This window comes from Pseudomonas sp. SWRI92, assembly GCF_014268685.1.
In the GTDB taxonomy this organism is placed as follows: Bacteria; Pseudomonadota; Gammaproteobacteria; order Pseudomonadales; family Pseudomonadaceae; genus Aquipseudomonas; species Aquipseudomonas marvdashtae.
This window is the reverse complement of the sequence record NZ_JABWQY010000019.1, coordinates 1-108,720: the sequence shown is the minus strand read 5'-3', so window position 1 is coordinate 108,720 and position 108,720 is coordinate 1. Positions and strand designations below refer to the sequence as shown.

The window sequence follows — 108,720 nt, the reverse complement described above, 5'->3', positions numbered from 1 at the left end:
GACCTGGAAGGCGCCCCGCGCAACCTGGCCTTGGCGATTCACCAGATGGGCGAGATGGGGGTGTTGTTGCTGGAGAAATTGCTCGATAGCGAGGCGAAGGTGCAGCGTTGATGGCTGTATAACAGCAGCTGACGCAACCGTGGCGAGCGAGCAAGCTCGCTCGCCACGGTTTAGCGGACTACCGGCAAGCAGTCGGCGGTTCAAGCCGATGCGGGCATCGGATAAAAACAGAAATACTGCTGTAACGCACTCACCAACTGCCCGTACTCCGGCGGTGCCCATTGCAGGCTGAAACCGGCGTCGAAATGTTGTGGGGTCACGTCTTCCTGGCACCACAGGCAAGTGGCTTTCAACTTGATGTGCTGCTGCGGCCCGTCGTCGGCAGGCATCTTCAGGCGCAGGTCGAAGCGTGCGCCGACCATCAAGGGCAAATGGCTGATCAGCATCAATCCGTTTTCTGAAACATTGCCCAGAAAACCGATGGATTTATTGTTGATACCGTTAAACACCTCAAGAAAATACGACAACTGATGTCGTTCAATGCGACGCTCTTTGTACATGTCTTGTATCGCTTTTTTGAACAGCCGCGTACACGGCCAATCGAGTGCTTCGGAACGAGCCTACACCAGCCCGCTCTCCCCGAGCCCGGTGCCAGACGCTTTGCGAGCATGCTGGCGGACTTCTGCCGGTCACAGGTGACGCTGCGAAATTAGAGCATAGGCTCTAGTCACGACTTGTACAAAAATATAGCTCACGCAGGCACAAGCGTCAGGTCGACACGATGCCAGTCATCGGTCCGACAATCGTCTTGAGCCAATGGTTTCAACGCGACGCGATCAGAACGATGTGGGGCGAACAGCCGTGGCGCTGCGAGTCGGGTAATGGCCGAGGCTCTGCAGGGTTTCGAGCCGTGCGCGGGCGCGGTAGGCGTATTCGCTGTTGGGGTATTGGCTGAGGATGAATTGATAGGTTTGCGCCGCATCGACGAACAGCTTCTGCCGCTCCAGGCACTGGCCGCGCATCATCGAGACTTCCGGCTGCATGTAGCGACGGGCACGGCTGGCGCGGTCGACCTTGGATAACTCGAGCATGACTTGCTCGCAGTTGCCACGCTCGTAGGCCTTGTAGGCGAGGTTCATGTGGTGGTTCATCGACCAACGGGTGCAGCCCGTAACGCTGAGGGCCAGGGCAATAAAAAGCACGAATCGCATGGGTAGGTTCTCCTGTCTTGAGCTCTGTATCGACCTGGGTAGGAAAATCTTCAGCCTGAAAACACAGCTTGGCAGTACTCTTGTGGCGAGGGAGCTTGCTCCCGCTGGGCTGCGCAGCGGCCCAAGATTTTGCGGTCGCTACGCAACCGAGCGGGAGCAAGCTCTCATGGAACAAAGTGCAACCATCTGATTTTTAAGGTTGAAAGACATACTGATCGTTCCCACGCTCTGCGTGGGAATGCCGCCAGGGACGCTCCGCGTTCCGCTTCTGGAAGGTGACGCAGAGCGTCACGGGATGCATCCCCACGCAGAGCGTGGGAACGATCAACCTGACACACCCAGGTGACTGGCTTGGAGGGCCGCTTCGCGCCCCAGCGGGGATAAATCCCCTCGCCACAGATAATCCCCTCGCCACCGAAGAATATGAAAAGCCCTGGAGGCGCAAAAATTTTCACGAATGTTCATTTCGAAAAAGAAACGAATAAGTAGTGCACATGAACAATGACTACACCCAAAGACCATAGTAGCCTTCGCTGGCGCTTGAACTTGAGGAGTCTTGCATGTCCGTCCGTCGCACCAAAATCGTCGCTACCCTTGGCCCGGCCAGTAACTCGCCGGAAGTTCTCGAACAGCTGATTCTGGCTGGCCTGGACGTTGCCCGCCTGAATTTCTCCCACGGCACCCCCGAAGAGCACAAGGCGCGTGCCAAGCTGGTGCGCGAGCTCGCCGCCAAGCACGGCCGCTTCGTCGCCCTGCTGGGTGACCTGCAAGGCCCGAAGATCCGCATCGCCAAATTCGCCAACAAGCGCATCGAGCTGAAAATCGGTGACAAGTTCACCTTCTCCACCAGCCATCCGTTGACCGAAGGCAACCAGCAGGTCGTCGGCATCGACTACCCGGACCTGGTCAAGGATTGCGGCGTGGGCGACGAGCTGCTGCTCGATGACGGTCGCGTGGTGATGCGCGTCGATACCGCCACCGCCACCGAACTGAACTGCACCGTGACCATTGGCGGCCCGCTGTCGGACCACAAAGGCATCAACCGTCGCGGCGGCGGCCTGACCGCTCCAGCCTTGACCGAGAAAGACAAGGCCGATATCAAGCTGGCCGCGGAAATGGAAGTCGACTATCTCGCCGTGTCCTTCCCGCGTGACGCCGCCGACATGGAATACGCCCGTCAGCTGCGCGACGAAGCCGGCGGTACTGCCTGGCTGGTGGCGAAGATCGAACGCGCCGAAGCCGTGGCCGACGATGAAACCCTCGACGGCCTGATCAAGGCGTCCGACGCGGTGATGGTGGCCCGTGGCGACCTCGGCGTGGAAATCGGCGACGCCGAGCTGGTGGGTATCCAGAAGAAGATCATCCTGCACGCACGCCGCCACAACAAGGCTGTGATTGTCGCGACCCAGATGATGGAGTCGATGATCCAGAACCCGATGCCGACCCGCGCCGAAGTGTCCGACGTAGCCAACGCCGTGCTCGACTACACCGACGCCGTGATGCTCTCGGCCGAAAGCGCCGCCGGCCTCTACCCGCTCGAAGCAGTGCAGGCCATGGCGCGTATCTGCATCGGCGCTGAAAAGCACCCGACCAGCAAGACCTCCAGCCACCGCATCGGCAAGACCTTCGAGCGCTGCGACGAGAGCATTGCCCTGGCGACCATGTACACCGCCAACCACTTCCCGGGCGTGAAGGCGATCATCGCCCTGACCGAAAGTGGCTATACGCCGTTGATCATGTCGCGCATCCGTTCCTCGGTGCCGATCTACGCGTTCTCCCCGCACCGCGAAACCCAGGCCCGCGCCGCCATGTTCCGTGGCGTCTACACCGTGCCGTTCGACCCGGCCGCCCTGCAACCGGGCGAAGTCAGCCAGGCGGCGGTGGATGAACTGGTCAAGCGTGGCGTGGTGCAAACCGGCGATTGGGTCATCCTGACCAAGGGCGACAGCTACCACACCATCGGCGGCACCAACGGGATGAAAATCCTGCACGTCGGCGATCCAATGGTCTGAAAGACCGCTCGCTGAACGACAAAAGCCCCGTCATGCGAATGACGGGGCTTTTTATTTATTGCAAGGAATGGGTTGCCGGAGCTCGCGATAGCAGCGGCTCAGGCCGCGCCGTCCTCACGGGTCAGGAAAACATCCGCCAACAATTGATTGCGCGGCAACCCCGCCAGGTACAAGCGTTTGGCAAACGCCTCGACCCGATCCGGATGACCGCAGGCCAGGGCCTGGGTTTGTCGGGAAGACAGACGCAATTGCTCCATTGCCTGCGGCGCCTCGGCCGCTGTCAGCAGTTCCACGGTGAGGTTTTGATACTTGGCCGCCAATGCCGCCAGGGGTTTGGCCAAATAATGCCCGTCGGCATCGTAGGCCAGGTGAATCAGGCGAATCGCGCCCTGATGCTGCTGACGCAGGGCTTCGCGCAAGATGCCAAACAGCGGCGCCAGGCCGGTGCCGGCGGCCAGCAGCCACAGCGGTTTGCCGTGCCAGTCGGGGTCATAATGCAGCGCGCCGCCACGCAGTTCGCCGAGGCGGATCGGGTCGCCGGCCTGTAGCTGTCGCGCCCCATCGATGAACTGGCCCGGTGCGCGGCAATCGAGGTGAAACTCCAGGAAGCGGTCTTCCTCGGGCAGGCTCGCCAGGGAATACGGACGGGCAACGCCACCGACCCACAGCACCAGATGTTGCCCGGCCCGATAACGCAACGGCCGCTGCGAGGTGATGCGCAGACGCAGCACGTCGAGCCCCAGCCAGTCCACCGCCGCCACCTCGGCGGCTTGGCCGTCGCGTTGCGGGTCGAACGTGTGGATCTGCACATCCTCGACGACTTGGCATTGGCACGCGAGTCGCCAGCCTTGGTCACGCTGCGCAGGACTGAGGGCGTCAGGTCGACTGTCACGAACATCGCCGCTTACGCATTGAACCAGGCACGCATGGCAACTGCCGGCACGGCAACTGTAGGGCACCGGCACGCCGGCCTGGTTGAGCGCGTCCAGCAAGTTCGCGCCCACCGCCACCGTCCATTGCCGGTCAGTGACTTTCAGCTCAGGCATCGACGTTCTCCCAGGCGGCGGCGCAACGATTGCGGCCGTCCCGCTTGGCACGGTACAAGGCCTGGTCGGCGCGCTGCAAGGCGCTGTCCAGGTCATCGCCCATTTCCAGCATCGTCATGCCCACCGATAGGCTGAGACTGCCGGCGCGCAACTCGATCACCTGGACTTCGGTAAACGCCAGCCGCAAGCGTTCGCAACAAGCCGTCAGGCGCGCCGGGTCGCACGCTGGCAGCAACATGACGAACTCTTCGCCGCCATAACGGGCCAGCACATCACCTTCACGCAGGCAGGCCGTGGCCACGGCCGCGAATGCCTGGAGCACCTGGTCGCCAGCGGCATGGCCGTGCAGGTCGTTGATGCGTTTGAAATGATCGAGATCGATCAAGGCCAGCCCATGGGCGACGCCGGGGCGCAATGTATTGAGTTCGCGACTTGCCAGGCGCAAGAAATGCCGACGGTTGAACAGCCCGGTCAGCTCATCGGTGGCCACCAGGTCTTCGAGCTGGCGCATCATGCCGCGCAGGGTGTCCTGGTGCGCCTGCAAGGCAAATCGCCGCTGGCGCATGCGTTGACGCGAGGTCTGGACGTAGCGGGCGTACAACACCAGCCAAACCAGCACGATGAACAGCACGCACACCTGCAAGCCGGCCAGCGTCGGGTCGGGCAGTCGGAAGAAGTAACCGTCCCAAAGGGTGATACCGGTGAAGCTGAGGAACACCAGCGTCGCGCAGCGCACGAAGGCGCGGCGAGTCAAGTGAAACAGCCCGAACAGCAGGATCAGCACATAGAACACCAGGAACACACCGCGGGCCTGGTCCAGGTGCGCCATCATCCACGTCTGCCAGCCCAGGCCAATCCAGACCTGTATTTCCGTGAGGCTGGGGTCGGCGAAGCGCAGGTTGCGGTCAGTGATGAACAGCGTGAACAAGCCGACCTGGCACAGCACTACCAACACCGTGCCGATGACGACGCCGCGCAACGAGTCGAGGTAATGGCCACTGAAGAACGCCAGCCACAGCAACACCAGTGCCAGCGCATAAGTCGCGGCTGCCAGGGCGAAGCGTTTCAGCAAAAGGCGTTGGATGGCGTTATGGGTCAATCGGTGACTCACCATGGGAAAGGGGGCTGATAGAGGTGTCCTACGCTACAGGCCAGACGCCACTTTAGTGGCGTGTTCGACAAATGACCATTCAATTCTGGCTCAGAAAAATGGCGTCAAAGCAATGGCCTAGATTGACGCAGCTGTTTGAGACGGCTGGCCCCCATGTGGCGAGGGGATTTAGCGAAAAATCCCCTCGCCACAGATAAATCCCCTTGCCACAAAGGCAGCTCGCTCCCACAGGATGCCGGCCTGCGATATACTGCCGCGCCTTTTTAGCGTCGCGCCAGCATGCCCGGCGTGCCTTGACCTGAGGTCAGCTGCAAGCCGCAAGCTCCGAGCAACAAGCTGAAGCAGTACTCATACTGCTCTGAGCTTGCAGCTTGAAGCTTGCGGCTTGAAGCTGCCTTATAGAATGTTCCCGCCTTAGAGAGGAGCGCGACTCATGACCGTGATCAAGCAAGACGACCTGATTCAGAGCGTTGCCGACGCCCTGCAGTTCATTTCCTACTACCACCCCGTGGATTTCATCCAGGCGATGCACGAGGCCTATCTGCGCGAAGAATCGCCGGCGGCCCGTGATTCCATGGCGCAGATCCTGATCAACTCGCGCATGTGCGCCACCGGCCATCGGCCGATCTGCCAGGACACCGGCATCGTGACCGTGTTCGTGCGCGTGGGCATGGACGTGCGTTGGGATGGCGCGACCATGGGCCTGGACGACATGATCAACGAGGGCGTGCGTCGCGCCTATAACCTGCCGGAAAACGTCCTGCGTGCATCGATCCTCGCCGATCCGGCGGGCGCGCGCAAAAACACCAAGGACAACACCCCGGCGGTCATCCACTACTCCATCGTCCCGGGCAACACCGTGGAAGTGGACGTGGCGGCCAAGGGCGGCGGCTCCGAGAACAAATCGAAGATGGCCATGCTCAACCCGTCCGACTCCATCGTCGACTGGGTGCTGAAAACCGTTCCGACCATGGGCGCCGGCTGGTGCCCACCGGGCATGCTCGGCATCGGCATCGGCGGCACCGCCGAGAAAGCCGCGGTGATGGCCAAGGAAGTCTTGATGGAATCCATCGACATCCATGAGCTCAAGGCCCGCGGCCCGCAGAACCGTATCGAAGAGATGCGCCTGGAGCTGTTCGAGAAGGTCAACCAGTTGGGCATCGGCGCCCAGGGCCTGGGTGGCCTGACCACCGTGCTCGACGTGAAGATCATGGATTACCCGACCCACGCCGCCTCGCTGCCGGTGTGCATGATCCCCAACTGCGCCGCCACCCGTCACGCCCACTTCGTGCTGGACGGCACTGGCCCGGCCTCGCTGGAAGCGCCACCGTTGGACGCCTATCCGGAAATCGTCTGGGAAGCCGGCCCGTCGGCCCGTCGCGTCAACCTCGATACCCTGACCCCGGAAGACGTGCAGAGCTGGAAGCCGGGCGAAACCGTGCTGCTCAACGGCAAGATGCTCACCGGTCGCGACGCGGCGCACAAGCGCATGGTCGAGATGCTGAACAAGGGCGAAACCCTGCCGGTTGACCTCAAGGGCCGCTTCATCTACTACGTCGGCCCGGTCGATCCGGTCGGCGACGAAGTGGTCGGCCCGGCCGGCCCGACCACCGCCACGCGGATGGACAAGTTCACCCGCCAGATCCTCGAGCAGACCGGCCTGTTGGGCATGATCGGCAAATCCGAGCGCGGCCCGACCGCCATCGAAGCGATCAAGGACAACAAAGCCGTCTACCTGATGGCCGTCGGCGGCGCCGCTTACCTGGTGGCCCAGGCGATCAAGAAGTCCAAGGTCCTGGCGTTCGCCGAGCTGGGGATGGAAGCGATCTACGAGTTCGAGGTCAAGGACATGCCGGTGACCGTTGCGGTCGACAGCAAAGGCGAATCGGTACACATCACAGGTCCAGCGATCTGGCAGAAGAAGATCAGCGAAAGCCTGGCGGTGGAAGTGCAATAACAAGCACTCCCAGCTATGAATAAGGCCGGTGAGCGACAAGCCCACCGGCCTTATTTTATATTTTTCAAACAACCTATTTCTCGTGGCGAGGGAGCTTGCTCCCGCTCGGTTGCGTAGCGACCGCAAAATCTTAGGGCCGCTACGCAGCCCAGCGGGAGCAAGCTCCCTCGCCACGGGGGTTTCAAATCTTATTCAGCTTGGACACAGCCATTCATCGACTGCACCGTCTACCTGTAAGATCTGACAGGTTACACCTTCGCCCTCTCTTGGCATCCTCACCCTGGTCGGGAATCAACCCTGGCGCGGCCAAAGGGATGAATGTCAATGGCAGAGCAAGCGCCCCTCCAGATCATCACACCCACCATCGCCGGTAGCGCGTCAATCGCCGCCATTGGCAACGGCCTCGGCCCCGTTGGCACACGAGGGGCCGCCTCCATTGAGTTGCCGCTGCCCGTGTCCAGCGCCCGGCACCTGACGCCCGCCATGGCGCTGCACTACAACAGCCAGAGCGGCAACGGCACGTTCGGCATCGGCATGCAGTTGTCGATCCCCAGCATTACGCGCAAAACCCTCAAGGGCGTACCGCATTACGAGGATGACGATGTCATGGTCGGCCCCGACGGGGTAGATCGTTGGCCTGATCTTGAGGGGCGGACCAGCCGCAAGGTTGGCGACCGTATTTTCGCAGTGGTGCGCTATTTCCCAAGGATCGAGAGCACCTTCGACATTTATGAACTCTGGACCTGCATCGACAGCCTACCGTTCTGGCGCGTACAGGGCAGCAACGGCGAGTTGTATTGCTACGGTAAAAGTCCAGAGTCGCGCATTGCCGACCCGCAAGCCCCGTCGCGCATCGCCGAGTGGCTATTGCTGGAGGAAGTCAGCCCGTTGGGCGAGCACATCTACTATGAATATGCGACCGATCCCGCTGAGTCCGATGACCCGCATAACCCGCATGACTACCGCGCCCAACGCTACCTGGTCCGGGTCTGCTACGGCAATGCCACGGCCAGCGACACCTTCTACTGCTTCGAAGAAACAGACCCGGCAAAGCTGGACTGGCACTTTCATTTGGTACTGGACTACGGACAACGCTCCCTCGATCTTGAGGAAAAACCTGCCTGGGCGCCTCCTCCCGAGAATGACTGGCTACTGCGCAGCGATCCGGTCCACGCTTACCGGTACGGTTTCGAAGTCGGCACGCGGCGCCTGTGTCACCAAGCGTTGATGTTCCACCGTTTCCCCGCCGGCGCCGAACCCGCACTGGTGCGGCGACTGTTGCTGGAATATACCTCCACCGACCTGGACTATAGCCTGCTGACCGCCGCCCATTATCAAGCATGGGACGCAGAAAGTCGGATCGAGAACGCTCCGCCCGTTGAATTGGACTACAGCGTTTTCGACCTGAACCACGAGCCCAAACCGTTCTTCGCTCTCCAGACCATGCCCGCCCTGGAAGACGGCTTGCACTACCAGTGTGTCGACCTGTACGGCGAAGGCATTCCTGGCTTCTTGTGCCGCTACAGCAACGGCTGGTATTACCGCGAGCCTGAACGCGCCACGACCGATGAAAGCGATGAGATCGGCTACGGCCCGTGGTCACTCTTGCCCAGCATCCCGGTCGCCGCCGACAACTCGGCGGTGATGCAAGTGCTCACCGACCTGACCGGTAGCGGTCGCCTCAATTGGGTCATCGCCCAACCGGGCATGAGCGGCTTCTATACCCTCAACCCGGACCGCAGCTGGTCAGCCTTCACGAACTTCAAGCGCTTCCCCACTGAGTTCTTGCACCCCGCCGCGCAGTTGGGCGACCTGGTCGGCGACGGACTGCGTTCGCTGGCCATGATCGGCCCCAAAAGCGTGCGGTTGTACGCCAATCTTCGTGAAAAGGGCTTTGCCTCGGGTGTGGACGTTCCCCATGAGCCGGACAGCGACCTGCCCTTGTTCAGCAATGTGCGCAGCGAGCTGGTGCTGTTCGGCAATATGCTGGGCAGCGACAGCTCCGACCTGTGCCGTATTCGCTACGATGAAATCAAGTGTTGGCCGAACCTGGGCCATGGGCGTTTCGGCAAGGGCTTTGTGATGAGTGCCCTGCCATTTACCTACCTCGAGTTCGATGCCGAGCGGGTGCGGATCGCCGATCTGGATGGCTCCGGGGCGCCGGCATTGATCTACCTGCGCAGCGATTGTTTCGAGATCTACTTCAACCACGGCGGCAATGGCCTGGCGCAAATACCGACGCAGGTCGCTTGGCCCGCCGGTGTGCGCTATGACAACCTCTGCCAGGTCACCTTGGCCGATCTGCAAGGCTTGGGCTGCGCCAGCCTGGTCCTGAGCGTGCCCCATCACACCCCGGGCTTGAAACCCCGGCATTGGCGCTATGACTTTGTCGCGACGCGGCCCTATCTGCTCAGCCTCACGGATAACAACATGGGCTGCAAAAGCACGCTGACCTATCGCAGCAGCGCGCAGTTCTGGCTGGACGAGAAAGCCCAACGTGTTGCCGACGGCGAACCACTGGATTGCTACTTGCCCATGGCCCTGCCGTTGGTGGCACGCCAACAACAGCTGGACGAAATCACCGGAAATCGCCTGACTCAGCACTTCACCTATCTCGAGGGCGATTACGACAGCTATCACCGTGAGTTCCGAGGCTTCGCTCGGTTGTATCAGTTCGACAGCGAGCAACCCGAGGGCCCCGCGACGGCCGACTTCACCGCGCCGGTGCTGGTCAAGACGTGGTTCCACACCGGTCGCACCGTCGACCAGCCCCTTAAGGATTGTTTCAAAGCTGACCCCGACGCACCGCCCCTTGGCCCCACGTTGCTGACTCGGCTTCATGAGTCGGGCGGAGCCGACGAGACCATCGTCCCCGACCCGGACACCGCAAGGGAAATGGCCTATGCCCTGGGCGGCCATGTACTGCGCAGCGAGACCCACCCTGCCGAAGCAACCAGCCTTCTCGCCCCTTACACCGTAACGCAACAACGGTACCTGTTGCGCCAACCCCACAGCGGACACAAGAGTCTGCTGGTACTGGCGGTGGAATCAGTCAGCCATCAATACGACGGTTTTATCAAGGACCCGCAAGCCCAGCACAGCATCAGTCTGGCCTGGGACATCTACGGTCAGACGACCCATGGTTTCACCGTTCATTACGCCCGTCGCCTGATCCCGGCCGACGACCCGCCCTTCGAAGATGAAGATGAAGATGAACGCACTTGGTGGCGCGATGCCCATGATGAGCAACAGCAGGTATTCCACATCGTCGAGAGTCGGGCCGAATATCATAACCTCACCGCTGACCAGGCTCGCCAGCGTCTAGGCCTGCCGTGGCGCGCCCGAACCAACGGGCTGCAACTTCCTAAAGGTGCGCTGCCCACAGGGTTGGCCCCGCATCAGGTCAGCTACGAAGAGTTCCTGGCCTACTGGGATTCAGAGCAATGGAACGCTGCCAGAGTGCTGACGGCCCTTGAGGAACAAACCTACGAGCAGGATGAAGCGGGCGCTCCCCTGTTCCAGGCCTTGCGCGGCCCGCTGGAAGTCGCCGAGTTCGACGAGCAGGCGCTGGAAGCCTACGTTGGCGCGCCCTCACCCTTTGACATTCGCACAGAGCTGCGCACGATTGGTTTCGAGCTCATGGCGCTGTTCATGCCGGAAGATCCCGACGAAGACGCGAACGAGAACCTCTGGTCGAAGAAGGTCGGCTTCGCCACCTACAGTGACCTCGCCGGTTTTTTCCAGGTCACCGCCCTGCAAGAGACGCAGAACCATGGCCTCACGACCGTCACCTACGATGCCTATCATTTGCTGACAACGAGCGTCACCCTGCCGGACGGCTGCACGACCCTCGTCAACTACGACTACCACTCGCTGTTGCCGCGAAAAATCACCGATGCCAACGACAACATTCAGGAAGCGCTCTACGGCCCGGACGGGGTTCCTTTGGGCGTCACCTTCCATGGCACCGAAGGTGGTGTTGCAGCGGGCTTCGACGCCATTGAAAGTTATGAGCTGCCCGAAGACCTCACACCGGGCCACGCCATAGAAGACCCGGCGGGCACCTTGGGAAGAATCGCCAGCGCCGTGCGTATCGAGGATAGGAGCTGGATGGGTGCGCTGGAGCTGTCGCAGATACGCGACGAGTGGATCAGCGCCCGCTACCTGCTGCCCAGTGGTCACATCCGCGCCTCGGCACGCGCTCGCCTGGCCCAACTCGAAACGCGCACCGTTAGCGAGGATTCGCTCTGGGCACTGATCCAGGCAGCGGCCCGAGAACCAGCCCACAGCGTCGTGCTGAGCGCCGACCGCTATCCAGATGATCCATTGCGACAGATCCGCATCGCCCTCAGCACGGTCGACGGTTTTGGCCGCCCCTTGCAAAGCAAGCAATTGGTCGAGCCTGGGCAAGCCTATGCCGTGGCCAAGGACGGTTCGCTGGAATTGGACTCCGAAGGGCAACCGATTCAGCGGGATGCCGACCTGCGCTGGCGCGTCAGCGAACGGGTCGAGTACAACAATAAAGGCTTGGTGACGCGGGTCTACCGCCCTTATTTCGCCGATGCCTGGCGCTACATCAATGACGCCTCTTTGCGCGAACACGGCTATCACGACCAGCAGTTCTATGACCCGCCGGGGCGGTTGGTCAAGGTCATCAATGCCAAGGGGCATGAAGCCTGGCATGTCTACCATCCGTGGTACCAGTGCGATCACGATTACAACGATACGGATCCGGGGGCTGCCCAGTGAACACGCAGCGCCTGGAAGAGAGCGTAACGGAACACGTGCGCAAGTCACTGCGTGACCAGGTCTCGGAAGTCGAAGAGCTGATTGGGAAGCGGAGCCAGAGAATGATGCCCATCGGTTGATTGGCATCGTCCTGGCTTGCTCTTTTTGGTTGGCCATTGGCAACATGCTATGGTTCGCCCCCCGACTTCTACCGGTTTGCGTCTGCATGCTGCCGACTCCCCGCACCTTGCGCCTGCTTCTGGCCATCGCCCTGATCCTCGCCGGCGCCGCCCTCGCCGCTACCCTGGCCGTGCGCCACGCTGAACGCGTCGCCCTGGAGGAAGACGCCAGCCGCGCGAGCCAGCAACTGGCGTTGTACGCCAATTCCCTGCACACCCTGATCGAACGCTACCGCGCCCTGCCCGTCGTGCTCGCACTGGACCCGCAGTTGCGTGATGCCCTCAAAGGCCCGGTCAGCGCGGCGCAGCAGGATGCATTGAACCGCAAGCTGGAAAAAATCAATGGTGCCGCGCAGTCGTCCACCCTGGAACTACTCGACCACACCGGCCTCGCCGTTGCCGCCAGCAACTGGAAATTGCCCAGCAGCTATGTCGGGCACAACTATGGTTTTCGTCCCTACTTCCTCCAGACCCGCACCCAGGGCACCGGGCGGTTTTATGCGGTGGGCGTGACCAGCGGCATACCAGGCTATTTTTTGTCCAGTGCGGTGACTGGCGACAGCGGCGAGTTCCTCGGCGCGATGGTGGTGAAGCTGGAGTTTCCGGAGCTCGAACGCGAGTGGCGCCAGGGCAGCGACACGCTGTTGGTCAGCGATTCGCGGGGGATTATCTTCATCGCCAATCGTCCAGGCTGGCGCTATCGCCACCTGCAACCATTGACCGACAGCGACCGCGCCGAACTCAAGGCCACCCGCCAATACGACAAGCAGCCACTGCAGCCCCTGGCCTTCGATCCGTTGCGGCGCTTTGACGACAACAGTCACTTGGCGCGGGTCGAGGCGCCCGAAGGCATGGCGGACTATTTATGGGAGTCGCTGCCGTTAGCCGGCGAAGGCTGGACGCTGCACTTGCTGCGCCGCCCGCAGGTCGCCTTTGAAGACCTGCGCAACGCCGGGCTCGCCGCCGCCGGCTTGTGGCTGGCGCTTGTGTTTTTGCTGCTGTTCCTCAACCAGCGCTGGCGCCTGGCGAAACTGCGCCAACGCAGCCGCCAGGAACTCGAACGGCTGGTGGATGAACGCACCCGAGAGTTGCGCACCGCCCAGGACGGCCTGGTGCAATCGGCCAAACTCGCGGCGTTGGGGCAGATGTCGGCGGCGCTCGCCCACGAGATCAACCAGCCGCTGACCGCCCAACGCATGCAGCTGGCGACCCTGCGCCTGCTGCTGGATCACGGCCGCGTCGACGATGCCTACAAGGCCCTCAAGCCGGTGGACGACATGCTGACCCGCATGGCCGCCCTCACCGGCCATTTGAAAACCTTCGCCCGCAAAAGTCCCAGCGGCCTGCGCGAACGCCTGGACCTGGCGGCGGTGGTGGACCAGGCCCTGCAGCTGCTGGAGACACGCTTGCGCGACGAGCAAGTCAGCACCGTGTTGCACCTGACTCGCCCGGCGTGGGTGCGCGGCGATGCGATCCGCCTCGAACAGGTGCTGATCAACCTGCTGCGCAACGCCCTCGATGCGATGGCGGACCAACCGCTCAAGCGCCTGGAAGTACGCCTGCAAGCCGATGACCAATTGTGGAGCCTGACCGTGAAAGACAGCGGCAGCGGGATCGCCGAGGAACACTTGGCCCAGGTATTCGACCCGTTCTTCACCACCAAGGCCGTGGGCGATGGCCTTGGCCTGGGGCTGGCGGTTTCGTTTGCAATCATTCACGAATCCGGCGGGCGGCTGACGGCGGACAACCATGAAAACGGCGCGGTATTCTGCGTGTCCTTGCCCATCGATCAGGAGGCGCAGTTGCATGCTTGATTCGGTCATCGTCGTCGACGACGAAAGCAGCATCCGCACGGCCGTCGAACAGTGGCTGAGCCTGTCGGGGTTCCAGGTGCAATTGTTCAGTCGCGCCGAGGATTGCCTGGCGCAGTTGCCGGACAATTTCCCGGGGGTGATCCTCAGCGACGTGCGCATGCCCGGACTTGGCGGCCTGGAGCTGTTGGCCGAAGTACGCCGGCGCGACCCGGACCTGCCGGTCATCCTGTTGACCGGCCATGGCGACGTGCCGATGGCGGTGGAAGCCATGCGCGACGGCGCCTATGACTTCCTCGAAAAACCTTTCAGCCCGGAAGCCCTGCTTGGCAGTTTGCGCCGGGCCCTGGACAAGCGTTTCCTGGTGCTGGAGAACCGTCGACTGCACGAGCAGGCCGATGCCAGGGTCAAGCTGGACACCACGCTGCTTGGCGTCTCCCGGGCGCTGCAAAACCTGCGGCGCCAAGTGCTGGACCTGGCGAGCCTTCCGGTCAATGTGTTGATCCGCGGTGAAACCGGCAGCGGCAAGGAACTGGTCGCCCGTTGCCTGCACGACTTCGGCCCGAGGGCGAGCAAGCCCTTCGTCGCGCTGAACTGCGCGGCCATTCCCGAACAGTTGTTCGAGGCCGAACTGTTCGGCCATGAAAGCGGCGCCTTTACCGGTGCCCAGGGCAAGCGCATCGGCAAGCTTGAATACGCCGACGGCGGCACGCTGTTTCTCGATGAGATCGAAAGCATGCCGTTGGCCCAGCAGGCCAAACTGCTGCGCGTGCTTCAGGAGAAAAAACTCGAGCGACTGGGCTCCAACCAGAGCATCCACGTGGACCTGCGCATCATCGCCGCCACCAAGCCAGACTTGCTGGACGAAGCCCGGGCCGGGCGCTTTCGCGAAGACCTGGCCTATCGCCTGAACATCGCCGAACTGCGCCTGCCGCCCCTGCGTGAGCGGCGCGAGGACATTCCGCTGCTGTTCGAACATTTCGCCCACAGCGCTGCCGAACGCCTGGGCCGCCCTGCCCTGCCGTTGAGCGGTCCGCAGTTGAGCCATTTGTTCAGCCACGATTGGCCGGGCAACGTGCGCGAACTGGCCAACGTCGCCGAACGCCAGGTGCTGGGGCTGGATCAACTGCCCGTCCTGGACACGGAACCGGGCCAGTCCCTCGCCGCCCAGCAGGAAGCCTTCGAAGCTCAGTGCCTGCGCGCTGCCCTGACACGGCACAAAGGCGACGTGAAAGCGGTGCTCGAAGAGCTGCAACTGCCGCGCCGCACCTTCAATGAAAAGATGCAGCGGCATGGTTTGAGTCGAGAAACGTTTTTGTAAGGCCGCCGGTTTGATCGCGTGATTGATCGTTCCCACGCTCCGCGTGGGAATGCAGCCCGGGACGCTCCGCGTCCCAAAAGCCGAACGCGGAGCGTCCGTAGAGGCATTCCCACGCAGAGCGTGGGAACGATCGTTAAGCGGATTCCCGCCCACGCCTCCATCCGCAATGAGCGGATTTCCGCTCATCAAACATTACAAACCTCTCTAGACCGGCCTTCTCCCACCTGGCACAGCTCCTGCTATAGCCCTGGCAGGCTGCGTTCCAACGCGCTCCACAAAAACAATTAAACGAAGGATCCTTCAATGGATAACTCCAACGCCCTGCCCATCGGGTCGGCTGCCGCGCCCGCCCGTGCAAGAACCACCACCAGCCGGATCAAATCGATCTTCAGCGGCTCGGTCGGCAACATGGTCGAGTGGTACGACTGGTACGTCTACGCCGCTTTCTCGTTGTACTTCGCCAAAGCCTTCTTCCCCAAGGGCGACACCACCGCCCAATTGCTCAACACCGCCGCAATCTTCGCCGTGGGCTTCTTGATGCGCCCGATCGGCGGCTGGCTGATGGGCCTGTACGCTGACCGCGCCGGTCGCAAACGCGCATTGATGGCCTCGGTCTACCTGATGTGCTTCGGCTCGCTGATCATCGCCTTGAGCCCCGGCTACGAAACCATCGGCGTCGGCGCGCCGATCCTGCTGGTGTTCGCCCGCTTGCTCCAAGGCCTGTCGGTCGGTGGCGAATACGGCACCTCGGCGACCTACCTGAGCGAGATGGCGACCAAGGAACGTCGCGGATTTTTCTCCAGCTTCCAGTACGTGACCCTGATCTCCGGCCAGCTCATCGCCCTGGGCGTATTGATCGTGCTGCAACAGACCCTCACCACCGAAGAACTATATGCCTGGGGCTGGCGCATCCCGTTCGCCATCGGCGCGCTGTGCGCGGTCGTTGCGCTGTACCTGCGTCGCGGCATGGAAGAAACCGAGTCATTCACCAAGAAAGAAAAAGCCAAGGAAAGCGCCATGCGCACCTTGATGCGCCATCCCAAGGAATTGATGACCGTGGTCGGCCTGACCATGGGCGGCACGCTGGCGTTCTACACCTACACCACCTACATGCAGAAATACCTGGTGAACACGGTCGGCATGAGCATTTCCGACTCCACCACCATTTCCGCCGCCACGCTGTTCCTGTTCATGTGCCTGCAACCTTTGATCGGCGGGCTGTCGGACAAGGTCGGGCGCCGGCCGATCCTGATCGCCTTCGGCGTCCTGGGCACCTTGTTCACTGTGCCGATCCTCACCACTCTGCACACCATTCAGACCTGGTGGGGCGCGTTCTTCCTGATCATGGCCGCGCTGATCATCGTCAGCGGCTACACCTCGATCAACGCCGTGGTGAAAGCCGAGTTGTTCCCCACCGAAATCCGCGCGCTGGGTGTCGGCCTGCCCTACGCATTGACCGTGTCGATCTTCGGCGGCACCGCTGAATACATCGCCCTGTGGTTCAAGAGCATCGGCATGGAAACCGGTTACTACTGGTATGTGACGGCGTGCATCGCGGTATCGCTGTTGGTCTACATCACCATGAAAGACACCCGCAAGCACTCGCGGATCGTGACTGACTGACCTTTCACTCGCACAAACAAAAGGGGCGAACCTGAACGGGTTCACCCCTTTTGTCGTTTCATGACGAGAGATTTATCTGACATTAATCCCTTGTTAATGCCTTCCCCCCATCCTCACCCTCCACAGAACGCCGCTCGATACGCCGGTAATGGGCCTCATTGACCGTTCTGCGACAATCTCATTTAGATCGATTTAATCGATTGTTTTAAGCGTTTTTTTGCGCTTTTTAATCGATTTAACGAGCGTAATATGAACTCCACACCCAAGGCGCCTAACGCCAAACATTCTGGAGCACGACCATGAAAACCAAACTGATCATCGCCCTGACCCTGTCCGTACTGGCCGCCAACACGTTTGCCGCCGACGGTTTCGACCGCACCAGCTCGGCCATCGCCGCTGATGGTTATGACCGCACCGGCGCAGCCACCGTTGCTGCCGATGGATTCGACCGCACCAATGGCGCCACCGTCGCTGAAGATGGGTTTGATCGCACCAACGGCGCCACCGTCGCTGAAGATGGGTTCGATCGCACCAACGGCGCCACCGTCGCTGAAGATGGCTTTGACCGCACCAACACTGCCGCCATCAGCTAATCCAATATCCAAACCCTCACAGCCCGGCTTCGGCCGGGCTTAGTTCTTTATGGGGTATAGGAAACAGGCAATCTCTCACGACTTTTTGGGGTGCTGACAAAAACAGCGGGGCCCTGCACTATCTTCAATCCCTTGAAACTCCACCGCAGGACCTCCCTCTGCCATGCCCGATGACATCCACTTCTACGAGCCCGCCAACGGCCACGGCCTTCCCCACGATCCGTTCAACGCCATCGTCGGCCCGCGGCCGATTGGCTGGATTTCTTCACAGGACGGCGAGGGCCGCCTGAATCTCGCACCCTACAGTTTCTTCAACGCGTTCAACTACGTTCCGCCGATCATTGGTTTCTCCAGTGTCGGGCGCAAGGACAGCCTGAACAACATCGAGCAGACCGGCGAGTTCGCTTGGAACCTGGCCACGCGCCCGCTGGCCGAGCAGATGAACCAGAGCTGCGCGATGGTCGCGCCAGAGGTCAATGAATTTGAGCTGGCGGGCCTGACGCCGGCGGCGTCGCGGGTGATCCGGGTGCCACGCGTGGCCGAGAGCCCGGTGTCTTTTGAATGCAAGGTCACCCAGATCATTCAACTGCGGCGCGCTGACCAGGCACTGGTGCCGAGCTGGCTGATCCTAGGCGAAGTGGTCGCCGTGCATATCGCCAAATGGCTGTTGAAGGATGGGGTCTATGACACCGCCGCCGCCGAGCCGATCTTGCGCGGCGGCGGACCGGCGGATTATTTCCAGTTGGGGCCGGAAGCGTTGTTCAAGATGCATCGCCCGAAGTAAGACCAGCGCGGTCCCTATGGCGAGGATCGTTCCCACGCTCCGCGTGGGAATGCATCCCGTGACGCTCTGCGTCACCTTCCAGAAGCGGAACGCGGAGCGTCCCTGGCGGCATCCCCACGCAGAGCGTGGGAACGATCAAAAGCCGACTTACCAGACCAACCCGCCCTCGCCGTCGACGCCCTTCAGGTGAGTCAGCTGCACCGCGGCCGCATCGTCGGCCTCGCTGGCTCTCTGGAAGGACTGTTCTTCGAGCACTTTGTTGAAACGCGGTTTGTCAGGGCTGCCAATGACATTGGTAGCGATGGCCGCGTAGTAACCGCCGCCCTCCTTGGGTACAACGGCGGAGATAGCTTCTAAGGTTCCAAAGGTTTTACGTGCCATAACGCGCATCCTGGCGGTTGAAAATGTCCGTCATTAAACCTTCAACCGGCCAGTTTGTGTACCTTCGCCATGCACCGTTCGGTCGCCTGGGCGGCGGAGACTTCGCGGAAAGTATGAAAATCCAGGCTGCTCACCACCAGGTCCTGCACCAGCTCGGCGAAGATCGCCATCGCCGGGGAATTGAAATAGGCGTCCATCGCCTGCTGGTTGACCCACAGCCCGGACACCAGCCACAAATCGGCGTCGCACTGCGATTGCTGCAAGGCAAAGTGCAGGCAACCGGGCGCCTGGCGCGATGGCGTGATCAACGTGCTCAGGCGCGCGCCAAGCGGCTGGCTGCAACCGGCGCATGCCCGGACAAAAGCCATGTGGCTGACGGAGTTCTGTGTAGTCATGTTCAACCCTCCCAGGTAATCCGTTGTGCAGCCGGTGACAGGCCGCGACAGGATCAAAGGTTAAGCGCCCATGCACTAGCTTCGTTAGTCGATTCCTGCCGAGCTATTGCACGATCCTGCCCACCGAGCACATCGCATCCAGCCCGGATGCTCTGAAAAACACGACAGATGAAACAAAAGGTTTCAAGCAAGTTTCCACCGGGTTGCCCGGTCCGGTTTCGACCCGTCGTGCAGGATCAGGCAAGCTTTCAACAGGATGTGACTACCGCTGCGCCTTGCACAAACATAAGCTTTGTTCATCGCTCTCTATCGCCTGAGGATCCCGGTATGTCGCCACTCGATCACGCCCACGTCCCGCTGGACTCGTACCTGGAGCACCAGCGCGCCGAACTGGCCTCGATCATCGAGCGCAACACCAGCGAGGACGGCAGCTACGCCACGGCCATCGGTTCGCTGCATCTGTCGCGACACAGCCAACCGCACAGGTTCGCCCCGGTGCTGGCGCAACCGGCGCTGTGCATCATGGCCCAGGGCAGCAAACAGGTGTGCCTGGCGGATGAATCGTTCAAGTACGACCCGCTCCATTACCTGGTGGTCTCGGTCTCGATGCCACTCAGTGGCTGCATCACCGACGTTTCCGCCGGACAGCCGGTCCTGGCCCTGCGCCTGGACATCGACCCGGCGGAAATCACTGCGCTGATCGCCGACGCGGGGCCCTTGGGTGTACCGACCCGCCCCGCCGGGCGCGGCCTGTATATCGAACGCCTGGATACGCCGATGCTCGACGCCGTGCTGCGCCTGACGCGCCTGCTCGATGCACCGAAGGACATCGCCATGCTCGCGCCCTTGGTCCGCCGGGAGATCCTCTATCGTCTGTTGCGCAGTCCACAGGGCTATCGGCTCTACGAAATCGCTATCGCCAACAGTCAAAGCCATCGCATCAGCCAAGCGATCAAATGGCTCAACGGCCACTTCGAACAGCCGTTGCGCATCGATGACCTGGCCCGGGAAGTGAACCTCAGCGTCTCGACCTTGCATCATCGATTCAAGGCCATGACGGCCATGAGCCCGCTGCAATACCAGAAGCAATTGCGCCTGCAAGAAGCCCGGCGTTTGATGTTGGCCGAAGGGCTGGAAGCCTCGGCGGCGGGGTATCGGGTCGGTTATGAAAGCCCGTCGCAGTTCAGCCGCGAGTACAGCCGCCTGTTCGGCGCGCCGCCGCTGCGGGATCTGGCGCGGTTGCGAATGACTGTTTGATCCCCCAAAGGCCTCAGCCTGTCGGTTGCCAGCGCGCCTGATCGACCTCGATCAATGTCGGGCCTGGCCGGGCGCGGGCGGCGAGCAGTGCGGATCGCAATGACGGCACGTCGTCGATGGCTTCGGCGGCGCAGCCCAACGCCGTGGCGACGCCGATGAAGTCTGGCGTGTAGATGTCCACGCCCACCGGTTCGATGGCGCGGTTGACCATGTATTTCTTGATCTCTTGGTAGCCTTGGTTATTCCACAGCAGCACGATTATCGGTGTGCACGCTTCCACGGCGCTGGCCAGTTCCGGCAGGGTGAACTGCAACCCGCCGTCGCCGATCAGGCACACCACCGGCGGGCGGCCATGGCCTTGGTCGACACCACCGAGCCAGGCGCCGATAGCCGCTGGCAAGGCGTAGCCGAGGGTGCCGTAGCCGGTGGAGGAATTGAACCAGCGGCGCGGCTGTTCCGGGTTGAAGGTCAGGTTGCCGGTGTACACCGGTTGCGTGGAATCGCCGACGAAGACCGCGTCGGGCAATGTTTGCATAACGGTGTCGAGGAACACCGTCTGGGCACAGGTCGGGCCGTCCCACTGGCGGTCGAGTTCGGCCCGCAGCCGTGCAACCCGAACCGCTCCCCAATCGTCGTGGCGCTGGCCAAGCGCAGACTGAGCCAACGCATCGAGTAAAGCCCGGGCAGCCTCACGGGCGTCGGCCACCAGCGCCAACTTCGGCGGGTAGTTGCGCACGGTCTGGTCGGGGTCGATATCGATGCGCAGCAGCGCGCCGGGGATCTCGAAGCCGCCGGCAAAGGTGACGTCGTAGTCGGTCTCGGCCAGTTCGGTGCCGACCGCCAGCACTACGTCGGCCTCGGCCACCAAGGCACGGGTCGCAACCAGGCTCTGGGTGGAGCCGATCAACAGCGGATGACGGGACGCCAGCAAGCCCTTGGCATTGATGGTCAATGCCACCGGGGCCCCGAGGCGTTCGGCCAGTTCGGTCAATTCGGCTGCCGCGTCGATGGCACCACCGCCGGCCAGGATCAAGGGGCGTCCAGCCGATGCCAGCAGCCTGGCCATTTGCGCCACGGCGTCGGGCGCCGCGCCGGCACGAGTGATCTTTACCGGCGTGCTGGCAAGCAAATCATCGGCCTCTTCGATGAGCACATCCAACGGAATTTCGATGTGCACCGGGCGCGGCCGCCCGGCCTGGAACAATGCAAACGCCCTGGCCAGTACGCCCGGCAATTCGGCGGCTGACATCAACGTGTGGGAAAACGCCGCCACGCCGCCCACCAGCGCGCTCTGATTCGGCAGTTCATGCAACTTGCCGCGCCCACCGCCCAACTGGCTGCGCGACTGCACGCTGGAGATCACCAGCATCGGGATCGAATCGGCGTAGGCCTGGCCCATGGCGGTGGTGATGTTGGTCATGCCGGGGCCAGTGATGATGAAACACACGCCGGGCTTGCCGCTGACCCGGGCGTAACCGTCGGCCATGAAACCAGCGCCTTGCTCGTGACGTGGCGTCACGTGGCGGATGCTGGAACGGGCCAGCCCGCGGTACAACTCGACGGTGTGCACACCGGGAATGCCGAACACCTGCTCCACGCCATAGCCTTCGAGTAACTTGACCAACACTTCGCCGCACGTCGCCATCGTCAATGCCTTTTTCTCCAGGGGTGGCGCTATTGGAGCGGTCGGGCCATGGCGGCAACAATCGATAAAAAGTCATACTAGCCATGTCCACACCTCATGGCTCAAATCCAATGAAACGGCTTCCTCCGCTGCCGACGCTGCACACCTTCTTGATCACGGCCCAATGCTGCAACTTCACCCGCGCGGCTGAACAGTTGCACATCACCCAAGGCGCGGTGAGCCGACAGATTGCCGCGCTGGAAGCCCATCTGGGTTATCCGCTGTTCCTGCGCCAGGCGCGCGGCTTGAGCCTGACCGCCGAGGGCCAGGCGTGGCTGCCCCGGATCCAGCAGGTGTTCAGCCTGATCGGCGAGGCGGTGGCGCAGATCGGTGAAAAACGCCAGGCCCTGCGACTCAAGGCACCCACTTGTGTGATGCGTTGGTTACTGCCGCGCCTGCAGCAATGGCAAAAGGAACGCCCGGACGTGCCGGTGGCGCTGACCACCACGGTCAGGCATGGGGTGGATTTTCAGCGCGAAACGTTCGACGCGGCGGTGGTCTACGGCCCTCCGCCAGACGCCACGTTGGTGTGCCTGCACCTGTTCGACGAACAACTGACGCCCGTCTGCTCCCGCCCCTTGCTGGAAGGCCCGGTGCCGCTGCGCACGCCTGACGACCTGCAACAGCATTTGCTCCTGCACCCCACCACCGATGAGCGCGACTGGAACGCTTGGTTGGCGGAGGCCAACGTGCACCTGAACAACGTCAGCAAAGGCCAGCATTTCGAAACACTGGACTTGGCGATGTCCATGGCGTCCCAGGGCACGGGCGTGGCGATTGGCGATTGGTCGCTGATCGGCGATGACCTGAGCGCCGGACGGCTGGTGATGCCGTTCGACCTGAAGGTCAGGACCGGCCTGGGATATCACCTGGTTTTCCCACGCAAACCTCAACCGCCGGGCCCGTTGCGGGAGTTGATGGAATGGCTGGTGGAGCAGGCTCACGCCCAGTAGCCGCTACCCTCGCAACAAAAGCCTTCAGAGCACGTTCGGCACCTGCGCCGATTCAACCTGCGCCCAGTGCGACGTGTCTTCACGGTGCTGTTGCAGATAAGGCAACACCGCGCCCAGCAACGGTTCCTTGAACGCCTCTTGAAAGCGGTGAGCCAGGCCTGGAATCAGCTTCAACTGACTGCCGCGGATGTGCGCCGCCAAATGCACGCCATGCATCACCGGCAGCAACGGATCGGCGGTGCCGTGGACCACCAGCGTTGGCACTTGCAGTTGATTGAGCAGTGCTACCCGACTTGGCTCGGCCATGATCGCCATGATCTGGCGTTTTACCCCTTCGGGGTTGAAGGCCCGGTCGTAGGCGACGGCGGCCTGATGCAGCAGCGCTTGTCGATCATCCACCACCATCGGGCTGCCCAGCGCAGCCAGCAGGTCGGCCTGTTGCTCAAGCGCCGCTTCACGATTCGCAGCGCCGCGCCGCGACAGCAACTGCACCAGTGTCTCGCTGGGCGCCGGCAAGCCCGCAGCGCCGGAAGTGCTCATGATCAGGGTCAGGCTCTCGACGCGCCGCGGCGCCATGGCGGCCATGTGCTGGGCGATCATCCCGCCCATGCTGACGCCTAGCACATGGAAGTTCTGCACCTGCAGGGCGTCCATCAAGCCCAGGCCATCGGCGGCCATGTCTGTCAATGAATACGGCGCGGCCACCGGCAAGCCGAGCTTGTAGCGCAGGGCTTCGAACGTCAGGTTGGCGCTACCGGGCGCCTGGCGCCAGGCGGACAAGCCCACGTCCCGATTGTCGTAGCGAATCACCCGAAAACCCTGTTCGCACAGGGCAACCACGACTTCGTCCGGCCAATGAATCAACTGCCCACCCAACCCCATCACCAGCAACAGCGCAGGATCGGAAGCACGCCCGATGCTCTGGTAAGCCAGGCTTACCTGGTCCAGGTCGACCCGTTGGGTCGCGACATTGACATCACAACGAGAAGCCGCCAACGACGGCAGGCCGCACAGCAAGGCGGCCAGGAAAATGAATACACGCATGAACAAACACCAAAACGCAGAACCCCAGTAGAGCGCGAGTCTGATGAAGTTTGTTCAAGCGCGCTGCCACAGTTGCGTGACAGTTTGATGAAGATTGCCGAGTGGTTATTTAAAGCCAGGTGCGCACCCTGTGGCGAGGGAGCTTGCTCCCGCTGGACCGCGAAGCGGTCCCAAAAAGGTTTCAACCTCAAAATAGGCTCAAGGCATGAAATGTTGGGGCTGCTGCGCAGCCCAGCGGGAGCAAGCTCCCTCGCCACAAAAGCCTGCCTCACCACAAGGTAGGAAGCTTGTCCAAACAACAAGATTCAAGCCAACTGGCTACGCAACTGCCGCGCCGCCGCCACCATGTTCACCAATGCCGCTTCCGTCTCCGGCCACGCCCGGGTCTTCAGGCCGCAATCTGGGTTGACCCACAGCCGCTCGGCGGCGATCCGTTTTACCGCTTTGCTCATCAACGAAACCATCTCGGCCGTATCCGGCACCCGTGGCGAGTGGATGTCATAAACACCCGGGCCGATATCGTTCGGGTAGTCGAACGCCTCGAATGCTTCCAACAACTCCATGTCCGAACGCGAGGTTTCGATCGTGATGACATCGGCGTCCATGGCGGCGATGGCCTGGATCACGTCGTTGAATTCGCTGTAGCACATGTGGGTATGAATCTGGGTTGCGTCGTCCACGCCCGAGGCGCACAGGCGGAACGCTTCCACCGCCCAGTCGAGGTAGTCCTGCCATTGTCCGCGTCGCAGCGGCAGGCCTTCGCGAAAGGCCGCTTCGTCGATCTGGATAATGCCGATCCCGGCTTTTTCCAGGTCGACCACTTCGTCGCGCAGGGCCAGGGCCAATTGCTGCGCCTGGACCTGGCGTGACACGTCTTCGCGGGGGAACGACCACATCAGCATGGTCACGGGACCGGTGAGCATGCCTTTCATGGGCTTGTCCGTCAGGCTTTGCGCATAACGGATCCAGTCGACCGTCATTGCCTTGGGCCGGCTGATATCGCCATAAACAATCGCCGGTTTCACGCATCGCGAACCATAGCTCTGCACCCAGCCGAAACGGGTAAAGGCGTAGCCGTCCAGTTGTTCGGCGAAGTACTCCACCATGTCGTTGCGCTCGGCTTCGCCGTGCACCAGCACATCCAGGCCCAGGCGTTCCTGGATTTGCACGGCATGGCGGATCTCGGTGTGCATGGCGTCTTGATAGTCGCTGGCCGAGAGCTTGCCCTGCTTGTAAGCCTGGCGCGCCAGGCGAATCGCCGGGGTCTGCGGGAAGGAGCCGATGGAGGTAGTCGGAAACGTCGGCAGCTTGAGTCGCGCGCGCTGCTGTTCGATGCGCTTGGCAAACACCGAACGCCGCTGGCTGTCCCGTGGGCCGATCGCCGCGAGACGTGCCTGGACCTCGGCATTGTGAATGCGCGCCGAGCCCGCGCGACTGGCCTGTATTTCACGGTTATGGATCAACGCCTGCTGTACGCCGGGTGCCTGCGGATCGTTAAGCGCATCACGTAACACGGCGACTTCACCGCACTTCTGCACAGCGAACGCCAACCAGCTCTTGAGCTCGGGGTCGAGTTTGTCTTCGCGCTCCAGGTCCACCGGGCTGTGCAGCAATGAACAAGACGTGCTGACCCAAAGGTTATCGCCAAACCGTTCCTGCGCCGGTCGCAACTGCGCCAGTGCCTGCTCCAGTTCGCAACGCCAGACGTTGCGGCCATTGACCAGGCCCACCGAGAGGATCTTGTAGGTCGGCAGCCGATCGAGCACCTGTCCCAGTTGCTCCGGGGCGCGCACCGCGTCGATGTGCAAACCGTCCACCGGCAGGCTCACCGCCAGGCCGAGGTTGTCTTGCAGGCCACTGAAATAAGTGGCCACGAGTTTTTTCAGCGGCGAATATTGAAGGATGTGGTAGGCCCGCTCGAAGGCGGTTCTCCAGGCCAGGGGCAGGTCGAGGGTGAGGATCGGTTCATCGATCTGCACCCACTCCACGCCTTGGGTCTTGAGGCGATTGAGGATTTCGCCGTACACCGGCAGCAGGCGCTCCAACAGGTCGAGCTTGTCGAAGTCGCAGCCCTTGGCCTTGCCCAGCCAGAGGTAGGTCAGCGGGCCGATGATCACCGGTTTGACCCGAAGTCCCAGCGCGTGGGCTTCGTCGACCTCATCGAACAACTGTTCCCAGCTCAGTGCGAAGGTTTGCCCGGCGGTGAATTCGGGGACCAGATAGTGGTAGTTGGTGTCGAACCACTTGGTCAATTCCTGGGCGTGTTGCGCGGGACCGTGATCGGTGCCACAGCATGTCGTCGTGGCGCCTCGGGCCATGGCGAACAAGGTTTCGAGCGTCGGCAAACCTTCGGTGGTCAACGTGCCCTGAAAGCGCTGCGGGACGGCGCCCAGCATCAAGGTGTGGCTGAGCACCTGGTCGTACCAGGCGAAATCGCCCACGGGCAGCAGGTCGATGCCGGCATCTTTTTGCAACTGCCAGTGACGCGCCCGCAATTCACGGCCCACGGCCTGCAACGCGACCGGGGCCAGATCGCCCTTCCAATAGGCTTCGAGGGCTTTTTTCAGTTCGCGGTCGGCGCCGATGCGGGGAAAACCGAGGGTATGGGCCAGGGCCATGGTGTGTGTCCTTCTGTAAAAGATGGCGCCATTGTCGACAGCCAGCACCACATGAGACAAACTCAACCTTTTCGTGTTGATCACAAGTTTTACTCATGGAGCAATCTCGGTGCTTGAACTCCGTCACCTGAAGACCCTGCACGCCCTGCGCGAAGCCGACAGCCTGGTGGAGGCCGCCGAACGCCTGCACCTGACCCAGTCCGCGCTGTCCCACCAGTTCAAGGAACTGGAGGAGCGCCTGGGCATGCAGCTGTTCGTGCGCAAGACCAAGCCGGTTCGGTTCACCAGCGCCGGTCTGCGCCTGTTGCAACTGGCCGACGCCACCCTGCCCTTGTTGCGCGGCGCCGAACGGGATATCGCCCGCTTGGCCGGCGGCACCGCAGGGCGCCTGCACATGGCCATCGAATGCCACAGCTGCTTCCAGTGGCTGATGCCGACCATCGACCAGTTCCGCGATGCCTGGCCGGAAGTCGAGCTGGACCTGGCTTCGGGCTTCGCCTTCGCCCCGCTGCCGGCCCTGGCCCGGGGCGACCTCGACCTGGTGGTGACTTCCGACCCGCTGGAACTGGCCGGCATCACCTACGTGCCGCTGTTCACCTACGAAGCGATGCTCGCCGTCGCCAACCAGCATCGGCTGGCGGGCAAGCCCTACATCGTGCCTGAAGACCTCGTCAGCGAAACCCTGATCACCTACCCGGTGGAGCGAGATCGGTTGGATATCTTCACCCGTTTCCTCGAGCCGGCCGACATCGAACCGGCCCAGGTCCGCACTTCAGAGCTGACGGTGATGATGATGCAACTGGTCGCCAGCGGCCGAGGTGTCTGCGGCATGCCGCACTGGGCGCTGCATGAATACAGCTCGCGGAGCTATGTGAAGGCCAAGCGGCTGGGGGAGAAAGGCTTGTTCGCCACGCTCTACGCGGCGGTGCGCACCGACATGCTCGACGCGCCGTACATGCGCGACTTTTTGCTGACGGCCAAGGACACGTCGTTTTCTACCCTCGACGGTGTCAGTGCCGTGCGCTGACTGCTTTTTGTGGCGAGGGAGCTTGCTCCCGCTCGATTGCGTAGCGATCGCAAAAGAATGGGGCCGCTACGCAGCCCAGCGGGAGCAAGCTCCCTCGCCACAAAAGCTCGACAATTCCAGGCTCTCAAAGCTCGGCAACCCATATCTGGGGCAAGTTACAGCTCCAGCCACATGTGGATCTTGTCGAAGTACTCGTCGTCCACCCGGATCGCCATCGGTTCGAGCCCGTACAGCACGAAACCGCAGCGCTGGTAGAGTTTGATCGCTGGGGCGTTGCCGGCGGTGACGGTCAGTTGCACCAACCTTAGAAAAGCATGGCGACGGGCTTCGTCGAGGGCTGACTGCACCAGTTGTTCGCCAAGCCCTGCGTGGCGATGGCCCTCGGCAACGTACATGCCGAACAGCGTTGCCTTGTGCCGCGCCTTCAACCGAGGCTCCAGGGACAAGCCGACGATACCGACCAGCGCGTTCGCCACGTACGCGCCGAGAATCACGTCGAGCCGGCTGGTCAGGCGCGATTCCCACCAGTTGATGGGCAGCGCAGCACGCTCACTGGTGCTGGAGGTGAAGGCCTGCGGATGCAACTCGTACGCCTCGAGCATCAGCTCGCGATACGCCTGGGCATCCCCCGCCTTCAACCGCCGGATATTCACGCCGAACGCCGTTGCTCAAGCATCAGCCGCAACGCCAGCGCGCCGAGCACGAACCCCATGAAATAGCGCTGCGCCGCCAGCCACGTCGGGTTGTGGACGAACCATGAGGCAATGCCGGCGGCGAACAGGGCGATCAGCAGGTTGACGCTGAAACTGACGCTGATCTGGGTCAGCCCGAGGATGATGCTCTGGGTGAACAGCGAGCCGTGTTCCGGGCTGATGAACTGCGGGAACACCGAGAGATAGAACACCGCGATCTTCGGATTCAGGGCGCTGGTCAGAAAGCCCATGGTGATCAGCTTGCGGGTTGAATCCGCTGGCAACTGCTGGGCCTGGAACGGCGAACGCGCGCCCGGCTTCACGGCTTGCCAAGCCAGCCACAACAAGTAAAGCGCACCTGCCCATTTCAGCACCTCATAAGCCATCGGCACCGCCAGGAACACCGCCGTCAGCCCCGCCGCCGCCGCGAACATGTGCACGAAGAAGCCCGCTACCACGCCCAACAACGACGTGACACCAGCCTTGCGTCCCTGGCAGATCGAACGGGAAATCAGGTAGATCATGTTCGGGCCGGGCGTGAGCACCATCAGCAACGCAGCAGCGGCGAAAATCAGCAGGTCCGGAAAAGGAATCATGGGCGTCAGTCCTTGAATCAGCAGGTTGCGAGGCAGTGCCTTCGATAAAACGGCAGGATCATCTCGCCTGTCAATGGCGCCAGCAACAGATCACTGGCGCCAAGCGGATCGATCCAGCGGACTTCTTCAATCTCGGCGGCGGGGACAACCGGGGCGTCGATGCTCAGCAAAAACACCTCGGCCAGCACGGTAAATCCCGGCTCGTTGGCGGCCGGGGCGCTGAACTGCCCCAAGTGACGGGCCTGTACCGGGTCGATCGCGAGCCCAAGCTCTTCTTCCAGTTCGCGAGCCAGCGCCTGCAGCGGTTGTTCATGCGGCTCGATCTTGCCGCCGGGCTGCATGAAAGCCAGGGTGCCGCGCTTACGCACCAATAGGGTCCGACCGTCCGGGCCGATGAGCAGGGCGGCGGCGATGCGGATGAGGGAAGTGGTCATGTTTCAATAATCTCGGGCAGGAAATGCCGGGGCAGATTACAGATCGCGGCGGCAGGCGCAAAGCCTGTCGTCGCATCTGCAGCCAACGCCTTCCACTAGAGGCGTCTCAACCCAGGATCGGCTTCGGCGCCGTAGGGTCCGCCTCCTCTTCCGGTATCTTGACGAACACGCTGTAGCGCGCCCCTTCCATCGCTTCGAAGGCGATGAGTTTCTCGATCAGCGGCCCGCTCAAGACTTTGCCGGCGTTGAGCAACAGCATGCCGTTGTCGGCATTGAGGTTGCGCGCCAGGATCATGCCGGCCGCCAGCTCGCGGGTGGTCGCGACCTTCACCGTCGGGTCGGACAAGGTCACGTCTTCCAGGTACTCGGCACAGGCCTTGATGAAGTCCTCGACCATGTCCGGGTCGTACAGCTTGCCGGCGTACTTGCGGATGTAGACCAGCGCTTCGTCGCTGTTCATCTGCCGCTCCAGGATCAACCCGCGCTGCAGCTCGATGAAATCCACCGCCAATTTCAGCAGCCGCGAGCCGAACGGAATGGCCTCGCCCTTGAGGTGATCGGGGAAACCGCTGCCGTCCCAGCGCTCCTGGTGATGAAGGATGATGCGCGCCGCGTCCTTCATCGGGTCCAGGGTCATCAGCAGCGATTCGCTCTGCTTCGGATAGGCGCGGTAAAGATCGAGTTCAGTGTGGTGCAACATGTCGGCCGGTGTGACCATCATGTTGTCGGTCCAGCTCAGCTTGCCGATGTTGTAGAGCGCGGCGGCCATGGTCAGGTCGCGGTCGGTGGACTCGTCGAGAAAGTTGAGCCGGCTGTAGACCCGGATCAGCTCGATGATCTGCCGGTTGGTCTGCTTGGCTTTAGGCAGGCGCAGGTTGGCGATCAACGAAAACACTTCGGTGCTGGTCACATAGCTGCGCTTGAGCTCGTCGTAGGCCAGGTCAAGCATGTCGGCGGTCTGTTGCAATTCGGAGGTGCGCGACACCACGCGTTTTTCCAGGGTGGCGTTGAGGGTCTTGAGTTGCTGGTTCTGCTCGCGGTTCAGCGCTTCGAGGCGCTGGCGCTCGCTTTCCGAATGTTGGTGAGCGAGGGCCTGACGCAGGGCCTGCACCAGTTCTTCATCATTCCAGGGCTTGCTGAGGTAGCGATAAAGCTGCCCCTCGTTGATCGCCTTGGTCATCATGTCGACGTCGGCGTAGCCGGTCAGCAGGATGCGCAAGGTCGACGGATACAGCCTGCGGATTTCAGCCAGCAGCGTGGCGCCGTCCATGTTGGGCATGCGCGCGTCGGTCATGACCAGGTCGACCGGCCGCTCCTTGAGGATTTCCAGCGCCTTGGCACCGCTGTCGGCCAGCAGGATTTCATACGGCTGGCTGCGCAACAGCCGGCGCAGGCTGTTGAGAATCGACTCTTCATCATCGACCAGCAACACCGTCGGCTTCGTGACCGGAACGTTTGACGCTTGATCTTCCATTGGCACCCCCTCCTATTGACGACCACCGTTCTACCTTACCCCTGAGAGACAGGCTAGTAGATCACCGACATTTAGACATATTTTGCCACCACCCCACCGCACGCTTCCGATGAGCCGACTATGCTGTACCCCATGAAGGGCCAAGTACAGGCCGAATCCTCATGCCAGCGAAAGGGATATCAGATGTTCCCACGGTTCTACAGTCAGCATCATGACGGTGCACGGCCATGAGCCTGCCGATGGACAGATCCAATCGGCGGATCCTGATCGTCGATGACACGCCGACGATCCATGAAGATTTTCGCAAGATCCTCAGCCCTCAAGCGGCCCCGGAAGACAGCCTGAGCAGCGCCGAAGAAGCGCTGTTCGGCGCCCCCGTGGCCGTTTCCGTTCAGAATTTCGAGCTCGATTCGGCCTTCCAGGGCATGGAAGCCTTGAATAAAGTGGAAACGGCCTTGGCCCAGGGCCAGCCCTTCGCCATGGCCTTCATCGACATGCGCATGCCGCCGGGTTGGGACGGCCTTGAAACCATCGAGCGGCTGTGGCGCGTCGACCCCAAGCTGCAAGTGGCCCTATGCACCGCTTACTCGGATTATTCCTGGGAGGACATCGCCGATCGCCTGGAACTGGGCGACCGCCTGCTGATCCTGAAAAAACCCTTTGATGCGATCGAGATCCGCCAGATGGCCAGTACGTTGACCGTCAAATGGCAGATGACCGAAGACGCCGCGTTGAAAATGGACATGCTCGAACGGGCCGTGGAGGAGCGTACCCGGGAGCTGGCCGACGCCAATATCATCGTGCAGAACAGCCCGACCATTCTCTATCGCCTGCGCGGCGAACCACCGTTCCCGTTGATGTACATCTCTCACAACATCACCAAGTTCGGCCATGTCGCGGCGCAGCTGATCAGCTCACCCGATTGGGCGCAGACCTTGATCCATACTGACGACCAGAGCAAGGTCCAGGAAGCCATGGTCCGCGTCCTGGACCGTGACACGGCGGGGGCGTCCATCGAGTTTCGCATGCGCACCGGCGACGGCGCGTTCCGCTGGGTGGAGAACCGCTACATTCCGGTGCGCAACGAGCAAGGCCTGCTGCTGGAAGTCGAAGGCATCATCCTCGACATCACCGAACGCCGGCTGGCCGAGGAAAAAATCGCCTTGCTGGCGCGCACCGACGGCCTGACCGGGCTCGCCAACCGCGCCACCATGATCGAGCGCCTACACCAGGCCTTCGCCGGTGCGCGCCGGGGGGCGGCGCCGTTCGCGATGTTCTACCTGGACCTGGATCACTTCAAGCGCATCAACGACACGCTGGGGCACCCCATCGGCGACTTGCTGTTGCAGGAAGTCGCCGCACGGATCAAGGCGTGTACCCGGGAAAACGACGTGGTGGCACGCCTGGGCGGCGACGAATTCGCCATCCTGCAACTGGACGTCCACGAAGCGACCCACTGCGCCGCGCTGGCGGCCAAGATCCGCGACGCGCTGGTGGCGCCCTATTCGCTGGACGGCAATGACGTGCGCATTTCCGTGAGCATCGGCATCAGCTTGTATACCCCGCAAAGCCAAAGCGCCGACAGCTTGATGGCCCAATCCGACATGGCCCTTTACCGCTCCAAGGAAAAGGGGCGCAACCAGTACCATTTCCATAACGAGGAAATTAATCAGGAAGTGACCGACCGGGTCGCCCTGGCCAACGACCTGCGCCACGCCATCGAGCACAACGAACTGAAACTGCATTACCTGCCGGAAGTCGACCTCGGCACTGGAAAAATCCTCGGCATGGGCGTGCAGGTGCGCTGGAACCACCCCCGACAGGGCTGGCTGGAACCGGCGGCGTTCATGCCGGCGGCGGAAAAGACCGGGATCATCATCGGCCTCGGCCATTGGGTGCTGGAACAGGCCTGCCAGCAAATGCGCCAGTGGCGCGACCAGGGCGTGGCGCCACCGGTGATTGCCATTGACCTGTCGCTGACCCAGCTCAAGACCGGCCCGGAACTGATCTATGACGTGCTGCGCACCACCGCCCGCTGGGAGCTGGCGCCGTGGGACCTGCGCTTCGACGTCACCGAAGCGACCCTGGCCCAGACCAAATGGACCCACAATGACGTGCTGCCACGCCTGTGCGAACTGGGCGTGCAGGTCGCCATCGATGATTTCGGCACCGAGTATTCGTCCTTCGATTACCTCAAGACCTACCGGGTCAACCACCTCAAGCTCGCTCAGCGGTTTCTCGACAGCGCCAATGACGACCCGGAGAACGCCACGACCCTGCGGGCCATCATCAACTTCGCCCGGGACGTGGGCATCGGCATCATTGCCGAAGGCGTCGAGACCCAGGAACAACGCACCACCCTGATGTCCAGCGGCGGCTCGATGCAGGCCCAGGGGCATTACTTCAGCACCGTGGTCGACAGCGACCAGGCCGCCGCCTTGCTCAAGGCCGGCACCATCGTCCCGGTGACGGATCATTGGACCCGGCCGGCAAGCGAGCTATCGGAGAGCAATCCATGAACCCCATGTCGGTACCTGCCAACCGGCGAATCCTGGTGGTGGACGACACGCCCGCCATTCACCAGGACTTTCGCAAGATCCTCAGCCCCAGCGCCGGCAATGACGACTCGCTGGACGACACCGAAAGCCTGCTGTTCGGCACGCCCCAGGTCAATCGGCTGCAATTTCAGATCGACTCGGCCTATCAGGGTGAAGAAGCCCTGGAATTGGTCAAGCGCGCCCAGGCCGAGGGCCAGCCTTACGCGCTGGTGTTCGCCGACATGCGCATGCCGCCGGGCTGGGACGGCCTGCAAACCATCGAACAATTGTGGAAAGCCGACCCGCGCCTGCAGATCGCCCTGTGCACTGCGTACTCGGATTACTCCTGGGAAACCATGTCCGAACGCATCGAGTTCGACGACCAGCTGCTGATCCTCAAGAAACCGTTCGACACCCTGGAAATTCGCCAGATGGCCAGTGCCATGACCTGGAAATGGCAACTGGCGCAGGACGCGGCACGGAAGATGCGCAGCCTGGAGCGCACCATTGAAGAGCGCGTCCAGGAACTGCTGAAAGTCTCGCACCTGCTGCAATACGACGTGCTCACCGAGCTGCCCAACAGCATGTTGCTCGGTGATCGCCTGACCCAGGCCCTGGCCCAATGTCGCCGGCACGATCGGCAGCTGGCGGTGATGTTCATCGGCCTGGACCGCTTCAAGCGCATCAACAATGCCCTGGGCCATCCGGTCGGCGATGAAATGCTCAAGCGCGTGGCGCGGACGCTGGCGATGGTGGTGCGCGAATCCGACTCGGTGTTTCGCTACGGCTCTGACGAATTCGTAGTGATCCTCGGGGACATCGCCGACCCGCAACTGATCAAGGGCGTGGCGGAAAAACTGCTGGCGGCGATCAACGCCCCGCACCCGATCGACGGCCACGACCTGACGGTGACGGCGAGCCTGGGCATCAGCGTGTACCCGGCCGATGGTTTCGATGCCGTGGCGCTGATCAAGAAAGCCGAGACGGCCATGCGCAACGTCAAGGAAAACGGCCCCAACGATTACCGCTTTTTTACTGAAGACATGAACCGCCGGGCCCGCCAGCAACAGACCATCGAATCCGGCCTGCGCCTGGCCCTGCAACGCAAGGAATTCGTGCTGCACTACCAACCCAAGCTCGACCTGACGAACGGCAGGGTGGTCGGTGCCGAGGCCCTGGTGCGCTGGAACCGTCCCGACCAGGGCCTCGTCTTCCCGTCGGATTTCATCCCGGTGGCCGAGGACAGCGGGCTGATCGTGCCGCTCAGCCAGTGGGTGCTCCAGGAAGCCTGCCAGCAGGCTTGTCGCTGGCAAGCCGAGGGCATGCGGCCGCTGTATTTGTCGGTCAACGTCTCGGCGATTGACTTTCGCCAGCGCGGTTTTGTCGATGGCATCGCACGCACCCTCAAGGAAACCAGCCTGGACCCGACACAGTTAGAACTGGAGATCACCGAAAGCGTGCTCATGCAGAACATCGATACGACCGTCGCCACGCTCAAGGCCATCAAACAGCTGGGAATACGACTGGCCATCGATGATTTCGGCACCGGCTATTCGAGCCTGAGCTACCTGCAGAAATTTCCGGTGGATGTGTTGAAGATCGATCAGTCATTCGTCGGCGACCTGAGTATCGACAGCAACGACGCCAAGCTGGTGAGCACCATCATCAACCTGGGCCGGAGCTTGAACTTGCACATCATTGCCGAGGGCGTGGAAACCCGCGAGCAATTGGAATTCCTCAAGCGCCACCAGTGCGAGGAAGCCCAAGGTTATTACTTCAGCAAGGCCGTGGAGCCGCAAGCCTTCAGCCAATGGATGGCTGAATGGGAACAACGCCCGAACCCGCTTTCATGAGCATCCGGGTTCATCAACCAGAGTTTCAAAGGAAAGCACTCCATGGCGTCACACGGATTGATTCTGGCTTTCGGCCTGCTGGTGGGATGGATGCCGGTGGGATGGAGTGTGACTGCTCACGCCGAGCCATTGGACGAACCGCTCAAACCGCTGCCTCCCGTACCAGCACTGGACCCCAAACGGGTCCAACTGGGCCAACGCCTGTTCAACGACCCGCGGCTTTCCGCCAACAACACGCTGTCCTGCGCCAGCTGCCATCGCCTGGACAAGGGCGGCGCCGACGACAAGCCGTTGTCCCTGGGCTTGGATGGCAAACCGGTCGAGGTCAATACGCCCACCGTGTTCAACGCCAGCCTGAACTTCCACCAATTCTGGGACGGCCGCGCCGATACGCTGGAAGAACAGGTCCATCTGGTCGTGACCAGCCCGGTGGAAATGGGCAGCACCTGGGAGTCGGTGGTCAAGCGCATCGCCGATGACCCCGGCTATGCCAAGGATTTCAAGGCCGCCTATCCCGATGGCGTGACCAAACCCAATGTCCAGGGCGCACTGGCGGCCTACGAGCGCACCTTGCAGACGCCCAACTCGCGTTTCGATCAATACCTGCTGGGCGACACCGACATCCTCACGCCCCGGGAAAAATTCGGCTACCAGCGCTTCAAGGAGTACGGCTGCATCACCTGCCATCAAGGCGTGAACATTGGCGGCAACATGTTCCAGAAACTCGGGATCATGGGCGACTACATCAATGACCGGGGCAACCCCACCCGAGCCGACGAAGGACGCTTCAACGTCACCGGCGATGAAGCGGACCGGCAGGTTTTCAAAGTGCCCAGCCTGCGCAACGTGGCCGTCACCGCCCCGTATTTCCATGATGGGTCGGCGCCGACCCTGGAGCGCGCGGTAGAGGTCATGTTCAAGTATCAACTGGGTCGTGAGCCCCTCAAGAACGATACGACCCTGATCGTCGAATTCCTCAAGACACTGACCGGCGAATCGGAGGGCAAACCCCTATGACCATTCTCCGTCGTATCGGTCTTGCGTTCATCGGCCTGTTGCTGGCTTCGGTCCTGCTGTTCATGTACATCAATTCAGGGGCCCAGCAGGCCGCCTCGTACATCGAGTCCCGGGATCTGATCCGCCTGCTCAAGCAGCAGGACGCCATCTGGGACAACGAGGTGCTCAAGGCGCGGATTGCCCTGAGCCACAATTACGATCCGCTGGTCTCGCCGCTGCAGGAGATGGCCCGCCTGTGGCAGCGCCTGGATGCCATCGAGTCGGAGCCGGGCCGCCACGGGCCGTCACTCTGGGAGGCCCAGCGCAACGAATACCTCAAGGCGATCAAGGAAAAAACCCGCCTGGTGGAACAGTTCAAATCCCATAACGCAGTGCTGCGCAATTCCCTGGCCTTCCTGCCCACTGGCGAGGACGACATCCAGGGCCAATTCGCTCGGCTGCCCGACACCTACAGGCTGGAGTTGCAGAACGTTGCCATCGACACCTACGACCTGTTGCTCAGCAGCATGGAGTTCGCCCAGCTCAGTTCCCCCGAGATAGCCGCCGAGGTATTGCTGGGCTTGAATCAGCTGGACGTCAACAAAGAGCGCCTGCCCGAGGGGCTGCTCAACTCCATCGAAGTGCTGCGCAGACACATTGGGGTGATCCTGCGCGAACAGCCAAAGGTCAACGAACTCCTGCTCGGAATCGGTGCCATCCCCGTGGCCGATCAGTTGGATACCATCACCCACCTGCTGGAGAAAGACCAGGAAAAAGCCGCCGCCAGATACGAGCGCAACCACGTTTACCTGCTGGTGTTCGCCACGCTTTTGGTGCTGATCCTGATCTGGCTGGCGATCCGGTTGATTCGCAGCTTCGCCGAGATCAAGCGGGTCAACAACGCCCTGCAAACCGCCAACGACGAACTTGAACAACGCGTCGAAGAACGCACCCGCCAACTCAAGGATACCCAGAGCGAACTGATGGACACGGCCCGCCAGGCCGGCATGGCGGAGATCGCCACCAACGTGTTGCACAACGTCGGCAACGTGCTCAACAGCGTCAACATATCCGCCGACCTCGTCAGCCGCAAACTGCGCAGCAGCAAGGCCCTGGGCCTGGGCAAGGCGATGAACCTGATCAACGAACACCACCACGACCTGGGGCATTTCCTCACCGAAGATGAAAAAGGCAAGCTGCTGCCCGGCTACCTCAATCAATTGGTGGAGGCCATCGCGGTGGAACAGCAAGGCATGACCGATGAACTGGCCCAACTGAGCAAGAGCGTGGACCACATCAAGGACATCGTTTCCACCCAGCAATCCTACGCCGGCGCCAACAGCCTGATGGAACCGCTGGTGGTCAGCGAGTTGCTCGAGGACGCGCTACGCATGAACTCCGGCGCCCTGACCCGCCACCATGTGACGGTGCTCAAGGAATACGGCGAGGTGCCGCGGATCATGGGCGACAAGCACCGCTTGCTGCTGATCCTGATCAACCTGATCAGCAACGCCAAATACGCCATGGCCGGCGTTTCCAACCATGCGCGAAACATGACGCTCAAGGCCGCCGTCGTGGACGGCGATATGTTGCAGATCAGCGTCAAGGACGAAGGCGAAGGGATCCCGGCGGACAACATGACGCGCATCTTCGCCCACGGCTTTACCACCCGTAAGGAGGGCCACGGGTTCGGCCTGCACAGTTGCGCACTGGCAGCGATAGAAATGAACGGCCACCTCACCGCACACAGTGAGGGGCCAGGAACCGGGGCAACGTTCGTCCTGCAATTGCCCTTGAAACTCGCGGAAGGTGAGCCATGAACAGCATCAGCAACCGGCGCATCCTCCTGATCGACGATACGCCCGCCATCCATGACGATTTTCGCAAGATCCTGACTCCAGAGAACGAGAACGACAGCGACCTGCAGGACATGGAAAGCGCGCTCTTCGGCGAAGCCCCGAAACCCACCGCCACGGTATTCGAGCTCGACTCGGCCTACGGCGGCCAGGAGGGCTTGGCCAAATTGCAGCAAGCGTTGGCCAAGGAGCTTCCTTATGCCCTGGCGTTTGTCGACATGCGCATGCCCGAAGGTTGGGACGGCGCCAAGACCATCGAAGAACTCTGGAAAGTCGACCCACAGTTGCAAGTGGTGGTCTGCACCGCGTATTCGGATTATTCCTGGGATGAACTGCTCGATCGCCTGAATGGCCACGACCGCCTGCTGATCTTGAAAAAGCCCTTCGACAATATCGAAGTCCAGCAGATGGCGAACACCCTGACCACCAAATGGGAAATGACCTCCCGCGCCCGGTTGAAAATGAACAAGCTCGAAGACCTGGTGGAGCAACGCACCCTGGCGTTCAAGCAGGCCAGCGAGCTGCTGCAAATGGAAATCGACGAACGCAAGATGCTCGAAAGCCAATTGGTGCAGTCGGAGAAACTGGCCTCGCTGGGCCAACTGGCCGCCGGCGTCGCCCATGAAATCAACAACCCGATCGGTTTCATTTCCTCCAATCTCGGCGCCCTCGGCGGGTACTTCAGCAAGCTCGAAGAAATGCTCCAGGCCTACGGCAGTGCCGAACAAGCCATCGCCTCGCCGCAGTTGCTGACGGAACTCAAGCGCCTGCGCGAACAGGTGGAACTCGACTTCCTGGTGGAGGACATTCCGGTGCTGATCAAGGAATCCAAGGACGGCATCGCCCGCGTCGGGCAAATCGTCAAGGACCTCAAGGACTTCTCTCGCGTCGACTCCAGCCAGGAATGGCAGATGGCGAACTTGCAGCAGGGCATGGATTCGACCTTGAACATCGTCGCCAACGAGATCAAGTACAAAGCCGACGTGGTCAAGCAATACAGCCCGTTGCCGGAAGTCGAATGCCTGCCGTCGCAAATCAACCAGGTGATCATGAACCTGATCGTCAACGCCGCCCAAGCCATCGGCCCGGAACGCGGCACCATCACCCTGCGCAACGGCGTCGAAGGCGACACCGTCTGGATCGAAGTCGCCGACAACGGCTCGGGTATCCCGCCGGAAACCCTGAAGAAAATCTTCGACCCGTTCTTCACCACCAAACCCATCGGTAAAGGCACGGGGCTGGGGTTATCGCTGTCCTACGGCATCGTGAAGAAACACAACGGCGAAATTACCGTGAGCAGCGAAGTCGGCGTCGGGACGACGTTCCGGGTGGAACTGCCGGTGCGGCAGATGAAATTGGCGGGGTGAGCGGCTACCCCTCATAACCGCAGCGAACGCGCTCTTGTGGCGAGGGGATTTACGGTGCGTTTTTTAGTTCGGATCCACCCGGTCCATCGCTGATAATTTAGCGACAACGTTCGATATCGGCTATCAAACACAACTCGGATATGGCATAGGGATTGCCCTCGACCTTTTTCATGAAAATATATCCGCTGTCGGCAATAACATAGAGGTCATAGAACAAAGTGGACATGACCGACGGATGATCCCCTCGCCGAATTGAGGCGATTACTTGTCGATCCCTGGCAAGATAAACGTCTGCTATCCCCCCTCGCCGCAAGGGACCCAGCATCAACACATAATCCACACCGAGCACTTGTTTCAGGACTGGCATCGCAGCGAATGCGGCGCTGGCCGCCGGGAGCCAGTTGGCACTCAACTCGGGTATTAAATAAATATGGTTCTTTTCATACAGAGACGAATGGGTGATGTCATAAACCAGCGAGGCCAGCACCGCCGACTCCTGTTCTTTTTGCAGTAAGAGGATCCGACCGTATGAGAAAGAAAATGACAACATCGCAAGTACCGGGACAAACAAAAAAAACCCCAGACGCTGATGGATACATACCAAGACCCGTAAGCAAAGAAAAAAAATCAATACGAGTAAAACAGAAAATGCCACGAAGGTTCGGGCACCACCGTTGAATTCGGCAAATAATAACGTGACCCCTGGGATACAGAACAACAATACCGGAATCGATAACACATAAAAAACCAGCAATAGCATCTTGAGCCAACGCTGTTCGGGGCACAATAAAAGTCTCACCCCTGCCCATACATATCCGACCAGAGCCAACACCACTGCCCCCCACGCTAACGGCCGTAAACCTCCGGTCCCACCAGCATCGAACATCTGTTGTAGAGACAACAATCGGTCGCGAATTTCCAACAAACTATTAACCTCCATAGGCAACAACACCTGTCGTGACCCGCTCATAAGTTGGTGAGCAGTTAAGTAATACACCAGCACGCCGATTCCAATCGCCAAGAATTTTCGCGCAACAAAATTCAACACCCAAACCGAAGATTTTCTTTCCCAAACTAATCGAATGACTTCCAGGCAACACAGCGCGATGAAAAAACCAATGAACACTTGGTAGATTGACAGAGCCAGTCCTATTAACAGTCCAGGGCCCCAAACATGTCGCCAGACCCGGTCGGATGGCCAAATAAGAGCATAAATGAGTGCCGCCATCCCCAACGCCATAACCGGTCCATCGTAGCGATAGGTCAGGTTCTGTAGAAAGTAAGGGTTGTACCAAATAGGTAGAACCACCAGACACTGGACAACACTTGGTCGCTGAAAATAGAAAAACGTCAGAGCCCTTAACGACAATGAGATTCCTACCACAGCAATGAAAAGCGGCAACGGGAACAGATCTGGCGCCGTCGAACCAAACGAAATAAGGTTGTAAAAAATCTCAATAACAACTCGTCCCTCCTCACTCCAGTTCTCTCCGGTCGCAAACGTCCGCCAGTTGTCATCGTTATAAAAATAGTCAGCCTGCACTAAGGGAAAGATATAAAGAAAATTCGCCGCCAGAAAAAACAGCAACACCTCCCGTTGCGTCAAGATTTTTATCGTGAAGAACCGGCACATGCTTCATCTCCTCTCTTGGGTTGCCCGCCGCGGATCATTTCCCTGATGACATACCGTGGTCGATGTTTGGTTTCCAAATAGATCCGCCCAATGTACTCACCCAACACACCAATGCCGATCAGTTGCACCCCACCCAAAAACAAAATCGCCGTCATCAACGATGGATAACCGGGGAGATCATTCCCAAAGAACAGCTTGTTAAGCACCATGTACCCGGCATAAACCAGCGACAAAAACGAGATGCAACCGCCGACATAAGTCCACAACCGCAACGGCACGGTGCTGAACGAAGTGATGCCTTCGAGCGCCAGGTTCCACAACTTCCAGCCGTTGAATTTGCTGCTGCCAGCGGCGCGACCGGCGCGGTCGTATTCGATGATCACGGTATTGAACCCGGCCCACGACAGCACGCCCTTCATGAACAGCTGATATTCGGGAAGGGTCTTTATCACCTCCACGACCTTGCGGTCCATCAGGCGAAAATCACCCACGTTGCGCTCGATATGAGGAGAGGCGATTCGATCAAGCAGGCGATAGAACAGCGCAGCGCATCCACGCTTGAGATAACTATCAGATGAACGATCGCGACGCTTGGCCAGCACCACCTCGGCGCCCTTCTCCCACTCTGCGATCAACCTAGGAATAACGTCGAGGGGATCTTGCAAATCCACGTCCATTGGAATCACCACATCGCCACTGGCGTGCTCGATCCCGGCAAACAACGCTGGCTCCTTACCGAAATTTCGAGAGAGTTCGATGAACACGACCAAGTTATCGGCCAGCGCAATGTCGCGAGCCAGAAAACCAGTCTGGTCCGCGCTGCCATCGTTTATAAACACGATCTCGACGCTATAGCCGGCCAGCGCTGGATGCTGGCGAACACTTTTGTAGAACAGTTCAAGGGTTTGCTCTTCGTTGAACACCGGCACAACCAGCGAGATTTTCATGGGCGGTGTCCACGAAACACCACGAACCGAGAGAGCAGGAAACCGAAAACCAAACTCAGCAGCGAAAATACCGCCACCGTCAGCAATCCATGGAGCCGCCAACGATCTCCCAGATACCCCACGGCATAACTAAGCGCTCCCATGGCGCAGAGGAAAACCATGTATCCCGTCACCGAGAGTTTGGCCTCGAAGGTATAGAGCGCATTGAGGTAATAGGAAAACGAAGCCGCTATACCAAACGCAGCAAGATTGCTGATCGACTGATCGAGACCGACCGCCACGCGCAGCACAAAAAATATTTGCCAATGAAGCAGCGTATTGGCGAGGCCGACCAATGAGTAAGTAAAAAAAGCGCTCCGGAATACGTTCATAACTGCTGAGCGTCACGAAGCAACTTGAACCGGAACAAGCTGTAGCCCGTTGTCAGTTTCAGCAAGAAATACAAAGCTACCGCCAGCCAGCCAGGCGAACTCAAAGCATCGCCGATCGAGCCAACCCCATAGCTCGCGATGCCCATCAAACCATTGAACAGCAGATAGCCGCGCCACGGCTCTCCGGGCTCGAAGATGAAAAGCGCATTCACATAAAACGAAAACGCCGCCGCCACGCCGAACGCCGCGAGATTACTGTTCGCCTGAGTCAGTCCAACAGCGCCATACAGCAGGAAAAAAACCTGGCAATGGATCAATCCATTGACCAGCGCGATCACCATCAACGCGGAGAAACCCTTCATTGTGCCTGCCTTGCCATTTGCCAGTTGGCGGGCTTCCAAGCTAGGCCAGGGGACTGCGGCGGTCTACTGTCAGAACTTACAGGTCGGAAGCCAAACCCGACGGACGGTCAAAATCAACGCCGACAAAAAAGCCCCAGTCATTTCCGACCGGGGCTCTTGTTTTACAGCGTTAACACGTTACGAAACCGAACGCACCGAACCCTGCGTATCACCGGTCGGTTGCAACTTGAAGGTGTAGAACAACACCGTCAACAACACCAGGAACGCCGGGCCGACGTACAGCGCCACGCGCGTGTCCGGGAAGTACGCCATCAGGCCCACCACCAACACCAGGAACGACAGCGCCAGGTATGAGCTGAGCGGGTACAACCACATGCGGTATTTCAGCGCGGCTCGCTCGGAAGCGCTGAGGCTTTTGCGGAATTTGAGCTGGGCCAGCAGGATCATCGCCCAGGTCCAGATCGCGCCAAAGGTGGCGATGGAGGTGACCCAGACGAAGACTTTTTCCGGCACCAAGTAGTTGAGCAACACGCCCAGCAGCAAGGCGGCGATGGACAGCAGCAACGCGCGGCGCGGCACGCCATTGCTGGAGGTCTTGGCGAAACCGGCCGGTGCCTGGCCGTTCTGCGCCAGGCTGTAGAGCATGCGGCCGGTGCTGAAGATCCCGCCGTTGCAGGAGGACAGCGCGGCGGTGATCACCACGAAGTTGATGATGCCGGCGGCGGTCTTGATGCCCAGGCGCTCGAAGGTCATCACAAATGGACTGCCCTGGGTGCCGATTTCGTTCCACGGATAGATCGACAGGATCACGAACAACGCACCGACGTAGAACAGCAGGATCCGCCAGAACACCGAGCCGATGGCGTTGGGGATGGTCTTCTGCGGGTTGCGCGCTTCGCCAGCGGTCAGGCCGATCATCTCCACGCCCAGGTAGGCGAACATCACCATTTGCAGGGACATCAACACGCCGGAGACGCCGTTGGGCATGAAGCCGCCGTGGGTCCAGAGGTTGGAGATGCCCAGGGCCACGCCGTCGTTACCGAAACCGAAGGCGATGATGCCGACGCCGCCGATGACCATGGCAATGATGGTGACAATCTTGATCAGGGCGAACCAGAACTCGAACTCGCCGAAGGCCTTGACGGCGATCAGGTTGATCGAGCCCATGCTGACCAGCGCGGCCAGGGCCCAGATCCAGCGGGGCACGTCGGGAAACCAGATGCCCATGTACACCGCCACCGCGGTGATTTCCGCCACACAGGTCACCAGCCACAGGAACCAGTAGTTCCAGCCGGTCAAGAAGCCTGCCAATGGGCCAAGGTAATCTTGGGCATAACGACTGAACGAACCGGCCACCGGGTTATGCACGGCCATCTCGCCGAGGGCGCGCATGATCGCCGCCAATGATGTAGGACAGCATGATCGCCGGACCCGCCATCTCGATGGCCTTGGCCGAACCGAGGAACAACCCGACACCGATGCAAGCGCCGAGCGCCATCAAGCGGATATGCCGCTCGCCGAGTTCACGTTTGAGCGGACCACCCTGAGCGGTCTCGCCATGGGGCAGATGATTGCCGACAGGCATAGGAGTACAACCTCGTCTTGTTATTGGATTAGCCACCGAGTCTCCAAAGCCGCAAGCCGATAAGCCCGCCGCCTTGCCGAAACCGGGCCTGCCTTGTGGACAGACCGTCCTGTAGAACAACGCCTCAGGATCAGCAGACCGTGCAGTATAAAAAGCCAGGGATAGAGAGTTTCACTGTAAAACCAGGGAAATTCAGGGATAAGCCTCAGCCGGAACGGCATTTTTGGAGAGGGATTGGCTGAATTACCGGCCATTCAGAAAACGGCGCAGAGTATTGCACAGCGATGGTGCAGCGTCATGTCTTGGCGGATGTAGAAGGCTCTATTTCAAGCGTTTCAAGCTACCACCAGCTCGTGGCGAGGGAGCTTGCTCCCGCTCGGCTGCGCAGCAGCCGCCTGCTTTAAAAAGCTGAAGCGAGGGCGGCTTCGCCCCCCAGCGGGAGCAAGCTCCCTCGCCACAAAAGCGACTAAAGCCACACCGTGTCCCACAATGGGTAATCGCCAATACGGTCTACTAACCCTGCCCGAAGCGGATTGGCAATGATGTAGCGGGCGGAAGGCCGCAGGTCCTCGTTGTCGCGGATCGCGCGGTCATGGAAGCCGCTTTGCCAGAATGCGCCCTTTCTGTTCATGGCTCGATTTATTGTGAGAGTGCTGCGAGATTTGACTGCCTGCATCACATGCGTGAGCTGGGCTTGCTCTAGCTGCACCAGCCAGTGCAGATGGTCGGGCATCACAACCCAGGCCAGCGAATTGACCTGACCTCGCTCATGAGCCAAGCGCATTTCTGCAATCAGTAAGCGGCCCAGTCGCCAATCCTTGAAGATCGGTGTGCGTCGGTGAACGACCGTAGTGACGAGATAACCTCGCCCAGGTTCCGAAGAGCGCCCGCGACGCAAGCGATCAGAATTGGGCGTGGAGGATGCATTCCTTGGCTTCCTGTGGTGGGGGGTCTACTTACGGTAGCCTCACCTGCGACGATCCGACGCAATAATGATTGAGCGACTTTTCCGAAAACAACGTAGTCCCCGTGGCGAGGGAGCTTGCTCCCGCTGGGTGGCGCAGCCGCCCTCGCTTTTCAACCCGGAAAACGCTTCGCCCATGCGACCGTTGCGTCTGCTGCGCAGCCGAGCGGGAGCAAGCTCCCTCGCCACAAAAAGCTTGTTGGCCAGTGGCATCTCACATGTGCTCATGTGCGGGCTTCCCCACAATTTCCCCGCCCCCCACGCCAACCACCGTCTAAGCTTCAAGCAAGTCCGATCAATCTGCGTGAATGGATCAGTCGACTATGGGCGCTTTGTGGCAAACCGATTCGAACAAACCTGTGGTCCCGACTGAACGTATGGAAGAAGCACCTTTACCTCAAAAAAAACGCCGCGCACGGCATGGCTGGCGGGCATTCTGGTTGTTGCTGCTGATTATCGTCGTGGTGGTCGGCCTGGCGGCGGCCAAGGAAATGCGCACGTCGCGGTTTCAGGCCCGGGAGCTCAGCAAATACGCCGAGTCCCTGAGCTATTCGGTGCAGCCGGGGCCCAGCGATGCCATCGTCTACCCGGGCGCAGGCCCGTTCGACCGGCGCCTGGGCTACAGCGCGCTGGGGGAATTTCTCCCGCGCCTGCTCAAGCGTGATTATGTGATCGAGGCCCAGACCCGTTTTTCACCGGACTTGATGGATTACGTCAACAAAGGCCTGTTCGTGCCCTACGCGGAAAAGATCCAGGCTGGACTGACCATCACCGATTGCCGCGCCGCACCGGTGTATCAGTTCAAGTACCCGCAACAACTGTACGCAAACTTCGAAGCGATCCCACCCGTGGTGGTGCAGAGCCTGTTGTTCATCGAAAACCGTTTTCTGCTCGACCCCAAGCAACCTCTGGCAAATCCGGCAGTGGACTGGCCACGCTTCGGCATGGCGGCCTGGTCGCAAGTCGCCAAGCTGTTGAGCCTGCCGGGACAGTCCGCCGGGGGCAGCACCTTGGCGACACAACTGGAGAAGTACCGTCACTCCCCCGAGGGCCTCACCGTGTCGGGCGGGGAAAAAATCCGCCAGATGATTTCCGCCAGCGTGCGTGCTTACCAGGCGGGCCCGCAGACCCTTGAGGCGCGGCAGCGGATCATCCGCGACTACCTCAACAGCGTGCCGCTCTCCGCCGTGCCGGGGCATGGTGAAGTCCACGGCATGGCCGAAGGCTTGCGGGTCTGGTATGGCGCCGACTTCAAGCGCGCCAATGAACGCTTGTTCAGCACCGCCACCGACCCCAAGAGCCTGGCGGAAAAAGGCCTGGCCCTGCGGGAAATGCTGTCGTTGATGATTGCCCAGCGCCGGCCGTCCCATTACCTGTCCAAGGGTCGCGACGAACTGGCGCGCCTGACTGACAGTCACATCCGCCTGTTGGCCCAGAACGGCGTGATCGACGGCGCGCTGTCCGAGGCCGCGCTGGCGGGCAAGGTCAGCTATCGCGACTGGGTCCAGGACCCGACCGTGCAGCCCAACGAAACCAATAAGGGCATCAGCGCCGCCCGCAGTCGCGTCGCCGCGCTGCTCAACCGCCCGCTGTACGACCTCGACCGCCTCGACCTCTCCGCCACCAGCACCTTGCAAAGCGATTTGCAGGCCCAGGCCACCGAGTACCTCAAGCGACTGGCCGACCCGGCCTTCGCCGCCGAGATCGGCCTGATGGGAGAACGCCTGCTGACCCCCACCAGCACTACGCAGGTGCGCTACAGCTTCACCTTGCTTGAACTGACTCCCGATGGCTCGCGTGTGCGGGTACAGACCGACAACACCGACCAGCCCTTCGACATCAACGAAGGCAGCAAGCTGGAACTGGGCTCCACCGCCAAGTTGCGCGTGCTCACTACCTACCTGCAGATCATCGCCGAACTGCACGAACGTTATGCCCAGCAGACACCGGCGGCGTTGAAGAAAACCGAGATCGCCGAGCAGGATCGCCTGTCCCGCTGGGCGGTGGACTACTTGATTGAAAACACCGACCGCAGCCTGCCGAAGATGCTCGAAGCCGCGCTGGACCGCACCTATTCGGCCAGCCCCGGCGAGGCATTTTTTACCGGCGGCGGGCTGCACACCTTCCACAACTTCCGCAGGGAGGACGACGGCCGCATCCCCACCCTGCGCGATTCCCTGCGCGAATCGATCAACCTGCCGTTCATCCGCTTGATGCGCGATCTGGTGCGCTACACCACTTACGCCGGGCCGAACAACAGCTCCGAATTGCTCAAGGACGACAAGGACCCGCGTCGCCAGGAATACCTGGCCCAGTTCGCGGATCGCGAAGGCACCTCGTTCCTGCTCAAGTTCTGGAAGAGATATCAGAAAAAGGACACCGCCCAGCGCCTCGAAACCTTCCTTGACGGCATGCGCCCCACCGCGATCCGCCTGGCCGCCGTGCACCGCTACTTCTTTCCCAACGACAGCCAGGAAAGCTTCAACCGCTTCGTGCGCGCGCATTTGAAGTCAGCCAAGGGCGCCGGAAAACTCACCGACGAACGCCTCGAACGGCTCTATCAAAGCTACGGTCCCGGCGCCTACGACCTACCGGACCAAGGCTTCATCGCCAAGGTCCACCCATTGGACTTGTGGTTGATGGGCTACCTGCTCAACAACCCGGAGGCCAAGTTCAGCCAGATCGTCAAGGCCAGCCAGTTCGAGCGCCAGGAAGTCTACAGTTGGTTGTTCAAGAGTCGGCACAAGAGCGCCCGCGACAGCCGCATCCGCACCATGCTCGAAATTGAAGCCTTCCTCGATATCCATCAACGCTGGCAGCAAGTCGGTTACCCGTTCGATCATCTGGTGCCATCGCTGGCCACCGCCATCGGCAGCTCCGGCGACCGCCCCGCCGCGCTTGCGGAACTGGTGGGGACAATTCTCAATGACGGCGTCCGCCGCCCCGCGTTGCGTGTCGACAGCCTGCAGTTCGCCGTCGATACGCCCTATGAAACGCGGCTGGTCAGCAACCCGGAAAACGGCAAGCGTGTGATGCCGGTAGAAGTGGCCCGGGCGTTGCGCGGTGCTTTGTCCCAGGTGGTGGATGCCGGTACCGCGAAACGCGTGGCCGGCAGTTTCAAACTGGCCGACGGCACGCCGCTGGCCATGGGTGGCAAGACCGGCACCGGCGACAACCGCATCGAAGCGGTCGGATCGGGCGGTCGGGTGATCAGTTCCAAATCGATCAACCGCACCGCCACCTTCGTGTTCTACATCGGCGACAACCATTTCGGCACCCTCACCGCCTTCGTGCCAGGCGCATCGGCGCAGAATTTCAAGTTCACGTCGGCCTTGCCGGTGCAGGTGCTCAAGGGCATGGCGCCGTTTCTCTCGCCGTACTTGCAGCCAGGGACTCATACCCAGTGCAAGCCATTGGTGGCGAAGCAGTGAGTGACAGCAACAGGTGGGTCAAGCACATGTGGCGAGGCGATTTATCCCTCGCCACAAGACTCAGAGCGCTACGCGAGGCACCGCGTCGAAGATGACCGTGAAGTTCCCGGTGTACAGGCCTGGTGGATTCCCATCAAGATATCTGTCGGCGCCAATAACCATCTCCACCTGGGTGCCCGGCGTGGACGTAGCATCATCCACGACCTCCTGAGGGAAGCCGTGCAGGAACTTGTTATTGAATGACACATTGAGGTTAATCTTGGCTGACCCGCTGCTGAGCCAAGCCGGACCTCCCTCGATATAGGCATGCACGGAGCCTTCGGTGTTCTTTACATCATAGGTATGGCGCAAATTTCTTAAACGATCTGTGATGGGATCATATTGCATCACTTCGTCCTTGCCAAACTCCGGATCCCGCGGCTGCACATGAAACTGCTGGTTCGGAATGTTCGCAGTGATATGAATCGCCGCGCGCGCGTCGTCGGCAGCGAATACCAAAGAGCCATTCATGGCACCGGCACCCAACACAGTCGCGCAGAGTAATTTTTTAAGCATGTTTACTTCCTATTGGTCGGATTTTAGACAACGGAAATGCACGCCAGCCAAAAGACCGGCACGCACCTTTAACACTTGGGCCGGCCTTGCAAGCTGGCGGGAACAAGCTCTCATGGAACAAATTACAAACGTCTTCGAAAGCCCTACGGCGCAACGGCATCAAAAACCATATGCACCGTGCCGTAGTAATCTCCCGGCTTGTATTCGTCATCGGGCTTGATGGCGGCAATGATCAACGGCACCTGCCGCCCAGGCCTGGCCTCGTTGGCCGATACCACCTGAGTCGAGTCCAGGCTCAACTCAACGTTGTTGAACGTCACGCGCAAATCAATGCGGTCACGGCCATTGGACAAATACGCCTCTTCCCCCAGGCGTGCGCCGATGGAACCGTTGCTGTTCTTCACCTCGTAGGTCGCCCGCAACGGGCTGAGCTCATTGGTGATAGTGCTGAAAGGCAGGCGTTGCTCACGCTGGACCAGTTGCGGGTCGAGCGGCAGCACATAGAAATCAACCGTCGGGATGGTCACGTAGAGCTCGAAAGTTTCCCGCTCGACTGCTCCCCAGACCGGCCCCCACGGCAGCATCAGGACGGTCAACGCGAGGGGTCTTGCCAGTGTCTTGAACATAGTGATTACCTTTGGCGTCAACGAAGATGCGGCGACGGCAACCGTCACCCCTTGATCTCGACGGTTTTTGTCGCGCCACCCTCGATCAACGTGAAGCGGTATTCACGTCCTGCTTCTTTATCGAAGGAAAAACTACGGCCGGCCATGACGTGATGCTTGGTGGTTGGCCGGCAGTCGTTTTCTTTCTTCGCAACACAATCCTTGAACTCATCGATGATCAACACGCTATTGCCGTTGTTGCGCATCGAATAACGAGCGGCGCTGTCATCGATCACCGTCTCGAAACGGGTATTCTTGGGCCGCACGAAAAACACCGTGCCGTAGCCCGCCAGGACCTTGACTCCCGCCGCCACGCGCTCTTTTTTGTACGCTTCACGTTCCTCTGCACTGACCGCGAACTCGTCCTCGGCTTCCGGCACCACCGGCACGAAACGGACGCGGAAGTAACGCTCCTTGTCGCGGTTGCCCATGAACAGCAACCGCGTACCCTGCATGCCATTGGCCGGGACGATCAGCCGCGCCGGACTGGCCATCAGGCCGTCCTTGGCTGTGGCGCTGGCCTGGTTCTGCAAGGGCACTTCCTGATAGGTGCCGTCCTGGTTATAGATAATTTCCAGGATGTTGACCTTGACGAAAGCCGTGGACGTCCCGCCGTTGAACACGCGTTTCATGTAGGTGCTTTTGTCACCATCGAGGTAGTCGTAGACCACCCCGACACCAATCTGCGGCCCGGCCTGGGCCACGCTGCAAAACAGACAGAATCCGATCCATGCCAATAAATGTTTCATCACTTCTTTAACCTCGTGCATTAAACGCAACTCACTGAATATTGCGGGACCTGAGGGCCGTTCAAACCTCTGAATCCCAGATCACCGTGACGCTGCCAAAATAGGCGCCTGGCTCGCGGTCAAGCATCGCCGCGACACTGCTGCTGCGGATCTGGAAATGCAAAGTGCCTGGCTTGCGATCGATATACCTGACCGGGAGAAACTGAACAGGATTGGCAAAGCCTGAAACAGGCAAATGTCGGCGACTGACCGGTTGCCCGCTGGTATTGGTCAAACCGTCGGGCAGCGTTACGTAGACATCCACCGGGTAGTAGATACCTGACCCAGGTACCGTCATACCGCACTCGGTGCCGGCCATATACCGGCACTGGAGCTTCATGCTGAAAGGTGAAGACGTCGAGATATGGAACGACTGGTCGCGTGACAGCACTGTCGGTTTGCTTCCATTGTTCAACCAGGCTTGCCAACCCTCGCGAGGTTCCAATTCAACCCGGTTTCCTCCCGGTGGAATTTCAACCTTGAGCACGTGCTCGACATCCAAGGTGAAATTGAGCGTGAGCGCCGAGTCATCAGGGACCACGACGTCACCGAAATCAAAATCGCGGCCCGGCCCAATGCCCAACGTCAGCGAGCCCCGGTACTGGCCGCCCGCCATTTTCAAGGGGTTGGGCGTGCGCAGCTCGTAGGCAAAACTCAAGTCCTGATATTTGAATTGGGAAATCAGGTATCGGGACGGTTTCGCACAGACGTCTTCTACCGACGCTCTCCAGAAAAACCACGCGTGCGAAATGCTGGATCCCAGGCTCGTACAGGGCCCCGGGGCGTGCCACCAACTCGAGCCAAATATCATGTTATAGGCGGTTTCCTCACCCACGCCGCCACCGACAATTTCAGTCGCGTTGGGCGTGAGCCCGATGGCCCCGCCTATTCCGACCACGCGCACTTCAACCGCTTCGGTGTGGCCCGTGCCTGAATGGATAACGTCTGCCCTTCGCCAGTTGGCCGGTACTTTCAACATCGCACCTTGGCGGGCATCCTCATGATTGGCCTGGATGGGTCCCCCTGAAGCGCCGGTGCGCAAACTCAGGCTGAATATCCCTGCCGACTGGCACAGCGCAGCGAACTGCACGCAATAACCGGCATTCGGAGTGGTATTGACGAACGTGTTCAGTTGGGGCTTCGAACTATCCGCTCGAAATTGCGCGGTGATGTCCAGCGTCGCGGCATCGACAGGCGGCAGGCAGGCAAAGCAGGCCGCTGAAAGCACACAGCTCGCGATGGTCGGTGTTCCTTTCATGGGTACAACCTCATATTCAGATCCGTTGAATAGACTTTTATACTTCCGAATTCCAGATCACCGTGACGCTACCGGTGTAGGCCTTGGCGCCGCTGTCGAGCATTTGCTCGACGCTGTTGCTGCCAATTTCGAAATGCAGGGTTCCCAACCCGCGATCGACATACAGGCTCGGTTGGAACAGGTGGGTGCCGCTGCCGTCACGCAACAGCGGGCGCCGATTGACGGGTTGGCCGGTGCTGTCGGTCAAGCCGACGGGTAGGCTCACGCTGACGTCCACCGGCACGGCATGACCGGTGCCGGTTTCCGAAACGGCGCAGGTATTGCCGCTGTTTTGTTGGCATTCGAGGGCCATCTTGAAGCGCGAAGAGGCCGATATATGGAAACGTTGGTCACGAAACAACCGCGTCGGTTTACGTCCGCTGTTCAGCCAGGATTGCCAGCCTTCCTGGGGGACCAATTCCACGCGATTGCCGCCGGGAGGCACTTCAACTTTGAGTGCATGCTCGACATTGAGTTTGAAATTGAAGGTGAGCGCAGAATCGCTGGGAAGCATGATGTCGCCCATATCAAAGTCTTGCCCCGGCCCCACGCTATAGTTCAGCGCCCCTGTGTATTGGCCGGACGACATTTTCAACGGGTTGGGTGTACGCAGCTCATAGGCAAAATCCAAATATTCGTAAGTCATACTGGGAATAAGGTAATGGGCCTTTTTTGCGCAGATGCGTTCAACCGGGGTTTTCCAGAAAAAACCGTACCAATTGCTGCCCAGGGGCGCATTACCACCGAACTGACATGGTGATGGGGGATAAAGCCATCTGCTGCTCCATAATTTATTATGAGCTTCCGAATCGCTGACCCCTCCACCTACCAAGTCGACCGCTCTGCGAGGGAGTTTGTACCTGGAACCTATAGCGCTCACGCGCACCTCGACAACTTCGGTCTCGCCCGTACTTTCATGGGTCACTTGCGTGGGTCGCCAATCGCTGGGCACTTTAAACATCGCACCTTGCCGGGCATCTACATGGTTCGCCTCGATAGGGCCGGTCGAACTGAACGTCAGGGGCAACCGAATACTGAACATCGTCTTCCCACACTGCCCTGGGAAGGTTGTGCAGTAGCCACTGACCGGAGTGGTATTAACGAACTTGTTTTCTTGGGGCTTCGAGGGATCAGGCCTGAAGACCGCCGTAATGTCCCTGCTCAAGGCATTGGCCACTGGTGCACAGGCCAACAACAACACCGAGACCACACTGCGCACTGCAACCGATAAGGGTTTCATTTATACAACCTCATACATCAAGACAAGCCACTGCAAATAGGGGGTGAGACATTCATCCTTGGGAGCAAGGCTTGCCCGCGATGCAGGCGCCCCGGTCTTCAGGTGAACTGCGTTATCGTTCATCGCGGGCAAGCTTTGCTTCCAGGGCCTCATGAGCGTTGTTTCGCTCCGACCTCGGCAACCGCCGTATCGGCCAACGTATCCGGCGTGCAACGCAAATCCCCGATCATCAGCACATCGCCTTCACGGCTCGCACTGTCCGGGTCGAGGCGGAAGCGGCAGAACAATTCGTTGCCATAGCGCACTTCCAAGGTCGGCGAACCGGCGTTCATTTCCATCGAGAAGAACCCATCCACCTCACTGATGCCACGGCTGGCGTGGTTGATCACGTGATGGCCCTTTAGGGGTTGCCCCTGGTCATCCAGCAAACGTCCGAGCACGGTGACCGTGCGCATGACCTGAATCCTGCGATAGTCCACGCCACCCTTGTTCAAGTGATACCGGGTACGCGACGGCTCGATGTTGGCCGCCGGTGGATGAACGCCCTCGAAATCGAACGTCACCATGCTGTTCTTGTAAGCGGTGATCGGCACGAAGTTACGGCCGGCGCGCAGCAGGGTGCTGCCACCCGTCAAGTCGTCGGCGCGCAGGGCGACCCCGTCCAAGTCGGTTTCCACGTCGACGATCATGCCCGCGCCGCGCCCTTGGGGTACGCCAGTGATCGCCGCTTTCTGGCCGCCCACGGCTACTGTGCTGGTCAGGTTCAGGCCGCCGGTGAGGTTGTCGTTGTACGACGAGCGCTGGACGAAACCATCGCCGAACAGTGAATCGGTCTCGAAGCTGGCGAGGCCGGACAGGCCCACGCCATAAGTGTCGGCCAGCACCGTGCCGGAAACGCTTTGCAGTACGTGGTCCTCCAGGCTGCGGCGATACGACAGCGAGGCATTGTTGTCCCGCTCGCCATCGCGGGAGGTGCGGGTTCCGATGCTGCCCGACCAATACTCGCCCGGCCCGCCCAAGGCCACGCTGACGCTCAGGTCCAGGCCGCGATTGCGCTTGTCGCCCGTACTCGACGTGCCCGGACGGTCGAACACCGACAGTCGCCAGTTGGCATCGCTGCCGCGCAGTTTGCCGCGCTGGGTCCAGCCCAGGTCTAGCCCGGTGCCCTGGACATTGCCTTCGCTGTAGGCCAGCCGTCCGTTGAGGGAGGTCTTGTTACTCAAGCGATGATTGACCGACAGCGACGAGTTGCTGGTCTGGCCGACGAACACGTTGCGCTGGCGAATACGGGTGCCGTCCGGCAGGGTCTCGTAGGTGTTGCGGGTGTCGAGCCAACTGCGGTTGTGGCTGGCGACGACGCTGCCGTTGCCGTAGCTGTACAGGCCTTGCAAATCCAAGCCGGTGCCGTACTGCTGAGTCTGGTAGACGTTGGCGTACAGGCTGGTGCTGCTGGCGAGCGTCCAGTCCACCGAGGTGCCAACTTGCAATTTATCCTGCACCTGGCGTGTGGAGGCGCCGAGAATCACTCGAGGATGCAGCAGGTAATTGACGCCCAGCCCTGCCGTGTTGAAACCCGAGGGCTGGTCTTCCCAGTTGCTCCAGAGGCGGGTTTCCCGCCCGGCAAACAGGTTATAGCGCCAGCGGTCTTCGGTGCTGTTCCAATTGTTGGGCTTGTAGACAAGCTCTTGGCTGGTGGCGGACGTTTGCCCGTCCTCGACCAGCCGTACTTCAACCTCATAGATGCCCCCGGGCAAGGGCCGGGTGTCCAGGCTCTGCAAGCCCGCGCTGACGGCCTGGGTATTGATCAGCAAGCCGTTGCGATAGATTTCCACCGACGCCTGACGGCTGGCGGTGACATAGATGGGGTAGACGCTGGGTTTGGGATTGTCGATCACCAGGCTGTCGGAACTGCCGTACATTACCCCCAGCGCGGTATCCGGATTGGCGCCGAACGAACGGATCTGCCGATTCAAGCCATCGGAGCTTGGCGTGAAATAACCCAGGCGAAAAAAATTTCCTTCCATTTCCCGTTGTGTATAGAGCTCATGGACGGCGTGGTAAATCTTGTCATCCGGCCCGCCGAGGCGTGAGAGCTGGAGGTCGAGCGACTGGCTCCAGTTGCCCAGGCTGGAACTGGCGTTGAGGCCATAACGTCCGCCGGCGTCCTGTTCCTGGCCGCCATTGATATTGAGTTGGTTATTGAGGATCAGGCCGAGGCTGCCGCCTTCCGGTTGATCGTAGAAACGCTTGGTTTCAGTTGCGCGCTCGACGTCCTGGGTCAGGATCGACACCAATGAGTTTTCGAGGCTGTAGTGCACGGCCAGCAACCCGCCAGTGCAGTTGGTTTCGCACGCGCCCAATGCTTGTCCCTGCTTGAGGCGTTGTTCCCATTGTTCGCGGTCGACGGCTTTTATCGTGCTGTCTTGCGTGTCGGTAAATTCCAGCAGGGTGATGCGATCATCCCGCGTCAAGACCACCATGGCTTCACCGAGATACTGTTGATTGAGTTCAATACGAACCGCGAGAGGCACATCGAAGAAGTGGGCTTCAAACTCCGCCGGCAGGCCCTTGGCCTGGGACAACAGGCTTCTTGGCGTCGTACCGGGGGCGGTTGGCGCGGCCAATACTGTCGCGCACAAACATAGCGCGAGCGCACCTGCGATGGGTGTCATCGGAAACATCAACGGATTCTCATATTCAGCGAGCTATCGGGGCGCTTCAGGTACAGGCCGACCGGCTGGGGAGAACCGGCCGGCCTGCGACAATGCCCGTGGGGATGAGTTGAGACTCACCGGGCACCGAATGGCATCACGGGCGCGGCACGGCGTCGAAGATCACGGTCATGTCGGCGGTGTACAGACCATTCTGGGTAGCCAGAGGCTTGGCCGCGATGATGGTCATGTCAGCCTGGGTACCTGGCGTGGAGGTCGCATCGTCCACCACTTCCTGAGGCGTGGCCGTCAGGGTGATGCCGTTGAAGGCAGTGGTCAGGTCGATGGAGTTGCTGCCGTTGTACAACGCTGCCGGGCCACCTTCGATGTAGGCATGGACCGAACCGTCGGTGTTCCTCACATCGAAGGTCTGGCGCAGCGACGTCAAGGTGCCGCTGACCGTGTTGTAGGTCATGATTTCATCTTTACCGAAGTCTGGGTTGCGCGGCTGCACGTGGAACTGCTGGGTTGGGATGTTCGCGGTGATGTGGATGGAGGAGCGTGCATCATCGACAGCGAACGCCACCGAAGAACCCAGGGTAGCGGCGACCAGGGCAGTACCGGATACGAGTTGTTTGAGCATGTTGTTAACACCTGTTCTTAGCAATAAAGAGAGAAGGTTGAAATTTGCAAACCAAGCGCAACTTGGCTTGCCCTCCAACGCCGAGCATGATCGGCGCTCTTTAACTAAAAAAAAGCAGGCAACTTCCTATGGACTCGTAGTAAATCGCGCATACGAAAGAGCGAAAAATACGCAGCTTTCTGAAAAATTAAAGTTTAGCCGTCAGAAACTTCCCACATTTAAGCCTGCGCGTTTTTCCCCACTGCAAATATATGCCGCTGCACCCCGCACCCATTGAGCATTCATGTAAGGTCGTTCCCTGAGCGGTAATAATCCTCCGCAAGAACAAGATATATCTTAGTTTGCAGAACATCATTAAGCCAAAAGATATATCTTTTAATCAAGCTATATCTTAGTGCTATTTATATGCAGAACGGAGACAGCATATGAACGCCCTTTATTCTCATTCCGACGCTTCCTCCAAACACGAACAAGACGGTTTCGAACGACGTCCCACAGGCTCACGTGGCAGCCGAGCCCCTCGGGTCTTCGCCGCCGGTGACTTGAAAGTGTTGTTGCTGGCGCTGATTGCCGAACAGCCGTGCCACGGCTATGACCTGATCCGCCGGATCGAGTACATGTTCGAGGGCGCCTATAGCCCCAGCCCCGGCGTCATCTACCCGACCCTGGCCTTCCTGGAACTGAACGCCATGATCAGTTGCGGCGTCGAAGATGGAAAAAAGTGCTACAGCGTGACCGATGCCGGACGTCTATCCCTTGAGGAGCAGGCCGAAGCGCTGGATGAGGTGCGTACGCGCATTGAAATCAGCAAGCGCGCGTTGCGCGGCCATGACCGTCCTCCGCAAATCCAGGAAGCGGTGTATAACCTGCGCCATGCCTTGCAAAAGCATCATGGCCACTGGAGCCCGGAAGAAATCCAGCGAGTGCGCGACCTGCTCGACGCCACCGCCAAAGCCATCATCGACGGCCCCGACCGTCCCCCTGTTTTGGAGTCAAGCCAATGACCGAAGTCGATCCAAACACCATTCACCGTGTCAGCCACGAGATCAAGCGCCGTCGCCTGCAAGTGTTGCGGGTCGAGGACCTGACCCCACGCATGCGCCGCATCACCGTCGGCGGGCCGGAGCTGGCCGGGTTCGTCAGCCTGGGCACGGACGATCACGTGAAGTTGCTGTTCCCGCAGAACGCCGAGGAACAGGCCGCCCTGGAACACTTCAGCCCCAGCCCCAGCATCGACAAGGCCCAGGGCCCGATGCCCCCGATGCGCGACTACACCCCGCGCCGCTACGACCTGGACACCCTGGAACTGGACATCGATTTCGTGCTCCATGGCGACGGCCCGGCCGCGACCTGGGCGGCCCAGGCGGCGCCAGGGCAATCCCTCTACATCGCCGGGCCACGGGGCTCGATGATCGTGCCGGACATCTTCGACAGCTACCTGCTGATCGGCGATGAAACCGCCCTGCCCGCCATCGCCCGCCGCCTCGAAGGCCTGGCACCCAACCGGCGGGCCCTGGTGGTGGTGGAAGTGGAAAACGGCGCCGAGCAGCAGATTCTCCAGAGCCCGGCGCAGGTGCATGTGATCTGGGTATTGCGTGAAGGCCGCCAGGACAACCTGCTGCGCACCGTGCAACAGCTGGACATGCCCGGCGGTAAGCTGTACGCCTGGGTCGCGACCGAGAGCAAGGTGTCGCGGCAGATTCGCAAGGTGTTGCTGGAGGAGAAAGGCCTGGACCAGGACTTTGTGAAGGCGGTGGGGTACTGGAAGCTGGATGACAGCGAGGAAGATTGAGGGACTGGCGGTGGCTGAAGTACCCTGCATCCACTGACACCGCCAACCTCCTGTGGTGAGGGGATTTATCCCCGCTGGGCTGCGAAGCAGCCCTAAAACCAGACAACTCGTTGGATCAGACAGATTGGGGTGACTGTTCTAAGGGGGCTGCTGCGCAGCCCAGCGGGGATAAATCCCCTCGCCACAACTAAGCCTCTCACCAGCCGTTGCTCGGCATTTACCAGGTGTCCCCATGCTTTTCCTGCTCGCCTACATCAGCAGCGTCGTGCTGATCAACTTCGCGTTTTCCGCCGCGCCGCACCTGGACATCATCTGGTCGGCCTGGGGCGGCCTGGTGTTTATCCTGCGGGACATGGTGCAGACGCGTTTCGGTCATGGCGCCATCGTGGCGATGCTGGCGGCGCTGGTGTTGTCCTATGTCACCTCGGACCCGACCATTGCCCTGGCCAGCGCCACGGCGTTCGCGGTGTCCGAGTGCATCGACTGGCTGGTGTTCACGATCACCAAGCGCCCGCTCCATGACCGGTTGTGGATCAGTTCGGCCCTGAGCATCCCCATCGACACGTTCATTTTCTTCGGCCTGATCGACGCCCTCACGCCCGCCGTGGTGATCACTGCCCTGCTCTCGAAATTCGCCGGGGTGACGGCCGTTTGGCTGATCATGGCCTGGCGTCTGCGCAAACAGGCCATCGCCGGCTGACGCGGTTCATGTAAAATGCCGCGCTTTCTCCCCATGGGAAGCACGCCCGGCGCGCGCCCCCGATGACCTGCTCCTGTTTGAGGACCTTCAGATGACCCGTATCGGAACCCCATTGTCGCCCACCGCGACCCGCGTTTTGTTGTGTGGCAGCGGCGAGCTGGGCAAGGAAGTGGTAATCGAACTGCAGCGCCTGGGCGTCGAGGTGATTGCCGTGGATCGCTACGCCAACGCGCCGGCCATGCAAGTGGCCCACCGCAGCCATGTGATCAACATGCTCGACGGCGCCGCCCTGCGTGCGGTGATCGAGGCCGAGAAGCCGCATTTCATCGTGCCGGAAATCGAAGCCATCGCCACCGCCACCCTGGTGGAACTGGAAGCCGAAGGCTTCACCGTGATCCCTACGGCTCGCGCCGCGCAGTTGACCATGAACCGCGAAGGCATCCGTCGCCTGGCCGCCGAAGAACTGGGCCTGCCGACCTCGCCATACTTCTTCGCCGACACCGTGGAGGACTACCGCAAGGCCGTCGAGACCCTGGGTTTCCCCTGCGTGGTCAAGCCGGTGATGAGTTCCTCGGGCAAAGGCCAGAGCCTGCTGCGCAGCGTCGATGACGTGCAGAAAGCCTGGGATTACGCCCAGGAAGGCGGCCGCGCCGGCAAGGGCCGCGTCATCATCGAAGGGTTCATCGACTTCGACTATGAAATCACCCTGCTCACCGTGCGCCATGTCGGCGGCACCACGTTCTGCGCACCGGTCGGCCATCGCCAGGAGAAAGGCGATTATCAGGAATCCTGGCAGCCTCAGGCCATGAGCCCGGTGGCCCTGGCCGAATCCGAACGCGTCGCCAAGGCGGTGACCGAGGCCCTGGGTGGTCGCGGCCTGTTTGGCGTCGAGCTGTTCATCAAGGGCGATCAAGTGTGGTTCAGCGAAGTCTCGCCGCGCCCCCACGACACCGGCCTGGTGACGCTGATTTCCCAGGACCTGTCGCAGTTCGCCCTGCACGCCCGCGCCATTCTCGGCCTGCCGATCCCGCTGATCCGCCAGTTCGGCCCGTCGGCTTCGGCGGTGATCCTGGTGGAAGGCCAGTCGACCCAGACCGCGTTCGCCAACCTCGGCGCCGCCCTGAGCGAGCCAGACACCGCCCTGCGCCTGTTCGGCAAGCCGGAAGTCAACGGCCAACGCCGCCTGGGCGTGGCCTTGGCCCGGGATGAGTCCATCGAAGCGGCCCGCGCCAAGGCGACCCGGGCTTCCCAGGCGGTCAAGATCGAACTGTAAAACCCCAAGGCTAAGCACAAGTCCAAAGCTGAGCACGATCCCCTGTGGCGAGGGAGCTTGCTCCCGCTGGATGCGTCAGCATCCCCTGCGGTGGGATGGCTGGCAAAGCAGGGGGCCGCTTCGCAGCCCAGCGGGAGCAAGCTCCCTCGCCACAAAAGCTCAGAAGCTCAGAAGCTCAACAGCTCAATAGCTCAATAGCTCAATAGCTCAAAGGCTTGCGTTCACAGAGACTCCCCGCTGCTAAAAAAAAGGCGACACCCGCAAGGGTGTCGCCTTTTTCATGAGCGCCGCTCGGGTTTAATCCGGCAGCTTGTAGGCAATCACATAGTCACCCTGCTTGGTGCCCAGGGAACCATGACCACCGGCAACGACCAGCACGTATTGCTTGCCGTCCTTGCCGGTGTAGGTCATCGGCGTGGTCTGGGCGCCGGCGGGCAGGCGGCCTTCCCACAGTTGCTTGCCGTTCTTCACGTCGTAGGCGCGCAGGTACTGGTCCAGCGTACCGCTCAGGAACGCCAGGCCGCTGGCGGTGGTGAACGTGCCGCCCAGGCTTGGTACACCCATGCTCAGCGGGATAGGTACCGGCGAGCTATCACGCACGGTGCCGTTCTTGTGCTTCCACAGGGTCTTGTTGTTGGTCAGGTCGACTGCCGCGACATAACCCCACGCAGGCGCTTGGCATGGCAGGCCCATGGGCGAGAGCAGCGCTTCGAGGATCACGCCATACGGCGCGCCTTTGTTCGGCTGCACGCCTTCGGTTTCGCTCTTGCGACCCGGACCACCAGCCACTTCGGCCGCCGGCACCAGTTTCGACTTGAATGCCATGTAGCTCGGGTTGACGAAGGCGATCTGGCGCACCGGATCCACCGAAATGCCGCCCCAGTCGAATACGCCGAAGTTGCCTGGGTAGACGATCGACCCTTGCAGCGACGGCGGTGTGAACATGCCGTCATAACGCAGCGACTTGAAGTCGATCCGGCACAGCATCTGGTCGAACGGGGTCACACCCCACATGTCGCGCTCTTTAAGGACCGGCGGCACGAAATTCAGGTCGGACATCGGTTGGGTCGGCGAGGTGAAGTCGCCTTCCACCGCGCCTTGCGGCACCGGGACTTCCTTGATCGGCACGATCGGCTGGCCGTTGCTGCGGTCCAGCACGTAGATGCTGCCCTGTTTGGTCGAGGCCAATACGGCGGGTTTCACGCCGTCTGCGGTCTTCATGTCCATCAGGGTCGGTTGACCGCCAACGTCCATGTCCCACAGGTCGTGGTGGGTGAACTGGAAGTACCAGCGCACTTTACCGGTGGCGATGTCGAGGGCGGTCAGGCCGGCAGCGTACTTTTCCGATTCCGGTGTGCGGAATCCGCCGAACTGGTCGGGAGTCTGGTTGCCCATCGGCAGATAGAGCATGCCGAGTTTTTCATCGACGCTGAACATGGACCACATGTTCGGCGAGTTGCGGGTGTAAGTCTGGCCTTCGGCAATTGGCGTGGTGTCGTCCGGGTTGCCGCTGTCCCAGTTCCACACCAGCTTGCCGGTGTGCACGTCGTAGGCGCGAATCACACCGCTTGGCTCGTCGGTGGAGACGTTATCGGTGACGTGGCCGCCGATCACCACCAGGTTCTGGGTGACTGCCGGAGGCGAGGTGGAGTAGTAACCGCCGGCCGTGAAGCCGCCGATGTTGGCGGTCAGGTCGACCTGGCCCTTGTCGCCGAAGTCTTCGCACATCTTGCCGGTGTCGGCGTTGAGGGCGATCAGGCGGGTGTCGGCGGTCGGCAGGAAAATCCGCCGTGGGCACACGGTGCTGGCCGGCGTGTTGCTGGCGGTGCCGGTCGGGCTCTGCTCGGCGGAGGCGTAGACGGCGTCATCGTGGTAGGTCACGCCGCGGCAGGTCATGTGCGCCCAGCCCTTGAAGTTTTCCGCTTTTTGCGTGGAAAGCTTCGGATCGAAACGCCAGATTTCCTTGCCGGTCTCAGGTTCCAGGGCAATCACCTGGCTGTGAGGCGTGCACACGTAGAGCATGCCATTGACTTTCAGCGGGGTGTTTTCGGCGGTGGTTTCACCCGGGTCGTTCGGCCCTGGCAGGTCGCCAGTGCGATAAGACCAAGCTTCCTTCAGCTTGCCGACGTTCTCGGGAGTGATCTGCGCCAGCGGCGAATAGCGGTCGCCATGGGCGCTGCGCCCGTAGGAATTCCAGTCGCCGTCCGGCATGGCCGGTGCGGTATTGGTCATGCCCGGCACGCTGTCGCGGTCCAGTTGGCCCTTGATTTCACCAGGGTTGGTGAATTGGCTGGCGAGCGCGGCGATACCGGCGATGACCACGGCAGCGCCCAAGGCACGGGTGCCCATCGGCGAAGCGTCGGTGGTCAGCAGCGGGCGGCGGAACCATGGCAGGAGCATGACGATGCCCAAGGCAAACAGCATCGCCAGGCGCGGCACCAGTTGCCACCAGTCCAGGCCCACTTCCCACAGCGCCCAGACCGTACTGGCGAACAACACCAGGGCGTACAGCCCCAGCGCCGCGCGACGCGCCATGATCAGCAGCACGCCCGTCAACGCCAGGCCGATGCCGGCCAGCAGGTAATACCACGAGCCGCCAAGCGTGCTCAGCTTGACTCCCCCGGCCAACAGGGCCAGGCCCATCAATAGAAGCAGAATGCCGAGCAGGCTCGGTAACAGACGGCTTCGACTCAAAGCACCCTCAGTGCTCATAGCGTGTTTCTCCGTGACGTTTAAAAAAAGTCCCGCGCAAGTTGTCACTTTAGATGACGATCCTTCGGAGGCATGGTTCAGTTAAAAAAAGCAAATTCCACTGCCACGCTCATCTGGGAGAACGAGAGCCCCGACGGCCACTCACGCTGAGACAGCGCTGTCTATCCTGGTGCCAAAGCGCGGGAGTTGTGGGATCGTCCAGTAGGGATGCGTGGGATGCGGAGGCTCTGGCACGCAAGAAGAAGCGTTTCAGCAGGCGGCGCAAGGATAATGACCTGTCATCAATAGAGAAAGAGCTTTTGTTGACATGGATCCTTTCGGTTTCGGTAACAGTGTGCCAAGCGGCTACCCCTCTCAGGCGAGCCGATGAAGGCAATGCTTCCCCCCAAACAGCACCTCGGCTAAGGTGCGCGGCTTTACAGCCTTTTCGCGCAGGCCTGCCATGACCGAACCGAACAACAACCCGCTGCACGGCGTCACGCTGGAGCAGATCCTCAACGCCTTGGTCCAGCATTATGAATGGTCGGGCCTGGCCGAACGCATCGACATCCGTTGCTTCAAGAGCGACCCGAGCATCAAGTCGAGCCTGACTTTCCTGCGCAAGACGCCCTGGGCGCGAGAGAAAGTCGAGCGCCTTTACATCAAGCTGATGCGCACTAAACGGCCGGTCTGAATCGTGAGCAGGCGAACCGGTTTCGTGGCGACGCTGGCCTTGCTTGGCTGGATGGGATTGAGCATCCAGCTTTACCTGATCCTGCTCGGTCGCTGGGAATTGGGCGCGAGCCTGTTGGGCGGGCTGGTGAACTTCTTGAGTTTCTTCACGGTGCTGACTAATACCCTGGCAGCCGTGGTGCTGACCTGGGAACTGACTCGCCGCGAGTCAGCGGCACGGCGCTGGTTTCTGCGGCCTGCGGTTCGCAGCGGCATTGCCGTGAGCATCGCCCTGGTCGGCCTGGCCTATAACCTGCTGCTGCGTCACCTCTGGCAACCCGAAGGCTGGCAATTCGTCGCCGATGAACTGCTGCACGACGTGATGCCCGTGCTGTTCCTCATCTATTGGTGGCGGTGTGTGCCCAAAGGCACCCTGCGTCTGGGCCATATCGGGCTTTGGGTGATTTATCCGCTGGTGTACTTCGGCTACGTCCTGTTTCGCGGGGATTTACTCGCGGCCTATCCCTACCCCTTCATTGACGTGGCGAACCTGGGTTATCCACAGGTGTTCGTCAATGCCGGGGGAATATTGGCGGGGTTTGTCGGGATTGCGCTGGGGGTGGTGGGATTGGATCGGTGGTTGGGGCGACGGTCGGTTGAAGCCTTGTGAGATGCCCTTGTGGCGAGGGAGCTTGCTCCCGCTGGGCTGCGCAGCAGCCCCTCTTAACAGCCACTCTGTTTTCCTGACACACCCGGGAGCCTGATTTTTGGGCTGCTGCGCAGCCCAGCGGGAGCAAGCTCCCTCGCCACAGGGATTTTGTGTTCACAAGTGGATATCAGCGCCTTACCGGCAGCATCCACACCAATCCACTGGCCTTGGCCCGCTCATGACACAGCGCCAGGACCCCACGCCGTTCATCGTTATCCATGCGGCTCCAGAGGGTGATCTCCGCCACGGTGCGCTGGCAGCCGGTGCAGATGTCGTCATCGTCCAGCGCGCAGATGTTTACGCAGGGCGAGGGAACCGGGCGTTCGGGCGTGTTCATTGTTCCTGCTCGGCCAAGTCGCGGGCATAGCGCTGCGAATTGTGCACATAGTGCGCGGCACTGGCTTCGAGCATTTTCTTCTGCGCCTCGGTCAGCTCTCGCACCACCTTGCCCGGCGAGCCCATCACCAGCGAACCGTCGGGAATCTCCTTGTTCTCGCCGATCAGCGAGTTGGCGCCGATGATGCAGTTCTTGCCAATCTTCGCGCCGTTGAGAATCACCGCGTTGATGCCGATGAGGCTGTAGTCGCCCACCGTGCAGCCGTGAAGCATGGCGTTGTGGCCGATAGTCACGCCGGTGCCGATGGTCAGCGGATAGCCCATGTCCGTGTGCATCACGGTACCGTCCTGCACGTTGCTGTTCTTGCCGATCAGGATCAACTCGTTGTCGCCACGCAGCACGGCGTTGAACCAGACGTTGGCGCCCTCTTCGAGGCGAACCTTGCCCACCAACGTGGCGTTGGGGGCAACCCAGCTCTGCGGGTGAGTTTCAACACGGGCATCGCCCAGGCGGTATTTCATGAAAGTCCTCGGGGTGTCAGGTATTGATGAAGCTCTTGGGTGGCGTGTGCAAGTCGATATCGGCGTCGTACAGCAGGTTGACCAGTTCCACGATCATGATTGCCGTCAGGCCCCAGATCTTGTATTCGCCGAACCGGTAGCTGGGTACGTACCAACTGCATCCCTGATAATCGATGCGGTGGGTGTGTTCGCGCGGATCCTTGCGGAAGAACTCCAGCGGCACACTGAACACCGCGGCGATCTCGGCGTCGTTGGCCTGGTACTCGACGTAATCCGGAATCACGCCGACGTACGGCGTGACTTTGATTCCGTGCAGGGAAATCAGCGGGCTGAGGGGGCCAATCACTTCCACCAGGCCGGGCGGCAGGCCGATCTCTTCCTCTGCTTCGCGCAGGGCTGTGAAGATCAGGTCAGGGTCTTCCGGATCTCGGCGTCCGCCGGGGAACGCCACTTCGCCGCCATGGGTCGATAACCCGCTGGCGCGCAATGTGAGGACCAGTTCCGGCTCGCCGCTGCGGGTAATCGGCACCAGCACCGCTGCTTCCGGGAAGCGCCGATCGGTCTCCAGATCGCGTGGGGTATGGTTGCTTACTCGATGCAGTAGCTCGTCCAGCATGAGACTTCTCGATTTATTCGCTACCTAGCATCATGCACCAATCACGCAAGCGGCCCAAGCCCCGAAACGGCGTCATGTCGCGAAACGACAACTTGCCGATACCCGTGCGCACACGCCAAGATAGGCGCAGCCTTCAGGAATCCAAGCATGAAATTCTGCAGCCAGTGCGGTAACCCGGTGACCCAGCGCATACCCGAGGGCGACTCGCGCCTGCGCTTTGTCTGCGACACCTGTCACACCATTCACTACCAGAACCCCAACATCGTGGCCGGTTGCGTACCGACTTGGGGCAGCAAGGTGCTTTTATGTCGACGCGCCATCGAACCGCGACGTGGCTATTGGACCTTACCGGCCGGTTTTATGGAGAACGGCGAAACCGTCGAACAGGCCGCCGTCCGTGAAACCGCCGAGGAGGCCTGTGCCAGGGTCCGAAACTTGAACATCTATACGCTGATCGACGTACCGCACATCAGCCAGGTGCATGTATTCTTCCGCGCCGAACTGGTGGACGTGGATTTCGCCGCCGGGCCCGAGAGCCTGGAAGTGCAATTGTTCGAAGAAGCCGACATTCCGTGGGACGAGCTGGCTTTCCGCACGGTGGGCCGTACCCTAGAATACTTCTACGCTGACCGGCGAGCCGAGGATTACCCGGTGCGATCCGAGTCGATACCGCCGCTTGCTCAGCCTGCCAATACTTGAAAAATCCAATATAGCCGCGACACCTCTAGGGATATCGTTTCAATGCGCTGGTTGCTTGTCCTGTTCTGCCTGTCGTTTACCGCTGTGTCCCAAGCCGCTGCCGTGGGAACCTACAACGGCAAGGTCATCGAAAAAGTCCTGGTGCTCAAGTCCGCCCATCAATTGCAATTGATCAACGACGGCAAGCCCCTCAAGACGTATCGCATCTCCTTGGGCAAGGGCGCCAAGAAAGGCCCCAAGTTGATAGAAGGCGACAAGCGTACCCCCGAGGGGTTTTATTGGATCGACTGGCGCAAGACCAGTGACCGGTTCTATTTGTCGATGCACATCTCCTACCCCAACATCAGCGACGCCGCCCGCGCCCGTCGCGAAGGCGTTGAGCCGGGGGGCATGATCATGATCCACGGCACGCCTGATTCGGAAGAGAACCCAGAGCAGTTGTTTCATACCCTGGACTGGACCGATGGCTGCATCGCCATGCGCAACGTGGACATGCGCGAGGTGTGGAACCTGGTGCCGGATGGGACGATGATCGAAATCCGTCCGTAACTCATGTTTCCATGCGCCGACGGAGCTCTTGTGGCGAGGGGATTTATCCCCGCTGGGCTGCGTGGCAGCCCCAAGGCAGCAAACCCATTCTGCCTGACACACCGCGCTGTCAGGTTTCAGGGGCCGCTTCGCAACCCAGCGGGGATAAATCCCCTCGCCACAGGTTACGTTGGCATCAAGTCCGAAGCTCAACCCGATCCAAGGCCTTGTTCGCCAGCAACGTCCCCAGCTCGATCATCTGCGCTACCGCCGACGCCACATGCCGCCGCGAGCCGTCTAAGTCAAACATGAGGTCGCTAAGCACCGCATTGGCCGAGGCCAGGGTTTCGCTGAGGTTGGCTAGCAGGGCTTCGGTGTCGATGTTGTCCGATACGGTGAACAACTGCACCGAGGGTTGGGGGTCTGGTTCGTCATCGGGCTTGAGGTAGTGGTCCATTGCGCGATCGGCGGCTTCTTTCAGTTTTTCGGGAGCGTAGTCGCCGTAGGGGAAGGTTGAGGCGGGTTTGGGGATGTCAGAATTATTTTTCAATTGAAGCTCCTTAATTTCATGGAGCCCAGGACAAAGCGTCCGGGCCTGTTGCCCCTTGATTTATTCGGACGGTCAAACCCGGTCGCTGAATTGGCAGCGACACCCAAAGGCTAGAGCCCTCGCTTCCTAGGGACAACCTTAAAAACATGTCGGAAACTTCGGGGCGTCTGACAGACCATCCATCTGGTCATGGATGTTTCGCACAAATTTCCGAGTAGTCTTTTTGGGTGGGTTGGATTGGGGGCATATCCGTTGCTGCGGTAACGGCTGCTTATGGTTCCGCTCTTACAGCGGGTCACTTTTGGAAAGAGCGCCAAAAGTAACCAAAAACGCTCTGCCCCACCACTCGGCACCTCGCCTAGGCTCGGTGTGCCCTCACTCCGGCATTGCTCCGTGAGCCCGCCGCGAAGGACCATCCATGGTCCAGCACGGCTATCCCGGCATCCATGCCGGGATGCCCACTGCGCAATACCTGCGTTCGGCCAGCGTGGTTAATGGGGCGCCGAGATCAACGTCCACCACGAGGCGGCCTTATAGCCGACCTGATTTTGGTGGGGACCGTATTTTTCCGGTGGAAGCGTACTTGCTCACGAGATGCCATGACATCCAGCATATCCACCGGCTGACACTCCGCCTTCGCGAGAAGGCTCGCTCCCACAATTGGATCGAAGTACAGGCGCCAAAGACAGGTCGGCTATAAGGCCGCCTCGTGGCGGACGTTGATCTAGGGCGCCCCGTTAACCACGCTGGCTGAACGAAGGCGTTGCGCAGTGGGCACCTCGGCATGGATGCCGAGGTAGCCGCGCTGGGCCATGGATGGCCCTTCGCGGCGGCCCACGGAGCAAGGTCTTCGTTCAGGCATGCCGAGCCTAGGCGAGGCACCGAGTGGTGGGGCAAAAGCGTTTTGGTTACTTTTGCGCTGTTCAAAAGTAACACGCTGTAAGAGCGGAACCATTAGCCGCCGTTACCGCAGCATTGGATATACACGCCCAGCTGAAAACAGCCCATCACCACCGCCATCAGAAAATAAATATCAAAATTCACAACTCACAAGCCGGGCATACCACTGCCCCTCTGAGGCAGCCGCCAGCGCCGTAGTTTCACGCCCCCTTCTGCCCCCACTAATACCACTTTAAGCCAACCTTATCCAAGCACCCCGTAATTCCCCAAAGCCAGCCGAACATCACATTGACATGGTATTCAAGTGGTATTAGCTTCCCACCCACTCACAGAGCGAAAATTCCTACAACAGCATCGGACACAGCTCACATGAACGACATCCTGGCCCTGCGTCCCGACGACACCCAACCCACGCCGCTGTACCTGCAACTGGCCCGCAACCTGGAGGCCGCCATCCACGCCGGCCAATGGAAAGCCGAACAGGCAATGCCATCCGAACGCAGCTTGAGCGAGCAACTGGGCATCTCCCGAGTCACCGCCCGCAAGGCACTGGAAGTGCTATTCGAACAAGGCCTGATCCGCCGCAACCAGGGCTCGGGCACATTCATTACCCCGCGCCTGGAACAACCGCTCTCGCGCCTCAGCGGATTCAGCGAAATGCTCCGCCTCAAAGGCTTCGTGCCCGGGTCACAGTGGCTAGAGCGAGAGATCACCCCGCCAACCCACGAAGAACTGATCCGCCTGGGCCTGTCGCCCAATGACAAAGTCGCCCGGCTCAAACGGCTGCGCAAAGCCGACGACACGGTCATGGCCATCGAAATGAGCACCCTGCCCGCCTCGATCATTCCCAAGCCGCAGGCGGTGGGCGATTCGCTTTATGAATTTCTCGATTGCATCGGCAAACCGGTCGTGCGCGCGCTGCAACACATCCAGGCGATCAACGCCTCGGACGAGTTCGCGGCCTTGGTGGGCATCGCCCCCGGCACCGCGATGCTGCTGATGACGCGGGTCGGCTACCTGGAAGACAACACGCCCATCGAAGTCACCGACACCTATTGCCGCAACGACTACTACGACTTTGTCGCGGAACTGCGGCGCTAGACGATCAGAGAATCCCCATGTCCGAAGACAACATCCTCACCGCCAACGGCTGGATACGCGGCCGTCTCTTACATGAACACGGCAAGGTCGTGTCCATCGAAGGCCAGCCCTGCGATCCGGCGGACAATGACTTGCCTTATCTGTTGCCCGGTTTCATCGACCTGCATGTGCACGGCGGTGGCGGCAAGGACATCATGGAAGGCGCGCCGGCGTTCGAGACCATCGCTCGCACTCATGTGCGCTTCGGCACCACGTCGCTGCTGGCCACGACCATGACCGCGCCGAGCGAGGAAATCGCCGGCGTGCTCAAGGCCCTCGGCGAGTTTTGTGAACAGCGGCCCAGCGGCAGTGCCCGTGTCCTGGGCGTGCACTTGGAAGGCCCCTACATCAACCCCGGCAAACTCGGCGCTCAACCGAATTTCGCCCACACGGCATTGATGGCCGAGGTGGAAGCGTACCTGGCCCTGGCACCGATCCGGGTGATCACCATCGCGCCGGAAATCGCCGGCCACGACGCATTGATTCGCGCACTCAGTTCCCGCGGGGTGCGCATGCAGATCGGTCATACGCTGGGCAGCTATGAGGAAGGCGTCGCGGCGCTGGCGGCCGGGGCCAGCAGCTTTACCCATTTGTACAACGCCATGAGCCCGTTGCATCACCGCGAGCCAGGCATCGTCGGTGCGGCGCTGGCCCATGCGCAATATGCCGAGTTGATCCCGGACCTGTTGCACGTGCACCCCGGCGCTATCCGCGTGGCGTTGCGCTCGATCCCGTGCCTGTATTGCGTCACCGATTCCACCGCCGCCGCCGGCATGCCCGACGGCGAATACAAGTTGGGCAGCCACACCGTGACCAAATGCCTGGGCGGCGTGCGCCTGGCCGACGGCACCCTGGCCGGCAGCACGCTGACGATGGATCAGGCCCTGCGCAACCTGGTGAAGATTGGCTTGCCCCTTGCCGAAGCCTCGCAGCGCTTGTCGCAATTCCCCGCCGACTACCTCGGCCTGCCTGAACGCGGACGCCTGCATCCTGCTGCCTGGGCCGATTGCGTACGCCTGGACCGTTCCCTGAACTTGACCGACGTGATGGTCGAAGGAGAAGCCATTGTCTTCAAAAATGCTTGAAGAGGCCCTGGCCTCGTCCGAGGCCGTCGAACGCCAATTGCGACAATTGGACCCCGCCCTGCAGGAGATTGCCGGACGCTTGCGCCGCCAACCGCCGCAAGTGGCGATGACCGTGGCCCGCGGCAGCTCCGATCATGCGGCCAGCTACTTCGCCTACCTGACCATGCAACAACTGGGTTTACCGGTGGCCTCGCTGCCGATGTCGGTGGTGACGATGCAGCAGGCGCCACTGAAGGTCAGCGGCCAGGTGGCGTTCGCGTTCTCCCAATCGGGGCAAAGCCCAGACCTGGTGAACAGCCTGCGCCTGTTGCGTAAGCGCGGCGCGTTGAGCGTGGCGATGGTCAACGCAGAAGATTCTCCGCTGGAGGCGGCTTGTGAATTCAGCGTGCCCTTGTGCGCCGGCATCGAAAGCAGTGTCGCCGCCACCAAAAGTTTCATCGCCACCCTCAGCGCCAGCGCGCGCCTGGTCGCCCACTGGAAAGACGACGCCGAGTTGCTCGAAGCCGGCGCCGCGCTGCCCGAAGGCCTGCGCGATGCCGCGAGCCAGGATTGGAGCGCCGCCGTCGAGACGCTGCGTGACAGTCAGCGCTTGATGGTGATCGGCCGTGGCGCCGGGTTCGCCATCGCCCAGGAAGCGGCGCTCAAATTCAAGGAAACCTCGGCGATCCAGGCCGAAGCCTTCAGCAGCGCCGAGGTCCGCCACGGGCCGATGGCGCTGATCGACGAGCACTATCCGTTACTGGTTTTTGCCCCGCGCGGCGCCGAGCAGGCTGGGGTGTTAAGCCTGGCCGCCGACATGCGCCAGCGCGGCGCCCGGGTGTTGCTGGCCGCGCCGGATGACATCGCCGAGCGCGACCTGACGCTAAGCCGCGCCGAACACCCGGCCCTGGACCCGATCCTGGCGATCCAGAGTTTCTATGGCATGGCCGCCAGGCTGGCCGTGGCTCGCGGCCTGGACCCGGACCGACCGCGCCACTTGAGCAAGGTCACCCGGACCCACTGAACCGCCGGCCCTGTTCCATCGAAGGCCAATGAGATTTCAAGAGAGAGCGAGCCCATGCCCAACAATAATAAAGAGCTGATCCTCAGCGCCCCGCTCAGCGGTCCGGTGCTCACCCTCGCCCATGTCCCGGACGCAGTGTTCGCCAGCGGCGCCATGGGTGACGGAATCGCCATCGATCCATTGAACGACACCCTCTACGCGCCCTGCGACGGCGAGGTGATCCACGTCGCCCGCACTGGCCACGCCGTGACCCTGCGGGCCGACAACGGCGCCGAACTGCTCCTGCACTTGGGGCTGGACACGGTCGAGTTGCAGGGCGACGGCTTTTCCATGCTGGTCAAGGAAGGCGCGCGGGTCAGCAACGGCCAGGCATTGCTGCGTTATGACGTGGACAGCGTGGCACAGCGCTGCAAAAGCCTGGTCAGCCTGCTGATCATCACCAATGGCGAACACTTCCAGGCACGGCCCATCACGCTTAAAGGGGTCAAGGTCGGCGAACCGTTGCTGCACATTGTCGCCAAGAGGCCGGGAGAAATACGCGGCAATGATGCGGATATGGACATTGAAGTGTTCGGCCAGATCCGTATTGCCCACCGTGGCGGCCTGCACGCGCGACCGGCAGCCCTGGTTCGCCAGACTGCGCAAGGCTTCAAGAGCCGCTCGCACCTGCATTTTGGCGGCCGGTCGGCGTCCTGCGACAGCGTCATGGGCTTGATGGGCCTGGCAATCAACGAGCAGGCCCAAGTGCACGTCAGTTGCCGAGGCAGCGACGCCGAAGCGGCGCTGCAAGCCTTGCTCGCAACGTTATCCACAGCCGCGGCCGAAAACGACCATGCCCACGCCCCCCCGGTAAAAGCGCCCAGTCGGGCCGCCGAAGACGGCGTGCTCCAAGGAGTCTGCGCCGCGCCCGGCCTGGTGGCCGGACCGTTGGTTCGGTTGGATGGTTTGCAGTTGCCCGACGATGACGGTGGTCACGACATCGAAGAGCAGCGGCAACGGTTGCGCCAAGCCCTGGAGCACGTCAGTGGCGACATCCGCTTGACATTGGAAAACGCCAAGGCCCGGCGCCACGACAATGAACAGGCGATCTTCAGCGCCCATCTGGCATTGCTGGAAGACCCGGCCTTGCTGGACGCCGCCTACGTGTCCATCGACCAGGGCGACGCCGCCACCCACGCCTGGAGCCGATCCATCGACGCGCAGTGCCAGGTGCTGCGACAACTGGGCAGTCCGCTGCTGGCCGAGCGCGCCAATGATCTACGCGACCTGCGCCAGCGGGTCCTGCGAGCGTTGTTGGGTGAGGCCTGGCAGTTCGAGGTGCCGGCGGGGGCGATTGTCGCCGCGCAGGAGTTGACCCCGTCGGACCTGCTGCAACTCAGCGCCCAAGGCGTGGCCGGTGTGTGCATGGCCGAGGGCGGCGCGACGTCCCATGTGGCAATCCTGGCCCGGGGTAAAGGCGTGCCCTGCCTGGTGGCGTTGGGCGATGCCTTGCTTGCGCAGGCGCCGGGGCAATCCGTGGTGCTGGATGCCGACGGCGGACGCCTCGAACTGGCGCCAACCGCCGAGCGCCTGACGCAGGTTCAGCAAGCACAAGCCCGACGCGCAGCCCTGCGGGCCCAACAACAGTCGCTCGCCCACGCGCCGGCGCGGACCATTGACGGGGTCGGGATTGAAATCGCCGCGAACGTGGCGTCGAGCGCCGAAGCAAGCCAGGCCGTTGCCAACGGCGCCGACGGCGTCGGTTTGTTGCGCACCGAATTTCTTTTCGTTGACCGCCGTACCGCCCCCGATGAACAGGAACAGTGCCAAGCCTATCAGGCGGTGCTCGACGCCATGGGCGAAAAACCGGTGATCATCCGCACCATCGACGTCGGCGGCGACAAGCAATTGGACTACCTGCCGCTGCCGGCCGAAGCCAACCCGGTGCTCGGCCTGCGAGGCATTCGCCTGGCCCAGGTGCGCCCGGAACTGTTGGATCAACAACTGCGCGCCCTGCTTCAAACCCGCCCGCTGCACCGTTGCCGGATCTTGTTGCCGATGGTCACTGAGGTCGACGAGCTGCTGCACATCCGCCAGCGCCTCGATGCGCTGGGCGCCGAACTGGGCCTGAGTGAACGTCCGCAACTGGGGGTGATGATCGAAGTGCCGGCCGCCGCCTTGCTGGCCGAACAACTGGCCGAGCACGCGGACTTCCTGTCCATCGGCACCAATGACCTTTCACAATATACCCTCGCCATGGACCGCGACCATGCAGGTCTCGCCGCCCGGGTCGATGCCTTGCACCCGGCACTGTTGCGGCTGATCGCCCAAACCTGCTCAGGCGCGGCAAAGCATGGGCGTTGGGTCGGCGTGTGCGGCGCCCTGGCTTCGGATCCGCTGGCGACGCCGGTGCTGATCGGGCTGGGCGTACGGGAGCTGTCGGTCAGCCCGCCGCAGGTCGGCGAAATCAAGGAGCGAGTGCGTGACCTCGATGCCGGCCAGTGCCGCCGCGTCAGTACCGATTTGCTCAACCTGGCCAGTGCCGCAGCCGTGCGCCAGGCCTGTCACCAACACTGGCCTTTGGGCTGAGCCACGTCGAAGAACAATAAAAGGAGAGACGCCATGTACCAGCATTTCATTGAAGGGCTGCAACGCCTCGGCCGGGCGCTGATGCTGCCCATCGCGATCCTGCCGATTGCCGGCCTGCTGTTGCGCCTGGGTGACACGGACCTGTTGAACATCGCGATCATCCACGACGCCGGCGAAGCGATTTTTGCCAACCTGCCGATGATCTTCGCCATCGGCATCGCCGTGGGCTTCGCCCGGGACAACAACGGCACGGCCGGGTTGGCCGGGGCCATCGGTTACCTGGTGATGATCGCGACGCTGAAGGTGCTCGACGCGACCATCAACATGGGCATGCTTGCCGGGATCATCAGCGGCCTGTTGGCCGGCGCGCTGTACAACTGCTTCAAGGACATCAAGCTGCCGGAATACCTGGCGTTCTTTGGCGGCCGACGCTTCGTGCCGATTGTCACCGGCTTCAGCGCCGTGGGCCTGGGCCTGGTGTTCGGGCTGGTCTGGCCGCCGATCCAGCACGGCATCAACACCTTTGGCGAGCTGCTGATGGCCAGCGGCAGCTTCGGCGCGTTCGTCTTCGGTGTGTTCAATCGCTTGCTGATCGTCACCGGCTTGCACCACATCCTCAACAACATGGCCTGGTTCATCTTCGGCAGTTTCACCGACCCGCAAACCGGCGCGGTGGTCACTGGAGACTTGACCCGTTATTTCGCCGGCGACCCCAAGGGCGGCCAGTTCATGACCGGCATGTTTCCGGTGATGCTCTTCGGCCTGCCCGCCGCATGCCTGGCGATGTACCGCAACGCCCTGCCCCAGCGGCGCAAAGTCATGGGCGGGATCCTATTGTCGATGGCGCTGACTTCGTTTCTGACCGGCGTCACCGAACCGATTGAATTCGCCTTCATGTTCCTCGCGCCGCTGTTGTACCTGGTGCACGCACTGCTCACCGGGCTGTCGATGGCAGTGACCAATCTGCTGGACATTCACCTGGGCTTCACCTTCTCGGGCGGTTTCATCGACATGGTCCTGGGCTGGGGTAAATCCACCAACGGCTGGTTGGTCGTCCCGGTGGGCCTGGCGTATGCGGCGATTTATTACCTGGTGTTCGATTTCTGCATCCGCCGCTTCGACCTCAAGACCCCAGGACGGGAGGAGGTGCCCGCGGGCGACACGCCGGTCATCGCCGAGAACCAGCGCGCCGCTGCCTATATCCAGGCGCTGGGCGGTGCCGAAAACATGATCACGATTGGCGCCTGCACCACGCGACTGCGGCTGGACATGGTGGACCGCAACAAGGCGTCCGACGCCCAGCTCAAGGCCCTCGGCGCCATGGCCGTGGTTCGCCCTGGCAACGGCGGCAGCTTGCAAGTGGTGGTGGGGCCGATGGCTGACAGCATCGCCGATGAAATTCGCCAGGCGTTGCCCTCTTCCGAACGATTGGCCAGCGCGTCCGTGGCCGCCGTGGCTGCGCCTGTCACACCGACGGCCGTCTCCGAGGCCGAGGCGCAACAGTGGCTCGCGGCCCTGGGCGGTGGCGGTAATGTGTTGCAGCTCGATTGCGTGGCGATGAGCCGTTTGCGGGTGCAACTGGCCGACGGCAAGGGGTTATCGGAAAGCCAGCTCAAGGCGCTTGGCTGTCAGGGGGTTAGCTCGCTAGCGGACGGTGTGTGGCACTTGTTGCTGGGCGAGAAAGCGCCGGGGCTGTTGCGGGCGTTGGAGGCTGTTGCGAATCGGAACGAGGTCAAGGCTGAAGCCTCTGGCGGCTGACACCTCACAATCCCTTGCCCACAAAGGTTTGTGTACACAGAATCGCGGACAATAAAAAACCCGCTGAACCAATCAGCGGGTTTTTTAATACAGCAGCAGGAGGATCAGAAATCCTCCAGCCGCCACACTTCATACGCCGGTGTCTCGTAGGGATGGCTCTGTTTCAGCGCCTCCACCGCTGGGCGGATCAACTCATCGGCCACCACCAGCTCGACCTTCCACTCCTCGACCTGCTCGACCTGCCCCGCCTCGCCAATGAACGGCTGGCTGCCGTCCAACGGGCGAAACTGGCCCAGGCCCAGCACTTGCCAGGCGCAGTGGTCGTAGTCGCCGATTCGCCCGCCACCGGCGGCGAATACGGCGCTTTTGACCTCGTCGACATGGCTGGCCGGGACGAAGAAGCAGAGCTTGTACACCCTCTTAGTTCACCCAGACGCGCGCGTTGCGGAACATGCGCATCCATGGCGCGTCTTCGTTCCAGTCGTCCGAACGCCACGAGTTCTGCACCGCGCGGAACACCCGCTCCGGGTGCGGCATCATGATCGTGACGCGGCCGTCGCGGCTGGTCAGGCCGGTGATCCCGCGCGGCGAGCCGTTCGGGTTGGCCGGGTAGGTTTCGGTGACCTTGCCGTGGTTGTCGACAAAACGCAGCGACACGCAACCGGACAGGTCGGCTTCGAGCAAGGCTTCTTCGCTCTCGAATTCCGCATGGCCTTCGCCGTGGGCGATGGCGATCGGCATGCGCGAACCGGCCATGCCCTGCAAGAAGATCGAGTTCGACTCTTGCACCTGGACCATCGCCACACGCGCCTCGAACTGCTCGGAACGGTTACGCACGAAGTGCGGCCAGAACTCGCTGCCCGGAATCAGCTCGTGCAGGTTGGACATCATCTGGCAACCGTTGCACACGCCGAGGGTGAAGCTGTCGGTGCGCTCGAAGAAGCCTTGGAATGCATCGCGGGCGCGGCTGTTGAACAGCGCCGACTTGGCCCAGCCTTCACCGGCACCCAGCACGTCGCCGTAGGAGAAACCGCCGCACGCGACCATGCCCTTGAAGTCGTTCAGGTCGACACGACCGGCGAGGATGTCGCTCATGTGCACGTCGATCGCGTTGAAACCGGCGCGGTCGAACGCGGCCGCCATCTCCACCTGGCCGTTGACGCCCTGCTCACGCAGGACCGCGACTTGTGGGCGAATGCCTTTCTTGATGTAGGGCGCGGCGACGTTTTCGTTGACGTCGTAGCTTAGCTTGGCGCTCAAGCCCGGATTGTCTTCTTCCAGCAGCGCGTCGAATTCCTGTTCGGCGCAATCGGCGTTGTCGCGCAGGCGCTGGATCTGGTAGCTGGTCTCGGCCCACTGGCGCTGCAACACGCGACGCTGGCCTTCAAAGACCGTGTCGCCGTTGAAGGTGATGTTGATGTGGGCGTTGTTGATCGGCTGGCCAATCACCGAGACGCACTCAGCCAGGCCGGCGGCGCTGAACTGGGCGAGGATGTCCGGGGTGGCGTCCTGGCGAACCTGGATCACCGCACCCAACTCTTCATTGAACAGGATCGCCGGGATCTCGGCGGCGGATTCGGCGACGCTGTCCAGGGTCAGATTCAAGCCACAGTGACCGGCGAAGGCCATTTCCACCACGGTGGTCAGCAAACCGCCGTCGGAACGGTCGTGGTAGGCCAGCAAGTGACCGTCGGCGTTGAGGCCCTGGATCACCGCGAAAAAGGCTTTCAGGTCTTCGGCATCATCGACGTCCGGCGCTTGCGAGCCGAGCTTGCCATGCACCTGGGCCAGGATCGAGGCGCCCATGCGGTTCTGGCCACGGCCCAGGTCGATCAGGATCAGGTCGGTGGTGCCCTTGTCCATGCGCAGTTGCGGGGTCAGGGTCTGGCGGATATCGGTGACGGGAGCGAAACCGGTCACGATCAGCGACAGCGGCGAGGTCACGCTCTTGTCCACGCCTTCGTCGTTCCAGCGCGTGGCCATGGACATGGAGTCCTTGCCCACCGGAATGGTGATGCCCAGCTCGGGGCACAGTTCCATGCCGACCGCCTTGACGGTGTCGTACAGGCGGGCGTCTTCACCCGGATGACCGGCGGCGGACATCCAGTTGGCCGACAGCTTGATATCGGAAATCTTGCCGATGCGCGAGGCCGCGATGTTGGTCAGGGTTTCGCCGATCGCCATGCGGCCCGACGCCGGGGCGTCCAGCAGCGCCAGCGGCGTGCGCTCGCCCATGGCCATGGCTTCGCCGGTATAGACGTCGAAGCTGGTGGCGGTCACGGCCACGTCGGCCACCGGCACTTGCCATGGACCGACCATCTGGTCGCGGGCCACAAGGCCGGTGATGGTGCGGTCGCCGATGGTGATCAGGAAGCTCTTGCTCGCCACGGCCGGGTGATGCAGCACGCGCTCGATGGAGTCGGCGATGTCGAGGGTCGACGGATCGAAATCGTCACCCAGCTCGGCTTCGCGAACGGCCGAACGGTGCATGCGCGGAGCCTTGCCCAGCAGCACTTCCAGCGGCATGTCCACCGGGCTGTTGCCGAAGTGGCTGTCGGTCACGGTCAGTTGCGGCTCGGCGGTGGCTTCACCCACCACGGCGAACGGGCAACGCTCGCGCTCGCAAATGGCCTGGAAACGTTCGAAGTCGGCCGGGCCGACCGCCAGGACGTAGCGCTCCTGGGATTCGTTGCTCCAGATTTCGTGCGGGGCCATGCCCGGCTCGTCGTTCGGAATGTTGCGCAGTTCGAAGCGGCCACCGCGGCCACCGTCGTTGACCAGTTCCGGGAACGCGTTGGACAGGCCGCCCGCGCCGACGTCGTGGATGAAGCTGATGGGGTTGTGCTCACCCAACTGCCAGCAACGGTCGATGACTTCCTGGCAACGGCGTTCCATTTCCGGGTTTTCCCGCTGGACCGAAGCGAAGTCCAGGTCGGCCGAGCTGGTGCCGGTGGCCATGGAGGACGCCGCGCCGCCACCCAGGCCGATCAACATGGCCGGGCCGCCGAGGACGATCAGCTTGGAGCCGACCAGGATCTCGCCTTTCTGCACATGTTCGGCGCGGATGTTGCCCATGCCGCCAGCGAGCATGATCGGCTTGTGGTAACCACGGACTTCTTCACCACGGGGGGTGGTGATGGACTGTTCGAAGGTACGGAAGTAACCGGTCAGGGCTGGACGGCCGAATTCGTTGTTGAACGCAGCCCCGCCCAGGGGACCTTCGATCATGATGTCGAGGGCGGTGACGATACGCTCAGGCTTGCCGTAGGGCTTTTCCCACGGCTGTTCGAAGCCTGGGATCTGCAGGTTCGACACGGTGAAACCGGTCAGCCCGGCCTTGGGCTTGGCGCCGCGACCGGTGGCACCTTCGTCGCGGATCTCGCCACCGGAACCGGTGGACGCGCCCGGGAACGGGGCGATGGCGGTCGGGTGGTTGTGGGTCTCGACCTTCATCAGGATGTGCACCGGCTCCTGGACCGCACCGTACTGGCGGGTCTCGGGGTTCGGGTAGAAGCGACCGGCAACGTTGCCGACGATGACCGCCGCGTTGTCCTTGTAGGCCGACAGCACACCTTCGTTGTGCATCTGATAGGTGTTCTTGATCATGCCGAACAGGCTTTTTTCCTGCTCCTGGCCGTCAATGTCCCAACTGGCGTTGAAGATCTTGTGGCGGCAGTGCTCGGAGTTGGCTTGGGCGAACATCATCAGTTCGATGTCGTGAGGGTTGCGCTTCAGGCCCAGGAAAGCGTCGACCAGGTAATCGATCTCGTCTTCAGCCAGGGCCAGGCCCAGCTCGGCGTTGGCTTTTTCCAGCGCGGCACGGCCGCCGCCCAGTACGTCGATGGCGGTCAGCGGCTTGGGCTCGGCGTGGCTGAACAGGCCGGCGGCCTGCTCCAGGTTGCCCAGTACGACTTGGGTCATGCGGTCATGCAGGCCATCGGCGATCAGCTGGGCCTCGGCCTCGCTGAACTCACCGGCAACATAAAAGGCAATGCCGCGTTCCAGGCGCTGGATTTTCGCCAGGCCGCAGTTGCGGGCGATGTCGCTGGCCTTGCTCGACCACGGCGAAATGGTGCCGAAACGTGGCAACACCAGGAACAGGCGACCGGTCGGCTCCTGGACGGGAACACTGGGACCGTACTTCAGAAGGCGCGCGAGCACCTGCTGTTCGTCGCCGGTCAAACCGCCGGTGACTTCGGCGAAGTGAGCGAATTCAGCATACAAGCCACTGACAGCCGGTACTTTCTGGCTCAGTTGCTCAAGAAGTTTGCTGTGGCGAAAGGCAGAAAGGGCAGGAGCGCCGCGCAGGATCAACATCTTCGGGACAGCCTCGGGAAGGGGTGTGCTTTGAGGCCGTGCATTCTAGCCTAAACCGCTGGCGACGGCATCCGAAACGGTAGGTGCAATGCCAGCCGAACGTCGGTCGTGGCGCAGACGGCCTGGTCGCGTCGCTGTTGCGATAACGCCATGGAGTTATTTTTTACCGACATAAAACCCGTCGCGCGCCGGCCCGCCTGAGTTGCGGACACGTTTTGCAACCTCTAACAGACTGGCCTTTTACTGTCGATATATGGCGGTCGAGGCCGTTTGCGTATACTGCGCAGATGTTTTCCCCAACGGCTTTGCGTCCGCGGTACGCCAGATGGCTGATCGCAACCGGACTCTTCCTGGTGCTCAGTGGTTGTGTTGAGAAACCCAACACACTGGAGCGCGTAAAGGAGGATGGCGTGCTGCGGGTCGTCACCCGTAACAGTCCCGCCACCTACTTCCAGGATCGCAACGGTGAAACCGGCTTCGAATACGAGCTGGTGAAGCGCTTCGCCGAGGATTTGGGGGTCGAGCTTAAAATCGAGACCGCCGACAACCTCGACGACCTGTTCGGCCAGGTGGGCAAGCCCAACGGCCCGGTGCTGGCCGCCGCGGGCCTGGTCAGCAGCGAACAGCGCAAGAAACAGGTACGGTTTTCCCACCCTTACCTGGAAGTCACCCCCCAGATCATCTACCGCAACGGCCAGTCCCGCCCTACCGACGCGTCGGCCCTGGCCGGCAAGAAGATCATGGTGCTCAAGGGCAGCTCCCACGCCGAACAGCTGGCGCAGTTGAAGCAGCAATATCCGGGTATCGAATACGAAGAGTCCGACGCGGTTGAAGTCGTCGACCTGCTGCGCATGGTCGATGAAGGCCAGATCGACCTGACCCTGGTGGATTCCAACGAAGTGGCGATGAACCAGGTGTACTTCCCCAACGTCCGCGTGGCGTTTGACCTGGGCGATGCCCGCAGCCAAAGCTGGGCGGTGGGCCCGGGCGAAGACAACAGCCTGCTCAACGAAATCAACGCCTACCTGGACAAGGTGCAGAAAAACGGCACGCTGCAGCGCCTCAAGGACCGCTACTACGGCCACGTTGACGTCCTCGGCTACATGGGCGCCACCACGTTCGCCCAGCATCTGCAGCAACGCCTGCCCAAATACGAACAGCACTTCAAGGCCTACGCCAAGAAAGAAAAGGTCGATTGGCGGCTGCTGGCGGCGATCGGCTATCAGGAATCGCTCTGGCAACCGACGGTTACTTCCAAGACCGGCGTGCGCGGCCTGATGATGCTGACCCAGAACACCGCGCAGGCCATGGGCGTGTCCAATCGCCTGGATCCGAAGCAAAGCATCATGGGCGGTGCCAAGTACCTGGCCTATATGAAGGAGCAACTGGACGAGAGCATTGAGGAGCCAGACCGCACCTGGTTCGCCCTTGCCGCCTATAACGTCGGCAGCGGCCACCTGGACGACGCGCGCAAGCTCGCCGCCAAGGAAGGCCTGAACCCGAACAAGTGGCTGGATGTGAAAAAGATCCTGCCGCGCCTGTCCCAGAAACAGTGGTACAGCAAGACCCGCTACGGCTACGCCCGGGGCGGAGAACCTGTGCATTTCGTGGCGAACATCCGCCGCTACTACGACATCCTGACCTGGGTGACCCAGCCGCAGCTTGAAGGCGACCAGGTGGCCGAAGGCAACCTGCACGTGCCGGGCGTGGACAAGAGCAAGCCGAACCAGGAATCCCCGCAGCTATAAGTTGTACACAACTCCTGATGCTGTGATGAACCTGTGGCGAGGGGATTTATCCCCGCTGGGCTGCGCAGCAGCCCTAAAATCTGACGCCTCGGTTTGTCAGGCGGATTGAGTTGACCTGTCTTGGGGCCGCTTCGCGCCCCAGCGGGGATAAATCCCCTCGCCACAATAGAATTTGCAAGCTCAAATGAGCAGCCACATTAGGTTTTGTGGCTGCCGTCAGGACTTGGCGGCGGCCAGGATCAGCGCTTTCATTTCAGACACAGCCGACTTGAACCCGACAAACATCGCATGAGCCACCAAGGCGTGGCCGATGTTCAGCTCGTTGATGCCTTTGATGGCCGCGACGGCTTCGACGTTATGGTAGTGCAGGCCATGGCCGGCATTGACGATCAACCCTTGGGCCAGGCCAAAGGTGACGCCATCGGCGATCCGTTGCAGCTCATCGGCCACGTCCGTCGGCGTTTCGGCATCGGCATAACGACCGGTATGCAACTCGATGGCCGGTGCGCCGACACGCTTGGAGGCCTCGATCTGCCGCTCGTCGGCGTCGATGAACAGCGAGACTTCGGCACCGATCTTCGACAGCCGCTCCACCGCCAGGCTGATCCGCGACTCCTGCCCCGCGACGTCCAGGCCGCCTTCGGTGGTCAGTTCCTGGCGCGTTTCCGGTACCAGGCAGATATGTGCCGGGCGGATGCGCTCGGCGAACGCCATCATCTCTTCGGTCACGCCCATTTCGAAGTTCATGCGGGTTTGCAGCACATCCTTTAGCAGCAGCACGTCGCGCTCCTGGATATGGCGACGGTCTTCGCGCAGATGCACGGTGATGCCGTCGGCACCCGCCTCTTCGGCGTCCAATGCGGCCTTGACCGGATCCGGGTAGCGCGTACCACGGGCCTGGCGCAGGGTGGCGACATGGTCGATGTTCACGCCGAGAAGAATGCGATTGCTGGTGCTCACGAAAAGCGCTCCTGAATGGACAGAGATTCGGCCCACAGCATACGGGTAGATCAGGGCTTGCGAAACAGCTCGCGACTGACCAGCGGCCGACCACCCAAATGAACCGCCAAGGCTTGGCGCATCAAACGCTTTGCCGCCGCCAAAGCACCCGGTGCGGTCCAGTCGGCCTCGGCCATCGCCAGCAACTCAACGCCATTGAACAGGCCGGGCTGCAATTGATAGACCTGCTCCAGGCCCGCGTCCACTTGCAAGCGGTACAGACCGTCCGCGGCGATGGGCTGGCCGTGCAGGTCGGTGTCCAGGGAAAAACCGTAGCCCAGGTCGTCCAGCAGGCGCCACTCGAATGAACGCAGCAGCGGTTCCAGCGGGCGACCCTCGGCCAAGGCTTGCAGCGTGGCGGCGTAGTGGTCGAAAACGGCGGGATGGGGATCTTCGGCCGGCAGCAGGCGAATCAGCAACTCGTTAAGGTACAAGCCACTGAACAGCGCCTCGCCGTTGAGCCAGGCCGCCACGCCATTACTTTCCATGCGCCCGACGTTTTTCAACTCGCCCCGCCCGCGGAATTCGACTTCCAGCGGCACGAACGGCCGCGCCAGCGTCCCGGCCTTGCCCCGCGCCCCACGCAACACCGCCCGCAACCGCCCTTGTGGCGTGAGGAAATCCACCAGGGCGCTGCTTTCGCGGTAGGCGCGCGAGTGCAGGACATAGGCGGATTGGGCGAGGGGTTGGTTGGGGGACATCGGGGGCCTGAATATCAATAAGATATCAATGGATGAACAGATCTTGTGGCGAAGGGAGCTTGCTCCCTCGCCACAAGAGCCCGCTCGCACAGAACCGGTCGGTTAAAGGTCGCCGTAACCCAATGAACGCAGAGCACGCTCGTCATCGGACCAGCCGCCCTTCACCTTGACCCAGAGGTTGAGCATGATCTTGGAGTCGAACAGCAGCTCCATGTCCTTGCGCGCCTCGGTGCCGATGCGCTTGATACGCTCGCCCTTGTCGCCAATGATGATTTTCTTCTGGCCGTCACGTTCGACGAGGATCAAGGCATGAATATGCAAGGTCTTCCCTTGCTGCTTGAATTCTTCAATCTCGACCGTGATCTGGTACGGGAGCTCGGCGCCCATCTGGCGCATGATTTTCTCGCGCACCAGTTCGGCGGCGAGGAAACGGCTGCTGCGGTCGGTGATCTGGTCTTCAGGGAAGAAGTGATCATTTTCCGGCAAGTGTTCGGCAATCACCCGCTCCAGCGCGTCAAGGTTATGGCCGTGCTGGGCGGAAATCGGGATGATCTGGGCGTTTGGCAGCTGCTCTTGCAGCCAGCTCAAGTGCGGCATCAGCTCGGCTTTGTCTTCGATGCGGTCGGTCTTGTTCAGCGCGACGATCAAAGGGCCGGTCACATACTGGACGCGCTCGAGGACCATCTGGTCTTCATCGGTCCACTTGGTCCGGTCGACCACGAAGATCACCACGTCGACGTCTTTCAACGCCGCCGAGGCGGTCTTGTTCATATAACGGTTCAGGGCCTTTTCGCCGCCCTTGTGCATGCCGGGCGTATCGACGTAGATCGCTTGGACGGCGCCCTCGGTCTTTATGCCGAGCATGTTGTGGCGAGTGGTTTGCGGCTTGCGCGAGGTGATCGCCAGTTTCTGGCCGAGGATGTGGTTCAGCAACGTGGACTTGCCCACGTTCGGCCGTCCGACAATGGCAACATAGCCGCAGCGGGTGACGGTTGTATCAGTCATTGCCATTCTCCACGCCCAAGGCGATCAGTGCTGCGGCGGCCGCTACCTGTTCGGCAATACGACGACTCACACCCTGGCCCCGGCTTTTTTCATTCAATAAGACCACTTCGCATTCGACGAAGAAGGTTCGGCAATGCGGCTCACCCTGGATATCCACCACTTCGTAGCGCGGCAGATCGCAGCTGCGCGATTGCAGGAATTCCTGCAAGCGGGTCTTCGGATCCTTGTTGGTGTCCACCAGCGTCAAGCTGTCGATCTCGGAAGTCAGCCAGGCCAGCACACGCTCACGTGCCATTTCCATGCCCGCGTCCAGGTAAATCGCCCCGATCAATGCCTCCAGGGCGTCGGCCAGGATCGACTCGCGACGGAAACCGCCACTTTTCAATTCACCCGAGCCCAAGCGCAAGTATTCGCCCAGGTCGAAACCGCGGGCGAGTACCGCCAGGGTCTCACCTTTCACCAATCGTGCACGCAAACGCGACAACTGGCCTTCGCGAGCCAGGGGAAAGCGCTCGAACAAGGCCTCGCCGGCCACGAAATTGAGAATGGCATCGCCAAGGAATTCCAGGCGTTCATTGTTACGCCCGGCAAAACTGCGGTGAGTGAGGGCCAGGAGCATCAGTTCCTGATCCTTGAAAGTGTAGCCGAGCTGGCGCTCGAGACGGCTTAGAGAAACGCTCACGGTTTACCCACGCTGAGTTCGTGGCTGGATTCCACCGCCACGGCGGCGAGGCGCCGTTGGCTTGGGACAATTAACGCTGTGTTCAAAAATGACGTCCTGACTATCGTTGGCTTCATGCTTCGGGCAACCTTGTGCAGGCTCCAGAAATGCATTCGGCGCTGTGTTCAACAGCGCCGTGTGTGATTACTTGATCAGGCCAACCCGCGAGAAATTCGGCAGGTGACTGAGTTTGGGTTCCGGCCAGCTCATCCAGACCGCAAAGGCCTTGCCGACGATATTGCGGTCGGGGACCATGCCCAGCATGTCCTTGGGAATGTTCGGATCATCCCAATACCGGCTGTCGTTGGAGTTGTCGCGGTTGTCGCCCATCATGAAATAGTGCCCTGCCGGCACGGTCCACGAATGGTCCGGCGTGGCGCGGTAGCGGCTCATTTCCTTGCGGATCAGGTGTTCGGCTTCGCCGAGTTTTTCCTTGTACAGCTCGGCGCTGCCCAGGGTGCCCGGTTCGGAACCGATCAACTGCTCCGCCACCAGCTCGCCGTTGACAAACAGGCGCTTGTCGGCGGTGTAGCGGATCTTGTCGCCCGGCAGGCCGACCACACGCTTGATGTAGTTGACGTTAGGGTCGCTCGGGAAGCGAAACACCATGACATCGCCGCGTTGCGGGTCGCCGATCTCGATGACCTTCTTGTCGATCACCGGCAGCCGGATTCCATAGGAGAACTTGTTCACCAGGATGAAATCACCCACGTCCAGGGTCGGCTTCATCGAACCGGACGGAATCTGGAACGGTTCCACCAGGAACGAGCGCAGCACGAGCACGATGAACAGCACCGGGAAGAACGACTTGCCGTATTCGACCAGCAGCGGTTCCTTGTTGAGCTTTTCGATGACCACGCCATCAGGCTGGCTGACGCTGCCCTGATAAGAGGCAATCGCGGCCCGGCGCCGAGGCGCCAGGAACAACAGATCAAGCAACGCCAACAAGCCGCAGACGAACACGGCGATAACCAGCAACAGCGGGAAATTTAGCGACATAGGACCTAACTATCCAACCTGAGCACCGCAAGGAAGGCTTCCTGTGGAATTTCCACGTTGCCGACCTGCTTCATGCGTTTTTTACCGGCCTTCTGCTTTTCCAACAGCTTGCGCTTACGGCTAACGTCACCGCCGTAGCATTTGGCCAATACGTTCTTTCTGAGCGCCTTGACGGTTGTGCGCGCCACAATCTGCCCGCCAATGGCGGCCTGGATTGCCACGTCGAACATCTGCCGCGGAATCAGTTCCTTCATCTTCTCGGTCAACGCGCGACCTTTGTAGTGCGCGTTGTCACGGTGCACGATCAATGCCAGGGCATCGACTTTCTCGCCGTTGATCAGCACATCCAGCTTCACCAGATTAGCCGATTGGTAGCGATCGAAATGATAGTCCAGCGAAGCATAGCCGCGGCTGGTGGATTTCAGGCGATCGAAGAAGTCCAGCACCACTTCGTTCATCGGCAGGTCGTAGGTCACCTGGACCTGCGTTCCGAGGAACAGCATGTCGTGCTGCACGCCACGCTTTTCAATGCACAGGGTAATGACGTTGCCCAGGTGCTCCTGAGGCACAAGGATGTTGGCGCGCACGATCGGCTCGCGCATATCCTCGATGGCCGACAGGTCCGGCAGCTTGGACGGGTTATCGACGTAGATCGTCTCGCCGCTCTTGAGCAGCAGCTCGAAGATTACCGTTGGCGCCGTGGTGATCAGGTCCAGGTCATACTCGCGCTCCAGGCGCTCCTGGATGATTTCCATGTGCAGCATGCCCAGGAACCCGCAACGGAAACCGAAGCCCAGGGCGTCGGAGCTTTCCGGGGTGTACTGCAGGGACGAGTCGTTCAAGGTCAGCTTTTGCAGGGCTTCGCGGAAATCCTCGAAGTCGTCGGAACTGACCGGAAACAGGCCGGCATAGACCTGCGGCTGGATGCGCTTGAAACCTGGCAGCACATCGACGTCGGGAGTGGAGCTCAAGGTCAGGGTGTCGCCGACCGGCGCCCCATGGATGTCCTTGATGCCGGCAATGATGAAGCCCACTTCACCGGCCTTCAGGTCGACGGTGGCGGAGTGTTTCGGGTTGAAGACACCGACGCTGTCCACCAGGTGGATCTTGCCAGTGGACTTGACCAGGATCTTGTCGCCCTTCTTCACGCGGCCATGGCGCACGCGAACCAGGGAAACCACGCCCAGGTAGTTGTCGAACCAGGAGTCGATGATCAACGCTTGCAGCGGATCTTCGATGTTGCCGGTCGGCGCGGGAATGGTGGCGACCAGGCGCTCGAGCACTTCATCCACGCCCAGGCCGGTCTTGGCGCTGCACGTGACCGCGTCGGTGGCATCGATGCCGATGATTTTTTCGATCTCTTCCTTTACCCGGTCCGGATCGGCCTGGGGCAGGTCGATCTTGTTAAGCACCGGCATGACCTCAAGACCCTGCTCGATGGCCGTGTAGCAGTTGGCAACCGATTGGGCCTCGACGCCCTGGCCGGCATCGACCACGAGCAATGCACCTTCACAGGCCGCCAGCGACCGGCTGACTTCATAGGTGAAGTCGACGTGGCCCGGGGTGTCGATGAAGTTGAGCTGGTAGGTGATGCCGTCTTTGGCCTTGTAATAGAGGGTAACGCTGTGGGCCTTGATGGTGATCCCGCGCTCACGCTCCAGGTCCATGGAATCCAGGACCTGGGCTTCCATTTCACGCTCGGCCAGGCCGCCGCACATCTGGATGAACCGATCAGCCAGCGTCGACTTGCCATGGTCAATGTGGGCGATGATGGAGAAATTGCGGATATGACTCAAATCACTCACGGATCAACACTCAAAAAGGCTGCAGGCATGGCCCGCGGAAAAATAGCCGGGAATTGTACCTGATCCATCGAGCAAGCGTCACGCTCGCCTGTCGATGAGCTTTTGTGGAATAAGAACAAGGGCCGCTTCGCGACCCAGCGGGAGCAAGCTCCCTCGCCACAAAAGCGCCATTGCCACAAGGGCGCCGGTCAACCGGCCCGGCGCAGCAGCCAGAGGCCGGCCAGCGCGCAGACACCGGCCGGCACCAGCACCGCGAACAGCGGCGAGAAACCGAACACCAGGCTCGATGGCCCCAGCAAATCCTGGGCGATGCGGAAGGTGAAGCCCACCAGCACACCGGTGAATACCCGTTGGCCAAGGGTCACCGAACGCAGCGGACCGAAGATGAAGGAAATCGCCATCAGTACCAGGGCGGCAGTCACCAGCGGCTGCAACACCTTGACCCAAAAAGCCAGCCAGTAGCGACCATTGTTCAGGCCCTGGTCCGCCAGATAGTGGATATATCCCCACAATCCGGTAATCGACAAGGAGTCCGGCGCCATCACCACGGTGCTGAGCAATTGCGGGCTCAGGGCCACGTCCCAACGCTCCTCAGGGGCAGTGACCACTTCGGTGCGCTTGTCATGGAACAGGGTGGTGGTGACGTCCGTCAGTTGCCAGTGATCCTCGGTAAATTTTGCGCGCTTGGCGAAGCTGGACGAGAGCATGTGACGCTGGTCATCGAAGCGATATCGCGTCACGCCATACAGCGTTCCGTTGGGCTGGACCGAGTTGATATGGATGAATTCGTCGCCCTGGCGGTGCCAGAGGCCGTGTTTGGCGCTTTGCGCATCACCGCCGCCCTGGGCCAGGGAACGGTTGGCCTGGGCGGTGTTCTCTGTCGCCGGGGCGACGTATTCACCGATCAGCACACCTACCAGCATCAGCACCAGCATCGGCTTCATCACCGCCCAGACGATCCGACCGATGGACACACCAGCGGCGCGCATGATGGTCAGCTCGCTGTTGCTTGCCAAGCTGCCCAGGCCGATCAAGCAGCCGATCAACGCGGCCATCGGCAACATGTCGTACAAGCGGCGCGGCGCGGTCAGCAACACGTAGCTCAGGACATCGAGCAGGGTGTACGTATCGCTGACGTCGCTCATTTCGTCGATGAAGGCAAACAAGGTCGCCAGCCCGAGAATGATCCCCAGGACAGCGAGGATCGCCATGAATACGCTACTGCCGATATAGCGGTCGAGTTTAACCACGGGCCACCTCCAGCGCGCTGCGACGACTGGCCAGTTTCAGGCGCAGCGGCTCCCAGTAGAGCAACCCCAGGCCAATGGCGAGGAAGATCGAATGCACCCACCACAGGCCCAGGGCCGGCGGGATCTTGCCTTTCTCCAGGGCGCTGCGGGCGGAAATCAGGATGGTCAGGTAAGCCATATACAAAAGAATCGCCGGCAGCAGCTTGAGGAAACGGCCCTGGCGCGGATTGACCCGCGACAGCGGGACCGCCATGAGCGTCACGATGAACACCAACAATGGCAACGACAGGCGCCACTGCAGTTCGGTGCGGGCCCGAATGTCATCGTTGCCCAGCAGGCTGGCCGTAGGCATCGCATCACGGTCGGTGACTTCGTCGCTGGCCTCGGGCTTGGGCAGCAGCACGCCATAGGTGTCGTACTTGATGGCGCGGTAGTCGGCCTGCCCCGGCTTGCCGTCATAGCGGTAGCCATTTTCGAGGATCAGGTAGCGGTTGCCGTCAGGGTTGATTTCCTGGCGGCCCTTCTCGGCCACCAGTACGGAGATGCCGCGATCCTTCTTGGTATCCGATGACAGGTTCTTTTGCGTAATGAAGACCCCGCCCAGGTTGACCCGGTCGTCCGAGAGCTGCTCGGTGTAGGTGACACGCGTCCCGTCGCGCAGGGCCTGGAAGCGCCCCGGCACCAGGGTGTCGAATTCGGTCATGGCGTCCTGCTGGTTGATCAGCAACTGGAACTGATTGGCGCCCTGGGGCGAGAGGCTCAGGCTCAGCCAGGCCACCACCAGCGCCACCAGCGTTGCCGGGAACAGGGTGATGCGAAACAGACGCTGCTGGCTCATGCCGGTGGCCGACAGCACGGTCATTTCACTGTCCAGGTACAGGCGACCGTAAGCCAGCAGGATGCCGAGGAACAACCCCAGCGGCAGGATCAATTGCAGAAAGCCCGGCAGGCGGAACCCCATGATCAGGAACAGCGAGCCTGGGTCCAGGGCGCCGGAGGCCGCCTGGGCAAGGTACTTGATGAAACGCCCGCTCATGATGATGACCAGCAGCACGGCGCTCACAGCGCTCAGGGTCAACAGGACTTCGCGGGATAAATAACGGAAGACGATCAAACCAGACACTCCAGGATTGTCAGGCTAAGGCGGCCAAACAAGACACGTATCGAGCCAGCCCATACGAGCGAGCCGCCGAAAAAAGAGCCGCATTATCCTGTGATTGGAGGCGCCTGTCACTGCGAACGCTTTAATGCAGACGCCTCAACGTCAAAAAGTTAACAACGCCGAGGGTTGTCAGGCTCGGGCGCCGGGGTTCAAACTGCGGCCTTTGTCGCCGGCATGCACCGGCGCTTCTTTTATATAGAAGACAGCTGTTCAGCGCGCCACTGCCCGGCGCCTGCCTCTTGACCATTCACTCAGGGATCCGGACATGGAACTGGTTGTAAAAAGCGTCAGCCCAGAAACGTTGAAGACTGCCACGCTGGTGGTTGCCGTTGGTGAAAACCGCAAGCTTGGCGTAGTCGCCACCCAGCTCGACGCCCTGAGCGGCGGCGCCATCAGCGCCGTGCTCAAGCGCGGAGACCTGGCTGGCAAGGTCGGCCAGAGCCTGTTGCTGCACAGCCTGCCCAACCTCAAGGCCGAACGCGTGCTGCTGGTGGGCGTGGGCAAGGACGCTGAGCTGGGCGACCGGCCGTTCCGCAAGATCATCGCCGGCGTGCTCGGCACCCTCAAAAGCCTGGGCGGCGGCGATGCCGCATTGGCATTGGACGAACTGGTGGTCAAGGGCCGCGACAGCTACGGCAAGAACCGCCTGTTGGCCGAAACCCTGGTGGATGGTGAATACCAGTTCGACCAATTCAAGAGCCAGAAAGCCGAACCCCGCGCCCTGAAGAAAATCACCCTGCTGACCATCAAGGCCGCCCAGGCTGAAGTCCAGCGCGCCGTGACCCACGCCACCGCAATCGCCAATGGCATGGCCTTCACTCGCGACCTGGGCAACCTGCCGCCGAATATCTGCCATCCGACCTTCATGGGCGAACAGGCCAAGGCGCTGGGCAAGGAATTCAAGGGCCTCAAGGTCGAAGTCTTCGATGAGAAGAAGATCAAGGACCTGGGCATGGGTTCGTTCTATGCCGTCGGCCAGGGCAGCGCCCAGCCGCCACGCCTGATCGTCATGCAATACAACGGCGGCAAGAAATCCGAGAAGCCTTACGCACTGGTCGGCAAGGGCATTACCTTCGACACCGGCGGCATCAGCCTCAAGCCGGGCGCCGGCATGGATGAAATGAAGTACGACATGGGCGGCGCCGCGAGCGTGTTCGGCACCCTGCGCGCCGTGCTCGAACTGCAACTGCCGATCAACCTGGTGTGCATCCTGGCCTGCGCCGAGAACATGCCCAGCGGCACGGCCTCGCGTCCGGGCGACATCGTCACCACCATGAGCGGCCAGACCGTCGAAATCCTCAACACTGACGCCGAAGGCCGTCTGGTGCTGTGCGACGCCCTCACCTACTCCGAGCGCTTCAAGCCACAAGCGGTGATCGACATCGCCACGCTGACCGGTGCCTGCGTCGTCGCCCTCGGCGCCCATACCTCGGGCCTGCTGGGCAACAACGACGAGTTGATCGGCCAACTGCTCAGCGCCGGCCAGCAAGCCGACGACCGTGCCTGGCAATTGCCGCTGTTCGACGAATACCAGGAACAACTGGACAGCCCGTTCGCCGACATCGCCAACATCGGTGGCCCGAAAGCCGGGACCATCACCGCGGCGTGCTTCCTGTCGCGCTTCACCAAGAACCTGAACTGGGCGCACCTGGACATCGCCGGCACCGCCTGGACCAGCGGCGGCAAGGACAAGGGCGCCACTGGCCGTCCGGTGCCCCTGTTGACCCAGTACCTGCTGGACCGCGCCAAGGCCTGACACCAATGATCACCGGTGCGTCGCCTTCAGGTGGCGCATCGGGAATCAGGAACCGCAATGACCAAAGTCGATTTCTATATCCTGCCCAGCGCCGATCCGTCGGCGCGGCTGGATTTCGCCTGCAAGCTCACTGAAAAGGCCTGGCGCATGGGCCATCGCATCTACCTGCATTGCAGCGATGCTGCCCAGCGCGACGACCTCGATGCGCGCCTTTGGGCGTTCAAAGGCGAGAGCTTCGTGCCCCATGGCCCGGCCGAAAGCGAACCTGAAGGCTTGATCGTGCTGGGCCTGGGGGATGACTGCGGTCAGCATCAGGACCTGCTGGTCAACCTCGACCTGAAAGTGCCGGCCTTCGCCCAGCGCTTCGCCCGCGTGGCGGAAGTGGTGGTGGAAGACCCGGCCATCCGACAAGCCGCGCGGGAGAGTTTCCGCTTCTACCGCGAACAGGGCTATCCTCTGCAAGACCACCGTTTACAGCGACTCTGAGCCCTACGATGGACACTCCAAAATCGCCACAAAAGCCCACGCACCTGCTGGACGACCTCGAGTCGATCCGCCAACTGCTCGGTGACGACAACCTGCAACCACCGCTGCTGACCGATACGGTCGAGCATGAGCCAGTGCACGACGAACAGATCCCACTGCTGTTCGATCCGATCAATGGACAGCCCGAACCCAAGCCAGCGCCCCAGACCGAGCCCAAAGGCCCGGATGCCCTGCTGCACCTGGACCGCGAATTGCGCGCGGCCGCGCAATTGATCCTGCAAGATGTAATCGACGATTTCGCCCCGCACATCGAGACCGAGATCAAGCGCCGGCTGGATGCGCGGATGGAGCGGTTGTTGAGCCAGTACGAATAACCCGGCAACCCGGTTGCGGTTGCTTTTGTGGCGAGGGATTTGCTGCGCCTGTAAATACGCACTCGCTGCGTACTGGCTCGCCCTGCGTCCTTCGCCCCGCTATACTTCCCGGCTTTTCCTGAATGAATGCCAATAGGGTCCCGCCGCGCATGGATAAGACCTACCAGCCGCACGCCATTGAAACTTCCTGGTACAACACCTGGGAGTCCGAGAATTATTTCGCTCCGCAAGGCGCGGGCGATTCCTACACCATCATGATCCCGCCGCCGAACGTCACCGGCAGCCTGCACATGGGCCACGGCTTCAACAATGCGATCATGGACGCCCTGATCCGTTTCCGCCGCATGCAAGGTCGCAACACCTTGTGGCAGCCGGGCACCGACCACGCCGGTATCGCCACGCAGATGCTGGTGGAGCGCCGCCTCGAAGCCCAAGGCCAGAATCGCCATGACCTGGGTCGCGAAAAATTCCTCGAGAAAGTCTGGGAGTGGAAAGACGAGTCCGGCGGCAACATCAGCCGCCAGATCCGTCGCCTCGGCTCGTCCGTGGATTGGAGCCGCGAGCGCTTCACCATGGATGACGGCCTTTCGGAAGCGGTCAAGGAAGCCTTCGTGCGCCTGCACGAAGACGGACTGATCTATCGCGGCAAGCGCCTGGTCAACTGGGACACCAAGTTGCACACGGCCATTTCCGACCTCGAAGTGGAGAACCACGACGAGAAAGGTTTCCTGTGGAACCTGAAGTACCCATTGGCCGACGGCGCCAAGACCGCCGAAGGCAAGGATTACCTGATCGTTGCCACCACCCGTCCGGAAACCATGCTGGGCGACTCCGCCGTGGCGGTGAACCCGAACGATGAGCGCTACCAGGCCCTGATCGGCAAGTTTGTCGAATTGCCCCTGGTTGGCCGTCGCATCCCGATCATCGGCGACGATTACTGCGACCCTGAATTCGGCACTGGCTGCGTGAAAATCACCCCGGCCCACGATTTCAACGACTACGAAGTCGGCAAGCGCCACAACCTGCCGCTGCTGAACATCTTCGACAAGAACGCCAACGTCTTGCCGGCGGCCCAGGTCTTCAACCTCGACGGCACACTGAATGAAAGCATTGACGGCCAGATCCCGGCCGAATACGCCGGTCTGGACCGCTTTGAAGCGCGCAAGCAGATTGTTGCCGCATTTGATGCCGTCGGCCTGCTGGTCAGCGTCGACGATCACGCCCTGAAAGTGCCGAAAGGTGACCGTTCCGGCACCATCATCGAGCCGTGGTTGACCGACCAATGGTACGTGTCCACCAAACCGTTGGCCGAGCCGGCGATTGCCGCCGTGGAAGACGGTCGCATCCAGTTCGTGCCCAAGCAATACGAAAACATGTACTTCTCGTGGATGCGCGACATCCAGGATTGGTGCATCAGCCGTCAGCTGTGGTGGGGCCATCGCATCCCGGCCTGGTACGACGAGTCGGGCAAGGTTTATGTCGGCCGCGATGAAGCCGAAGTCCGCGCCAAGCACAACCTGGGCCCGGACGTTGCGCTGCAACAGGACAACGACGTTCTCGATACCTGGTTCAGCTCCGGCTTGTGGACGTTCTCGACCTTGGGCTGGCCGCAGCAGACCGAATTCCTGAAGAAATTCCATTCCACCGATGTACTGGTCACCGGCTTCGACATCATTTTCTTCTGGGTCGCCCGGATGATCATGCTGACCATGCACTTGGTCAAAAACGAAGACGGCACGCCGCAGGTACCGTTCAAGACCGTGTACGTCCACGGCCTGGTGCGCGACGGCCAGGGCCAGAAGATGTCCAAGTCCAAGGGCAACGTCCTGGATCCGCTGGACATCATCGACGGCATCGACTTGGAAACCCTGGTGCAAAAACGCACTTCAGGCCTGATGCAGCCGAAACTGGCGAAGAAGATCGAAAAGGCCACCCGCGAAGAGTTCGCCGACGGCATCGCCAGCTATGGCACCGATGCCCTGCGCTTCACCTTCTGCTCGCTGGCGTCCACCGGTCGCGACATCAAGTTCGACATGGGCCGCGTCGAGGGCTATCGCAACTTCTGCAACAAGATCTGGAACGCCGCGCGCTACGTGTTGGACAAGGGCGAAGACTGTGGCCAGAACGGCGAAGCCGTTGAACTGACCTTGGCCGATCGCTGGATCATTTCCCAGTTGCAACGCACCGAAGCCGAAGTGACCCGTCAGCTGGATCAGTTCCGTTTCGACCTGGCGGCACAAGCGCTTTACGAGTTCATCTGGAACCAGTACTGCGACTGGTACCTGGAACTGTCCAAGCCCGTGCTGTGGGACGAGAACGCGCCGGTTGAACGCCAGCGCGGCACCCGTCGCACCCTGGTTCGGGTACTGGAAGTGGCGCTGCGCCTGGCGCATCCGTTCATGCCGTTCATCACCGAGGAAATCTGGCAGCGCGTCGCACCGCTGGCCGGCGCCCAAGGCAAGACGATCATGCTGCAACCTTGGCCGGTGGCCAACGAAAGCCGCATCGATCCGGCGGCCGAAGACGACATCGAGTGGCTCAAGACCTTCATGCTCGGCCTGCGCAACATCCGCGCCGAAATGAACATCGGCCCAGGCAAGCCGCTGACCCTGTTCTTGAAGAACGCCAACGCCGAAGACCTGCGTCGTCTCAACGAAAACGAGGCGCTGCTCAAGAAACTGGCGAAGCTCGAATCGGTGACCGTGCTGGCGGCTGGCGAGGAAGCACCGCTGTCCGCCACCGCTCTGGTCGGCGAGATGGAAGTGCTGGTGCCGATGGCTGGCTTGATCGACAAGGCCGCCGAACTGGCGCGCCTGGACAAGGAAATCCTGCGCCTCAAAGGCGAAGTCCAACGCGTCGGCGGCAAGCTGTCCAACGCCGGCTTCGTTGACAAGGCTCCGGCTGATGTCATCGAGAAGGAACGAGCCAAACTGGCCGAGGCTGAGCAGGCCCTGGGCAAATTGGGCGAGCAGCACGCGCGAATTGCCAGCTTGTAACGGCGACGCGCAACGGAAGAAGGAGGCCCTGGAGGCCTCCTTTTTTCTGCCTGTCACTTTCCCTACCGTATCGTTCCCACATTTAAACCTCGCAGTCATCACGACCAGGCTGGATGTGGGACAATGCCTGCCACTTTTTGAGCCAGCCCCGAATCGACCCGCCATGACCGCCCCCCGCTCTCCCAAACCTGCCCGCCCAAAATCCAAGCCCGCCACCGAAGCCACGGCGCCACGGGAAAAGGCCAGCCTGCATCCACGAAATCGCCATCAGGGCCGCTATGACTTCCCCGCGCTGATCAAGTCGACGCCCGAACTGGCCAAATTCGTGATCATCAATCCCTACGGCAAGGAAAGCATCGACTTCGCCAGCCCCGAAGCCGTGCGGGTGTTCAACCGGGCGCTGCTCAAATCTTTCTATGGCATTGCCCATTGGGATATTCCCGCCGACTACCTGTGCCCGCCGGTGCCCGGCCGTGCGGACTATGTGCACTTCCTCGCCGATCTGCTCGCCAGCCATAACGGCGGCGAGATCCCTCGTGGGGCGGCGGTCAAGGTGCTGGACGTCGGCACCGGCGCCAACTGCGTTTATCCGCTGATCGGCCACAGCGATTACCGCTGGCACTTCCTCGGCTCTGAGATCGACCCGACGGCAATTGCTTCGGCCAAGGCCATCGTTCAATCCAATGGGTTGAACAAGGCCATCCAACTGCGCCAGCAAACCAACCGCAAGCAGATCCTGCTGGGCCTTTTGGAAGACGCCGAGCGGTTTGACCTGACGATGTGCAACCCACCGTTCCACGCATCCCTGGAGGAAGCCACCAAAGGCAGCCAACGCAAATGGCGCGCGCTGGGCAAGGCGGACCCGAAACGCAAATTGCCGGTGTTGAATTTCGGCGGCCAGGCAGCGGAGTTGTGGTGCGAGGGTGGCGAGGCGCGCTTCGTCACGCAACTGATCAGTGAGAGCGCCCAGTTAGCCGGGCAAGTGCTTTGGTTCAGCACGCTGGTGTCGAAGGCTTCGAACCTGCCGGCGATTCAATCCGCGCTGAAGAAGGCCGGGGCGCTGCACAGCCAGGTGGTGGAAATGTCCCAAGGCCAGAAGCAAAGCCGCTTCGTGGCTTGGACTTTCCAGGATGAGGCGCAACAGCAGGCATGGCGTAAGGCCCGCTGGGTCCGCAAGGACCTTGGTTAACGCGCCACAGACCACTTTATCCAAGGCAACAAAAAACCGTGCCCGGATCACTCCGCGGCACGGTTTTTTATTAAAGCGATCTTACTTGTTGACCGCGTCGGTCAGGCCTTTAGCCACAACCAGCTTGATCACTTTCTTGGCCGGGATTTCGATGGCTGCGCCAGTCGAAGGGTTGCGACCGGTACGGGCAGGACGCTCGGTGACTTTCAGCTTGCCAACACCTGGCAGGGTGATTTCGCCGCCGTTTTCCAGCTGATCAGCAACGACTTGGCCCAGTTGGTCCAGCAGAGCACGCACGGTAGCTTTTGGTGCGTCTACAGATTCAGCCAAATCAGCGATCAGTTGGTCTTTAGTAAGAGCCATGTAGTGTTCCTTCCCTATCAAATTCATATGGATTGCAGAGTGCAGTGTCAGCCATCGAGCCCGATCTATCTGATCAGCCACCCTCGGTCATCACCACGACGGATCGGGGTAATAGATGCCGAAATCCGGGTTTGGTTCGACCTGACAAATGCTGAATGCACGCTTAACGCAGAGACTTCGCGTAAGACCGGGCAAAACTAGCACAACGCCTGTGAAATATCCGCCTCTACCTACCCATTTGGTCAGCTTTATTGCGCTAAATCGGTAAAAAAATGCTCTGTGAGTGTCGGACGGGTCTGAAAGAACCTTCGGCGCCTCCCAAAACCAGTGTTTGCGGTACACTGGGCCCTTTTTCGGGGAGCACGCCCTCCTCTCTTTTGTCAGCCGAGAAAACCATGCCGATCCGTCATTGCATCGTCCACCTGATCGACAAAAAACCCGACGGCAGCCCTGCTGTGCTCCATGCCCGTGACTCGGAACTGGCCGAGTCCACCGCCATCGAACACATGCTCGCCGATCTCAATGAGAGCTATAACGCCAAACAAGGCAAGGCCTGGGGTTTTTTCCATGCCGAGTCCGGGGCGCATCCGTTCAGCGGCTGGCTGAAGGAGTACCTGGACGGCGGCAAGGATTTCACCGCGTTCAGTCGCGTGGCGGTGGAACACCTGCAAAAACTGATGGAAGAGTCCAACCTGTCGGTGGGCGGCCACGTGTTGTTCGCGCATTACCAACAGGGCATGACCGATTACCTGGCCATCGCCCTGCTGCACCACAGCGAAGGCGTGGCGGTGACCGACGAACTGGATGTCACGCCGTCCCGTCACCTGGACCTGGGCCAATTGCACCTGGCGGCGCGCATCAACGTGTCGGAGTGGCAGAACAACAAGCAGTCTAAACAATACATTTCGTTCATCAAGGGCAAGAACGGCAAGAAAGTCTCGGAGTATTTCCGTGACTTCATCGGCTGCCAGGAAGGCGTCGACGGCCCTGGCGAGACTCGCACCCTGCTCAAGGCATTCAGTGATTTCGTCGAAAGCGAAGACCTGCCCGAAGACGACGCCCGGGAAAAAACCAAGACCTTGGTGGATTACGCCAGCAGCCAGGCCAAGCTCGGCGAGCCGATGGGGCTGGCAGAACTGTCCGAGCTGATCGACGAAGATCGCCCGAAAGCCTTCTACGACCACATCCGCAACAAGGACTACGGGTTGTCGCCGGAAATCCCCGCGGATAAGCGCACCCTCAACCAGTTCCGCCGCTTCACCGGCCGCGCCGAAGGCTTGTCCATCAGCTTCGAAGCGCACCTGCTGGGCTCCAAGATCGAATATGACGAGGAAGCCGGCACATTGATCATCAAGGGCTTGCCGACTTCGCTGACTGATCAGCTCAAGCGCCGCAATTAATATTCAGCAAAACCACTAAATATCGCCCCAACAGCACGCCATCGATACCCCACGATGGCACTGTTTAAACCGCCGTGAGCTGGACAACGGTCGCCCTAAATACCTGGACGCCGTTGGTCGGCACTGTCAAGTCTTACAGTATTATTGCCTTTGAACCATTCGATATTTTTATATGCGTCTAGCTGCTCCCGCGGCTGGAACGACTCCATGATCGCACCAGTATATAGGGCATATAAAAATGAAATCGAATAATCGTCGTACAATTTTTCGTGTACAACAGGTAGCTAGTCTTGGCCTGTTAAGCTTAATGGCCTTGATTTATGCCGACTCGGCTTTTGCCGCGACTTATATTTGTAAATACGTCGACCTGGCAGGCGTAACACAGGGCGGCCCCCTGACTATTATCGCAACTTCGACCGTCGACGCTATGAACCAAGCGAAACCCATGTTCCAGTCGCAGGGTAAGGACATTTCTAAAGGTTGGATTATTTGCGCTGCTTGACCCACTCCCAACCAACGCCCAGAGCGACTGCTTCGGGCGTTTCGATCATTTTTTCCCTGTATTGAAAAATCAAATCGGATTACAATCTGCCGCCACCGCCGCATCATGGGAAACGTAGCGTCTGAAGGGTTCCATATTCCACTCCGGTTTATTGCGTGCAATAGCGAAGTGACAAACCAATTGGCGACGCATACCATCAGCCTCCTTATTTACATCCTTATATGCCCAGCGAGGATCGTCCCCGTATCTTTCTGTCAACTCTGCATACACCGCGCCAGTGCTTTCCGCCGTGGCCATACGGCCTCTCTGGGTAGGAACGACAGACAGGCTCCACTCCTCCTTCCGAGTACCGGGGTCATAGCGTTTTATCCATTGGGCGTAGTTGATATACCCGTCCATCGGATTCGCCATCTCGATGGCCTGGTCTGCCTCGTTGAAAACAAAACTGGCATCTTGGGCCCGGGTACCGGGCAAGGTCATCGCAATCACAGGTACCAGAACGTTGGTCGTTGCGAAGTAATCCTTCTGATCATACTGCGCGTCCGCTAGTCCTCCCGGCAGATAAAAGAAAGCTTTTATCGGCAATGTCTCAGGCCTGTTGACGTTCCACGCCGCCGTAGCCAACCTCATCTCATTTTGTTGATGAATGGTTCCGTTGTCACCCAGACTCATTGCCTTGATGGCCTCGTTGAAAGAGACGGTCGCCTTTTCATTTGCATCATCCTTTACATTGAAGCCGCACTGGCTCAGGGCACTGAAACCGTCGACCACACGCTTGTCGTACCATTGCTGTGCTGTGTAGATGCCTTGCCGATGACATAGATCGCTGTTTGATTGGGCTCCTTGAGCGACGCCACAGCCATTTTCGGTCCTGATGTTAGTTGCTCCATCCACCGGAAACATGCATAAGATGGCAACTTTCTGCCTTCCCACAGGCGCAAATAGCGGAGGATATATAATAAAACCGTTGTTCTCGTCGCGAACCAATCTTCTGAACTCCGCATCAACTCTTAGATAGGAAAATGAAAACCCTCCACTTGCGACGGCTGCGGGGCTAGGCGCCCAAGACTTATAGGCTGCCGAAGGAATTGTCGCCCGAAAAATAACACCGCTGCATAAGAAACTCGGCATAGAAGCTGTACCGCAATCAACAGGCGTGTCGTTATAGAGTGCTTCCAAGTCCCGAGCGACCTGTGCCCCAGAGGTCTCCAACGCTTGAACCACTGGGGCGAGTGACATCAATAACCCAAAACCAATTGATATCAGAACTCGCATTAAAGATCTCATGTCAACCTCTCTTATTAAGAACTAAAGCGAGAGCACCGCCAACTCACTCAAAACGCGGCGCCACGCGGGACGAGTTCGCTAGGTATTATTACAACCTGCTGCCACGGCTTTTTCATGGGTGGTATCAGGCCGAAATGGCTCAAAGTTCCATACATCCTTTGTACGCACGGTAGAAATCAAACACACCAATTGTCGGCGCATCCCTCCACCGTCCCGTTCCTTCCACTCGGCACTGCTGCCATAATCATTCGACAATTCACTGTAGAACGCCTCGGTTTGTCCGGGCCCGATTGATCTCCCGCAGTCCGTCGGAATGACCGATAGCGTCCAAGCCTGCGAGTTCAAACCCGGATCAAAACGTTTTTCCCAAGAAGCCGAATCGATATATCGTTTACAAACAACATCACCTAGCGAGGCTTGGTCAGCACCACTGTATGTAAACGTTGCGTCTTGCTCCGGCGTTGAGGGCAGGTTCAATTTGATGACGGGTACAAATCTCCCTCCATCGGCATAAAACGCCCTCTGGTCCTTTTTAGCGGAATCCACCCCTCCATCCAAATAAAAAAAAGCTTGTATTGGAAGTTGCTCAGCTAGAGCGGAAGGCCACGCTGCGATTCGTATCTCGTTATTACTGAGACCAGCGTTGCTGAAATTTTCATTCTCTGTATATTTCATGGAACGCAGCATCGCCATGAACGCCTCGGCCCCTCTTCCCTGTGGATTTGCTGCGACGTTAAATCCGCAGGAAAGAGCATGGGAGCCACCATTACTCCGGTAATGCGCATCCCATTGCTCAGCGGTATTTATGCCAAGATTTTGACAGTAATCCTCAACTTGTGGTGTTGTCGTGAAGTCACCACAGCCGGCCGAAAGTCGGACATGACTCCCCGCGTCAATAGGGAACGCGCAAAGTACACTGACCTTGGTCATCGTACTGACTGGCTTCAGGAATTCCGGATAAAGGATATAGCCATTTTTAAGATTGTAGGCTAGGGAATTAAACTTAGCATCTTTCCGTAAAAATGAAAAAGAGGTAGCTCCCTGATCTTTTGATTGAGGGCTCGGGTCCCAACTCCTGTAGCCATCAGAATATATCGTGCCTCGCAGTATGGCTCCTGAACATAAAAAGGAAGGCCTGCTGACGGCTCCGCAATCGGTTTTCAGATCGTCGTAATTCCGCCTTAGTTGATCTGCCACTTCAACGCCACGTCGATCAGGAGTCGCATAGGGCAATATAGTTGCGCCGCACAAACCCCACCATGTGGCAGCCACCGACACTAAACATATAAGTTTCATGATGCACCCGTTTTTAAAAACTCTCCGTGCACAGTGAAACGCAGCTCTCACATGCAAACCACTGTCGGAAGTAACAGTTTTTTAAAAACATTCGCTATAAGGGATGATCCAAAGCGAGCAGAAAATTGTATGACGGACCGCCCGTTGCAGTAGCTAGTCCAAGTATTCTTCGACCAGCAGGCAATAACGGAGATGGAAACCGGTATTGCCAAGTCATTGGGCGGACTGAGACTTCGAGCAGGGGAAAGGTGCTTTGTTTACCTGAATGAAAGATTGAAACCCATCCGTGGAAAGTGCACATGCACCACCCCGCCACGTTCATCTTCACGGCGCAGGATCAGCTCCTCGCTACCGGCAAACACTAACTCTCCAGCCACCGGGTCGACGCCATAGTCAGTCGCCGCGATGGTTACCTGTTGCCCTGCCGTGAACCCATTCGGTTCATCGAATGCCTCATCCGGCAGCGCGGCCGGTGTTGCGTTGCGAGCAACGTCCAAGGCTTCTTCGGAACTCATCTGGCTCGACGCGCCGTGGCCGAAACCCAGCACCCGCGCCAGCCATGCCGAAACGGCCGGATACGCATCCACCAGCGGCGAGGTCACCGGGGTGCCCTTGAGGAACCACAGCGGATGAGCCATGGCGAAGTCGGCAATCGACGGATCACCCAACAGGAAGTCGCCCTCTTCGCGCAATAGCTGTTGTTCGAGTCGCGCCATGATGGTTGGCCATTGGTGCTTGGCCTGCTCGGTAGCCAAGCGCGTGGTCGTGCCGCCGCTGAACAGCCCGGCGCGGTCGCTGATGAACGCCTTGATCGCTTCGGGCGATAGCTTGGCGAAACGCACCGCCACCGATTCAGGCTGGAACACCAGGCTCACCGCGTGCTGGAACACCACTGAATCGGCCCAGGCGGCAAAGGACGCGGCGATCATTTCCCGACCTTCGGGAAACAGTGCCGGCGAGGCTTTTTCCTGCTCCAGCCGGCGGGCCATCAGCGACGTATCGCAATAGATGTCCGCGCCAATCTGCAATACCGGGGTCTTGCGATAACCGCCCGTCAGCGCCGTCAGGTCAGGCTTGGGCATCATTGGCGGGATGCTCACCGAACGCCAGGACAAGCCCTTGAAACCCAGCAACAGTCGGGCTTTTTCCGCGAAAGGAGACGTCGGGTAATGATGAAGAATCAGTTCTGACATGGGATTCGCCACTGCAGGAATGAAGTCTTGCAGCTTAGCGCGCCTCGCCGGGACAGCCTACCGGCCTGATAAAGGCCTATCAGCCCGGCTGATGAAGCGCCAGCGCACTGGCCACCAGGCACTCCTTGGCGCTTTTCCTGAGCTTTTTGATCAGCCGCTCCTGGCGCAGGGCCTCGCCCTTGTCGCGACAGGCCTCGGTATACACCAGGGCCACTGCCGGGCTGGACAGGAAGAAGCGCGCGCCCTTGCCGCTTTGATGCTTGGCGAAGCGCCGCGCCGGGTCATCGCTGATGCCGCAGTACAGCGAGCCATTGGCAGCCCGCACAAGGTAGACGAACCAGGGCTTGTCCGCTTCGACGGGGGCTTGTGCAGGCAGATCGGGAGAAAGGTCGGCGGTCGTCACAAGATATTCAACAGGTGCACAGAACAAGCTGCGATCTTATCAGCGACTCGTCTGGAATGCCCGCAGCCCCTTGAGCGCCTGGGCCCTGACGGCGTTGCGCACCAGCGGCGTCCAGCCCAGCAGCAGGCCCTTGGTACCCAACGCCTGGCGGGACCAGCGCCACAAATCGAAACTGTCGTGATGCTCGCAAATCTTGCCGTCGCGAAACACGAAACGCGCCTGGATATCGTTGACGACGGTATTGCCGGTCTGACTGAACAGGTACGTCGCCACCCAGTGCGCACCACCGGTACGCTCATCGCTGCGCACGTTATCGAAGGTCAGGGAAAAATCCTTGGCCCGGGTCGTCAACATGCGCCACATGTCACCGGCATCACGCCCGCGCAGTTCGCCGAACGCTGGATCGCTGAACACCACGTCGTCGGTGTAGCAGGCGCTCATGGCTTCGGCGTCCAGGCGCTGGAACGCCTCATAGAAGCGGGTCACCAGGGCGTTGTGGGTGTCACTCATGGAAGGGCTCCGAAAAGATTTCAGTAGCCGGCACGATAATCTGCCTGCGCGAGGAAGACTATCGTCATTCGCCATGGAAATGACATCAGTGAAGATCGTCGACCCTTTCGCTGACGACGCCCACGTACAATGCCCGTCCGGCACCGACGCCGGCAATGATCGCTCCCAGGCCAATCAGGCCGAAGATCCAACCCAGAGCATTCCAGCCGCCGGTCCAGTCGTGGACCACGCCCACCGCGAACGGCCCCAGTGACGCCAGCGTGTAGCCGAAGCCCTGGGCCATGCTGGAAAGGTTCGCCGCCACATGGGCATCCCGCGAACGCAACACGATCAGCGTGAGCGCCAGGCTGAACGTCGCACCCTGACCCAACCCCAGCAGGATTGCCCAGCCCCACAGACCGTCAAGGGGCGCATAGAGGCAACCGAACAGGCCGCCCAGGGCCATGACCATGACGATGACAATGGCCAGCCGTTGATCCTTGCCACGCGTGGCCAGCCACGGCGCCGCCAGGGAGCTGATCAACTGCACGAGCACGGAACCGGACAGCACCAGGCCGGCCTGGGTCGGCGTCAGTCCACGGCCGATGAGAATCGAGGGCAACCAGCCAAATACGATGTAGGCCAGGGAAGACTGCAGCCCCATATACAGCGTTACCTGCCAGGCCAGTGGATCACGCAGCAAACCGCGAACCCGATAAGCCGCCTGGTGCGCGCCGTGCTTCTGTCCCACTTGTGGCAGCCAGAACACCGCCGCCGCCAGCGCCGGAATCATCCAGGAACCCAGGCCCAGCGACCAGCTGTCGCCCAAGCGCTCGCTCAAAGGCACCGTCGAACCGGCCGCCATCGCGGCGCCCAGGCACAGCGCCATGGTGTAGACACCGGTCATGGCGCCGGCCTGTTTGGCGAAGTCGCGCTTGACGATGCCCGGCAACAGCACGCCGATCACGCCGATGCTCGCACCGGCCAGGACGCTGCCGGCGAACAGCCCGAACTGGCCGAATGAACTGCGCAGCACGATCCCCCCGGCCAACGTCAGCAAGATCCCCAGCACCACGCGCTCGGCACCGAAGCGCCGAGCCAGCACCGGCGCCAACGGCGCAAACAGCCCCAGGCAAAGCACCGGCAGCGTCGTCAGCAGACCGGCCTGGGCCGCCGACAGACCGAGGCTTTTTGAAACCTCGCTGAGCAACGGCGCCATGCTCGACAGCGCCGGACGCAGGTTCAGTGCCACCAGGATCAACCCAAGCAACAGCAGCCAGGGCCGGCGCACCAACGGATGGCGCTGCTGGGTTTGCTCATCGTCGGCTTCGGCGTCGATCAACAATTCTTCGAGTTCGGCGGCGCGCTTGTTCGGCGTCGCAGGGGTGAGGTCAAGCGGATCGCGGGACATGGAAAGCTCTGGGTTCAGGGTTCATTGATCAACTGGCGGCAAAGGGCCTTGGCTCATTGCCGAACCTGTCGTTCCACAGCGTCGAGGATTCGATGTGCAGATCGAATACAGGGTGATGACGAGGACAAGTTTGAAGGCTCTGGCGCAACTGCGCCGATGACGCAGGAGAAGTAGCGTCCGCTGAGCGCAGGGGTTGGCAGCATGGGTCGAATTTTCTGACAGATTAGTCAGCTTCTTGTAGGACGGCAACCGCCTAAGGTCAATGCGAGGGAAAAGGGCTGAAATTTTCGACTAGCAAAAATTACCCTATAAGGGTAATTTCAAGGACAGGGCAAACAGTTCTATGGAAAAAAGCATACCCCACTACGACCTGGCAGTGGTCAAGGCGGAAGTACTCAGGCTGGGGAGCAAGGCATTCACACTGAGCGCTCAGGAAGGCGGTCGAAGCATGTCGTTAAGCACTGCAAGGATGCTGCGAATCATTGCCTCGCTGGAGTACAGGATGTTGCACAAGTCGATGACGACCTATGCCGATCATCGAGTCTGGCAGGACGTTTATCACACAGCATTTCAGGATCGGGAGATTTACATCAAGGTGACCTACCGCCCTGGCGGTGGGCATCCGGTAATCTCCTTCAAGGAGAAAGACCAATGAAAACGCAGCAATGTGTCAACTGCGGTACCCAAGACGCAATGCAACACTTTGAGGGCCGCAGCTTTACCATCGACTACAAGCAGGTAGCACGGCAGGTGCACGACATCGCTGGATGGGAGTGCCGGAGCTGTGGAGAAATCGAATTTGATCACGACACCGACAGCGCGGAACGTTATTCCCGCGTGAGCGATCAGTTGCTCGAAGATTACGCCCAGGCGATAGGGACAGAGATCAAACGCATCCGCCGCAAACTGCACCTCACGCAAAAAGACGCGGTGAAGCTGCTGTCTGGCGGCGGACACAACGCCTTTTCCCGTTACGAGCGGGGCGAGATCGCCCCACCGCAACCACTGTTCATGCTGATGCGTCTGCTTGATCGTCATCCACATCTGATGGCTGAGGTACACGCACTGAGCGAGGGCACCGATTTGAAGCAGTTGTTGGCTATCTGCCATCCGGAGCAGGAAATCGTCCTGACTCCCTGACTCCCAGAAAAAACAAACCCGGACAAGTCCGGGCTTATTCCACTGCCTAAGACGGGATCAATGCAGGATCTGGCTCAGGAACAACTTGGTGCGGTCGTTTTGCGGGTTGTCGAAGAAGTCGTTCGGCGCGGCCTGTTCGACGATTTCACCTTTGTCCATGAAGATCACGCGGTTGGCCACGGTGCGAGCGAAGCCCATTTCGTGGGTCACACAGAGCATGGTCATGCCGTCTTCGGCCAGGCCGATCATGGTGTCCAGCACCTCTTTCACCATCTCGGGGTCGAGTGCCGAAGTCGGTTCGTCGAACAGCATGATTTTCGGCTTCATGCACAGGGCACGGGCGATGGCCACGCGCTGTTGCTGACCGCCGGAGAGCTGGCCCGGGTACTTGTGCGCCTGCTCTGGAATGCGTACGCGCTCCAGGTAATGCATGGCGATTTCCTCGGCCTTGCGCTTGGGCATCTTGCGCACCCACATCGGCGCCAGGGTGCAGTTCTGCAGGATGGTCAGGTGCGGGAACAGATTGAAGTGCTGGAACACCATGCCGACTTCACGGCGGATCGCTTCGATCTGCTTGAGGTCGTTGGTCAGTTCCACGCCATCGACCACGATGCGGCCCTGCTGGTGCTCTTCCAGACGGTTGAGGCAACGGATGGTCGTCGACTTGCCGGAACCCGACGGGCCGCACAGGACGATACGCTCGCCCTGCTTGACGTTCAGGTTGATGTCTTTCAACACGTGGAACTGGCCGTACCACTTGTTCACGCCCTGCATCTGAATAATGCCTTCAGGGCTCACAGGCTGTTTGATCGCTTCACTCATGAGTCAACTCCTAACGCTTGTGGCCAGTGTCCAGCTTGCGTTCCAAATGCATGGAATAGCGGGACATACCAAAACAGAAAATCCAGAACACCAGGGCGGCAAACACATAGCCTTCAGTGGCCATGCCCAGCCATTTCGGGTCGGCGGCAGCTTGTTTCACGCTGTTGAGCAGGTCGAACAGGCCGATGATGATCACCAGGCTGGTGTCCTTGAACAGCGCAATAAAGGTGTTGACGATCCCCGGGATCACCATCTTCAGCGCCTGCGGAAGGATCACCAGGCCCATGCTGCGCCAGTAGCCCAGGCCCATCGCCGCGGCCGCTTCGTATTGCCCCTTCGGAATCGCTTGCAGACCGCCACGCACCACTTCGGCCACATAGGCCGACTGGAACAGGATCACGCCGATCAGTGCCCGCAGCAGCTTGTCGAAGTTCATGCCTTCAGGCAGGAACAACGGCAGCATCACCGACGACATGAACAGCACCGTGATCAACGGCACACCGCGCCAGAACTCGATGAAGGTCACGCAGACCACGCGGATCGCCGGCATGTTCGAGCGCCGGCCCAGGGCCAGGACGATGCCCAGCGGCAAGGCGCCGGCGATACCAACGGTGGCAATCACCAGGGTCAGCATCAGGCCGCCCCATTGGCTGGTCGCCACGGTGGCCAGGCCGAACACGCCGCCGTGCAGC

91 protein-coding genes and 1 pseudogene are annotated in these 108,720 nt (G+C 60.7%); 42 read left to right on the top strand and 50 right to left on the bottom strand.

Annotated features, from left to right (window positions below; all coding sequences use genetic code 11):
• Positions 1–111, top strand: a 111-nt coding sequence (locus HU762_RS26805; protein ID WP_238340430.1) for a DUF6124 family protein, incomplete at its 5' end; no start/stop codon positions are given.
• 89 nt (positions 112–200) lie between these two features.
• On the opposite strand, the gene HU762_RS23320 is transcribed toward HU762_RS26805, so the two are convergent.
• Both HU762_RS23320 and HU762_RS23315 read right to left on the bottom strand, forming a co-directional pair.
• Complete coding sequence (locus tag HU762_RS23320) at positions 201–560, bottom strand: PilZ domain-containing protein (RefSeq protein ID WP_186640999.1); 360 nt, start codon at positions 558–560, stop codon at positions 201–203.
• A 276-nt stretch (positions 561–836) separates the two neighbouring features.
• Entirely contained in the window at positions 837–1,211 is a 375-nt protein-coding gene (locus HU762_RS23315; RefSeq protein WP_186640997.1) for a tetratricopeptide repeat protein, read from the bottom strand.
• Between the two features lie 560 nt (positions 1,212–1,771).
• On the opposite strand from HU762_RS23315, the gene pyk reads away from it, so the two are divergent.
• Positions 1,772–3,223 (top strand): pyruvate kinase, encoded by a 1,452-nt coding sequence (gene pyk / locus HU762_RS23310; RefSeq protein WP_186640995.1) that lies wholly within the window; start codon positions 1,772–1,774, stop codon positions 3,221–3,223.
• 98 nt (positions 3,224–3,321) lie between these two features.
• Here pyk and HU762_RS23305 read toward each other — a convergent pair whose 3' ends face one another.
• On the bottom strand, positions 3,322–4,269 hold the full coding sequence (locus tag HU762_RS23305) for an iron-sulfur-binding ferredoxin reductase (protein ID WP_186640993.1): 948 nt from the start codon (positions 4,267–4,269) through the stop codon (positions 3,322–3,324).
• Positions 4,262–5,368 carry a GGDEF domain-containing protein gene (locus HU762_RS23300; protein WP_186640991.1) on the bottom strand — a complete coding sequence of 369 codons (1,107 nt, stop codon included), beginning with the start codon at positions 5,366–5,368 and terminating at the stop codon, positions 4,262–4,264. Before HU762_RS23300 ends, HU762_RS23305 begins: the two co-directional genes overlap by 8 nt.
• A 445-nt stretch (positions 5,369–5,813) precedes the next feature.
• On the opposite strand from HU762_RS23300, the gene HU762_RS23295 reads away from it, so the two are divergent.
• The 7 genes from HU762_RS23295 to HU762_RS23265 all read left to right on the top strand — a co-directional run bounded on the left by HU762_RS23295 (position 5,814) and on the right by HU762_RS23265 (position 18,376).
• Positions 5,814–7,337 carry a fumarate hydratase gene (locus HU762_RS23295; protein WP_186640989.1) on the top strand — a complete coding sequence of 508 codons (1,524 nt, stop codon included), beginning with the start codon at positions 5,814–5,816 and terminating at the stop codon, positions 7,335–7,337.
• Between the two features lie 324 nt (positions 7,338–7,661).
• On the top strand, positions 7,662–12,086 hold the full coding sequence (locus HU762_RS23290) for a SpvB/TcaC N-terminal domain-containing protein (RefSeq protein ID WP_186640987.1): 4,425 nt from the start codon (positions 7,662–7,664) through the stop codon (positions 12,084–12,086).
• Positions 12,087–12,291: 205 nt separating this feature from the next.
• Positions 12,292–14,058 (top strand): ATP-binding protein, encoded by a 1,767-nt coding sequence (locus HU762_RS23285; protein WP_186640985.1) that lies wholly within the window; start codon positions 12,292–12,294, stop codon positions 14,056–14,058.
• A complete protein-coding gene (locus tag HU762_RS23280; protein ID WP_186640983.1) occupies positions 14,051–15,376 on the top strand; it encodes a sigma-54 dependent transcriptional regulator in 1,326 nt (441 codons plus the stop codon). Before HU762_RS23285 ends, HU762_RS23280 begins: the two co-directional genes overlap by 8 nt.
• A 303-nt stretch (positions 15,377–15,679) precedes the next feature.
• On the top strand, positions 15,680–16,999 hold the full coding sequence (locus HU762_RS23275; RefSeq protein WP_186640981.1) for an MFS transporter: 1,320 nt from the start codon (positions 15,680–15,682) through the stop codon (positions 16,997–16,999).
• Positions 17,000–17,298: 299 nt separating this feature from the next.
• A complete protein-coding gene (locus HU762_RS23270) occupies positions 17,299–17,592 on the top strand; it encodes a hypothetical protein (protein ID WP_186640979.1) in 294 nt (97 codons plus the stop codon).
• Positions 17,593–17,755: 163 nt separating this feature from the next.
• Positions 17,756–18,376 (top strand): flavin reductase family protein, encoded by a 621-nt coding sequence (locus HU762_RS23265; RefSeq protein WP_186640977.1) that lies wholly within the window; start codon positions 17,756–17,758, stop codon positions 18,374–18,376.
• A gap of 147 nt (positions 18,377–18,523) precedes the next feature.
• On the opposite strand, the gene HU762_RS23260 is transcribed toward HU762_RS23265, so the two are convergent.
• Complete coding sequence (locus tag HU762_RS23260; protein WP_186640975.1) at positions 18,524–18,757, bottom strand: hypothetical protein; 234 nt, start codon at positions 18,755–18,757, stop codon at positions 18,524–18,526.
• Positions 18,758–18,798: 41 nt separating this feature from the next.
• Positions 18,799–19,152: an antibiotic biosynthesis monooxygenase gene (locus HU762_RS23255; protein ID WP_186640973.1), complete on the bottom strand. Its 354-nt coding sequence runs from the start codon at positions 19,150–19,152 to the stop codon at positions 18,799–18,801.
• A 327-nt stretch (positions 19,153–19,479) separates the two neighbouring features.
• On the opposite strand from HU762_RS23255, the gene HU762_RS23250 reads away from it, so the two are divergent.
• Positions 19,480–20,409, top strand: coding sequence for an AraC family transcriptional regulator (locus HU762_RS23250; protein WP_186640971.1), 930 nt, complete (start codon positions 19,480–19,482; stop codon positions 20,407–20,409).
• A 13-nt stretch (positions 20,410–20,422) separates the two neighbouring features.
• On the opposite strand, the gene HU762_RS23245 is transcribed toward HU762_RS23250, so the two are convergent.
• Complete coding sequence (locus HU762_RS23245) at positions 20,423–22,054, bottom strand: 5-guanidino-2-oxopentanoate decarboxylase (RefSeq protein ID WP_186640969.1); 1,632 nt, start codon at positions 22,052–22,054, stop codon at positions 20,423–20,425.
• A gap of 110 nt (positions 22,055–22,164) precedes the next feature.
• On the opposite strand from HU762_RS23245, the gene HU762_RS23240 reads away from it, so the two are divergent.
• Positions 22,165–23,046: a LysR substrate-binding domain-containing protein gene (locus HU762_RS23240; protein WP_186640967.1), complete on the top strand. Its 882-nt coding sequence runs from the start codon at positions 22,165–22,167 to the stop codon at positions 23,044–23,046.
• Positions 23,047–23,070: 24 nt separating this feature from the next.
• On the opposite strand, the gene HU762_RS23235 is transcribed toward HU762_RS23240, so the two are convergent.
• Both HU762_RS23235 and metE read right to left on the bottom strand, forming a co-directional pair.
• Positions 23,071–24,090, bottom strand: coding sequence for an alpha/beta hydrolase (locus HU762_RS23235; RefSeq protein WP_186640965.1), 1,020 nt, complete (start codon positions 24,088–24,090; stop codon positions 23,071–23,073).
• A gap of 305 nt (positions 24,091–24,395) precedes the next feature.
• Positions 24,396–26,708, bottom strand: coding sequence for a 5-methyltetrahydropteroyltriglutamate--homocysteine S-methyltransferase (gene metE, locus HU762_RS23230; RefSeq protein WP_186640963.1), 2,313 nt, complete (start codon positions 26,706–26,708; stop codon positions 24,396–24,398).
• Between the two features lie 109 nt (positions 26,709–26,817).
• On the opposite strand from metE, the gene metR reads away from it, so the two are divergent.
• Positions 26,818–27,735: a transcriptional regulator MetR gene (metR, locus tag HU762_RS23225; RefSeq protein WP_186640961.1), complete on the top strand. Its 918-nt coding sequence runs from the start codon at positions 26,818–26,820 to the stop codon at positions 27,733–27,735.
• A 155-nt stretch (positions 27,736–27,890) separates the two neighbouring features.
• Here the strand turns inward: metR and HU762_RS23220 are convergent, their stop codons facing one another.
• From HU762_RS23220 to HU762_RS23205, 4 genes are all read right to left on the bottom strand, one after another.
• Positions 27,891–28,388: a GNAT family N-acetyltransferase gene (locus HU762_RS23220; protein ID WP_186640959.1), complete on the bottom strand. Its 498-nt coding sequence runs from the start codon at positions 28,386–28,388 to the stop codon at positions 27,891–27,893.
• Positions 28,385–29,023, bottom strand: coding sequence for a LysE family translocator (locus HU762_RS23215; RefSeq protein ID WP_186640957.1), 639 nt, complete (start codon positions 29,021–29,023; stop codon positions 28,385–28,387). Before HU762_RS23215 ends, HU762_RS23220 begins: the two co-directional genes overlap by 4 nt.
• 17 nt (positions 29,024–29,040) lie before the next feature.
• Positions 29,041–29,457 (bottom strand): NUDIX domain-containing protein, encoded by a 417-nt coding sequence (locus tag HU762_RS23210; protein WP_186640955.1) that lies wholly within the window; start codon positions 29,455–29,457, stop codon positions 29,041–29,043.
• Positions 29,458–29,563: 106 nt separating this feature from the next.
• The gene (locus HU762_RS23205) at positions 29,564–30,931 is read right to left on the bottom strand and encodes an HD domain-containing phosphohydrolase (protein WP_186640953.1); all 1,368 of its coding nucleotides are present in this window, start codon (positions 30,929–30,931) and stop codon (positions 29,564–29,566) included.
• Between the two features lie 227 nt (positions 30,932–31,158).
• Here HU762_RS23205 and HU762_RS23200 point away from each other — a divergent pair, with 227 nt between their 5' ends.
• The 5 genes from HU762_RS23200 to HU762_RS23180 are packed head-to-tail and all read left to right on the top strand — an operon-like array spanning position 31,159 to position 39,540.
• Positions 31,159–33,450: an EAL domain-containing protein gene (locus HU762_RS23200; protein ID WP_186640951.1), complete on the top strand. Its 2,292-nt coding sequence runs from the start codon at positions 31,159–31,161 to the stop codon at positions 33,448–33,450.
• Positions 33,447–35,321, top strand: coding sequence for a GGDEF and EAL domain-containing protein (locus tag HU762_RS23195; RefSeq protein ID WP_186640949.1), 1,875 nt, complete (start codon positions 33,447–33,449; stop codon positions 35,319–35,321). The genes HU762_RS23200 and HU762_RS23195 overlap by 4 nt, the downstream gene beginning before the upstream one ends.
• Before the next feature lie 42 nt (positions 35,322–35,363).
• Positions 35,364–36,338, top strand: a complete 975-nt coding sequence (locus HU762_RS23190) for a cytochrome c peroxidase (protein ID WP_186640947.1) — start codon at positions 35,364–35,366, stop codon at positions 36,336–36,338.
• A complete protein-coding gene (locus HU762_RS23185) occupies positions 36,335–38,137 on the top strand; it encodes a DAHL domain-containing protein (RefSeq protein WP_186640945.1) in 1,803 nt (600 codons plus the stop codon). Before HU762_RS23190 ends, HU762_RS23185 begins: the two co-directional genes overlap by 4 nt.
• Positions 38,134–39,540, top strand: coding sequence for an ATP-binding protein (locus HU762_RS23180; protein ID WP_186640943.1), 1,407 nt, complete (start codon positions 38,134–38,136; stop codon positions 39,538–39,540). The genes HU762_RS23185 and HU762_RS23180 overlap by 4 nt, the downstream gene beginning before the upstream one ends.
• A gap of 97 nt (positions 39,541–39,637) precedes the next feature.
• On the opposite strand, the gene HU762_RS23175 is transcribed toward HU762_RS23180, so the two are convergent.
• The 6 genes and pseudogenes from HU762_RS23175 to HU762_RS23150 form a co-directional block, all read right to left on the bottom strand.
• Positions 39,638–41,173 carry a glucosyltransferase domain-containing protein gene (locus tag HU762_RS23175; protein ID WP_186640941.1) on the bottom strand — a complete coding sequence of 512 codons (1,536 nt, stop codon included), beginning with the start codon at positions 41,171–41,173 and terminating at the stop codon, positions 39,638–39,640.
• Positions 41,152–42,120, bottom strand: coding sequence for a glycosyltransferase family 2 protein (locus tag HU762_RS23170; protein WP_186641005.1), 969 nt, complete (start codon positions 42,118–42,120; stop codon positions 41,152–41,154). Before HU762_RS23170 ends, HU762_RS23175 begins: the two co-directional genes overlap by 22 nt.
• Positions 42,117–42,491, bottom strand: coding sequence for a GtrA family protein (locus HU762_RS23165; protein ID WP_186640939.1), 375 nt, complete (start codon positions 42,489–42,491; stop codon positions 42,117–42,119). Before HU762_RS23165 ends, HU762_RS23170 begins: the two co-directional genes overlap by 4 nt.
• The gene (locus HU762_RS23160; protein ID WP_186640937.1) at positions 42,488–42,853 is read right to left on the bottom strand and encodes a GtrA family protein; all 366 of its coding nucleotides are present in this window, start codon (positions 42,851–42,853) and stop codon (positions 42,488–42,490) included. Before HU762_RS23160 ends, HU762_RS23165 begins: the two co-directional genes overlap by 4 nt.
• Before the next feature lie 177 nt (positions 42,854–43,030).
• A pseudogene (locus HU762_RS23155) lies at positions 43,031–44,438 on the bottom strand (amino acid permease).
• A gap of 466 nt (positions 44,439–44,904) precedes the next feature.
• Entirely contained in the window at positions 44,905–45,336 is a 432-nt protein-coding gene (locus HU762_RS23150) for a transposase (protein ID WP_186640935.1), read from the bottom strand.
• A 389-nt stretch (positions 45,337–45,725) separates the two neighbouring features.
• On the opposite strand from HU762_RS23150, the gene HU762_RS23145 reads away from it, so the two are divergent.
• A complete protein-coding gene (locus HU762_RS23145; RefSeq protein WP_186640933.1) occupies positions 45,726–48,833 on the top strand; it encodes a transglycosylase domain-containing protein in 3,108 nt (1,035 codons plus the stop codon).
• Between the two features lie 60 nt (positions 48,834–48,893).
• Here the strand turns inward: HU762_RS23145 and HU762_RS23140 are convergent, their stop codons facing one another.
• From HU762_RS23140 to HU762_RS23110, 7 genes are all read right to left on the bottom strand, one after another.
• Entirely contained in the window at positions 48,894–49,388 is a 495-nt protein-coding gene (locus HU762_RS23140; protein ID WP_186640931.1) for a CS1 type fimbrial major subunit, read from the bottom strand.
• A 143-nt stretch (positions 49,389–49,531) separates the two neighbouring features.
• Positions 49,532–50,014 (bottom strand): CS1 type fimbrial major subunit, encoded by a 483-nt coding sequence (locus HU762_RS23135; RefSeq protein ID WP_186640929.1) that lies wholly within the window; start codon positions 50,012–50,014, stop codon positions 49,532–49,534.
• A 44-nt stretch (positions 50,015–50,058) separates the two neighbouring features.
• Entirely contained in the window at positions 50,059–50,802 is a 744-nt protein-coding gene (locus HU762_RS23130; protein ID WP_186641003.1) for a molecular chaperone, read from the bottom strand.
• 61 nt (positions 50,803–50,863) lie between these two features.
• Positions 50,864–52,099: a hypothetical protein gene (locus tag HU762_RS23125; RefSeq protein ID WP_186640927.1), complete on the bottom strand. Its 1,236-nt coding sequence runs from the start codon at positions 52,097–52,099 to the stop codon at positions 50,864–50,866.
• Between the two features lie 37 nt (positions 52,100–52,136).
• The gene (locus HU762_RS23120; protein ID WP_186640925.1) at positions 52,137–53,378 is read right to left on the bottom strand and encodes a hypothetical protein; all 1,242 of its coding nucleotides are present in this window, start codon (positions 53,376–53,378) and stop codon (positions 52,137–52,139) included.
• A gap of 149 nt (positions 53,379–53,527) precedes the next feature.
• On the bottom strand, positions 53,528–56,059 hold the full coding sequence (locus tag HU762_RS23115; protein WP_186640923.1) for a CS1-pili formation C-terminal domain-containing protein: 2,532 nt from the start codon (positions 56,057–56,059) through the stop codon (positions 53,528–53,530).
• A gap of 127 nt (positions 56,060–56,186) precedes the next feature.
• On the bottom strand, positions 56,187–56,672 hold the full coding sequence (locus HU762_RS23110; protein WP_186640922.1) for a CS1 type fimbrial major subunit: 486 nt from the start codon (positions 56,670–56,672) through the stop codon (positions 56,187–56,189).
• A gap of 37 nt (positions 56,673–56,709) precedes the next feature.
• Between HU762_RS23110 and HU762_RS23105 the strand changes: the two genes are divergently transcribed.
• The 5 genes from HU762_RS23105 (at position 56,710) to purT (ending at position 60,437) form a co-directional block, all read left to right on the top strand.
• On the top strand, positions 56,710–56,949 hold the full coding sequence (locus HU762_RS23105) for a hypothetical protein (protein WP_186640921.1): 240 nt from the start codon (positions 56,710–56,712) through the stop codon (positions 56,947–56,949).
• 148 nt (positions 56,950–57,097) lie between these two features.
• Positions 57,098–57,676, top strand: a complete 579-nt coding sequence (locus HU762_RS23100) for a PadR family transcriptional regulator (protein WP_186640920.1) — start codon at positions 57,098–57,100, stop codon at positions 57,674–57,676.
• The gene (locus HU762_RS23095; RefSeq protein ID WP_186640919.1) at positions 57,673–58,464 is read left to right on the top strand and encodes a siderophore-interacting protein; all 792 of its coding nucleotides are present in this window, start codon (positions 57,673–57,675) and stop codon (positions 58,462–58,464) included. The genes HU762_RS23100 and HU762_RS23095 overlap by 4 nt, the downstream gene beginning before the upstream one ends.
• A 232-nt stretch (positions 58,465–58,696) precedes the next feature.
• Complete coding sequence (locus tag HU762_RS23090; protein ID WP_186610917.1) at positions 58,697–59,164, top strand: preQ0 transporter; 468 nt, start codon at positions 58,697–58,699, stop codon at positions 59,162–59,164.
• Positions 59,165–59,255: 91 nt separating this feature from the next.
• The gene (purT, locus tag HU762_RS23085) at positions 59,256–60,437 is read left to right on the top strand and encodes a formate-dependent phosphoribosylglycinamide formyltransferase (RefSeq protein WP_186640918.1); all 1,182 of its coding nucleotides are present in this window, start codon (positions 59,256–59,258) and stop codon (positions 60,435–60,437) included.
• A gap of 297 nt (positions 60,438–60,734) precedes the next feature.
• Here purT and HU762_RS23080 read toward each other — a convergent pair whose 3' ends face one another.
• Entirely contained in the window at positions 60,735–63,149 is a 2,415-nt protein-coding gene (locus HU762_RS23080) for a glucose/quinate/shikimate family membrane-bound PQQ-dependent dehydrogenase (RefSeq protein WP_186640917.1), read from the bottom strand.
• Positions 63,150–63,591: 442 nt separating this feature from the next.
• On the opposite strand from HU762_RS23080, the gene HU762_RS23075 reads away from it, so the two are divergent.
• Positions 63,592–63,822: a VF530 family protein gene (locus HU762_RS23075; protein ID WP_003205228.1), complete on the top strand. Its 231-nt coding sequence runs from the start codon at positions 63,592–63,594 to the stop codon at positions 63,820–63,822.
• Between the two features lie 51 nt (positions 63,823–63,873).
• Complete coding sequence (locus tag HU762_RS23070) at positions 63,874–64,470, top strand: Pr6Pr family membrane protein (protein WP_186641001.1); 597 nt, start codon at positions 63,874–63,876, stop codon at positions 64,468–64,470.
• Between the two features lie 166 nt (positions 64,471–64,636).
• On the opposite strand, the gene HU762_RS23065 is transcribed toward HU762_RS23070, so the two are convergent.
• From HU762_RS23065 to HU762_RS23055, 3 genes are read right to left on the bottom strand one after another with little or no spacing between them, the layout of a single operon-like run.
• Positions 64,637–64,846 (bottom strand): DUF1289 domain-containing protein, encoded by a 210-nt coding sequence (locus HU762_RS23065; RefSeq protein ID WP_186640916.1) that lies wholly within the window; start codon positions 64,844–64,846, stop codon positions 64,637–64,639.
• Positions 64,843–65,367 (bottom strand): gamma carbonic anhydrase family protein, encoded by a 525-nt coding sequence (locus HU762_RS23060; RefSeq protein ID WP_186640914.1) that lies wholly within the window; start codon positions 65,365–65,367, stop codon positions 64,843–64,845. The genes HU762_RS23065 and HU762_RS23060 overlap by 4 nt, the downstream gene beginning before the upstream one ends.
• A 16-nt stretch (positions 65,368–65,383) precedes the next feature.
• A complete protein-coding gene (locus HU762_RS23055) occupies positions 65,384–65,983 on the bottom strand; it encodes a CoA pyrophosphatase (RefSeq protein WP_186640912.1) in 600 nt (199 codons plus the stop codon).
• Between the two features lie 147 nt (positions 65,984–66,130).
• On the opposite strand from HU762_RS23055, the gene HU762_RS23050 reads away from it, so the two are divergent.
• Positions 66,131–66,682 carry an NUDIX hydrolase gene (locus tag HU762_RS23050; RefSeq protein ID WP_186640911.1) on the top strand — a complete coding sequence of 184 codons (552 nt, stop codon included), beginning with the start codon at positions 66,131–66,133 and terminating at the stop codon, positions 66,680–66,682.
• A 42-nt stretch (positions 66,683–66,724) separates the two neighbouring features.
• Positions 66,725–67,231, top strand: a complete 507-nt coding sequence (locus tag HU762_RS23045; protein WP_072409000.1) for a L,D-transpeptidase family protein — start codon at positions 66,725–66,727, stop codon at positions 67,229–67,231.
• 175 nt (positions 67,232–67,406) lie between these two features.
• Here HU762_RS23045 and HU762_RS23040 read toward each other — a convergent pair whose 3' ends face one another.
• A complete protein-coding gene (locus HU762_RS23040; RefSeq protein ID WP_186640909.1) occupies positions 67,407–67,760 on the bottom strand; it encodes a DUF6124 family protein in 354 nt (117 codons plus the stop codon).
• 1,269 nt (positions 67,761–69,029) lie between these two features.
• On the opposite strand from HU762_RS23040, the gene HU762_RS23035 reads away from it, so the two are divergent.
• The 5 genes from HU762_RS23035 to nagE are packed head-to-tail and all read left to right on the top strand — an operon-like array spanning position 69,030 to position 76,214.
• Entirely contained in the window at positions 69,030–69,761 is a 732-nt protein-coding gene (locus HU762_RS23035; RefSeq protein ID WP_186640907.1) for a GntR family transcriptional regulator, read from the top strand.
• Between the two features lie 17 nt (positions 69,762–69,778).
• A complete protein-coding gene (gene nagA, locus HU762_RS23030) occupies positions 69,779–70,885 on the top strand; it encodes an N-acetylglucosamine-6-phosphate deacetylase (protein ID WP_186640905.1) in 1,107 nt (368 codons plus the stop codon).
• Complete coding sequence (locus HU762_RS23025; protein WP_186640903.1) at positions 70,866–71,888, top strand: SIS domain-containing protein; 1,023 nt, start codon at positions 70,866–70,868, stop codon at positions 71,886–71,888. The genes nagA and HU762_RS23025 overlap by 20 nt, the downstream gene beginning before the upstream one ends.
• Before the next feature lie 54 nt (positions 71,889–71,942).
• Complete coding sequence (gene ptsP, locus HU762_RS23020; protein ID WP_186640901.1) at positions 71,943–74,456, top strand: phosphoenolpyruvate--protein phosphotransferase; 2,514 nt, start codon at positions 71,943–71,945, stop codon at positions 74,454–74,456.
• A gap of 33 nt (positions 74,457–74,489) precedes the next feature.
• The gene (gene nagE, locus HU762_RS23015; RefSeq protein WP_186640899.1) at positions 74,490–76,214 is read left to right on the top strand and encodes an N-acetylglucosamine-specific PTS transporter subunit IIBC; all 1,725 of its coding nucleotides are present in this window, start codon (positions 74,490–74,492) and stop codon (positions 76,212–76,214) included.
• Between the two features lie 104 nt (positions 76,215–76,318).
• Here nagE and HU762_RS23010 read toward each other — a convergent pair whose 3' ends face one another.
• Both HU762_RS23010 and purL read right to left on the bottom strand, forming a co-directional pair.
• Positions 76,319–76,630, bottom strand: coding sequence for an NGG1p interacting factor NIF3 (locus HU762_RS23010; protein ID WP_186640897.1), 312 nt, complete (start codon positions 76,628–76,630; stop codon positions 76,319–76,321).
• Between the two features lie 4 nt (positions 76,631–76,634).
• Complete coding sequence (purL, locus tag HU762_RS23005; protein WP_186640895.1) at positions 76,635–80,531, bottom strand: phosphoribosylformylglycinamidine synthase; 3,897 nt, start codon at positions 80,529–80,531, stop codon at positions 76,635–76,637.
• Between the two features lie 287 nt (positions 80,532–80,818).
• Here purL and mltF point away from each other — a divergent pair, with 287 nt between their 5' ends.
• Positions 80,819–82,279 (top strand): membrane-bound lytic murein transglycosylase MltF, encoded by a 1,461-nt coding sequence (gene mltF / locus HU762_RS23000; RefSeq protein ID WP_186640893.1) that lies wholly within the window; start codon positions 80,819–80,821, stop codon positions 82,277–82,279.
• 216 nt (positions 82,280–82,495) lie between these two features.
• On the opposite strand, the gene pdxJ is transcribed toward mltF, so the two are convergent.
• The 8 genes from pdxJ to lptF all read right to left on the bottom strand — a co-directional run bounded on the left by pdxJ (position 82,496) and on the right by lptF (position 90,873).
• Positions 82,496–83,239, bottom strand: a complete 744-nt coding sequence (gene pdxJ, locus HU762_RS22995) for a pyridoxine 5'-phosphate synthase (protein ID WP_186640891.1) — start codon at positions 83,237–83,239, stop codon at positions 82,496–82,498.
• A gap of 50 nt (positions 83,240–83,289) precedes the next feature.
• Positions 83,290–83,979 (bottom strand): DNA repair protein RecO, encoded by a 690-nt coding sequence (gene recO, locus HU762_RS22990; RefSeq protein WP_186640889.1) that lies wholly within the window; start codon positions 83,977–83,979, stop codon positions 83,290–83,292.
• Positions 83,980–84,081: 102 nt separating this feature from the next.
• The gene (gene era, locus HU762_RS22985) at positions 84,082–84,984 is read right to left on the bottom strand and encodes a GTPase Era (RefSeq protein ID WP_063324534.1); all 903 of its coding nucleotides are present in this window, start codon (positions 84,982–84,984) and stop codon (positions 84,082–84,084) included.
• Positions 84,977–85,666 carry a ribonuclease III gene (gene rnc, locus HU762_RS22980; protein ID WP_186610935.1) on the bottom strand — a complete coding sequence of 230 codons (690 nt, stop codon included), beginning with the start codon at positions 85,664–85,666 and terminating at the stop codon, positions 84,977–84,979. The genes era and rnc overlap by 8 nt, the downstream gene beginning before the upstream one ends.
• 183 nt (positions 85,667–85,849) lie before the next feature.
• Positions 85,850–86,704, bottom strand: a complete 855-nt coding sequence (lepB, locus tag HU762_RS22975) for a signal peptidase I (RefSeq protein ID WP_186610936.1) — start codon at positions 86,702–86,704, stop codon at positions 85,850–85,852.
• Positions 86,705–86,709: 5 nt separating this feature from the next.
• Complete coding sequence (gene lepA / locus HU762_RS22970; RefSeq protein ID WP_186640887.1) at positions 86,710–88,509, bottom strand: translation elongation factor 4; 1,800 nt, start codon at positions 88,507–88,509, stop codon at positions 86,710–86,712.
• 188 nt (positions 88,510–88,697) lie between these two features.
• The gene (gene lptG, locus HU762_RS22965; RefSeq protein WP_186640885.1) at positions 88,698–89,759 is read right to left on the bottom strand and encodes an LPS export ABC transporter permease LptG; all 1,062 of its coding nucleotides are present in this window, start codon (positions 89,757–89,759) and stop codon (positions 88,698–88,700) included.
• Positions 89,752–90,873: an LPS export ABC transporter permease LptF gene (gene lptF / locus HU762_RS22960; protein WP_186640883.1), complete on the bottom strand. Its 1,122-nt coding sequence runs from the start codon at positions 90,871–90,873 to the stop codon at positions 89,752–89,754. The genes lptG and lptF overlap by 8 nt, the downstream gene beginning before the upstream one ends.
• A gap of 313 nt (positions 90,874–91,186) precedes the next feature.
• On the opposite strand from lptF, the gene HU762_RS22955 reads away from it, so the two are divergent.
• From HU762_RS22955 to rlmF, 5 genes are all read left to right on the top strand, one after another.
• On the top strand, positions 91,187–92,677 hold the full coding sequence (locus HU762_RS22955) for a leucyl aminopeptidase (protein WP_186640881.1): 1,491 nt from the start codon (positions 91,187–91,189) through the stop codon (positions 92,675–92,677).
• A 57-nt stretch (positions 92,678–92,734) separates the two neighbouring features.
• The gene (locus tag HU762_RS22950; protein WP_123417111.1) at positions 92,735–93,163 is read left to right on the top strand and encodes a DNA polymerase III subunit chi; all 429 of its coding nucleotides are present in this window, start codon (positions 92,735–92,737) and stop codon (positions 93,161–93,163) included.
• An 8-nt stretch (positions 93,164–93,171) separates the two neighbouring features.
• Positions 93,172–93,537, top strand: coding sequence for a DNA polymerase III subunit chi (locus HU762_RS22945; RefSeq protein ID WP_186640878.1), 366 nt, complete (start codon positions 93,172–93,174; stop codon positions 93,535–93,537).
• 149 nt (positions 93,538–93,686) lie between these two features.
• A complete protein-coding gene (locus tag HU762_RS22940; protein ID WP_186640876.1) occupies positions 93,687–96,533 on the top strand; it encodes a valine--tRNA ligase in 2,847 nt (948 codons plus the stop codon).
• A gap of 163 nt (positions 96,534–96,696) precedes the next feature.
• Complete coding sequence (rlmF, locus tag HU762_RS22935) at positions 96,697–97,722, top strand: 23S rRNA (adenine(1618)-N(6))-methyltransferase RlmF (protein ID WP_186640874.1); 1,026 nt, start codon at positions 96,697–96,699, stop codon at positions 97,720–97,722.
• Between the two features lie 81 nt (positions 97,723–97,803).
• Here the strand turns inward: rlmF and HU762_RS22930 are convergent, their stop codons facing one another.
• Positions 97,804–98,085: an HU family DNA-binding protein gene (locus HU762_RS22930; protein ID WP_186640872.1), complete on the bottom strand. Its 282-nt coding sequence runs from the start codon at positions 98,083–98,085 to the stop codon at positions 97,804–97,806.
• A gap of 395 nt (positions 98,086–98,480) precedes the next feature.
• Here HU762_RS22930 and yejK point away from each other — a divergent pair, with 395 nt between their 5' ends.
• Entirely contained in the window at positions 98,481–99,485 is a 1,005-nt protein-coding gene (gene yejK, locus HU762_RS22925; protein ID WP_186640870.1) for a nucleoid-associated protein YejK, read from the top strand.
• A gap of 238 nt (positions 99,486–99,723) precedes the next feature.
• Positions 99,724–99,987 (top strand): hypothetical protein, encoded by a 264-nt coding sequence (locus tag HU762_RS22920; RefSeq protein WP_186640868.1) that lies wholly within the window; start codon positions 99,724–99,726, stop codon positions 99,985–99,987.
• Positions 99,988–100,056: 69 nt separating this feature from the next.
• Here the strand turns inward: HU762_RS22920 and HU762_RS22915 are convergent, their stop codons facing one another.
• From HU762_RS22915 to HU762_RS22890, 6 genes are all read right to left on the bottom strand, one after another.
• Complete coding sequence (locus tag HU762_RS22915; protein ID WP_186640866.1) at positions 100,057–101,274, bottom strand: DUF2599 domain-containing protein; 1,218 nt, start codon at positions 101,272–101,274, stop codon at positions 100,057–100,059.
• A 78-nt stretch (positions 101,275–101,352) separates the two neighbouring features.
• The gene (locus tag HU762_RS22910) at positions 101,353–102,570 is read right to left on the bottom strand and encodes a DUF2599 domain-containing protein (protein ID WP_186640865.1); all 1,218 of its coding nucleotides are present in this window, start codon (positions 102,568–102,570) and stop codon (positions 101,353–101,355) included.
• A 257-nt stretch (positions 102,571–102,827) separates the two neighbouring features.
• On the bottom strand, positions 102,828–103,763 hold the full coding sequence (locus HU762_RS22905; protein WP_186640863.1) for a glutathione S-transferase family protein: 936 nt from the start codon (positions 103,761–103,763) through the stop codon (positions 102,828–102,830).
• Positions 103,764–103,842: 79 nt separating this feature from the next.
• On the bottom strand, positions 103,843–104,166 hold the full coding sequence (locus HU762_RS22900) for a GIY-YIG nuclease family protein (RefSeq protein WP_186640861.1): 324 nt from the start codon (positions 104,164–104,166) through the stop codon (positions 103,843–103,845).
• Positions 104,167–104,205: 39 nt separating this feature from the next.
• Entirely contained in the window at positions 104,206–104,676 is a 471-nt protein-coding gene (locus tag HU762_RS22895; RefSeq protein WP_186640859.1) for a nuclear transport factor 2 family protein, read from the bottom strand.
• 85 nt (positions 104,677–104,761) lie between these two features.
• A complete protein-coding gene (locus HU762_RS22890) occupies positions 104,762–106,066 on the bottom strand; it encodes a CynX/NimT family MFS transporter (RefSeq protein ID WP_186640857.1) in 1,305 nt (434 codons plus the stop codon).
• 343 nt (positions 106,067–106,409) lie between these two features.
• Between HU762_RS22890 and HU762_RS22885 the strand changes: the two genes are divergently transcribed.
• Together HU762_RS22885 and HU762_RS22880 are read left to right on the top strand one after the other, a co-directional pair.
• On the top strand, positions 106,410–106,721 hold the full coding sequence (locus HU762_RS22885; RefSeq protein WP_186640856.1) for a type II toxin-antitoxin system MqsR family toxin: 312 nt from the start codon (positions 106,410–106,412) through the stop codon (positions 106,719–106,721).
• On the top strand, positions 106,718–107,206 hold the full coding sequence (locus tag HU762_RS22880) for a type II toxin-antitoxin system MqsA family antitoxin (protein WP_186640855.1): 489 nt from the start codon (positions 106,718–106,720) through the stop codon (positions 107,204–107,206). The genes HU762_RS22885 and HU762_RS22880 overlap by 4 nt, the downstream gene beginning before the upstream one ends.
• A gap of 57 nt (positions 107,207–107,263) precedes the next feature.
• Here the strand turns inward: HU762_RS22880 and HU762_RS22875 are convergent, their stop codons facing one another.
• A complete protein-coding gene (locus HU762_RS22875; RefSeq protein WP_003178331.1) occupies positions 107,264–108,028 on the bottom strand; it encodes an amino acid ABC transporter ATP-binding protein in 765 nt (254 codons plus the stop codon).
• A 10-nt stretch (positions 108,029–108,038) separates the two neighbouring features.
• A partial coding sequence (locus HU762_RS22870) for an amino acid ABC transporter permease (RefSeq protein ID WP_186640854.1) occupies positions 108,039–108,720 on the bottom strand: 682 nt, incomplete at its 5' end.

Bases quoted from the DNA above. Each gene is read 5' to 3' on its own strand.
- HU762_RS23320 (WP_186640999.1), bottom strand. From the start codon at position 560: ATGTACAAAGAGCGTCGCATTGAACGACATCAGTTGTCGTATTTTCTT.
- HU762_RS23315 (WP_186640997.1), bottom strand. From the start codon at position 1,211: ATGCGATTCGTGCTTTTTATTGCCCTGGCCCTCAGCGTTACGGGCTGC.
- pyk (WP_186640995.1), top strand. From the start codon at position 1,772: ATGTCCGTCCGTCGCACCAAAATCGTCGCTACCCTTGGCCCGGCCAGT.
- HU762_RS23305 (WP_186640993.1), bottom strand. From the start codon at position 4,269: ATGCCTGAGCTGAAAGTCACTGACCGGCAATGGACGGTGGCGGTGGGC.
- HU762_RS23295 (WP_186640989.1), top strand. From the start codon at position 5,814: ATGACCGTGATCAAGCAAGACGACCTGATTCAGAGCGTTGCCGACGCC.
- HU762_RS23290 (WP_186640987.1), top strand. From the start codon at position 7,662: ATGGCAGAGCAAGCGCCCCTCCAGATCATCACACCCACCATCGCCGGT.
- HU762_RS23285 (WP_186640985.1), top strand. From the start codon at position 12,292: ATGCTGCCGACTCCCCGCACCTTGCGCCTGCTTCTGGCCATCGCCCTG.
- HU762_RS23280 (WP_186640983.1), top strand. From the start codon at position 14,051: ATGCTTGATTCGGTCATCGTCGTCGACGACGAAAGCAGCATCCGCACG.
- HU762_RS23275 (WP_186640981.1), top strand. From the start codon at position 15,680: ATGGATAACTCCAACGCCCTGCCCATCGGGTCGGCTGCCGCGCCCGCC.
- HU762_RS23270 (WP_186640979.1), top strand. From the start codon at position 17,299: ATGAAAACCAAACTGATCATCGCCCTGACCCTGTCCGTACTGGCCGCC.
- HU762_RS23265 (WP_186640977.1), top strand. From the start codon at position 17,756: ATGCCCGATGACATCCACTTCTACGAGCCCGCCAACGGCCACGGCCTT.
- HU762_RS23260 (WP_186640975.1), bottom strand. From the start codon at position 18,757: ATGGCACGTAAAACCTTTGGAACCTTAGAAGCTATCTCCGCCGTTGTA.
- HU762_RS23255 (WP_186640973.1), bottom strand. From the start codon at position 19,152: ATGACTACACAGAACTCCGTCAGCCACATGGCTTTTGTCCGGGCATGC.
- HU762_RS23250 (WP_186640971.1), top strand. From the start codon at position 19,480: ATGTCGCCACTCGATCACGCCCACGTCCCGCTGGACTCGTACCTGGAG.
- HU762_RS23245 (WP_186640969.1), bottom strand. From the start codon at position 22,054: ATGGCGACGTGCGGCGAAGTGTTGGTCAAGTTACTCGAAGGCTATGGC.
- HU762_RS23240 (WP_186640967.1), top strand. From the start codon at position 22,165: ATGAAACGGCTTCCTCCGCTGCCGACGCTGCACACCTTCTTGATCACG.
- HU762_RS23235 (WP_186640965.1), bottom strand. From the start codon at position 24,090: ATGCGTGTATTCATTTTCCTGGCCGCCTTGCTGTGCGGCCTGCCGTCG.
- metE (WP_186640963.1), bottom strand. From the start codon at position 26,708: ATGGCCCTGGCCCATACCCTCGGTTTTCCCCGCATCGGCGCCGACCGC.
- HU762_RS23215 (WP_186640957.1), bottom strand. From the start codon at position 29,023: ATGATTCCTTTTCCGGACCTGCTGATTTTCGCCGCTGCTGCGTTGCTG.
- HU762_RS23210 (WP_186640955.1), bottom strand. From the start codon at position 29,457: ATGACCACTTCCCTCATCCGCATCGCCGCCGCCCTGCTCATCGGCCCG.
- HU762_RS23205 (WP_186640953.1), bottom strand. From the start codon at position 30,931: ATGGAAGATCAAGCGTCAAACGTTCCGGTCACGAAGCCGACGGTGTTG.
- HU762_RS23200 (WP_186640951.1), top strand. From the start codon at position 31,159: ATGAGCCTGCCGATGGACAGATCCAATCGGCGGATCCTGATCGTCGAT.
- HU762_RS23195 (WP_186640949.1), top strand. From the start codon at position 33,447: ATGAACCCCATGTCGGTACCTGCCAACCGGCGAATCCTGGTGGTGGAC.
- HU762_RS23190 (WP_186640947.1), top strand. From the start codon at position 35,364: ATGGCGTCACACGGATTGATTCTGGCTTTCGGCCTGCTGGTGGGATGG.
- HU762_RS23185 (WP_186640945.1), top strand. From the start codon at position 36,335: ATGACCATTCTCCGTCGTATCGGTCTTGCGTTCATCGGCCTGTTGCTG.
- HU762_RS23180 (WP_186640943.1), top strand. From the start codon at position 38,134: ATGAACAGCATCAGCAACCGGCGCATCCTCCTGATCGACGATACGCCC.
- HU762_RS23175 (WP_186640941.1), bottom strand. From the start codon at position 41,173: ATGTGCCGGTTCTTCACGATAAAAATCTTGACGCAACGGGAGGTGTTG.
- HU762_RS23170 (WP_186641005.1), bottom strand. From the start codon at position 42,120: ATGAAAATCTCGCTGGTTGTGCCGGTGTTCAACGAAGAGCAAACCCTT.
- HU762_RS23165 (WP_186640939.1), bottom strand. From the start codon at position 42,491: ATGAACGTATTCCGGAGCGCTTTTTTTACTTACTCATTGGTCGGCCTC.
- HU762_RS23160 (WP_186640937.1), bottom strand. From the start codon at position 42,853: ATGAAGGGTTTCTCCGCGTTGATGGTGATCGCGCTGGTCAATGGATTG.
- HU762_RS23145 (WP_186640933.1), top strand. From the start codon at position 45,726: ATGGGCGCTTTGTGGCAAACCGATTCGAACAAACCTGTGGTCCCGACT.
- HU762_RS23140 (WP_186640931.1), bottom strand. From the start codon at position 49,388: ATGCTTAAAAAATTACTCTGCGCGACTGTGTTGGGTGCCGGTGCCATG.
- HU762_RS23135 (WP_186640929.1), bottom strand. From the start codon at position 50,014: ATGTTCAAGACACTGGCAAGACCCCTCGCGTTGACCGTCCTGATGCTG.
- HU762_RS23130 (WP_186641003.1), bottom strand. From the start codon at position 50,802: ATGAAACATTTATTGGCATGGATCGGATTCTGTCTGTTTTGCAGCGTG.
- HU762_RS23125 (WP_186640927.1), bottom strand. From the start codon at position 52,099: ATGAAAGGAACACCGACCATCGCGAGCTGTGTGCTTTCAGCGGCCTGC.
- HU762_RS23120 (WP_186640925.1), bottom strand. From the start codon at position 53,378: ATGAAACCCTTATCGGTTGCAGTGCGCAGTGTGGTCTCGGTGTTGTTG.
- HU762_RS23115 (WP_186640923.1), bottom strand. From the start codon at position 56,059: ATGTTTCCGATGACACCCATCGCAGGTGCGCTCGCGCTATGTTTGTGC.
- HU762_RS23110 (WP_186640922.1), bottom strand. From the start codon at position 56,672: ATGCTCAAACAACTCGTATCCGGTACTGCCCTGGTCGCCGCTACCCTG.
- HU762_RS23100 (WP_186640920.1), top strand. From the start codon at position 57,098: ATGAACGCCCTTTATTCTCATTCCGACGCTTCCTCCAAACACGAACAA.
- HU762_RS23095 (WP_186640919.1), top strand. From the start codon at position 57,673: ATGACCGAAGTCGATCCAAACACCATTCACCGTGTCAGCCACGAGATC.
- HU762_RS23090 (WP_186610917.1), top strand. From the start codon at position 58,697: ATGCTTTTCCTGCTCGCCTACATCAGCAGCGTCGTGCTGATCAACTTC.
- purT (WP_186640918.1), top strand. From the start codon at position 59,256: ATGACCCGTATCGGAACCCCATTGTCGCCCACCGCGACCCGCGTTTTG.
- HU762_RS23080 (WP_186640917.1), bottom strand. From the start codon at position 63,149: ATGAGCACTGAGGGTGCTTTGAGTCGAAGCCGTCTGTTACCGAGCCTG.
- HU762_RS23075 (WP_003205228.1), top strand. From the start codon at position 63,592: ATGACCGAACCGAACAACAACCCGCTGCACGGCGTCACGCTGGAGCAG.
- HU762_RS23070 (WP_186641001.1), top strand. From the start codon at position 63,874: ATGGGATTGAGCATCCAGCTTTACCTGATCCTGCTCGGTCGCTGGGAA.
- HU762_RS23065 (WP_186640916.1), bottom strand. From the start codon at position 64,846: ATGAACACGCCCGAACGCCCGGTTCCCTCGCCCTGCGTAAACATCTGC.
- HU762_RS23060 (WP_186640914.1), bottom strand. From the start codon at position 65,367: ATGAAATACCGCCTGGGCGATGCCCGTGTTGAAACTCACCCGCAGAGC.
- HU762_RS23055 (WP_186640912.1), bottom strand. From the start codon at position 65,983: ATGCTGGACGAGCTACTGCATCGAGTAAGCAACCATACCCCACGCGAT.
- HU762_RS23050 (WP_186640911.1), top strand. From the start codon at position 66,131: ATGAAATTCTGCAGCCAGTGCGGTAACCCGGTGACCCAGCGCATACCC.
- HU762_RS23045 (WP_072409000.1), top strand. From the start codon at position 66,725: ATGCGCTGGTTGCTTGTCCTGTTCTGCCTGTCGTTTACCGCTGTGTCC.
- HU762_RS23035 (WP_186640907.1), top strand. From the start codon at position 69,030: ATGAACGACATCCTGGCCCTGCGTCCCGACGACACCCAACCCACGCCG.
- nagA (WP_186640905.1), top strand. From the start codon at position 69,779: ATGTCCGAAGACAACATCCTCACCGCCAACGGCTGGATACGCGGCCGT.
- ptsP (WP_186640901.1), top strand. From the start codon at position 71,943: ATGCCCAACAATAATAAAGAGCTGATCCTCAGCGCCCCGCTCAGCGGT.
- nagE (WP_186640899.1), top strand. From the start codon at position 74,490: ATGTACCAGCATTTCATTGAAGGGCTGCAACGCCTCGGCCGGGCGCTG.
- purL (WP_186640895.1), bottom strand. From the start codon at position 80,531: ATGTTGATCCTGCGCGGCGCTCCTGCCCTTTCTGCCTTTCGCCACAGC.
- mltF (WP_186640893.1), top strand. From the start codon at position 80,819: ATGTTTTCCCCAACGGCTTTGCGTCCGCGGTACGCCAGATGGCTGATC.
- recO (WP_186640889.1), bottom strand. From the start codon at position 83,979: ATGTCCCCCAACCAACCCCTCGCCCAATCCGCCTATGTCCTGCACTCG.
- era (WP_063324534.1), bottom strand. From the start codon at position 84,984: ATGACTGATACAACCGTCACCCGCTGCGGCTATGTTGCCATTGTCGGA.
- lepB (WP_186610936.1), bottom strand. From the start codon at position 86,704: ATGTCGCTAAATTTCCCGCTGTTGCTGGTTATCGCCGTGTTCGTCTGC.
- HU762_RS22955 (WP_186640881.1), top strand. From the start codon at position 91,187: ATGGAACTGGTTGTAAAAAGCGTCAGCCCAGAAACGTTGAAGACTGCC.
- HU762_RS22950 (WP_123417111.1), top strand. From the start codon at position 92,735: ATGACCAAAGTCGATTTCTATATCCTGCCCAGCGCCGATCCGTCGGCG.
- HU762_RS22945 (WP_186640878.1), top strand. From the start codon at position 93,172: ATGGACACTCCAAAATCGCCACAAAAGCCCACGCACCTGCTGGACGAC.
- HU762_RS22940 (WP_186640876.1), top strand. From the start codon at position 93,687: ATGGATAAGACCTACCAGCCGCACGCCATTGAAACTTCCTGGTACAAC.
- rlmF (WP_186640874.1), top strand. From the start codon at position 96,697: ATGACCGCCCCCCGCTCTCCCAAACCTGCCCGCCCAAAATCCAAGCCC.
- HU762_RS22930 (WP_186640872.1), bottom strand. From the start codon at position 98,085: ATGGCTCTTACTAAAGACCAACTGATCGCTGATTTGGCTGAATCTGTA.
- yejK (WP_186640870.1), top strand. From the start codon at position 98,481: ATGCCGATCCGTCATTGCATCGTCCACCTGATCGACAAAAAACCCGAC.
- HU762_RS22920 (WP_186640868.1), top strand. From the start codon at position 99,724: ATGAAATCGAATAATCGTCGTACAATTTTTCGTGTACAACAGGTAGCT.
- HU762_RS22915 (WP_186640866.1), bottom strand. From the start codon at position 101,274: ATGAGATCTTTAATGCGAGTTCTGATATCAATTGGTTTTGGGTTATTG.
- HU762_RS22910 (WP_186640865.1), bottom strand. From the start codon at position 102,570: ATGAAACTTATATGTTTAGTGTCGGTGGCTGCCACATGGTGGGGTTTG.
- HU762_RS22905 (WP_186640863.1), bottom strand. From the start codon at position 103,763: ATGTCAGAACTGATTCTTCATCATTACCCGACGTCTCCTTTCGCGGAA.
- HU762_RS22895 (WP_186640859.1), bottom strand. From the start codon at position 104,676: ATGAGTGACACCCACAACGCCCTGGTGACCCGCTTCTATGAGGCGTTC.
- HU762_RS22890 (WP_186640857.1), bottom strand. From the start codon at position 106,066: ATGTCCCGCGATCCGCTTGACCTCACCCCTGCGACGCCGAACAAGCGC.
- HU762_RS22885 (WP_186640856.1), top strand. From the start codon at position 106,410: ATGGAAAAAAGCATACCCCACTACGACCTGGCAGTGGTCAAGGCGGAA.
- HU762_RS22880 (WP_186640855.1), top strand. From the start codon at position 106,718: ATGAAAACGCAGCAATGTGTCAACTGCGGTACCCAAGACGCAATGCAA.
- HU762_RS22875 (WP_003178331.1), bottom strand. From the start codon at position 108,028: ATGAGTGAAGCGATCAAACAGCCTGTGAGCCCTGAAGGCATTATTCAG.